The following is a 115343-nucleotide window of genomic DNA, read 5'->3' as shown; positions in this document are numbered from 1 at the left end:
CAATCGATAAGAGGGCTCGGTGGCGGTCTGTTTTGTGATTTCCGCTATGCAACCGTTTTCGTTTACCATAATGGGGTTGAATCTTATTATGCAGCTAGAGGATTCCGTGGTCTGTTGAAAATTTAAAAAAATGGAAACGTGATTCAGGTATGAATGGTTTCACAGGCGGTGCGCTTGCATTGGTTCCGTCGGTTTCAAGAGCATCTGATGCAATCAGTAAAACAGGGTTGCGAAATGTACGGTTTACATTAGCCGTGGAATTCATTTCTCACCACAATCTTGTCTCTACTATTACGATTAATGTAGCTGTAAAACCAGGGACATTCTTTGATTCGGTTGCAACTGCGTAATCAATTTGGAACCTTTATGAAAAGGAGTTATCCATGAAAATTTGTTCAAGCATGAAGAATGGATAGTAAGAAATTGCATAAGAGCTAAGGTTATAAGTGAAAAAGCAATTCCCTCGGATGAGATATTCCGAGGGAATTGCTTTTGTGTTTGAAATACGCAAATAGATTCCTTACGAACTGATATAATGGACTTACTTAGAACCTGAAACGGTATACGCGGATAAACCAGAAAAAGAGGAGTCCATATGAAAATCACAATTGATAACGAAGTCTTCCATTACAATGTGCAATATGGAAAAGGGAAGAAACTTTCCTTACAGATCGATTCATTCGGTTTCATCACCGTGAAAGCACCGAATGGCACAACGGAACACGCCATCCAGCAGGAACTGCACAAGTGGGGAGATTGGATTGCAGAGAGGATGAAGGAAAGGGAGTCCCAAAAGATAGATCCACTCGCCAGGCAATACGTACCCAATGGGACATTCCGTTACCTAGGAGAAGAACGCCTGCTGCAGGAACTCATTGAAACGCAGGGGCTTAGTGAAGACCAACTCCGACACAATTTGAAGAAGTTCTACTTCACCCAATGCAAAACCCTTATCGAAACACGCATCAAACGGTATCAGAAAGAACTGAAAGTCTCGGCAAAAGAGATTGAAATCATCGAGTCGTTCGGTAAATGGGGAAGTTGCAACTCGAACAAGAAACTCGCATTCAACTATCGGCTTGTCATGGCACCCGTCGATGTCATCGATTACGTCATCGTTCACGAACTGTGCCACATCACGCACATGAACCATGATCGATCATTTTGGCGGCGTGTCGGAAGCATCATGCCGGACTATAAGGAAAAGGAAGACTACCTCGCGAGCCACCAGCACAGGATGACGCTGTGATTAGGAAATAGCGGTTCCTGTTTCAATGGGAAATTAGAATACGTTCAATGGAACTGTTTGCGCTATTATGTGATTGACCATTGAAGTCAACAATGAAAAAACAGTCTATCGCCCTTCTGTAATGATTGGCACAGGTAGAATCCGCAACCGACTTTACACGTAAAGGAGATCATCCATGGAAACTGAAATTCTCACCATTTTCAATGAGCAGCAAAAACCGATTGGCACAGCAACACGTGAAGAGACTCATCGTCTTGGCCATTGGCACGAAACGTTCCATTGTTGGTTTGTTGCGAAAGAAAATGGAAAAGACATGCTTTACTTGCAACTGCGCAGTCCTATGAAGAAAGACTATCCAAACTTACTGGACATCACTGCAGCGGGGCATTTACTCGCAACTGAAAGTGTTGAGGACGGTGTGAGAGAAATTCAAGAAGAAACGGGAATCGCGGTCGCGTTTGAAGACTTGCATCTGCTAGGTGTCATTCCCTATAGCATGAAAAAGCCTGACATGATGGACAATGAGCTGGCTCATGTGTTTGTTTATCATACAGAACACAACTTAAGTGATTTTCACGTGCAGCCGGAGGAAGTCGCGGGCATGTATAAGGTGGCGTTCGAAGACTTCGCAAAATTGTGGAGGGGCCATCTGGATTCAATTCCAAGCCAGGGTTTCGTACTGACCGAGAATGGGGAACGTCAGCTTGTGCACCAACGCTTAAGCACAATCGATTTTGTCCCACATCCGATGGACTACTATGAAGGTGTGATTCGGGGAATAGAAGCTATTCTGTAAGGAAAGTAGCCCGACTTCATCCCAAATACAACTTATTAAGAAAAACGGAAACCCTATGTTTCAGGAAAACGAAAAAGCAGCTGCAAGAGCTGCTTTGACCAGTGTTCGCTTTCAGAGATGAATTGAATTTCAGTTCAGCACATCGCATTGGAATTTTAAAATGGAATTCATCCCATATTTTTAACGTTCACTCGCGCTGACTTCTGCAAAGAGATCCAACGTATCCTTCTTCTGTGCATGGTCAGGATGGCTGACATCCTCAAGCGGTGCCCCCATGACGATTGTGACGTACTCACGGTTTCCAGATGTACCGAGCGTAGCCCAACACTGGCCGGCTTCGTATGTCGTTCCGGATTTTCCGCCGAGAATTTCAAAGCCGTCCTGTTCCGCTGCATTCAAGGAGGAGAGAACCGTTGATTTCAACGTGATGCCTTGCGGATGGTTCGCGGTCGGTGTTGTCTGGAATGTGCCTTTCGTGAAGATGGCTTTGAAATTTTGATTATCCAAAGCGTAATCCAGCAGTTTGGCCATATCCGAAGCCGTCGTATATTGTTTTGCGTCATGCAGGCCTTCCGGATTTGTAAAGCGGGTATGGGCCATTCCAAGCTCTGTCGCTTTGTCGTTCATGAGCTGCACAAATTGTTGCGTACTCCCAGCCACATGGATCGCGAGAGAGTTAGAGGCCTCTCCGCCGGAAGGTAACATCGTTCCATATAGCAAATCCCGGTAAGTGACCGCCTCCCGACCATAGAACCCCGCCATTGAAGCGTTTAGTGACACCATTTCTTGATAAGTTGCGGTATCGACGGGAGCACTCGCAGAGAGATCCTTGATATGCTCAAGCGCAACAAGTGTGGTCATCATTTTCGTCAGCGATGCAGGATACGCTTTCTGGTCTGCATTTTTCTCATACACCGCTTTTCCAGTAGAGCGATCCACCATGAGGATATACTGACTCGCATAGTCATCGGTCTGAAGAACGCCTGGTATCTCTTTCATGACCAGACCATTCCAACCAGTCACTTTCATGGCAATGACCAAAACGACAGCAAAAAGCAGCATTCCCCGTACTAACGTCCACAACTTCTTCATGTTGCATCTACCTTCCATTTCTCTAGTTCCGGATTTTTATATTCCTGTTAAGTATAAGGGAGAACCATGAAGGAGAACATAGGGGAATTCTGAAGTTTTTCTGAAGATGATTGGAGAGTACTCCACAAACTTCCGAACAAATTTTAAAATCCATGAAGTGAATGAACTGTCTACTGGTACATGAAAATTGGTATAATAGAGGTAAGAACAAATGAGAGGTGTTATTTTATGAATGAAAATTCACGAATAGAACGCCAAAGGCAAGTGGAGTTTGCAGTTGAAATGGCCGCAATTGACGGTGAAAACCAAGTGTATTTACAAAGAATCTCTTAAAGCAATATGAAGAGGAGCAGGTATCATCCAGTCAATCGAAGCAAGCGATGGTTGAAAATATACAAGGGCTGAACAGTAATAAATGTACGGTAACCAGAGAATGGCTGGAATTATATTTTTAGGGGGCTTACTGAACTAGTGGAAACAAGTGAAGTTAGCTAAAATGGTTCAAAATTGTTCAAGTGGCTAGTTGAAACTGAGAGGAACAGAAAATTCATGTGAAGAAGGGGAAGTTGACTATGAAAAACGTAACACCATTTTTAATGTTTCAAGGCGGTATTGCTGAAGAAGCTATGAAATACTACACATCACTTATCGAGGAATCGGAAATTAAAAGCATTACTCGATACGGGGCTGAAGGACCCGGTAAAGAAGGGACAGTTGTACAAGCTGTATTTTCGTTAAAGGGGCAGGAGTTCATGTGTATCGACAGCCACGTCGACCATGAGTTTACGTTTACCCCATCTTTTTCTATCTATCTTACGTGTGATACAGAAGAGGAAATTGATCGCCTCTATGAGAAAATGTTGCAAAACGGCACAGCACTTATGCCGATCGATAACTATGGGTTCAGCAAAAAATTCGGATGGCTGAATGACCAATTCGGCATATCCTGGCAGTTGAACTTACCAGAGTAATTTGGTTGCAACCGGACTGTAAGATCATTCAAATCGGCAACTTATTTGGAATGAAGATTGACGTTCGTTTATATTCATTGGGGTCATGCATCATGGTCAAGTATCAGAATTATACACGGAGTGTCGCCAGTGTCTATCCTTGTTATTTTACGAAGACTGAGAAAAAAGGATGCACGAAAACAGGATTCGATGAAATCGATCGTGGATTGAAGGTGTAGACTGCGTTTAGCGAGTGGGAGACATAAAAGAACGAACTATACGAGAAACTTGCTATTTAGATAGGCTGTTGGATGAGCTTGCAAATGGTAAATTGATGTAGAAGATTTTGTGAATATAAAAATAGAATCGAAGAAACACTATTTCCAAATATAGCTTTATATGTAAGTAATTATTAAATAGTCGGGCCATTTAGTTGAATTGAAAATTTTTGAATTGATAATTGTCAGTGGTAAAACAATAAAAGCTAGAAAGGAGAAAAGTGGATGATTAATAAAATCGGTCAAATTATGCTTTATGTAACTAATCAAGAAAAGGCAGTTGATTTCTGGACAAAAAAGGTAGGCTTCAGTATCGTTGCAGAAGAAAATGGACAAGGTATGAGATGGATCGAAATTGCTCCATCAAAAGAGTCGGAGACAAGTATCATTTTACATGATAAAGAAGTGATTGCTAAGATGTCTCCTGAATTAAATTTGGGTACCCCGTCATTAATGTTCACAACTGAAAACCTCGATGAACTGTATACCAATTTGGAAAACCAAAGTGTTCTTGTAGGGGAGATTATGGAAATGCCCACTGGTCGAGTGTTTAACTTTGCTGACAGTGAACAAAATTACTTTGCAGTAATGGAAAAAAGTAAATAACATTCTCTTTCACCACACGGGCACGTTTGTGGTAGACGGACCGTGTTGGTAACCTGGCCAAGTGAAAAAGATAATAAGCTTGATTCCATGCTGAAATTGCAAGGAATCAAGCTTATTTCACTTTGGTTATTTCATCAATATCAATGAAATATAATCAAGGGGAGCATTCATCCTAGCCGAGAGCGTTATAAAATAGAGCATTGCAATTAACACTCTTAACTCCTAAAGTGACAGCTGGTTTCTTCATGCCCTACAAGTTTGCAATCCGCTCAGCGGGACTCAAACGGTTGGACAGGCATTGTGTTCAGATCCTGTTCAGGTTCCTCGGCTATAGCAGGTTTCTTGGACCAAATTGTCGCAAGTATCGGTCCCGAAATATTATGCCAGATCGCCCCCCATACGCTTGGAAGTGCAGCGAGCGGACCGAAATGCGCGGTTGCGAGTGCGACTCCGAGACCTGAGTTCTGCATGCCGACTTCAATAGAGATGGCTCTGCGATCATTCTCGTTCAATCCAAGCATTACGGCCGTCAAATAGCCAAGCAGCAATCCGAAGCCGTTATGTAGGAATACTGCAGCGAATACGACGAAACCGGAAGAGATGACATTGCCTGCATTGGCAGACGTGACCGCAGACACGATGATGAGGATAGCGAGCACCGAAATGAGCGGTACAACTGTGACGCTCTTCTCGACGGCCTTCGGGAAAAATCGTCTGATCAAAAGACCAAGGACAATCGGTACAATGATTACTTGGACAATCGACTTGAACATCGACACCGGGTCCACCGGAAGCCACTGACCTGCAAGCCATAACAGCAAAACAGGCGTTACGATCGGTGCGAGCAGTGTGGAAAGGGAAGTCATCGCAACCGACAGCGCCAAATTCCCTTTCGCCAAATAGACCATCACGTTCGAAGCCGTACCACCCGGAACACATCCTAGGAGTACCAAACCAGCAGCCAATTCTGGCGGAAGCTTCAGTACATAAGCAATCGCGAACGCAACAAGAGGCATAATCACAAACTGAGCAGCGACGCCCACGATCACCGGCAACGGTTTCGTAGCGATAATCTTAAAATCCACCGCCTTCAATGTCAGTCCCATGCCAAACATGACAACTCCGAGCAAAATGGTGATGTATGCACCTAATCCTAGAAAAGGTGTTGGAAATAGAAAGGCCATAAGCGCTGCGATGATGACCCACACAGCAAAATACTTCCCTGCAAACGAACTGATCGACTCCAATGCTTTCATCCTCATATACCCCCTTGATAGTCTCTGGACGTTGCTCGGAGCATCACCTGGAATAGAGAAATGACTTACTTGCAACAATCCGTACTTTTTTTGTAATGAATGACTCAACAACTCGAAACGATGTAAACATATGAAATCAAAACGATAGAGTCAATTATACACAATTATCTGAATGATACAATATATATTTCATATTGCTGTTTTTTATTTAGAACCGAGGCGGTGAGGGGGAAGTGTAGGTGGATGGGATGAAAAAGAAGCAATCTCTATCTCTTTTATTAATTGAGAAAAACCTCGTACTATGACGATTTTGTAAATTTTCGATCGAACTCTACATAGCTGGCAACAGACATGGTACCTTCATGATAGCGAAGTCAAAATCCAAGCAATCCAACCAACGACTATCAAAAGGAGGCTCCCATGAAGCCAGCAAAATCGAAACGAAGTATGAAAACATTAGTGGACATCCTATTCGTCTCCACTCGTCTAGGATTGACATCGTTCGGTGGGCCCACTGCACATTTGGGCTACTTCCATGAAGAATACGTCCGCAGAAAAAAGTGGATGGACGAAAAAAGCTATGCAGACCTCGTCGCATTGGCTCAATTCTTACCCGGCCCTGCAAGCAGTCAAGTCGGAATCGGAATTGGCGTCATGCGGGCAGGCGTCATCGGAGGCATCATCTCATTTCTCGGGTTCACACTCCCGTCAGTGATTGCACTCATCCTGTTTGCAGGACTGCTTGCAACAACGGATTTCGGGAACTCGGGATGGATCCACGGACTCAAACTGGTTGCAGTGGCGGTCGTTGCCCATGCCATCCTCGGAATGGCCAAAAACCTGACCCCTGACGCAACAAGGAAGACCATCGCACTCTTTGCACTCATCGGTACAGTGCTATGGCAATCAACCTGGACGCAAGTCGGTATCATCCTTCTCGCAGCACTCATAGGATTCTTGCTGTTCAAGAAACACGAAGACACTGAACAAGCAAAATCGGCCTTTCCAATCACCAAAACCGTGTCTGCAATCTGTCTTCTGTTGTTTACGGGCTTGCTCGTTCTGCTGCCCATTCTCCGGGAATTCACAGGATCCGTCTGGGTCGCCATGATCGACAGTTTCTATCGATCCGGCTCACTCGTATTCGGCGGCGGCCATGTCGTCCTGCCCTTACTCGAACAGGAATTTGTTCCAACTGGATGGATTAGCGAAGAATCCTTCCTAGCGGGATACGGAGCAACCCAGGCCGTACCGGGTCCGCTCTTCACATTTGCCGCCTACATAGGAACGGTCATGAAAGGATGGCAAGGCGGCCTCGTCGCAACCTTCGCTGTGTTCCTGCCAGCATTCCTGCTCATTCTAGGAGCACTCCCATTTTGGGATCAAGTGCGAAACAACCCTAAAGTCAAAGGAGCCATCATGGGTGTCAATGCAGCCGTAATCGGCATTCTGATCGCGGCACTCTACACCCCGATCTGGACCAGTTCAATCCTACAACCTACCGATTTCGCCCTCGCTGCAGTATTATTCACGATGCTGGCATATTGGAAACTGCCACCGTGGATGGTTGTCGTGGCGGGAGCTGTTGGGGGGATGGGGTTGTCGTTTTTGTGAATTGAAAAAGGCTGCTTCAACTGTCTGTGGGAAGACAGTTGGAGCAAGCCTTTTTTGTTTGGTAAAGAGAATATATAGTTAAACTTTCTAGTTGTGTAAAGTAGCGAACGTAGTGACTGTTCCTATACGGCTGGTTTCTTTTACTTTAGAATGTCCTATCTATTTCTTAGTACTTTGCTCATTATTTGATGTCGGGAAGCTTTGCTTGAAAATAATCCTACCACTTTTGTAATTTGTTGAATATTTACAGATTGCGTCATAGAAGAGAGAATAAGCAAGTTCTAAACAATCCCATTTCAGTTATCTGATTCCGATAAATTTGATGATATTACAAACGTTTGTATGGTTGCTATACTCTCATTCGCACCAGACTTCATAAGAAAAGCGGTCTTGTTATAGATTGTATCTGCCTTTACAGACAGTTTCATAATATGTTCAAGAAGATTATGGATAATTCACTGAACATCAGTCATCTTGTACCTCAACTAGATAAATACCTTTCGCAAACCCACCGCGCTGTTCAGCTTTTCTTGCTCTTAACTTCTCAAGCTCTGCAGGACTTACACCGTGTAAAGACGAAGCTGCGTGTATTAATTCCAGCAAGTCAGCCAGCTCTTCCAATCGATTGTCTGTATGTATCGCTTCCTCGTACTCCGTCAGTTCTTCATGCATTTTCTTTTGAACTTCCAAGATATATTCTTGTTCAGAAAGAATACGTGTTATTGGTGTTTTACCATCCATCTTGATAATTTCGGGAATTCGGTCTCGAACTAATTTGTTGTAGACTGGCACAATGCACCTCTTCCTGGAATTTACCGTTATTTTATCATAAATCTTCGAAGGAAATTTATAATGTTATACATTTCATAAAAACTTTTTTACTCTTTATTAGGATATTTAATAGGTTCTATGAGCTAGTGAGTAAGATGTGGTAAAATGTACTACATGAGATATTTACAAACCTTTCTGAAAAAAGGGTGTTAGTATAAAAAACTTGAATGGGGATGGAAACAATGGCACTGGTTAAAACAATGAAGAAAGTAGTTCGTAACACTAAATTACATAGTGAAGTAGAGGCGACTTATAGTTTACTAACCAGTAAGGGTGTTAACTACATTCAAATCAATACATACGGATCAAGCGACAGAAAAATTAAGGGGATTGCGAGTCAAACCATTCAGCTTAGCGAAGAGGTTGTAAACGAATTACAAATGATTTTCAAAAACGAGTTAATGTAAGTTCTTTTATTGTTAATGTGCGATTGTGGATTGGTTACTCTTACTATTGCCCTTTAAAAATAGCAATTATTATTGAAGTATCTGAACAAGCTGGAATCCAGGGCTTTTTCAGATTTTAACTCTTTACAGAATAGCCTTGAGAACCACCCTAAATAGAGAGAAGAGGTGTCGTGCATGAACCCTCCTGTACACGTAGTTGCTGCTGTAATACACAATCAACAAGGCGGAATACTTTGTGCTCGTCGCTCCGAAACGATGGCGCTTCCTGGTTATTGGGAGTTCCCCGGAGGAAAGGTTGAGCTTGATGAAACGTCTGCAATTGCGCTGGTACGAGAAATCAGAGAAGAGCTTCGTTGTGAGATAGTAGTAGGACCTTTCATTGAAGACACTACCTATCACTATAAAGCATTCACAATCCGTTTAGAAACGTATTTTGCTACAGTACAGGGCGGAACAATGACGGCACTTGAACATAGTGAGCTCAAGTGGGTACCTTGGCAAGATCTTCGTTCACTGCAATGGGCACCAGCCGATATACCAGCTGTTGAAAGGGTGATGGAACTATGCAAGAAGGAATTTATGAACAATTAATAAATGGAAAAGTAAAGTCAGAGCTGTTGGGACTTTCTCCTGAGTTGTTCGCTGTAGAGACTGAAAAAATAGATGAAGCCGAAGCACGATCATTGTTATCCAGCTACATCTCGTCCATTACCCGCATTGCGCTGTCTCATATTAGAGAGGGGAATGATAAAGACGAGGCTTTGTTAAGACAGATTCAACTTTGCAATGAAATGATCGATGTGCTTCAACAGAAACTGAACGATAATGATTTTGCGAAGTTAAAGATAGAAGAACATGCAGAGATACTCACGTCTGTCTATACAACTATGAATACTGCACGTTCCCTTAAAAGGAATAAGGTACAGCGTCCCATAACACCTTTAACTCAAAGCTCATTGTTTACAGGCTCTCACGCGGAACCGAACATGTTAGAAGAACTAAAAAAGGAAATTGTCACATCCGATGAAATTGAATGGTTGGTTTCTTTTATTAAGTGGTCAGGACTGCGCATTATAATTGAAGAGCTTCGAAGTTTTACAGAAAAGGGTGGTCGGCTAAAAATAATTACCACTTCCTATATGGAAGCGACTGACTATAAAGCATTGCAAGAGTTAAGCAAGCTACAGAATACAGAAGTTCGTGTATCCCTAGACAAGGAAAGAACACGCTTGCATGCGAAAGCTTATTTGTTTAAACGAAAAACAGGTTTCAGTACAGCTTACATAGGGTCATCGAATCTTTCAAATCCTGCTTTGACTTCTGGTCTTGAGTGGAATTTGAAAGTGACTGAGAAGGATTCATTCGACATTATTCGGAAGTTTGAAGCCACATTTGAAAGCTATTGGAATGATGAAGAATTCAAAAGTTTGTTGCCTGAGGAAAAAGAAAATTGGATGCTCGTGCAGCAGTCATTATCAAAAGAACGAGTCGCTGAATCAAAAGAACACTATTTCTTAGACATTCATCCGTATCATTACCAACAGGAGATTCTAAATGAACTTGAAGTTGAACGTACCATTCATGGACATATGAAGAACTTAGTAGTGGCGGCGACTGGTGTGGGGAAAACTGTAATATCCGCATTTGACTTCAAACGTTTTCTTCAACAGAAACCTACTGCTAAATTATTGTTCATTGCACATCGTGAAGAAATCCTACGACAAAGCGTGTATACTTTTAAAGCTGTTCTGAAGGATGCTAACTTCGGGGAAATGTTTGTAGGTAAACATGAACCTTCTTCTTTTGATCACTTATTTATGAGTATTCAAAGTTGGAATAGTCGTAAGATGTTTGAAAAGACGACCTCTGATTTTTATGATTTCGTCATCGTGGACGAGTTCCATCATGCAACTGCTCCGAGTTATCGTGCGCTACTAAGCTATTATCAGCCAACAATATTGTTAGGTCTTACTGCGACGCCTGAGCGGATGGATAACGAGAATGTTCTAGGATACTTTGATGATCGAGTTGCCTCGGAAATGAGATTGACAGAAGCGATTGACCGAAAATTACTGAGTCCGTTTCACTATTTTTGTATAACAGACAATGTCGATCTTTCAGCTATTAAATGGTCACGGAAAGGGTATGATCTGAATGCGCTCTCCACCATTTACACTTCAAATGATCGTCGGAGTGACCTCGTGATCCGAAGTGTACAAAAATACGTTACGTCTTTACAAGAAGTAAAAGGATTAGGATTTTGTGTTTCAGTAGAGCATGCAAAATACATGGCTGCCTATTTCAATAAGAAACAGATTCCTTCGATTGCGTTACATGGGTCTTCATCGGCCGAAGAACGAAGTACAGCAAAATGGAAGTTAGAAAGTGGAGAAGTCCTCTTTATTTTTGTTGTTGACCTATATAATGAAGGGATTGACATACCAGCCGTAAATACTGTCTTATTTCTACGTCCGACAGAAAGCCTCACAGTGTTTTTGCAGCAGCTAGGCCGTGGTTTACGATTAGCTGATCACAAAGAGTGTCTAACCGTCTTGGATTTCGTAGGACAAGCTCATGCCGATTATCCATTTGAAGAAAAGTTCAGGGCGTTGATAGGTAGGACTAAGCATTCGGTTCGTCATTATATTGAGAATGGTTTTTTTCATTTACCTAAGGGATCTGTTATTCAAATGGAGAAGCAAGCAAAAGAATATATACTACGGAACGTTAAAGAAGTTAGAAATACAAAACAGAGCCTCATAACAAAAATTAAATACTTTGAAGAGGATACGGGAGAAGAACTAACTTTCTCTAATTTCTTAAACTATCACCATTTAACACTTGCTGAGTTCTATGGAAAAGGAAAGAATCAAACGTTTGGAAGATTGAAAGTGGAGGCAGGAGTGGCAGAGGACTTCGAGGGTGCATATGAAGAATTAGTCGCTAAGCGGATCCATACTCTATTTCATTTGGATTCCATCGATTTAATTACGTATCTTCAAACATACTTAGTAGACGGTGTTATGAGAAATGAAGAAGAGCATTCAATGATTGGTATGTTGTATTACTCCTTCTTTAGTGGACCACCAGAAAATCTTGGCTTCGTCACCATGCATGATGGAATCCAGCAAATTGTAGCAACTAAAGCGTTGAAATTGGAAATCCAACAAGTTTTAGAGGTATGTCTTGGAAATATTAAAACGGTTGAACGACCATCACCGTTCGAGTTTGACTCTCCTTTACGCGTACATGCGCAGTACACTTCTGATCAAGTTCTAGCAGCTTTAGGTTACTTTAATGAAAACGTCAAACCGGCGTTTCGTGAGGGTGTCAAATACTTTGAAGAAAAGCAGACTGATGTATTTTTCATTACGCTCAACAAATCCGACAAGGATTTCTCACCGTCTACGCAGTATGAAGACTATGCCATTAGTGATCAACTATTCCATTGGCAGTCTCAAAACAAAACTTCGGATACAAGTCCAACAGGTAAACGGTATATTGATCAACGACACAACGGGAACACCATTGCATTGTTCGTTAGAGAATATAGACAGAAGGATGGATACACGGCTCCCTTTACGTTCTTCGGGATTGCAGATTATGTAAGCCATGAAGGGAACCGACCGATTAGTTTTGTATGGCGTTTGCATGAGAAGATGCCTGCTCGAATGATTGCTAAGAATCTGAGTGTTCTTTGACTACTCTAAACCAAGTCGTAATCGGTCCTATACACACTTTATCCATAGTGAACACCTCTAACTTTTGTTCAAAAGGGAATGGTGTCATTGTTCATGGTTTTAGGTGCAAAGACAACGAATACACACCTAAAACCGTCTATAGGTCGCTTTACCAACAAGTGAGATCATGGTTCACGGATAACGAGAAATCGTCCACTGACACGGAATACTCCTGATAGATATTCGCAAACAATGCTTCAGTCATCAGCTGCCGCAGGACGCCCTTGAAGTATCCTGGTAAATTGCGGATGGTTTTCGTTTTCTGTGCCATGACAGCGATGCGTGTAGCCCGTTGAGCCAGCTCATCAAATAAGGGGCCTTTCTCTTGATGGATTTCGAACTTCAGCATTTTTCTCGATAAGACTCGATAGATGCCGAAAAAATTACGTGCTTTTGCTGTATCCCCGCTAATGGATAATAAGGATTTCATCTTCCCGAATAAGGTTGTGGATAACTTTTCTGCCGCAGGCTGAGACGTCTTTATAAGATCTTTAAGATTTTTAGATTTATAGAGAGAAGGTTCGTTTTCAAAATGTGTGGTTGAATCCTTACTCTCATCAGCTTCTATGCTACGTGGTCCCCTGTCCAATTTCCCCTGGTCATCTACGGGCAAAATGACGTAAATGTTAGCACCGAGACCACTCATCACAGGACGTACGTAGTGAATTCGCTCGATGATTTGAAGTTTCTCGAGTTTGCGTAGTGAACGGCGTACCGTCGAGTTGGAAACAGCCAATTTCTTTGCGATCGTTTCATGTTTCAAATGTGCGGCCAAATATTTCACTGAATAACACCGGATCATCTCAAGTACCGCACGATCGGTTTTGTTGAGCGAGTTACAGTGGATGTCCAGGTGTGTTCTTGCAGCGGCGTCCATTTCTTCTTTACTGTTGAATTTTGCGTAGCGTGATAAGTAGTGTGTCATCGTTAAAGCCCCCTTTTACTCTATAGATAGAGTGGAGAGGGCAAAAGGTGGACAGGCGGAATGGATTTTTGAGAATCGAAAAGATTCCAAAGGTGATTTTTTCGAGTGAATCGATGTTCCTCGACTAGTATTTTGAATCGTACTGAACGTATTTGAGAATTCGATTCTTATTTGTAACTTCCGGGGAACCCTTACGTCTCATTCAAAAAGGGGAGTTATGATGAAAAGGTTCTCTTTCTTATGGTTAGCGGTTGCCCTTGTATCAGTTGGGTGTACGAACAATTCCACATCTCCAAAAGATGCACCTTTCTACGAAACCGGTACTATTCCTCAAACAATGTCAGAAAAAATGCCGGACGACTTTGGATTTTCTGTTTCCTATGGAATTGAAAAGAAAAATGAAATCAACTCATTCACGAATACAGTGACCAAGGATTTGATAGAAGATGGAACAATCACGGCAGCGATTGCTCTAACAGAAGAGGAAAAGGCTGAGATTTACGATAAGATGAAAGAAGCGGATATTAGAGGAACTAAAAACTATATACCCAACCCTATAAACGGAACCACTTGTGAGCAAACACCTTTCGAAGAGGATCAATGGGAAATCACTATGAACGGTGAAACGATAACTCATGCCGTATCAGGTGCGTATTGTGAACCGACCGAAGATGCAAAGCAATTATTTGCGTTACGGAATTTCGTAGTAAGTAAAATGAGGAGTAAGGAAGAATATATGAAGCTTCCCTATGCTAGAGGCGGGTACGATTAACGTGTTTTTGCGCATCTTATGAAGGTGGAGAATAGTTCGGGGATTCTGTACAATCAGGAATGGGTTGGAATTCCATGGAATTTGTGATCGATTGCGTAGGCGAGTGAAATAGGTGAAATGACGCGTTTTTATAGAGAAGCTCAGAGGGATAGTAATGGCTGTAAAAGATAATGATTTGAATTATTTGCTATTTCGGCGAAGACCTGTTATATTTAAAGAGTATTATCTTTGTTCTTTTCAGCATAGAGAAAATATTTGATTTTCGTCTAAGGTATTTGAGCAAGTATAGTAACAATTATGTGGATATCCACATTAGGAGGCAATAACTATGGAACAAGGTACAGTAAAATGGTTTAATGCAGAAAAAGGTTTCGGTTTCATCGAACGCGAAGCAGGAGACGATGTATTCGTACATTTCTCAGCAATTCAAAGTGACGGTTTCAAATCTTTAGACGAAGGTCAAAGTGTAACATTTGAAATTGAAGAAGGACAACGTGGCCTACAAGCTACAAACGTTCAAAAAGCTTAATAATTGCTAGAAAAAGACCCTACATGTAGGGTCTTTTTTGCGTTTATGATGTAATTTTAGTTGTCGTCCTGTATGGCAAGTGTCAGATTCTTTGCATCGCTGACCTTGTAGAACTCAAAGATGAATCTGTATACGCAGCTAGTTGAGCTTCATCTATGGCGGAATCAGTTGTTTTGCTGCGAATGGCCTCGCACTCATGCAGTGGACGTTGATGATGAAGACACGTTACCGAAAACCGTTCGTAAAAGTGCATACGAATTAGCGGACGTTTAAAAAGTATTTTTTTATTTACGAACGCTAATAGTTCTCCTGCATTTTCTTTTGAAGTTAATGGGGGATATTGGAGCTCACGCTATAATCTTTGCGTTCAGCAGTGAATGTTCATTCCGAAATAGAGAATACTACTTAGGCTTGTAAAAATATAAATGGACTATATTAGAACTTTAATTAGTTTCACACAGATGAAAGGTATGGTTTGAAGAATGACAAAGAAACTGAACTATTTAATTTCACTTTTAACAATCGTCTTTATGGTCGGTTGTACCAACTCAGAAGATGCATCCGTTTCAGATGTAGAAACAGATACACGAAAAGTCACGACTGTTGAACCGAATAAAAATAGTGAAAAAGAAGAACCTGTCGTTGCGGTTGTTGAAGAACAGGAAGCAGAAGAGCCCGTAGTGGAGGAACCGGAAGTAGAAGAAAAACCAACTCAACCAAAGAAAGAACGGTTCTCCGGATACAAACTAATTGAAGTTGATGGGGGGGATCTATCTGGATATCGTGAACCCAATATCGTGGTTGACATTGGGTACGGGGACCGTGAATATTGGGGATTTACTAATGAAAACGGGCAACTAGTACGTGTAATAGCTGACGAAATCATTCTGCAAGATGACAGTAACGAACCTGTTTTATCGTCTGGCAGATACTATGCGGATGAGGCAAAGGTTCCGGGCGTTGAAAGTGACATTTTAGATGAGGGACATGTAATTGCCGACTCTCTCGGAGGGGTATCGAACGCTTATAATATTACCCCCCAAGACAGTACGCTCAACCGACATGGTGATCAAGCGTATATGGAAAACGAGATCCGAAGAGCAGGTGGAGCTACTCAATTTGAAGCGATTATCACCTATCCGAATACGGAAACGCAAATTCCTTCGAGTTATCAATATACCTATACAATAAAGGGAAATGTCATTACGGATTCATTTGAAAATGTGAATCCAGATGAAATGAACGAATCTCTTGGACTAACCGGAAGTAATGAGTCCGAGTCTAAATTAGAAAGTCCCTCAACAAGCGAAGGTGAGCTTTCTAGTGTTGATATTAATGGCAATGGAATCGTCACCATAGCAGAAGCGAAAGCAGCCGGTTTCAGTATGCCCATTACTAGGGAGCACTGGTTGTACCAATATATGCAAGATCGTGATAATGACGGTATGGTAGGTGAATAAGAGACCGACCGATATTAAGAATGAGCTAATTAGTTTTGTGATGAAACTATTAGTTGAGTAAGATCGTACTTTGAATAATACTACTTGCGCTACTGGCGGATCAAAGAAAAAAATCCACCCACATTTAACGCAGTATTAAAAAGTGGGGATTTCACGATTATTGAATTGTTGGAAATTAATTATTAAATATATTTACTTTACTGAATATGAGTTTCCATTAGGAGGGCTTTCTATGTACTATGAATATAAAGAGAAAGAAAAGAAAAATAGTTTTTTCGTTTCAATTAGGGATAAAGGTGAAAATTCATTACTCGAAGTGGAAAGAAAAGGTGAGAATGTAAACCTAACTACGTATGTTCGTAATGACAAAACAACCCATATTACGATACCAGCTGATTTATTTGAAAGAATGGCTAAACGTATGAGTCAAAATTAGGTTGAATGCGTCAATAAGGCACGTTTGTGAAGGAACAAAAAGGTCTGATTCCCCAATTTCAATGCTGGGGAATCAGACCTTTTTATATTTACATATCGTGCAAAGGAGCACTTGAAAAGAGGGCAAAATAACTCTGAAAGAGATATCCGTTTTCCCGAAAAGTGTTTTCTCATGTAGTACATTTGAAAGGAAAATGATATTGGATTATTCAGAACCGGGTGTTAGAATGGGAATAAGGAAAAATCTATCAATTAGCGTTTTATTCAACACACTACTTGAACTAAACATTCGGCAGCCATATGGGTGAAAGAAATTGAGGGATATATAGTGACAATAAGAAGTTTGTGGGTAGCGGTGCTCATTTTCAGCATCCTGGAACTTTTCGCGATACCTGTGTTGTTGGTAGGCGCGGATCAACTTTATCAGACGATAGATGGGGTATTGATCATTGCGTTCATTATTTATCCGCTGTTCTATCTATTTTCTCTATTGCTGTTGAAAAGAGGTAACCGAAAAGTTGGTGCAGTCATTTTACTTATTCCGCTGCTCTTATACCTCCCTGTTCTGATGGTACTCCAAGAACTGATTCGCTAATATGGAGATGCTATGAACTGGTTTACACTCAGAACATACTGGAGATGACCTTATATAGGGAATCCCACCATAGGGTTCGGTGCTTCTGTCAAAGAAGGAGGATACCATGAATAGATCTGTACTACTCTCTATCACTCTCATTGCCATCCTATTGGTAATAGGCGGTTGTAATACAGGGATCGAAAAAGTGGATGAAGTCAGTATCCATGAAATGGAGAGCTTCTCAGAAGTGAAGGAGGATACGCTCGTTACCTTTACAGATGAGAATGAGATTAAGAAATTTAAGAAGGCCATCAGTGGCGCTAAGAAACAGCCAGGAGTCGTGGATATGGCAGACCCTCATTACAAAGTGGAATTGGGAGGGAAATCATTTTTTCTTTGGTTGAGCCAAGATCATGGAACCATTATGAAAGTCGAAAATACGAATACGATTTATTCGCTAAAAAAGAAATCGGTGAGTGATATGAATGAGTTGTTAAACTAGCGAGATTCAAGAAGTTACAGTTTGTCGGTAGTTGAAGATCACATTTCAATCGGAAATGTTTTTATGAAAATGTACTCAACGCGGAACTGATTAGTTACAGGATAGGAGTGTTCATATGAATGATTTCGAGTTGATAGCGAAATATAAAAGTTTTTTACATCACTATACACTCGAACAATTGCGCTACATCCCGGAGCCAGGGGTGTGGTCCATGGGTCAACTGTATGATCATTTAATTGTGGTGGCTCATGAGTATTTGGATAGTGTTGAGGCTTGTGCGAAAGTTGAGGGTGAGCAAGAGCAGGGGAAGACAGAGTTCGGAGAGCGCTTATTTAACAATGGCGGATTTCCGCCGATTAAGATCAAATTACCACCGGAACTTGACGCTCCGCCGGACAATGAGAAACTAACAGAGGATATTGTGCGCGAGCTCGATCGGCTATCGGAAAGAATGAAACAAATAGGAATGAAAGCGGATGAAATAAACCCTAATAAAAAAGTTGAACATGGAGGGTTTGGATGGCTGAACGCACAGGAGTGGCTTGCGCTTGTAGGCATGCATTTCCGTCATCATCTGCGCCAAAAAGAAGAACTGGACCAAAAACTAAAAATCCGGAGATCAATCGAATAATGGTCTGCAGATTTAGTTATGTGGTGTGCAAAAAACAGTCTATTTGCAGAACGGAAAGTCGAGTACAAGTCAAATGAAGAGGAGAACAGTGAATGACGACAGCAATCACTACTGAAAAATTCACAAGTCATGCAAATACATACTTACTCTATATCTTATTAGGATTAACAGCGGGCATTATCACTAGGCTATCAGACTTTTTCGAAGATGATAGCTTGTGGAGTTTCAGTTCAATTGCTACCTTATTCGGTTTTTGGATAGTTACAGTGACGCTGGTTATTTACTTCAGTCATTCAAATCGTAATGCTGCAATGAACGTCCTATTGTATTTGTTAAGCATGAACCTAAGCTTTTATTTGTTGAAGTACATATTGGGTTTCTATGTGCCCCGGTTCTCTAATGATGATTTTCAATGGAACCTGTTCATGTTGTACAATGTGTTCGCCTTTGTGTGCAGTGCCATAAGTTTTGTGCTGTACAACTGGAACAAGAAAAACAAATGGAGCAGCTTTTTATATGCTTTGCCCATCAGTGGATTGGCAGCTGAAACGATTGGCGTCGGCATCTATCTCAATGAGCATCAAACGTTTTTGTTCCAGTTTGTTTTTAACGTTATTGGTCTGTTGGTGTTAGGTGGAGTATTTTACAGACACGCGAAAAACAGGGGGATCTATGCAGTCACCCTCCTCATAGTGACAGCGATAGGATATTTCGGCTTCTACCATCCATTTCTCTAAATATCTTGCTGAGGTTAGGGGATTTGAATTTCTACTATGGGGATTTGCTAGTAGAGACAAAGTTGATTTTCCTTTCATTAAGAAGCAGGGGAAATCATAAAAAATTTCAAATGGGAGAATAGGCAGGTGAATTAGAAGTGTTGACTATGGTAAAAGAACGATATCCACTCTTATCAATTTTTCTATTCACAACGTTACTCAGTATCTTTTTAGTAGTGGCCATTTGGAAAAACCGCTCTACTGTCCCTAGAGGTTTAAGCGTACTGCTCACTTGTATTTGTACAATATTAATAATTTCATCGTTGCTCGCAATGCTATTTACCGTTTCTTTTGGCTACAACTCTTGAATGGAAAACATTTAGTAAATACGCGCCATACTAGGACAAAGAATCTGCAGCATTTCTTCCTTTTTATTCTCATGTAAAAGCATGGTGCTCATATCGATTGTTTTGAAAAAGTACCATAAATGAAGAAATGCAGAGGTGTATGAATATGGACAAAAGACTTACGAAAAGTTCAAAGGATAAGCTACTTTCTGGGGTTTGTGGTGGTATTGCAGAATACTTTGGCCTATCTTCTCTCGGGGTCAGAATTCTGTTTTTATTCGTTCCTGTTGGTATATTTGCGTATTTTGTACTTGCTTTTGCTATGCCTTTTGATGAGTTACCCTTATGAACGTTCTTTTAGGTTTTACGCATTGGGGTGCAAGTATGTAACCTTGTAAAAGGGTGACGTTTGTTATCAGCTCCTCAATCTGTTACGAAAACCAGGCGCATCCTTCAACGAGATTAAAAGGGAATCTTTCGAGCGGTATTCGAGTGTATTTCATCAATAAGACTCTGAACTGGATTTATCATCTAAACGACGAGCAGAATTGTGATAGTTTAGCTTCGGATAATAATGATATTCGATTTCTATAAGAGATGCATAACAATTGGATATTGGATGATGATCGGAAAGTGTTCAACGAGACTTTTATCAATAAGGATAAATAACTGAGATTGCACCTTGTACGAGGCGCGGTCTTTTTGTGTTTCGTGTTTATTTCATTATTGGTATAATAGGATAACTCATTTTTTCTGCAATTCAGTTATGCACGGGAAATACTTTACGGAGTGAAAGGAGACTACCTATGGGATTCCGATTTCAAAAACGCATCAAGATTGCACCAGGGGTTCGGGTGAATATTAGTAAGAGTGGGTTTAGTACATCGATTGGTCCGCGTGGTGCGTCAGTCACGGTAGGAAAACGAGGTGTGCGGGCGAATGTCGGGATTCCAGGAACGGGCATCTCTTACTCGGAACAATTGACATCCAGCCGATCCAAACGTCCGCGGCGTTCTTCCTCACAAACTGCTTTAGCGGCTAAACCGGCTTATTCTGCTGAAGCTAAAGAGGTGGCGGCTTACAATAGTTACGTGGATATGCTGCTTTCCACTCATTTGGAGACGGTTCAGCCTGTAAATTGGAATGCCATTCTTCAAGAAGACTTGGAACAGCTCGCGGCAAATGGACCTCATGCAGAAGAAGCACGCCGCAAGTTGGGGGCGTTCCAACCGAATTGGTTTGACCGTTTGTTCCGCAGAGAGGAAACGAGGCGCAGGGAACTGGGAGAGGAACTGAGCAAAGCGATTGTGCAGGACAAAATCCTGTTGACTGAAAAGCAGGCGCTGTCCGATCAGGCTTCCCAGGTGCTGGCGGGGGACGAATCTGCATGGCAGGAAGTATTGCAGGAGTATCATGCGTTTGCTGCTATCGAGCAATTCGGACATAAGGTGCATGTGAAATTGTGCAACGGCGAACTGACGGTATTTGTAGACATCGGAGAGGAGGAGGCCATTCCAGAAGAAGTGCTGTCACTGACGGCGAAAGGCAACCTTTCCCGAAAAAAGATGGGAAAGACCAACTACTTTGCTCTCTATCAGGATTACGTATGCAGTTGCATCCTTGGCGCAGCACGGAATGTATTCGCTATCCTGCCGGCTGAGCACGTGCTTATCCATGCCTATGACAGAAGCCAGGCGGATGAACCCCCCGTGAGAGGTTGTATTGCGTCCGTGCGAATCCGAAGGAACGAGCTGTCAGGGATGCTCTTTGAATTGCAGGCCCCTTCAAGAACTGTAGAAACGTTTGAACATCACATGAATCATTTGAAGACGAAGGGCTTCCGCCTCGTCGAGGAATTAACGTGAAGAACGGAACATTCATTTTTTGAGCGTATGAACAACTACTAGACAAGACAGGAAGGTGCAGGATGACGAAGCATAGGATCTACACGACAAGTTTCTCAAGTGTCTATCCCCTTTATGTTGCGAAGGCGGAGAGAAAAGGACGTACGAAAGTGGAAGTCGACGAAATTATTCGCTGGCTGACCGGTTATCCGCAAGAAGAGTTGGAAGCCCAATTGGAAAAGCAGACCGATTTTGAAACGTTCTTTTCGGAAGCTCCTTATATGAACGCAGAACGTAAACAGATTAAAGGAGTGATTTGTGGAATCCGGGTGGAAGATATTGAAGAACCGACGATGCAGGAAATCCGCTATTTGGATAAGCTGATCGATGAATTAGCAAGAGGTAAAGCGATGGAGAAGATTTTGAGAAGGGCTTGATTGAAATTCCACTCTCTTGCTCGCGATGTACAGGATTCAGGTAATCTCTCGGTTGGGGTAATCACAGAATCAGGGAGTTTTTTATCGTCCTTATTATTTTACTGGATTATGCTGTGCTTGAGCGGGTAGGATTATCGCTTGATCACATGTGGAAATGCAGCAATATCCCTTCGTAAAACTTATGGACACACCCGGTTTTATCAGGATAAATTGCTCCCCAAAATATTGTATACAAAAACTTGTTAAATAGGATTAGTTTTTTGAAAAACGGGTAAATTCCGATTTAGATGCTTGTACATTTTTACTGATCTTGATAGGGAATCAGCTATGGAATAAGCTTCGAATTTATGAACTGGCGGTACTCGTTTGAATTGACAAACATGGAGCATAGCTAGTGGAAAAGAGGTAACTCGTATAATAACTTTAGAAACCTATCTGCAACATCACTTCAAAAAGGGGATTTTGCAACCGCCCCTTTTTACTTCCTGGGAGAAAGCGTTGAGGTTTGAGATGTCAGAACCTGGAGTCTCAATGAATGCTCCTAGTGGTCTGAAGCGAGCCATTCATCGTTCGGTTACTCTATTTGATGAAGTTTTCGGAGATGAGGATACCCTGCTGGTCGTTGCAGATGTCTATACAAAGAAGAATCATGACTTCTTTGAAAAAAGACCGTTGAGCGTGTATCGGACTTTTGTCAAAACACAAGAAGTGTTGGATCAGATGAGGCATGAACTGGTCACAGAACCACGAAGCACGGAAGGTGAGGAGATGGTTACGCATCGCTTTCTTCAACCGTGTCGGAAAAAGGATTTACACTATGGACTTATGTTCGAGACAAAATGTTTTGAACAGGAGAGAATGCCGATTACCGGGTTAAAAAAACAGCCTGGCAGTAGATTTGAAATCTATTATCTCAACCAAACCCGGCATATCATCTTTCATTTGTTCAGCGAGCGAGGCTGTGATATTATTGCAGCGGATATGGACGAGATCCGACCGCTGTATGACAAGTATAACGGATGGATTGAGAAATCTTATCGATCCATGATCGATGCGAGGTTTACAGAGCCAAGTACCGGTTTAAAAAGGTGAATTAGCCTTCATCTTAAATACCCAAAGTATGAATTTAACAAGAATGGATGCAGACTGTATTGAGTCTGGTTCCTTTTTGGTCCGTCCTACTAACCTGAGCATTGCACTTCGCAAACACTGTTCTAAATTACTGTTGAAAAGTGTTATCCGAAGGCGTACTTCAACGCGGCAAGCATAAAATGACTCACGGATAGCATTCGCATGCTTGAATGGAGAGTCTTCTTATGCTTGCATTTATTTATTGGTTCCGGCTTGTGCGCTTGAGCGGATGACTGAGCTGCTTGATCACAAATGTCGGTGCTTGAGCGGATTGCAGTGTTGCTTGATCACAATTGGATATGCTTGAGCGGATGACTGGGTTGCTTGATCACAAATGGTTGTGCTTGAGCGGATTACAGTGTTGCTTGATCACAATTGGCTGTGCTTGAGCGGATTGCTGGGCTGCTTGAGCATAAATGGCAGCGCTTGAGCGGCTGACTCGCCCAGGTGATCACTTTTATATAAACCGAAGTATATAGCTGGCATGAAAAACAGGTGTTATCTTAATTTTCATTATAATCAATGTTATACTCTGTCTATTCACGTGCTCAAAGGAGGAACTGTGGTAATGGAGTTAAGTAAACAAGCAGGGGAGTTTCAGCAAAAGCTGAAGGAATGGGGAAGTGATCGAAAAGTGAAAGAGCTGCCGGACAGTGCCCGGACGGCTCAAGAAGCGGCTGAAGCGATCGGCTGTGGAATCGCCCAGATTGCGAAATCCATCGTTTTCAAATTACAACATTCTGGAGAGCCGCTGTTGGTGATTGCAAGCGGAACAAATCGGATTGATGAACAGAAAATTGAGGCGTATGCGGGAGACGTGCCCGGCAAGGCGGATGCCAAATTTGTCCGTGCACACACAGGATACGTAATTGGCGGAGTTCCACCCATGGGACATGTTGAACCAATTCGTACACTGATCGATACAGACTTGTTGCAGTATGATACGATCTGGGCTGCCGCCGGTCATCCGAAAGCCGTTTTTGAACTGACGCCTGGAGAGCTGACGAAACTCACTGGCGCAAAGGTCATTCAAGTGTGTAACTGAGTGGCGATACCCTTTTGGGAAATCGATCTCTCGGGTTTCATCTGTAATAATTCAACCAGTTCGGGGAACACTATCCTCTGCAGCATGATGAATAGAGGAGGAAGTATGATGGCGAAAAACTATCCGAAACCGAATGATCCTGCGGATAATGTTGAGAGGTTGAACAAGACCATTGGTAATATGGAAGCGGCCGAAGAAGCAATGTATTTTGCGGAAGGTAAAGAGCGTTCACAGATCCAAGCTAAAAACGAACGACGTGCAGAAAGCATTAGCGATTTGAAAGATGAAATTGCAGCAGAGAACAAATCCAGGCATAAGAAATTTTGACGCGTCATTTGTGTAAGTGAACTACATGTCTAAATGGACATGAATCCATCCCGTTGCGAATTATGCTGCGGGATTTTTTGCATACGGAAAAAATAAGCTAACTACGGTTCAATGTCAGATATACAAAGAAGATATCCAACCGGAAAAATTAGTTGAAACAAGATGGTCGTTGTTTTTTATGGAAATAAGGTGCTGGAAAATGAGAGTGTGGAAGAAATCCTGCAAAAATTGACAAGTTGGAGGAAGAGGTGTAGGAATAGGAAAATCTTCCTCTATACACTTTTTGATGAATCCATTAAACTAGTTAAATTACGAATAAGAGGTGCTGAATTGAGGAATTGGATAGTAAGGATGTTAGGTATGTGTTTGTTAGGATTCATATTAGTGAGTCCTGAAGCAAACGCTAAAGGTTGGCAAGAAGGGGATATTGTAAAAGGAGACTATCGTGATCATGAAATAGCCAAGTATCCATTGGTCCTGACAGAAGATAAGAAAGTGACATTTTCTATGAAAGACGAAGTGGAACGTGAGGGGAAACCTGTTTTTGCAGTCTTCAGTGTTGCCGTCTATGATGAGGCAAAGAAACAGGTAGCAGGGCGGGATTCTTCCAATGAAAGTCAACAGGCGGAGTTGCAGGTTAACTTGAAGAAGGGGACCTATACTATCCAGATCGTTGGTAAGTCGGAATCTGTTGGCGGGGAATTTCAGGTGAGTTATCAAACGAGCCCAGTGGAGGGGATGGACCTTGAACCCAACAACAGTCGAGCAACTGCACCTGAAGTTAAACTGGGTGAAACGGTATTCGGACAGCTGAATGGAAGGCTGGTTCAGGATGACATGGACATGTATAAAGTCATCTTGCCGTCATTCGGAAAGCTTACATTTCACTTGCAGCAGTCGGAACCGCCAAGTATGGAAGCATCTTATTTCCACATGGACTTATATAGCGAAAGAAACGAGAAGCTAGATAGATTGTCAAGTTTCGGTGGAAGACCGAATGAGTTTGAAATTTTACTTCCGGGAGGCACGTATTATTTTCCGGTTAGTTTGCAAAACTCGAATCTTGCAACAGCTAATTATTCTTTCTCCACACGTTTTGAACCGTTGAATGAAAACGAATGGGAAAGTGGTAAGAATAAGAACTTTGAGACTTCGGATTTGTTGAAAAACAATAAAACGATCCGTGGTTTTTGGTATGAGGGATATGAAAATTATTCACAAACACGCGACCATTTCAAGTTTACAATTGCTGCGGATACGAAAATCACGTTCACTCTCGAGACGGGAAAGGTGTTACCAGCACTTCAAGTCATCCCATCGGATCACTCCGCACTGCCTTTTTTCAGTTATTTCGATAGTGATACAACCAAACTCACGGTATCTGAAATCTTTCCAGCAGGGACATATGATGTAGTGAGCCAACCCAGATTTGGACCCTTGCGAGGATATGAAGAGTACCGGCTACTGATGCAAATGGAAAGCTTCAAGGATGTACTGGTGTCAAATCCATATTATGAGCAAATCGAAACGTTAGCGCAATTAGGTATTAACAAAGGTTACAAAGATGGGACGTTCCATCCTGCCCAGGCCATCCAGAGGAAGCACATTTTTGCGCTTATCAATCGGATGGACGGGTTAAAGTTGCCGAGAGTTCGACAGATGAGGCAATTTAAGGATTTACCTTCATCGCATCCTAATTATCAAGATATAAAGAAATTTTATGAAGCAGGAATTATTGATGGAAGTGGCAACTATATGAAACCGGAAGCCAATTTGACGCGTGCGGAACTTGCCAAGATTCTAGTGAACACCTTCGATTTAAAGTTGAAAGGGAATGGGATGGTCTTTAGTGACGTCAATCCGAAAAGTGGTTTGTCTCCTTACATTCAGATACTAGCAAGTAACGGGATAACGGTCGGTACGAACGGGAAGTTCATGCCCACAGATTCAGTCACGCGGCAGCATTTCTCTGTTTTTCTTCTACGTATCATTGAAATGCAAAAGCAAAAATAAAGATGTGTTATTGAGAAGCTTACTAACCGGGGTATACGAAAAAACCATCTCAATGAATCTCTTCTTAAATACCTCAATGCCTCTTAATAAAGAACTGAACAAGGTGCACTCTTAAGGATGAAAAGCACAAAAAGAATCCACTCGACATGTGTCGTGTGGATTCTTTTCAATAGATCATTCGTCATATGGATAGGATTCCTCCGTCTGAAAACCATTCAGTCCTTGTTGAATATCTGGAATCACGTAATGCAATGAAGACACTCACTTGGGATAATTCTTAAGGGTATCAATGTGTGTTATAGGAATACCTTCTGCATATGCAGTCCAAACCTCATTCAAAGAATGCGCTTCAAATCCAAGTGGTTGAATAGCTCTTCCATCCACTCCCCGTGATGAAGGAATGTCCGCTCTACTGTAACGCTTATGATTTCAAGCACCCATTACCAATGTAACCAACATATAGACGGAAGAAACGATCGTGAGGCTTGCGATCAGTAATTTCAACTTTGGTATTGGAACCTTGTCCGCCATACGTGTGCCCGTCAGAATACCGATGACAGTACCAACTAAGCTGGCAACGATCAATAGGGAGAGTGAGTCCATATTGGCACGGGAGAAGTATCCGGCCATGGAGGGAAGGGCGATGATAACAGAGTTTAAAAGGCTCACGCCGACCGCCACTCGAATATGCACTCCGAGGCTTGCGAGTAACGGAACTAATAATATCGGTCCGCCCGCTCCTGTAAGTGCGCAAATGACTGCTGTCAAAAATCCAAGAAGCGTAACGAATAGATGAGAATTCAGCAGGGAGGAACGTTTTTGTTCCGCCTCGTCTTTGTCTTTCCTAATCAGAATGGATAGCCCTGCGAGCAATACAAAGAGATAAAGGAAGAGCTTGACTAGGAAATCCGATGTTAAGACGTTGATTTGAACTCCTAAAAAGGCTCCAGGCAAGCTGCCAATACTTAAAAGTATGGCGAGTTTCAAATCCATATGATTCATCTTCCAATAAGAATAGGCTCCGAGTGCGCCCGAGACCGCAAACGCCAAAAAACTCAGTGCAAGGGATTCATGGACAGGCATGTTTAGGAAACCGACGTAAATCAAGGGCAGCAGGAATCCGGCAATTCCGGATATTCCTAAAAAGATGCCGATCACCAAATTGACAAGTAAGAGGATACAAAAAAGAAAGATCGACATTAGACAGACCTCGATTATTGTTAACCCTTGGAAAAGGATTATCTATTTTCTCGTATGGAAACTTCATTCAATGTTTTCTTGCATACAGTAATTTCTCTACCTACAGTGTAAGTGCTTGTCTAGCTTTCCTCAATAGCTTTCCATCGCCAGTTGAATTACCCGGTTTGTGACAACTCCAAGCAGTGGTTGACGATGAGAATCCTTTTTTGCTGATTTCATGGTATACTGCTCATCGTTAAATATGTCTTCAGAACGGAGTGGGCAAGGATGACGAGAAAAATCATCATGAATTTGGCAATGAGTTTGGATGGATACATTGCAGATGACAATGGAGGATTCGATTGGATCGGCGGGGACGGTCATAGCGAGCTGGATACGTCCGCTCAATTTAGTTTCCCTGATTTTTTAGAGCAAGTCGATACGGTTGTAATGGGGCGGAAATCGTTCGAGGATTCCACACTCGATATGGTGGCACAGCACAAAATTATCGTCGTGACCTCTTTAGAGAGAGAGGACGAAGAAAATGTGCAATTCGTCCAAGGGGACATCGTCTCTCACGTCCAATCTCTTCAAAAGGAAGAAGGGAAGGACATTTGGCTATTCGGTGGAAGCCAGCTGACGAATGCCTTTTTGAGAGCAGGCATTGTCGATGAATTCATCATCGGTATCGTTCCGATGATTCTTGGAACTGGAATCCGTCTATTTGATGAGAACGACCGAACGATTCCACTGCAGCTTGAGGAGTACTCCGTCAATGAAGGATTGCCCATTTTACGATATACGAAAAGAGCATAAGACGAAATTATAGGAGAGATCGATGGACTTGAACATTTTCAAGTCTATCGGTCTTTTTTGTGTTAGGCATGGAAGCCACAAATCGTTAGTAGGTCAATGAACTTTCTAAGAGTAAAGATACTATTCTCTCATTACATCCACGATATCTGCCTACTCAGTTATGTTTTGCTCACTCGGTTCTACACACTCCACTTTAGCACTGTATAACATGTACTTATCGTAGTCCCTGTGAATTTTGTATTATTTTTATTCGTACTTATACCTTATACTACGAGAGAAATCAGAAGAACCATCATTGATCGGCAGGTAAAGGATTCACCGTATTATTTATAGGGAGTGATAGGTTATGGATTTTAGAAGAGCGACTGAAAATGATATCTCCGCTATTGTCCGCTTGCTAGAAAATGATGAGTTAGGAACTACCCGTGAAAGTGTAGAAGATTATGCTGCGCCAGATTATGAGGAAGCATTTGAAGAAATGGAAGCACAAACTGGGAACCAACTTCTTTTAGCGATAGAGAACCAGTCAGTGATCGGTTGTCTGCAGCTGACCCTCATTCCTGGTTTAGCTAGAAGGGGAATGAAGCGAGCTCAAATCGAGGGGGTTCGGGTCGATCCGTGTTATCGCAATCACAGAGTCGGTCAAAAATTGCTTGAGCACGCGATTTCCATAGCGAAGTTAGAGGGAGCAGGGCTCGTGCAATTGACTACTGACAAACAGCGCGTTGCTGCTCATCAATTTTATGAGAGACTGGGTTTCACAGCAAGCCATGAAGGCATGAAGCTGATTTTTTAAAGCGAAGCACTACTATTTCTTAAGTCGCCTCTGCCAACATACTGTTTTGTCAGCAAGAAAGTCTAGGACATACGAAATGACAGTAGATATAGGACTCAAGCAGTGAAAACACACTTTCCAGTTCCCTGAAAGGTGTGTTTTTGTCGTATTAATAGAGTTATTATCGAATTATCGCTGCTTATTTTTCAATTTAATCAGTCAATTTAACTATCCGCTACTTGCACTAAATTACCAGTTTTTCTAAAAAGGAAAGCCCTTAGGAAGTATGGTGATTCACTAATAATTCAGATAAAGTGAAAGTGCTTACATCCTAAGGGAGAGGAAGATGTAGATGAAGAAACCGAAGAAGAAGTTCTTGACTGCGTTACTCGTATGTACATTAGCAAGTGGACTTGTTTTTGCAGAAACGGCTGGTGCTCATAGCTATTCGATTCCTAATAAGGCATGGAATGATCCTGGCCATGGAGCACCTGTACTGCATCCGGGTTCAGTGAAGGGGGCAGGTATGAGACAGCAACCTTTACTGGATATCGATGCAGTCCTTCACGAGGCGATTGAAGAAAAAACCACTCCAGGAGCGGTTGTTCTTGTTGCCCGCAATGGACATATTGTGAAGCAGCAAGCTTATGGCGATGCAGCGCGATATGTGGACGATGCTTACACAGAAATGGAAAACCCGGTCGCTATGCAAACGGATACGATATTTGATGTTGCTTCGATTAGTAAGATCTTCACAACAGTAGCCGCTATGAAATTGTATGAAAAAGGATCCATACAATTGGACGCTCCTGTAGCAAAATACATTCCTGAATTCGCTGCAAATGGAAAAGAAACAGTTACGATTCGCCAGTTAATGACTCACACTTCAGGGTTCACAGCTTGGATACCACTCCATTCTCAAGGCAAAACACGTGAAGACCGATTGCAGCTTGTATTTGCTCAACCGTTGGAAGCGAAGCCAGGAAGCAGCTACACCTATAGCGACCTGAACATGATTACATTGGGGGCCGTTGTTGAAAAACTCTCGGGAAAACGTTTGGATCAGTTTGTGAAAGAAGAAATTACACAACCTCTAGGGATGAAAGACACGTTTTATAGCCCTCCCGCATCATTGAAAAATCGGATTGCAGCAACAGAATTCCAGCCTGAAATCGGTAGAGGACTCGTCTGGGGAGAAGTCCATGACGAAAATGCCTGGTCACTTGACGGCGTAGCAGGTCATGCTGGAGTCTTCTCCACAGCAAAAGACTTGGGGATATTTGCACATATGATTTTAAACGATGGTAAATACGGAGGGAAGCGAATTTTAAAACCGGCTACAGTTCAACTGTTAAGTGAAAACCAAATCCCGGAATTTGAAGGGGATGATCATGGACTTGGCTGGGAACTGAACCAAGGCTGGTATATGGACGCTTTGTCAGGGCCGTCATCAGCGGGGCATACTGGGTTTACGGGAACCAGTATTGTCATTAACCAAAAAAATAAAACAATCGCTATTTTATTAACCAATCGTGTACATCCTACAAGAAAGACCATTTCGTTAAACTCTGTTCGAAGGGATTTCGTACGACGAGTGGCAGATGCTATCCCCGCACCTATTCCTAAACATACAGACGCTTGGTTTTCTGGATACGGGGACAAACTGAGTCGGGATCTACAAGTGAATGTAAAAAAAGTAGTCAACGAACTATCATTTGACACGTGGTATGAAGTTGAAAAAGACTCTGACTTTGGAGTGGTTGAAGCATCTGCTGACGGTGTCATTTGGAGAAATGTCGGGACACGCCTCACTGGTACGAACCATAAATGGAGCAATTTGACGGTTAAGCTTCCAGTAGGAACGATGCACGTCCGTTTCCGATATGAGACGGATGCGTCTGTTAACGGACGGGGCTGGTATGTAGGAAATATCAAACTGAACGGACAACTTGTCAATCCGGAATCAGATGCAACGGATTGGAAAAATCGAAATTACTAAAGGGGAGATTTGTAAATGAAAAAAATCCGCGCTTACTTTTTCGTACCTTTATTGATTGGAGCACTAGTACTTACAACGGCGATTTCCAGTCAGACTGCTATGGCTGATTCACCCAAATCACCTATTCAAGATCTTATTCTTTTACAAAATGTACCTGAATCGGATACTCAATTTGAAAATGGAACTATTCAACTTAACCCACTTCACGTATACAAAGAAGGACATTTCATGGGAATTTCTAAAAATTTGAAATGGAAATCGACCAATGAAAGAGTTGCTACGGTTGATAAAAACGGTTTAGTTTCGACGACTGGTAAACCCGGAATGGCTTTCATTCAAGTGAGTGAGGGGAAACGAGTCGACCAGATTGGCGTATTAGGGAAGCCGGATCCGTCATCCGGGAAAGGCAAGGGGAAACCAACAGTTACGTACCAGGTGAAAAAGGTGAAAGGGAAACGATACAACCTGATTGAGAAAGCAATCAGTCACATGACGCTTGAAGAAAAAGTTGGACAGATGCTTATGCCGGATTTTAGAAATATGAATGGCAAAAATATCACAGAACTAACTCCTGAAATTGAGCAACTTGTAAAAAAGTATCATTTAGGCGGAGTGATTTTGTTTAGAGAAAACGTAGTCACGACAGAACAAACGGCACGTTTAGTATCAGATTATCAAAAAACGACTGAAAAATATGGTCTCCTCATGTCAATTGACCAAGAGGGGGGAATCGTAACACGACTTCAATCAGGAACAGATATGCCAGGGAATATGGCATTAGGGGCTACGCGTTCAGAAGAGCTCGCGGGTAAGGTAGGAGAAGCAATTGGTGAAGAACTTCATTCGTTAGGAATCAATATGAACTTCGCACCTTCTTTTGACATCAATAATAATCCCGATAATCCTGTAATCGGTGTGCGGTCATTTAGTGAAGATCCGGAGCTGACAGCTCAATTAGGTGTAGCTTATACGAATGGTCTTCAAGGAACAGGAACGTCAGGAGCAGCAAAACACTTCCCAGGTCATGGAGATACTGCAGTGGATTCGCATTTAGGTCTCCCTGAAGTTCCTTATGACAAGGAACGGTTAAAGCAAGTCGAGTTGTATCCATTCCAGAAAGCGATGGAAGCGGGAATAGATGCAGTCATGACAGCGCATGTCACGTTCCCTAAAATCGATGGAACAACGGTCATCTCCAAAAAAGATGGAACTGAAATCAATGTGCCGGCTACGTTATCCTATAAGGTACTTACGGAGCTGATGCGTGAGGAAATGGGGTACGACGGTTTAATTACAACAGATGCGCTAAATATGGGGGCGATTGCGGATCATTTTGGACCAGTAGATTCCGTTATCCGAGCTGTGCAGGCTGGGACAGATCTTGTCCTTATGCCGGTAGGATTGGAAAGTGTGGCAACTGGTTTGGTGGAGGCAGTTCGTGCTGGAGAAATTTCCGAATCACGAATTGAAAGTTCGGTCGAACGAATTTTATCCTTAAAGCTCAAGAGAGGAATTATTAAAGAAGAAAATCCGAAATCGGTTGATGAAATAATCGCAAACGCTAAGGCAACTGTTGGCTCGGCTCCACATAAACAAATTGAGCAGGAGGTGGCCGAGAAGTCAGTGACTCTAGTGAAAAACAATGAGGTACTCCCGTTGAAGTTGAATTCTTCGGAGAAAATCGCAGTCGTAGGCAGCTCATATATCGATGAACTATACCAAGCTGTGAAAAGTAAACATGAGAACACAGTCTTGGTGAAAACAGGAGAGCCACTCTCTACTGATCAGTTATCCAACGTATCTGATGCTTCAGCGATTATCGTCGGTACGACTACCTCCACTGTAGCGGGCAGATCTCCGTCCAATCCACAAATGGCGATGGTCAATGATTTGTTAAAACAAACAGATGTACCTGTCATCGCAGTTGGGGTCAGGAATCCATATGACATTATGGCGTATCCGGACGTCGATGCCTATTTGGCACAGTATGGATTCAGAACAGCTAGCTTTAAAGCGACTGCTTCCATTGTTTTTGGAGAGATTGATCCTTCAGGTAAACTCCCTGTGACAATCCCTAATCCAGCAGGAGGAACATTGTATGCATTTGGACATGGGTTAACTTACAAAAAATAAGGAGGGATAAGATTATGAAAAAGTGGTTGATGGTAGTCGTCACAGCTTTGCTCATCATGACGACATTCACTGCAGCATTTGCGGATAACACCTATACCAATGGCAATAAGAACTCAAAGCCGGAAGCCAAAGGGAACCAAAAATTCGCATTAGGTGTAGAGAGACTGATGAAAGATGAAAAAAAGTTGATTAAAGGCAAGCGAGTCGGCTTGATCACCAATCCTACCGGTGTCGACCAAAACTTGAACAGTGTTGTCGACATGTTAAATAATGATCCAGAGATTCAATTGGAAGCACTCTACGGTCCGGAGCATGGTGTGCGAGGAGATGCGCAGGCTGGACAATATGTTGACTACTATATCGATGAAGTTACAGGGTTGCCGGTGTATAGTTTGTATGGGAAAACCAGAAAACCGACACCTGAAATGCTACAAAATATCGATGTTCTCGTTTTTGATATTCAAGATGTAGGGACCCGGTTCTATACGTACATTTATACCATGGCTCTAGCTATGGAAGCAGCAAAGGAAAAAGGAATTCCATTCATTGTATTGGATCGACCGAATCCATTAGGCGGTAAAAAAGTGGAAGGACCCGTGCTCGAACCTGAATTTGCATCATTCGTGGGACAATACGCCATTCCGTTACGCCATGGGATGACTGTAGGAGAGCTAGCAAAACTTTTTAACAAAGAGTTTGATATCGATGCGGATTTAACTGTAGTGAAAATGAAAGGCTGGAAACGAAACGCTTATTTCGATGAAACCGGACTTCAGTTTGTCATGCCATCGCCTAACATGCCAACCCTGGAAACTGCACTCGCTTATCCAGGTTCAGCACTTATCGAAGGGACGAATGTATCGGAAGGACGCGGAACGACAAAGCCATTCGAGCTAATTGGCGCACCGTTCATTAGCAGTACGGAACTTGCGTCACGGTTAAACCAACTGAATCTTCCAGGAGTGACATTCCGAGCTGCTTCCTTTACGCCAACATTTTCAAAACATAGCGGAAAACTTTCTCATGGAGTTCAAATCCATATTACGGACCGAAATAAGTATGAGCCAGTTGAAACGGGTCTGCACATTGTGAAAACAATGAAAGATCTTTATCCAGAACAGGTTCAACTTACACCTTTCTTCGATAATCTGATCGGAAATGGATGGATTCGTACAGGAATTGAAAATGGAATGACCGTACAAGAGTTGAAATCACGTTGGGAGAAAGAGTTAAAAGAATTTGAGAAAGTGCGCAAAAAGTATTTGTTGTATTAAAAGTTCTAAGTGGACCAGTAAATCATTCACATAAGAAAGGGATTGCAAAAAAGGTACGAAGAGGATTTTTCCAACAACTGTAAACTAAGTATACCCTGATTTTAAAAGACTTTATGAAGCTTGTACGATTGCAAAAAACGGTTTGAGTTTGTAAATGGTTATAGTAGAGAGATCTATTAAGAGTGATTCAGTCTCGGGATTATGATTTGTACCTATTTCTTGAACTATAAAGTGGGTACCGGACGTTCCATGTTCCGGAAGTGCGGAAAAGTACAAATAAGGTTCTGAAGTAAATATTCGATGTACGGGGAATCCAATAGGTGTCGATTGGCGGTAATTACGAGAATTGTTTGGACAAAAGGTTTGAACAGATTACAAATCTTATGACGAGCTGATGGAAGAAGGGTCTTTATAGCCCTTCTTTTTTTGTAGGATGGAGAAGACGTGAACGCTTTGAGAAATCACCTTTAGAACGAGCGCCTGGACTTGTCATAAGAAATGGGTAGTATTAGAATGCAACTAAATCATGTGATTGAGAGGGGAAGAATGCAATGCAAGAACGGCACTTGCAGAACCTCAGTGAACTGGAATTTATCGAGCAGTATCAATGCACGGAAAAGGAGGATAAGTAGGCTTAACGGGCTTAAGCTGAAGGAGATGGAGCAGTTGAACTGAACAGGGGGAAAATGCAACATGAATCGACTGAAAACAGTAGAAGAATGGCGGGCATTAGTGGAGAAATCCGATGAACAGCCATTTCTGCTATTCAAATTGAGCATGACGAGTTTAAGTAGTGTAACGGCTAAAAAAGAAATGGAGTCGCTCGTAACGGATCTTCCTAGATACGTGGTCATTTCTCAGCTGGATAAGAAAGTTTCGAATGCAGTGGAATTGGATACAGGGGTTAAACACGAGACTCCGCAACTGCTGATTATCAAAGGCAGAAAAGCCATTTGGCAAGCGACCCGTTATCAGATCAAGCAGTCAGTTGTGCTGGAGGCAATTGCAACGTATGTCTGACATAGTCTGCAAATAGTTGAGGAGTGGTCTCAAACGTCATGAGTTGACCTTTGGATCGCTCCTTATTTTTTATTGAATTCATTGTAAAACGCATCGTCATTTTTCTTTTCAATATACGTCCAAATTACGTAGATAACTACTGTGCACCCAAGTATGAGCAGTGATGCATTGAACAAGAATTCGAAGTCCATGTCTGTCACCGTTCTTTTGGCAACACCTGCTTGGTGCAGGACTTCATAACTCATTTTTTGATAGTCCATGGAGACGACAGACAGAATGATTCCGAGTACACTCCCGCCGAGTAATGATAGCCCGAATCTTTTCATTGTAAAAGCACCTCCTGCTACTAGTATATCTTATTTCCATCTGGTTGAGTGAAAATTCGGATTTTAGTTTCGTCTACACGCGAATAGAGTATTCTTGGTTTTTAAAGTGGCCAGCGACTGCAGGTGCCAAAAAGAATAGTCTAAGCTGGCTAGCAACAAAAAAGGGTTCTTACTTAAATTTGGATTTTCCGGTTTCACGGTTAGGGGGAAATGGTCCTGCATTTTTCAACCGGTTTCTTCTTCAATCGAAAGGGCATCCATAATTGCACGCGACAGAATCCAAGACGATTCTTGCTATAATAAATCCAGTGCGAGTATCCTTTCCTTCTACTTCATCAAACACTTTTCCACATGGCTTGTGTGTAATTCCACTCTTGTGCAGTCTTTGTTGAAGGTACCGTTGCGTGTTCGGTAAATCGAATCCCGGTTCAGGAGATTGGGGTGAATACCGACGATCCTGAATTATAAAAACCTCTCCACTTTTTTGTAATTTCTTCTATCGTTAACTAATAAAAATACAATTTCAAGCCGTATTCTATTGGGAATGGATTAGGAACTAGATATGATGAGAGTATCGGCTTTTACAAAGACAACGCATACGAGGAGAGATCATATGAAAATAGGAATCATCGGAACTGGCAATATCGCTTCATATTTGCTGGAACAGATAAAGGATGGCAACGTATTGAATGGTGAAATCACTGCACTGCTAGGGCGTAATACAGAAGTGGGGGAACGTCTTGCTTCTCGTTATGATGTGGATTTCCATACGGATATCCAAGAATTTCTGAGTGTTCCTCTTGATATGGTAGTGGAAGCAGCAACGATTGAAGCTGCCGCCCTTTATATGAAAGACGTTGTTGCAAGTAAGAAGAATATAATGATAAGCAGTGTGGGGGTATTTCAGGACATCGATTTACTTAACGAAATGAAAGAACTTGCTAAGTTAAATGGCGTTCAGCTATCACTCCCTTCAGGGGCGATTGGCGGCTTGGATTTGTTGAAATCCGCGAATGCTGTCAATGGATTGAAAAATGTCCGAATCACCACTAGGAAATCGCCTGCTTCACTTGGGCTTCCCAATGAACAGAAAGAGGACCTGCTTTTTGAAGGCTCAGCACTACAGGCGATCCAAAAGTTCCCGAGAAATGTGAATGTGGCACTATTACTTGCGCTTGCTGGAATAGGAGCTGAAAAAACGAAAGTTCGAGTCATTGTCGATCCTGCGATTAAAAGGAACACACATACAATAGAAGCCGATGGTGATTTTGGGGAAATGCAGTTGCACATTGCAAACAATCCAATGCCTACCAATCCAAAGACGAGCTATCTGGCTGCTTTAAGTATTTTAGAGGCATTGCGGGATGATTCCAGAGGAGTAAGAATCGGGAATTGAAAACTTAGGGACTGAAGCGTAAAAGAAACCTTCCAATTGCTGATGGAAGGTTTCTTTTAATGGGTTAGTGAGTTCTTTCAGAAACTTGTTGAGGTTTTTTTGGGGGTGTTTTCTTCTCTTGCACTGCAATGGATAGCGAAATCACGGCACAGACAAACGCAATAATGACGATGAACCCGCCGACAGCAGGCATACTGGTCACACTGCCTGTATGACTGAACGCCACTCCGCCCACACCGGATCCAAGTGCAATTCCGACTTGGAGAGCAGAGTTGTTAAAACTTTGGTGGATATCCGAGGAGACAGGATCTGTTTGAATGATGTAATCTTGCTGTGCGGGAGCGAGTGCCCAGCTGAGCGCCCCCCAAATCATCATGACAATGATGAAAACCGGCATAGAAAATGTTGAGTAAGGGAGGACAAACAAACTAAGTGAAAACGTTCCTAATATAATCAAAATACTTTTTTGAGAACCGATACGTGACGCGAGCCCTCCACCGAAAGCGCCGCCTGCAACGGCTGCAATCCCGAATAAGAAGTAAAAGATGCTGATCCATGAAGAGCTGAGTTTCATCGTCGTTTCAAGGAACGGCGTAAAATACGCATACACAGAATAATGGCCAGCGAGCATAAACATCGTGGCTAAGTGGGCAAAGACAATCTTTTTGTTCGCTAATGCTTTCAGCTGTTCACGAAGCGGCTGTACCTCGCCGGTCGGGATTTCATCGAAAAACTTACTGATCAATACAAGGGTACCGATTGTCAGGATGGCAATTCCGAGGAAAACTGTGCGCCATCCGAAAGCATTTGTAATGACGATCCCAATTGGTACTCCGAGTACAAGTGAAGAACTGATCCCCATATAGATATATCCTAATGCTTTTGCACGCACATGAGGTTTTGAAATACGTGCAGTGATTGTTAACGAAAGGACGATGACTAACGCTGCACTTGCCGCGGTCAAAATTCTAGCGGCCATCATCATGGCAAAGGTTGTACTGAAATATGTGAATATGTTTCCTAAGAAAAAGACCGATAATGTGATCAAGTAAAGCTTCTTACGCTCTATTTTAGCTGTAAGTGAGAGCAGCACGGGTCCTGCAATTGCATAAACCAATGCGAATACAGTAATGAGTTGTCCAGCGGATGCAATCGAAACTTGCAAGTCTTCAGCAATTACGGGCAAAATACCGCCTACCACCAATTCGACTAAGCCAACTGTAATGGCTGAAATGGCTAATAAAAATACACGAATGTCCAACTAATCTCCTCCTGCCAGGGTAGTGCACCGATTTTTAACAAGAAAAAGTCCCGACTACAAAAATTGTTTTGTAGTCAGGACTTAACGGTTCCTGGTAGAGACCCTCGAACCATATTATCGAGGTTATACAGATTGGTTTTTAGTATGAAATTTTTCCTTCTCAACAATTTATCATGAAAAATGGACGGTGACAAGGGTAAGACGTCTGACAACCTATAAGAATTAGCGGTTAGCATGTAAACGGGGTAAATGCTATCTAAGATGTAAATACATAGATGTAAAAATGAACTTTTTACCAGTCTGGAAACTCTTATAAGGGAGAGGTGAAGAAATGAGGATTGTCAGGTTGGTCAAGAAAGCGAAAAAAGGAAATAAAGAAGCACTGCTGCAACTGATTAGCGAGCAGCAAGATGCTTATTATCGTTTGGCATTAACGTATATGGGCAATTCTCATGACGCGATGGATGCGATGGAAGATATGATTGTGAGCCTATATCATTCCATTCCTCAATTGAAAAAAGAAGACGCATTTTATACGTGGAGCAAAACGATTCTTGTGAATCGACATCGTTGTATGTGTTGTCATGTCTTCTCCTCCAATCGCTCTATCAACTAGTCTATCATTTCCAATTTTCAGTTGCCAGATGTAAGGGGTTGAATTAGGCAAAGTAAGCAAATATAGTTGTTCGTGTTATTATGGGAGTCAATAATCCGATTAAGATGAACGCTAAGTATGATACCTGAAAGGAGGAGAAACAATCGATGGGATCCTGGTTTCCAAAAGTATACGATGTGGCAATGCAACCGTTGGAAGCGGCAAGATTCAAACAAGTTAGAACCGAACTTGTCGGGAGGGCAGAAGGACGGGTATTGGAAATAGGGTCAGGAACGGGCATCAATTTCCCGTATTATAAGAACGCGATACGTGTAGATGCGATTGAACCCAACCCCTCCATGAGGAAGCGGGCGGGTGACAGACTGCGCAATGCACGAGTCCACATCCAAGTGCATGAGACCGGAGCAGAATCATTGCCTTTTGAGAACGATACGTTTGATACGGTCGTTGCTACTCTTGTCTTTTGTACAATACCAGATCCGAGTAAGGCGCTTGCTGAAATTCAACGAGTGAGTAAACCGGGAGCTGTTCTCTTATTTTTTGAACATGTTCGGATGGAGCCGTTTCTGCTGAGTAAGTCGCAGGATCTCTTGAATCCACTGTGGGAAAAGATATGTGATGGGTGCCAGTTGAATCGGGAGACACTCACTTTAATAAAAGAATCCGGAATTGAGGTCACTTCGGTAAAGGCTTATTACGCTAAGTTGTTTCTCTATATTGAAGGGCTTAACGTGAAGAAATCAGATGGATGAAAACGAAAAGGAGAGTGTCAGGATGAATAAATGGCAACAGCGATTCAATCAACCCGAATATGTATTTGGAAAAGAAGCAAACGAATTCATCCAAGAAGCTGCGAAACGATTTACGATCGGACCGAATGTCCTTGCGGTGGCTGAAGGGGAAGGACGGAATGCCGTCTTTTTAGCGGAGCAAGGCTGTAACGTCAAAATTTGGGACTTTGCGCAATCCGGTCTGGACAAAGCTCAAGCCTTGGCGGAAGAAAAAGGTGTTCAGCTGAAGACGAAAGTTCAGGATTTGCAAGAAGCGGAATGGCCAAGTGAGGAGTATGACTCGATCATTTGTGTATTTGGGCATTTTAGTCCTGAATTGCGGAAGCGGACACTGGAAGGGATTCGCCATGCTTTGAAGCCCGGTGGACTGTTTGTGACGGAAGTCTATGCAAAAGAACAAATTGACTATGGTACGGGTGGACCAAAGGAACTTTCCTATTTGTATGAACTGGCGGATTTTGAGGTGTTTTCGGATTGGAAGCATTTGCACTTCGAAAAGAAGGAAGTTGTGCGTGAAGAAGGCAAAGGCCATAGTGGACTCTCTTGTGTAATTCAATTCGCAGGAATGAAGTAATCGCCGATATCACTGGACTTATAGAGTGAAAACGTGAATGGACTCCTTTCACGTTTTCAATCCGCTTTTGATAACTACTCACATTGAACAAGGATATGCGTAATGTAGTCGTCAATTGTATTGATGACCATTTCATTGATCCCGACTTCATAAGAATAACCTGTGAGAGTAAGCCCCTGTTTTTCAGAGAATTTCAGGATCTGTTCATACGTTTCGGGGAGACGGTCCCAATTCCCTTTACAAAAAGCTTGGATATAACGTCCTGCGGGTTTGATGAACACGTGTAAGTCTTTCGGTTTCTTATCGACCTTTGTAAAAAAGCAGTCATAGTCATCGAAATTATGAGCGAGGAGTTTTTCCGCTGCAATCATTGCTCCATAGGTTTTATTGAAAAAACGGGAGTCACGTATTGTTTTTGAATCTGCTAAAAGAAGCCCCATATAGTCCTCATCTGCCACTCCTGAAAGGGAGGGACCGCGAACTAACAGTTCTTCGGAACAATGCACGATTTCGATTTTAGTCCCTTTGGAGTAATCCGCTAAGTGAAGCAGTTGTTCTTTGGTTGTTAATAATTTTTTGAGCTGGCGAAGTCGATTTATACTTTCATCGATTTCTTTCATTTTACTGGTGAGGATTTTTTGGAAAGAATCAGCCGAGCGGTTCGCCATAAAGGTTGAGATTTCCTCAATCGACATATTGAGTTCCCTCAATGTTAACAGCAATTCGAGGGTGGGACTCTGGGAATAACTGTAGTAGCGATAGCCGTTCTCTCCGATTTGAATAGGAGAGAATAGGCCGATATCGTCATAATAATGAAGTGTACGTTTATTGATATTATGCAATTTTGCAAATTGACCGGCCGTAAACTTGAGCTGATCTTGTTTTTTCATTTTTTAGTGCCTCCTTGTTGACCTTACAGTTACTGTACAGTTTATCATGTATAACTGTAAGAGGTACAACAAATTTTGGAGGATGTCAACATGAAACAAGCGAGTATTCAATACAGAGAAATTAAAAGAGAGGATTATCCAGCGCTCGAAAAGATTATTTGTGACACGTGGGAGTATGAGAAATATAGTTCACCACAAGTTGCCAAACAGATGGCGAAGTACTTTCTAGCAAGTAGTCTAGCAAACCAAACGTTTACGTGTGTCGCTGAAAATAATGGAGTGGCAGTCGGGGTCATTATGGCGAAGGTCGACGAGAACTTCCATACGCCAATCCGATTTGCAACGCAAGAGCTGCTAGCGGCAGGGAATTTAAAGAGAACGGAAGAAGGACGACACGTGGCGACCCTTTTGGAAAGTATCGACCGACTCAACAAGCGGTTGCTGAAGCAAAGCGGAATGCAATTTGACGGAGAGCTTGCTTTGTTCATAGTAGGAAGTGACCAACGAGGTAATGGAATCGGTGGAGAACTGTACAATCGATTCTTGAAGTATACACAAGCAGCCGGAATCGAAAGTTATTATCTGTTTACTGACAGCGACTGCAATGTCGGGTTTTACGAGCATAAAGGTCTTAAGCGAATGGATGAGGAGACGCACAATTTGAAACCCTATGTCGATGAAGACATGAGCTTTTACTTATATGGACACGATGCGTCCGCCAAAACTAAAAAACTTGCATAAGCAGAATCCGGGTCCAAGCTGATGGATCCGGATTTTTCTACATAGTGTAGATTTACTGATCTGCTTTGTAAAATACTTCATAGATACGAAATATGTCAAAAATGCTCAAAAATAGGTGGCTATAACTCTCGTTTGTTCGTATACTGAAATGTGTATCCTAAGCAGGACTATCATTTATTAAAAGAGTCAGTGAAAACTAGTGAAAGGAGCCGTATGTATGAAAAAGAAGGAGTTTTTTTTTATTCCTTTTGTCACTCTAGTGACGCTGATGTCTTTAGGTGCGTGTGCAGATGAAGAAAGTGAATTCGTCATTTATAGAGACCATGAAAGCATGAGTGAAATGTCCAGGGATTATCTATTGAATTGTCTGGACGATAGAGGCATCGAGTTTAAGCTCGATTCACAAAGGAATATTCTCATTCAGAAGCGGGATCACGATATGGCCGTCGCTTCTTGTTCATAAACGTGTAACCTGTAGTATCCTGAGAGGGATGTTACAGGTTTTTATTTATGTGTAGTTAAGATGAATCGGAAATGCAGTTGGTTCCGTCTATAGAGGGGAAGGCAGGTGAGAACGCACGTGACAATAGAACAAGTGATAGACGAATATGGGGATTATTTGCTTCGTGTTGCCTATGTCTACGTTAAGAATCAGAGCACTGCAGAAGATATTGTGCAAGATGTCCTCATTCGCTACTATCAACGGTCAGACCAGTTTAGAGAAGAAAGTTCGTTGAAGACGTACCTAGTTAAGATGACAGTCAATCGAAGTCACGATTTTTTGAGAAGCTGGGCGCATAAGCGCATTCTTTTAAAAGAAAGAATAAAAGGGAAACACACGAGTAAAACACCAGAAGGATACATGATTGAATACGAAAATTCGCAAACTGTGTTAACTGCACTATTATCTATGAAACTCATATATCGAGAAGTTCTGGTTTTGTATTACTATGAAGAATACTCGACAGTAGAAATTGCGGATATCCTATGTTGCCCGGAAGCAACAGTGCGGACTCGACTGCAGCGTGCCCGCGTGCTTTTGAAAGAAAAAATACTGGAGCAGGAGGGGAATTTGCATGGATTCGATTAAAGAACAGATGAAAATGGAGTTGAGCAAAGTCGCCTTCGATGATAAACGAAAACAAGAACTTATCCTCAAAGTCAAAAGCAGCCGGAAACAGAAAACACATCGGGCTGACTGGTTGTATAGGACGGTACTTTCATCCTTTGTCTTGTTGACGGTTGTCTTAGTAATTCTAAGTAACCATGTTCCAGATCCTTCGGGCGTGACACAAGCTGAAGGAAAAGGGGGTTTTTCAGTCTTGGATCTACTAGCTTATGATTCAGTGAAAATGCTCATAATGGCGAGTTTTTTTGTCTTACTTTACGGAGTTGTGAAACGCAGTGTAAGGAAAAAAGGAAGAGAATTTCCTTCATGTGCACATTGCGGAACAACGTGGAATCGTAAGTTAGCTATCAAAAAGTCATTCAAAAACGAAGAAACCCTCTGTCCGAATTGCGGCGCAGGTAATTACCAAAGCAGGAAGTCCAAGAAGAAGACGAGCTTATTCCAGATTCCTATTCCGTTTATGATTATTGCTGGAAATGTATTTGAACTCAGCATACTTGGAATAGTTGCCTACCTCGCATTTTTATCCGTTTTCACCCTTCTTGTCATCCCTTATTATGTAGAATTGCAGCTGAATGACCCGGTTAAAGAACCGTGGTGGTAAAAGGGATTGACCTGGATCCATCGCAAGAGGATGCGTACGGTATTTTAGTTGAGCTGAACTGGTTGATAAGAGCTTCTTTAAAGAATTAGAGAGACTATAGTTTAATCGATTAGATAGTAAGGGAATAGAGGACCATCAAGCGATTGAAGGGAGGAATTGGATGAAGCGGTTTTTGCAGCTGATTGGTATCGGTATAGTAAGTGGCGCAGTTTTAGCGGCTCTCCTGCAGGTGATCTACACGCTGACAGGAAATGAGGCGTATGTCCTGCTGTATAATGTGGATTATTTCCCAATCATCCATGTCTGGCAGGACGTTGCTTGGTTCGGCATCGTCTTTCACTTTGTTTTTTGTATTGCCAGTGTCATCGGGCTATTTTACATACTGAACTTTTTCGGGTGGCAATACAGAATGTGGCCTTATCTCGCCGTGTATACAGTAGGCAGCGGTATTTTGTACTTCCTGACGCTTCTTACAGAAAGGCCTCCCGCCGAAAATGATTGGATTGCTTGGTTTTACTGGACATCGAGCCATTTGGTCTATAGCCTGGTTGTGGCGGGAATGATTGTCAGATTCGTGGGCCGAAGCAGGTAAAGGAATAAAACCGTTTTAATCAGTTTTCCAAAAAAGAGGAATATAGAAGTGAATACAGAATAATATCCTTATGCAGACTGGCTAAAGGAGGAGCAGACAATGAAATTAGCAGAAGCTTTAATAGCGCGGGCAGATTACCAAAAACGGATTGAACAGTTAAAGAAGAGAATTCATATGAACTTGAAAATACAGGAAGGCGACGAGCCCTCGGAAGATCCGAATGAGATGCTTACACAACTTGCTGAAATCCGTCAAGAACTCACATCGTTGATCAAAAAAATTAATCGGACCAATTGTGAGATCAGGTTTGATGACGAGCGAACCCTTGCAGATGCGTTAACGGAACGCGATCAGTTAGTTGACCAGCGTTCACTACTTTCAAAAGTGGTGGATGAAGCATCCCAGCAAGTCGGTCGTTACAGCCAATCGGAAATCCGTATCGTCAGTACGGTAAATGTGAAAGCGATTCAAAAACAAGTGGATCAATTATCAAAAGCATACCGGGAGATGGACACGAAAATCCAAGGGATGAATTGGACCATTGATTTGCTGGATTAATGTTGACCAGTCGGTAGCTGGAACTTGTAAAGGTGAGTGCAAACCCGCCAACAGGGAAAGTTGGATTAACGATAAGCAGTGGGGTCTGCTTTGCGGGTGATAACCGTCTACAATTCATACCCAGTATCGTGACACCCGTACAAATAGATTGTCATTGTAACTACCATGCACTAATTTACAGTTCTTGCGAGGGTGGGTTCGGGGACTGCATACATAAAGGAAAGCATCTGTCGCTTGATGGACAGATGCTTTCTTGTTAGTTAATAGGAAGTGAACGGAAAGAGAATGAAAAGAAGAATATGGAAATAACGAAAGTCAATGCAAATCCGAAACCGAAACCGAAACCGAAACCCAGTAGGATGGCATGGTTGTGAATCCATTCCATGAACAGGGCGGCTCCAAATGGGTAGGAACGGATTCACGATTAAACTTCTTTTGTGTGATAACACTTCTCTCTACTGTACAGATAGCAACTGATGATTTAGATTACCTTTAACTAAATTGCAATACGGGTATCCTTTATGAAGAGTTGACAAGGAAGGTACCTTTACTACAAAACGAAATGAGGATCGATATGAAAATAGAAGCCGAGACAATCGAAGAATATATGGGTCAATTGCCTGAAGACAGACAGCTAGCAATCGAAAAACTGCGCCTGGTTATTAAAAGGAATTTGCCTCCGGGCTTTGAAGAAACGCTTTCTTATGGAATGATTGGTTATGTGATTCCTCATAGTATCTATCCGGACGGCTATCATTGCAATCCGAAGGAACCTCTGCCTTTTTTAAGTATTGGCTCACAAAAAAACTTCATCGGTGTTTATCATATGGGAATCTACGCTTTTCCTGAAGTGCACGATTGGTTCGTTGAGGAATATCCTAAATACGTGAAAACAAAACTGGATATGGGGAAAAGCTGTATCCGATTTAAAAAGATGGAAACGATTCCTTATGAATTGATAGCGGAATTATGCAGAAAAATCACGGTCGATGAGTACATCACCCATTATGAACACGCGTGGAAAAAATAATAAGATGAATTTCTGCACTCTGAAGACGATGTGAAAACCCAAGAGAACTGAACAAAACGCCGCAGATCTCAATACTGGATTTGCGGCGTCTGCATCTACTTGTTCTTATTCGATTGCTGATTCTTATCGTGATTGGTTTTGTTATTCTTGTTCATCATTTTTGCATCAAATTCAGGAGCAAATTCCGTATCTGCGTTATCTAACGGATTATTACTGTTCGTGCTAGTCGCATCACGGTCTTTGCTTTGATACGTATCAAATGGATTATGCGTCCGTTCATTCATCGTTTTTGGATTGTTTTTGTTTCCCATGCAGTCTCACCTCCTATAGGTAAGATGCGTGGAAAGGCGGGAAATCATACATCGTTGAAAAGTATAAGAGGAGGCGGGCTCATGTAAGCTGTGATAGGGGAGTCAGCTATGCCCGCTTTTTCAAATTGAATAAATCTCGGTCGTGTTCCATCACTTTGAATTCAAAATACTGCATGTCCTCTTTTTTGACGACTTCATCAAATTTTGTAAGGGTCTCTTGACGGAATTCAGTTAATTGGCCAGTTTGCTCGAAAATGGCATTTTGTTTGTTTTCAATACGATCCAACTGGCCGTGCATGCCTTTCATCTGACTATGGATGCCATTCATTTGGTGTTGCATGCCAATCATCTGATCTTGCATGCCATTCATCTGGTTTTGCATGCCAATCATCTGGTTTTGCATTTCATCAAAGCGTTTTTCCATGTTGCATTGACCCGTTTTCACATCTTTCAGTTCAGAAAGTATTTGCTTTAACACTATCTCATTCACTCTTTTCACCTCCTTTATGGATAACTGAAGTATAGCATGTCCAGACGAAAAATCGGTTGGAAAAAGTAAGGTGGAAATAATGAAGGAGTTTCAGTTTTGCTTTATATTGACATGGTACAATAGAAGTGAGCGAAAAATGAATTAATATGTTAATCAGATCAAAGGAGGAATAAGGATGGGATTTTTAGATTCATTTCTTGGGAATGCATCAACGGTGGATACAGCGACTGTCGAAAAAGAGTTAGCTCCGATTTTAATTGCAGATGAGACGGTGGAAGCAGCGTTCAAACTCTTTCGGGACATGATGGTTTTTACAGAGAAGCGATTGATTTTAGTTGATAAACAAGGGATGACCGGGAAAAAAACAGAGTATCATTCTGTTCCCTATAAGAGCATCTCTCATTTCAGTATCGAAACGGCGGGGACGTTTGACATGGATGCAGAACTGAAAATATGGATATCGAACACTGTGGAACCCCTGATTAATAAACAGTTCAAAAAGGATGCAAGTATTTACGATATCCAGAAGATCTTGGCATCGGTCTGTTTGTAAACGGTAACTGAAGAGAATGGATTTATTGAAGTTCGAACAAATTAGTGAAAGAATGCGTCATAAACTACGAGAAAGTTTACGTGGGGGTACACAATGGACGAAATTTTGTTGTTACATGGATTCAATAAGACAGCGAAAGACATGGCTGCATTAGCTAGCCACTTAGAGATGTTAGGATTCCGCTGTCACTCCCTCACACTTCCGTTAACCCGCCACGAGTTCGATTACTCAGTCCATTCCGTTTCAAACAGATTGAAGGAATTAGAAAAGAATTCTTCCGGGAAAATACACCTCGTGGGGCATAGTACTGGTGGATTGCTCATTCGAAAAGTGCTTAGTGATTCTGCTCTGTCGATGCGAATCGATCGGTGTGTTCAAATTGCAACACCAAACCAAGGAAGCCGACTTGCGGAACTTGTTGGGGGCATAAAAGCATACAGCAATTTGTTCCGTACTGTCAGATCCCTCCATGCATCCTATATTCAGCAGCTCAATCTTACTAATGTTGGAGAAGTTGAAATAGGGGCGATTGCAGGGACGAAAAACAATTTATGGTTAGGGCATTTGATTGACGGACAAAATGACGGACGCGTTGAGGTCTCGTCTGTCCCTTACGAAGAACTCACAGACTTTGCCATGCTGCCATATGGGCATAAAGAGATTCACCACCAACGTGAAACTGCTGTGATGACTGCACAATTTTTAAGAACAGGCCGATTCATAGTTGAATGAAAAGGGGAATCACGATTTGTGTAAGAATCCAAAAGATATAAAAGTGATTGCAGAATCCCCGCGGATCTGTCTAGTCAGCCTCGAGGATTCCCATATAGAACCGCTAAAACAGATTTGGGGCGATGAATCTGTCATGACTCTTTGCGGAGGCGCGACGGATTTTTCGGCGTTCCACAAAACGATCAGGGCATATCGGGTGCAGCAAGTGGATTACGGTTTGTCCGTCTACGGTGTGATGGATAAGAAAACGGGGGAGTTAATAGGAACTGCTGGTTTCAATTGGTACGGGGATCCAGGTGTGACTGAGCTCATCTACCATTTCCAAAAGAAATCATGGGGATTCGGATTCGCATTTGAAGCAGCGTCTCTTTGTTTAGACGTTGCCATGAACCATTCTTCACTAGTGAAAATTACCGCATCCGCCGATTCTCGAAATCTTGCTTCCATCCACATTTTAGAAAACCTTGGATTTAAGTTTATAGCCATGCAGTGGTTTGAAGATACGCAGCAAGAAGAACCAACTTTTGAATTGTTGAAAACGGATATGCAACCAAAGGGAATGGAGGAGTTGTCATGCGCCTTGAAAGACCGTCATTGAAATGGAAAGAGGAACACGTTGCGTATATGAACGAATGGGATGAGAGTCGGATGACGCCGAGCAGCTTTCAGTTGGAGGAAGGGCGTTCCTATGAATCCTATTTGGAGGAGCTGGCAAAGCGGGAAGAAGGGCAAGGGAAGTGGCTTCCATGTACGAATTATTTCTTAGTGGACTCTGCGGACCGGATCGTAGGAATGATTGATATCCGTCATGACTTAAATGAGTATTTGCACCAAGTGGGAGGGCACATTGGCTATGGTGTCCGACCATCAGATCGGCGCAAAGGTTATGCCACTTGGATGTTGGCGGAAGCCTTGAAAGTGACGGATACACTGGGAATAAATCCTGTACTCATCACGTGTAATCATGACAATAGGGGGTCGGCGAAAACGATTCAGAACAATGGCGGTCAAGAAGACAAAAGTTTTACGGAGGAAGACGGCACCGTCGTAAGACGATTCTGGATACATCGATAGACAATTTCAACTACTAATTGTGATTCACGGGAGGCCGATTGACGATGTACGATCCGACGATATTCGATAACTTGAAGGTGGCTCTTGAGAATCAGTTATATGATCTGGATACATTGGAAGAACAAATTGAAATCAGAAATCGACGTGATGTGATGGACTTTGCGGTGCTATCCCGCGAATTCGCATTACGTTTTGTTCTTCGTAAACACCCTGAAATTGAAGTGGAAGTCATGCTGCGTGCTAGTGTCCATGATCTTGCGGGTGAAATCATGGAGGAACCTAATGCGAATCCGGCATGTTCATTGTCGCTCTGTTTTCAAAAAATTGTAGTGGACCCTGCAAACGAATGTGCGGGAATTGAAAAAGTGATGGCGTCAATATGGGAACAGGATGTTGAACTTAAACAAACGATTCGTTATGTGTATGGCGAAGCGAACCCGGAGCTGCTGAATGACATCGAGGCGAAGTTTAAACCGCGTCTTACAGAAGACAACATGACTGAACTCTCCGTCTTCTTAGAGCATGTTTTAGATACGCTGCATGTATTAAGCCGCATGCAGCCCTGAGAAGGAGGACGAAAAAATGGAACAAACGATTTTTATAGTGGAGGATGATGAAGCGATTCTCTCTTCCTTGAAAGGACAACTTGAACAATGGTCCTTTCAAGGAAGGAGTCCGGAAAGCTTTCAAGATATTATAACGTCATTCACTAAATCGGATCCTCACCTCGTCTTTATGGACATTCAACTGCCTGCATATGATGTGAGATTTACAGGAGGAGTAGGGAATTGAGCTCACAAAAATGAGTTTTTCATCCTCTTCTTCCCGGTTGAGTCGAAGGATGAAATTGTGTTACGTAATGAAGGTATCCGGAGCGTCCGCTATTCAGCATGAGTAGCGGGCGCTTTTCAGAAGGGGGAACTACATATGCGAGGATTGCTTCATCACATTGAATTGTATGTATCTGATCTGGAGCGATCAGTGGAGTTTTGGGGATGGCTGCTCGAGGAACTTGGGTATACGGTGTACCAAGACTGGCCAGAAGGGAAGAGTTGGAAGCTGGGGGAGACGTATCTCGTATTCGTCCAAACGGAAGAACGTTTTCTGGATGTGCCCTATCACCGCTGTCGAACTGGTCTGAATCACTTGGCGTTCCATGCGGAGTCCAGGGAACATGTGGATTCACTGACTAGTCAATTGAAGGAGCATAACGTACGAATCCTTTATCCTGACACGCATCCTTACGCAGGTGGAGAATCTCATTACGCTGTCTATTTTGAAGATCCGGATCGAATGAAAGTGGAAATCGTCGCTCCAAACGAATAAGTCAGGAGGGGATGCAGTGCGCAATCTGTTCGCAATAGGCATAGCTGTTTTTCTGCTGTCTTCATGTGTGCCTGATGAGCAAGACGGGAATACGGAAACAAGACGAGGAGGAGATTTGATGACGACTGAACTATTGGAAGCTGCCAGTCAGCAAGATACAGAGAAAGTGAAGGAACTGATTGAACAGAATGCAGAGTTGAACACGCAAGACAGCGAGGGGCGAACAGCGCTGATGATTGCGACATATAATCACGATCCTCATACAGTGAAAGCATTGATCGATGCAGGAGCAGATCTTAACATACAAGACACGATGCAAAATAACTGCTTCCTCTATTCAGGTGCGCAAGGCTATTTGGATATTTTACGATTGGCGATTGAAGCGGGAGCGGACACCACCATTACGAACCGGTATGGGGGAACTGCACTCATTCCAGCTGCGGAGCGTGGACATGTCGAAGTCGTGGAAGTGTTGCTGAAGGAAACGGACGTTGACGTGAACCATGTGAATCGACTCGGATGGACCGCGCTTATGGAAGCGGTGATTTTGAGCGATGGTGGAGTTCAGCATCAGGAGATTATTAAGATTCTACTGAACCACGGCGCAGACCAGTCCATTACGGACAAGGAAGGCATCACACCATTGCAACATGCGAAGGATAAAGGCTTTTTGGAAATCGTAGATATTTTGGAAACAGCCCAATAAAAGATTCACAAACCCGTTACTTCTTGAAATTCCAGGTGTAACGGGTTTTTTGAACTCCCATTAGAGACCTTGCAATGCGAGGTAACAAATGGTAATATTAGGCTAATAGTGAGCCTAGCGATACGGGGTACTTAACGAATGTAAAAGTTGAGGTGATGATAGTGGATCAGGAAATGATGAAAGGCAGTATTGACTTGCTTATTCTGTCTTTGATAGGACAGCGGGATATGTATGGATATGAAATGGTGAAAGTGATGAAAGAGCTCAGTGAAGATACGTATGAGATGAGCGAAGGTACGTTATATGCAGCGCTGAAAAGGCTGGAGAAAAAGACGTGGATCACCTCCTATTGGCAGCAGACGGAAAGTGGTCGCCGGAAGTACTATCATCTTTCAGACGAAGGTACGCGGGCATTGGAAATGAAGAAAGAAAATTGGGAATGGATGAACGCCCTTGTCCATAAGACTTCGGAAGGTCTCCTATGAACCCTACTTTTGAGCGCTTTATAAAGTAAGTCATCCAAGAAACAGATTGCAGCCGCGAAGAAAGGGAAGATCTTGTAGAAGAGTTAGTAGCTCATTTGGAATGCGCTTGCGACGACTTGAAAAAGAATGGTCATACAGATGAAGAAGCAGTACAGCTTGCGATGATCAATTTTGGCGATGGAAAGAATGTAGGCAAAACGCTGCAACATGCCATGTATCCGTACAGGAGAGAAATGTTGCTGGCACTTGGCATCGGTTCGCTGCTGATGACTTACGGCATTTACTTGAGTCAGCTCTTCGTCATGGGAGATGCCCATATTTGGTGGCTGCTCCTTGGCGTGCTCACCAGTTCCTGCCTGCTGTTCTTGACGCTGCGTCCGATTGTTTCGATGAATCGCCGTGCAGTCATGAATTCATTATTAGTTGTCCATCTGTTGGTTATGGGGGCAGGGTTGCTGCTATCATTGAATCTGGATCCGCCGTATTCCATGGTGTTTTCGATTATTGACCCGCTGATTGTAGTGTTTACGATTATTTTGATTTTCCGGACGACGATCTATGATGTGCCGGCGACAGAGCTGAACTTGAAGACGGGTACAAAACTCATTCATTACTCTAATTTATTCATGGGGATTTTACTGATCGCGGGCACCTTATTTTTCCTCTATGGGTATTTGATGTTTGCTTCTGATGGGTATGGCGGACTCTGGAAACTGTTTGTTCCAATCGCTTTGTGGGGAGTGCTATATGCTGTGCAACTGACTTTGCTGAATCGTCAATGGAAAAAAAGCGCCTATTTTGTATCAGTCCTACAATTGTCAATGCCATTCATACTTTACATCCTATGGCTTGCAACCGTCAGAGCGGGGGTGTCCTAATGAGAAAACTTCTATTATTAGGCATCGGAGTTTTTCTTACAACGGGTGTATGTGTGATGCTTGGTTTAACACTCCAAATACCGGATGAGGAGAAGCAAAATGGACTGACAGGGGTTTTTGATGTATCTGCTGAAGGAGACATCGGGTTTGTCACGTACGAAAAAGGGAAACCGACGCTGTATGTCAAGTCGGTAGAAATAAGACAAGTCGCTCAACTGCCCTCTTACCAGACAATTTCAGACCTGATTATGATGCCTGATAAGAAAACGATTTACTATGTAAACTCCGATAAAGAACTCAGTCAGAACAGTAAGAGTACGGTGCACAAAGTGAATCTGGCAACGGGGGCAGATGAAATTCTGTTTGAAGAAGACGCAATAATTACTGAACTTGCGTATGATACGGCTATCGGAGATCAGCTGTTCTATCTCCAGGCAGAATTTTTTTCGAACGATTCACCAATTGCCAGTGAATACCCTCATGAATTTGATGTGCATAGCTATGATTTCATGCAGCGCACACACAAACAGCTTACAAATTTGAAAAATTTCAATATGGCGTCCTTGCAAGTGTCGGGTAAAGAGAAATCCCTCTATATTCAAATGGATGATGATGCGAATGCGGAAACTGCGGAAGAAGTTTTTGAGATGAAACAACGCATTTTCCAGATACCGCTTGCACATCCTGAAGAGCCAGAAAAAGTGTTCCTCCCGACAGATGCCGACGATCTCTATGATTTTGTTCTTGTGCCTGAACAATCCTTGCTGATTTACCAGGCAGTAGCGGGTACGAATAATGATGGAATCTACGAATATGAATTGTTTTCGTATGACTGGGATGAGAAGGAAACAAAGCAGGTGACATTTCATAAGGAGCACACTGCTCGGCCCTTGGTCGGCGATGATGGCTATCTCTATTATATGATCGACTATAATTTTGCCGGACGAAATACGGAGTACGAACTATTCAGAGTGAATCTACAGAATGGGGACGCAGAGCAAGTTCCACTTGCGAAATAAGCAACAATCCTGAAAGAGCATGAATCTGAAAGGTTGTGTGAGGATGGAACACAGTAATGTAGGTCGTAAGAGAGTTGGAAAAATCAGCTATACCTCTTTGATGATAGGAATAGTCTGCTTTTTCATCGTATTTGTACCTGCTACAAGAATCGCAAACGCAGGCATTGCAGCTGGTGATCTTTTAACAATTCTTCTGACTGTAATCGGAATAGCCCTTTCGATTATTGGAATCGCAAGTCAAGAAGAGAAGAAGGCAATCCCGATACTCTCTCTCATTTTGTCCTCGTCATTCCTGATTTTTTGGGCGATTGTCATGGTGTTGTTAGTTACGGGGCAAATGGATTTTGCTCCATAATATACAATGGATGAGAAGTGGGTTTGAAAGATCGGCGTGAAAAAACAGCAAGTATGGATAGAGTTTCATATAAAGTGTATGAAGTTAATAATGTATTGCTGCTTTCTGTTTATGTACATGAAAACCATAATAGTGAAATGGACAGTAGAATAAAAAACGTTATAATCCGTATTCTAGAGCTGGCATTGTCACAAGCTCACTGTAATGGTATTCTGGAACCAAAAGTGTTCATCGTATTGTGGGGGTTCTAACCGTGGGATCTTATTTTCTCAAGTTGCCGTTTTACCTATCCATCAGCTCACTTCTATTCACCTATATCGTATACCTTTTTCAATTATTCACCTTTGGAGATGCTTATATCTCGTGGTTACTCAGCAGTGTCTTGATGAGTTCCGCACTCCTTTTCATCTTCACGCATCCTGGAAATTGGATGCATCGCCGCTGTGTGAAGAATACCCTTCTGGTGATTCATACCATGCTGATTGGCTATGGAGCGTTTCTTGCATTAGGTATGCCGCGACCCTATTCATCTATTCTATCGAATGCCGGTCTATTGTTGTTGGCGGGAATCGTCGCTGTGATATATCAAACAAGTCTTGTTCCTAAACAGGCAGCGCGCGTAAACGTACTGCACGCCCTCAATATTACAGTTGGCATCATTTTAGCAATAGGCACCGTGTACTGCGTCTATCTGTTCTATTTGTTTAGTGAAGATGGAAACGGTGACCTATGGAAACTCTTCGTACCTTTCGTGTTCTATGGAATTGCCTATATCGTCCAAATGAAAATTTTGGAAATCCATCAAAAAAGAATAGCGTATAGTGTTGCGGTCATTCAGCTCGTGATGCCTATTGTGCTTTTGCAAATATGGAAAGTACTCGCTGCGGGGGAGGGAATGCTATGAGGAAAACCATTTTGTTCTCAAGTGTCATTGTACTCGTTACAGGGGCCTGTTTGCTGCTTGGCTTCACATATAGCATTCCAGACGAAGAAAAACAGCAAGGACTGACTGGGCTGTTTGACGTTTCGAAGCAAGGGGAGATTGCGTATGTCCAATACGAAAAAGGGAAACCGACACTGTACGTAAAATCGGATCGTGTAAGTCGAGTCGCCCAGCTTCCCGCAGACCAATCCATACTAGATCTCACTATAATGCCTGATAGGAAAACGATCCTCTATGTCACCTCTGACAAAGAGCTCAACGAAGACAGCAACAGCACCCTCCATCAAGTGAACATCGAATCAGGTGAGGATGAAATTCTTTTTACTCGAGAGGCAATCGTAATGGAAATCGTCATCGATCCGAAAGATGAAAACCAGCTATTTTACATACAAGCAGACCGGTTCTCACCCTATTCACCTGGAGCCAGTTTGTATCCATACGACTTTGACGTACATAGCTACCAATTGAAGAACGGTGAGCATCATCAGCATACAGACCTGAACAAATATAGTATGGCTTCCCTCCAAGTATCCAGTGAAGACGACTCGATTTATATTCAAATGGATGATGATGCAGATAGTGAGACAGAAGACCAATTCTTTGAAACAAAGGGACGGGTTTTTAAAATCCCCATAGCCAATCCGGATCGGCAACTGGTCATCAGTATTCCAGAAGACACCCAGGATCTATATGATTTTGTACTTATCCCTGACCGTTCAGAACTTATTTATCAAGCCGTAGCAGGGACTAATTCGGAAGGCACCTATGAATACGAGTTGTTTTCGTATAATTGGGATTCACAAAGTATTCATCAGCTAACAGAACTGCACGCTTATGCGGGATATCCCATCTATGGAGCAGATGGTAAAGTGTATTTCATGGTGGATCAACAATTTGGAGAGAGACGTCCGGATCATGCTTTGTATAAGATGAATCCTGATGGAAGTGATGTGGAAGTCATATCGCTTGAAGAGTCGCGGTAAGAGAGAAATGAGAACAATAAAAAGCAGAGCCTACACGGTTATTACCACGTGGGCTCTGCTTTTTTGTGGAGTTAGTTGGATTGTACTCCTCCCATGTATTCACCTGTTTCAGGATTATAATAGATCTCTGCTTGCTTGCCGTCAATCAGTCCATCCACGGAGATGAAACTATTTTCAGCATCCCTTATTAGACGGAAATGGAAACCATTCGAAAACGAATCACTTTTAGGACTGGGTTCCAGATGGAATTCCTTGATAGCGGATTTCACGATTAAACTGCTATCGATTTTAATGGAAGAAGGTTTGATCGTCAGCTCATAGGCGGTATCCCCAACCCTGTAGCTAATTAACTTACCTTTTTTGATAGCGAAAATTAAACTTTTTTTGGTTTCTCTGAGCGAGATATACCCTTGCCAATTTCCACGTTTTCCATCACTTCCACTCACTTCACCATCATTCACGCTATTCATAAAGATGAGTTCAGGTCGCGGATCGAATGCTTTCGCCTTCTCCATAGCGATGAAATAAGCATCCAGCAAGGTGATGTCCGTCTTTTCAACGGCAGAAGGAACACATAGATCCATTACAGATTTATCCCGTACTAGCAGGTTATAGCCGATGCATCCTATAACAACTAGAACAGAAACGATAATTAGTTCCCATTTCAACGGCAATTCCTCACTCTCTAAAAGAAGTGATAACCAATGCAGCTTTAGAGAGCTTATGCTAGATGGAATTGAAATAGAAATTTCATGAAGTTAGAGTGGCAGGTATTTTTAAGTGGACACCGTTTCCAGTTCTTCTTCTGTTTTCGCACCCGTCACTTGTCGGATGACAGAAGCTCTCAGCAGGATGAACACAGTCAATATCAGTAATGCACTGGAACTGATGAGTATCCAGAGTGCCGGAAGAACATCGTACAAAAATCCAAATAGCACCATTCCGAGTGGCATGAGCGCCATTGCCATCGTTTCCAAGATGGAAAACACACGGCCTTTATAGTCGTCGTCGATCAATTTCATCATGAACACTTGGATAGGAGTGTTAACGAGTGGCCCTAAGGCTCCGCTGAGGAAAGAAAGCGTTAAGTAAAAAGTGAATATGCCGCCATATGGCAGGAAAATCAAAAGCGGCACTGCGATTAAACCCATCGACAGACCCATTGCTACAATCCCCCATTTGGATACAGACAGAGGTGAGGAAAACGGTTTACGTGCTGCTATATAGATGGACATCAGAAGCATCCCGACCGCCATTCCTCCTTCAATCAGGCCGAAATGAGCGGGAAGTATCTTCAATTTTTCAATGAGGATGAACGAATAGCCGACTTGGACTGCACCGAACAGGAAGTTGACAAGTAGTGCGACCCAAATTAACGCCATCAATAATGGCTGCAGACGGGCATATGCTAACCCGGCTTTCATACTGTCGAACATCTTCTCTTTCGGCGTTCCTTCTTCCTTTACTTGACGTTTTGCAAATAAGTTGAAATCCATCGTCGACTCAAGCACTACAGCAACAATTGAAGCACCCGCGTAGAGGATAAGAAATACAGGCATGGAAACTGCACCATAGAGCAGGCCGCCAACTGCAGGACTGCCGATTGCGGCAAAAGAGACAGACATCTGGTTCAGTGACATCGCTTTTTGAATCCGCTCTTCATCGACAAGACCTGTGATGGAAGACGTGAAAGCGATGCCTGAAAATGTTGACGCTAACGATAGAACCACGGTTGTTGCGTAAATGGCAGGCAACGATAATCCATTCGTCAAGCTAATGGTAAGCAAGCCAAGAATAGCGATCGTTGAGACAATCTGTGCAAGAATAACGATCCTTTTTCGAGAGTACGTATCCGCAACGTAGCCTGCAAATGGCGCCATCAGGGTGCGAGGCAAGATGCTGCAAATGAGATTGGCTGCAAAACTCGTGGCAGAACCGGTCAGCTGCAAAATGTAAAAGCTGATGGCAAATGCGTAAATCTGCGCACCGAATGCACTGATCATCTTGCTCGCAGCAAATGTCCACAAGTGATAAGTGGCCCGTTTCAGCTTCATTGCGTTTTCTTCCAAAATAATCACTCCATTCAGAAAGTTTAATGAGATTAAACAAAGAATACCACGACCACTCTTTCATTTCAAGAGAAAGTTTAATATAATTAAACTGAACGATGAGAGTAGGAGTGAGACGCGATGAAAACATTAGGAGAGCGGATCCGCATGCTCAGAAAAGAACGTAAAATGACATTGGAATCATGCGCAGGCGAGCAGATGACCAAAGGGATGCTCAGTCTGATAGAAAACAATAAAGCAAATCCTTCAATGGAGAATCTCAATTACTTAGCGGAGCGGCTTGGGGTCGAAGTTTCTGAACTGCTGGAAGAGGTGAGCGGCAGTGAGCTCGGGTCATTGCTGGATGAAGCTGAAGTCCTATACAAATCGGATATAGAAGCAAATTATGAGAAAGCGGTAGAGCTCATACGTCCATTCATATCGAAACTGAACCGAGGATATGAATCCGCCCGGTTGCTGGAAATTTACAGCCGCCTTTCGTTCCACTTGAAGTATCCGGATTGGAAACCGGCGGAAGAAAAAGCATGCGAACTGTATGAAGCCCTCAATATCCTCCCTCGGCGGGCGGCACTCGGCATTTTCCGTGCGATGGTTCTGTTCACGGAACACCGGTATGAAGAAGCTCTCACGCGACTGCTGGAGGAGAAAGCTGAAGTGGAACGCCGGAGTGGCTATATCGATCCTCTGACACGTCTGGATTTATACACCTATGAAGTGATTCTTCGTTTTGCGGTTAACGATACAGAACAAGCAACCCGGTTAATGGATGAAGCGATTAGGTATTCGAAAGACAAAACAATTTTCTACCAAGTCGACCAGTTATACAGGATGGCAGCTTATCGAGCGGTAATAGACAATGATGAAGACAAACTCAATTATTATGAGCAGAAACTTCTCCAATACGGGGACTTTGCAGAAGATAATCATGCAGTCTGGTACACGAAACTGATTCGTATCCATCAGTTGAATTCGTTCCATCAAGACTATGAAACGGCACTTGTAAAGCTAGCAAAACTGACGGGGCCGATGCCGGAACATGAATTTTTCCCGAATTTCTTTGCACTGGAGCGCGGAAAGGCCCTCTACGGAGTGGGCCGCTATAGGGATGCAATGCACTTGTTGCAACAAGTTGCAATCAGTGAGCATGTGCACCATCCTTTCGATCTTTCCATTTACTATGAAAAGGATGCCTACGCTGCATTGTGTGCAGAGCAGCTTGGTGAAGTAGCACACGCGCGCGAGCTTGCAGAACGTGCAGTTTCCAATATGACGCAGATGCCAGAGTCACCGTATACACAGTTTGTCAGGGAGACTGCTAAACATATAGCAGCACAATAAGTGCGAAAAAAGAGAATGCATCGACTGTCGATGCATTCTCTTTGGTGAGTCTGGATTTATTTGAATACATGCAGCCGTTCTTCAATCGGCTGGAATTCTTTCTCACCTGCAGGAGCGACAACCTTACCAAAAGGCATTTGTGACATCAGTTTCCAAGAAGAAGGAAGGTTCCATTCCGCTTTCACTGCATCATCGATCAATGGATTATAGTGTTGCAGACTTGCGCCGTATCCTTCATCAGAAAGTGCTGTCCAGATAACATATTGCACCATACCGGAAGATTGTTGGGACCACGTCGGGAAATTCTCTTTGTATTCCTGGAACTGTTCTTGTAACGACTCGACGACTTGCATATCTTCAAAGAACAGAATCGTTCCATAACCACTTCCGAACATCGTCATACGCTGTGCAGTCGATTCGAAACTCTCCTCAGGTACGATTTTCTTTAAGGTATCACCTGTGATTTCCCAGAGTCGTTTACTTTGTTCACCGAAAAGGACTACAACGCGTGCCGTTTGTGAATTGAAAGCAGATGGCGTATGCTTCACAGCTTGATGGATAAGTTCTTCAAGTTTCTCATCGGAAAGGATCGGTTCGTTAGTAATGGCATAAATGGAACGCCGATTTTTTACAGACTCCAAAAATGATTGAGACAAGATGAATTCCCCCTTCGTTTTACGTGAAGAGCCTATATAGACCCCCTTCACTTCTCTTCTAGTATAGTCAGCCGATGACTTATGTGGAAGTACGCACTTTGAAGTGCTATAGTATCCAAAAAGATACCATGGGAGGAATTCGTGTGAAAGGTGAAGTTTCACAGTGCAAAGTCGAAGAAGCACTCGGGATTGTTGTTGGGAAATGGAAGCCGGTCATCATCCTGTATCTGCTCCATGAAGGGACGAAGCGGTTCAGTGAGTTGAAGCGCAGCATGCCGGGCATCACCCAGAAAATGTTAACTAAACAGTTGCGGGAGCTGGAAGAAGAAGACATCATCAAGCGTGTTATCTACCCTCAAGTTCCTCCGAAAGTGGAGTACTCGATGACAGACTACGGAAGAACGCTGAGTCCCATTTTAGAATCGATGCACGAGTGGGGAACCAATCATGTTATTCACAAACAGACAATCGGGGTTGTGGAGAAAGAAGCATAAGGGATTAGTGATAGAAGCGCTATCACTCCATTTGTTTTGGAAGAGAAGGTGGCGGTGGCTTGCTGTTTTTAGTATGATAGCGAGTAGATGTGAATTGGTGAGATATCCATTTCACTTGAATCTGGGAAGAAAGAATAGGTGTACATTATGAGTTTATTAACAGTAACGAATTTGAGTCATGGGTTTGGAGACCGTGCGATTTTTGAAGACGTATCGTTCCGACTATTAGCGGGAGAACATATCGGGCTTATCGGTGCAAACGGCGAAGGAAAATCGACGTTCATGAATATTATTACGCGTAAACTGGAGCCGGATGCGGGGACTGTTTCCTGGGCGAAACGTGCTCGCATAGGTTATTTAGATCAGCATGCTGCACTCAGTCAAGGGATGACGATCCGTGATGTGCTGCGGACTGCATTTCAGTACTTGTACGATATGGAAAGTGAAATGAATGAGTTGTTCGCGAAGATGGCCGATGTGGATCCGGACGCACTGGAAGCGATCTTGGAAGAGACGGGCCAAATTCAAGACGATCTCGAGCAGCAGGACTTTTACATTTTGGACTCAAAGGTGGAAGAAGTCGCAAACGGTCTTGGGCTGGATGAGTTCGGTTTGGACCGGGATGTCAATGATTTAAGCGGTGGTCAGCGTACGAAAGTGCTGCTCGGGAAATTGCTACTCGAGAAGCCGGATATTTTGCTATTGGATGAGCCGACGAACTATTTGGATGTGGAGCACATTGAATGGTTGCGAAATTACTTGCAAAACTATCCAAGTGCCTTCATCCTCATTTCACATGATATCCCATTTTTGAATAGCGTTGTGAACATGATTTATCACATGGAGAATCAGCAGATCACACGATATCCTGGGGATTACAATGACTTTTTACGTGTTCATGAGATGAAGAAACAACAAGTGGAAGCAGCCTATAAGAAGCAGCAAAAAGAGATTGCAGGCCTTAAAGATTTCGTTGCAAGGAACAAAGCGAATGCAGCGACAAGTAAAATGGCACAATCCCGTCAAAAGAAGCTCGATAAAATGGACATGATTGAACTCGATTCAGAGAAGCCAAAGCCCCATTTTGACTTTAAGATGGCACGAACACCAAGCAAATATCTGTTTGAAACAACTCAGCTCGTGATTGGTTACGATGAGCCACTATCCAGTCCGCTCGATCTGCAGATGGAACGCGGCCAGAAAATCGCCTTGTCTGGTGCGAATGGAATCGGTAAAACAACGTTGCTGAAAAGCTTGCTAGGTGAGATTCCTGCTTTGTCCGGTACGGTCGAACGCGGCGATCATTTGGCAATCGGTTATTTTGAACAAGAGTTGAAATCGGATAGTGATAAAACCTGCTTGGAAGAAATCTGGAGTGAATTTCCTCATTTTACGCAGTATGAAGTCCGCGCAGCCCTTGCTCGTGTAGGTCTGACTACAAAGCATATTGAGAGTAAAGTGAAGGTACTAAGTGGCGGAGAACGTGCTAAAGTCCGTTTGTGTAAGCTGGTTAACCAGGAAACGAATTTACTTGTGCTGGATGAGCCGACGAATCACTTGGATGTCGATGCGAAAGCTGAACTGAAGCGCGCGCTGACAGAGTTCAAAGGAAGCGTTCTGCTCATTTCCCATGAACCGGACTTTTATGAGGGCGTCGTGAACAAAATGTGGAACGGCGAGACATGGACGACGAAAATGTTTTAAGTAAAGAAGCTGCGAGTATGCCAATAAACGTTGGTGTGCTTGCAGTTTTTATTGTGGAGTGAAGGCAGTTAGTTTAAGTGTAAATAGAAATGGATGACTTTGTTTCTAGAAAAGACCTACCTGATTTTCAACAAGTAGCTGAGCGCATGAATTTTCTTGTAACGACAAGGGATACGCACCTAAATGATTCCTTTTCAAAGTGGAATTGTGTCCCGTTATCGACAAATTCGTAGATGTGAAGGAGAAAATACGCTGAGTGTCTGAGAAATTCAAGCGAGTGATGGCGAATACCCGGCATGTGAAGGGCAACATGAGCGCGATGATGGAGAATCCAAACTGAGAGCAATCATCACCTAAACAAACATTAAAGAGCAACGGATTCCAACAAATGGAATCTGTTGCTCTTTTTATTGCATATTGAGAAACTCTTCATTTATCAAATGAATGATTAAAAAGTATAGGAGTGGAAATACTTAGAAACAGCGTCGGACAAATTAGCAACGTCGACGCACATTTTTAAACATTGAAGGAGGAACTCATTTGAGAAAGATTGTACAAGCGGCTGTTTTTCTGTTGGCTTTCATATCGCTGACAGCGCCAGCAGTTGCGGAGTCGAACGAATCTGTTTCAACAGACGAATCTGAAGTGGCCGAGGGGCGAGAGGTGTATCCATTTATACCTGCGGTTGGTTCGGAACTTATTGCAGATAACCCCCTACTAGAAAAGAAGCCTTCACTCACGTACACCGTCCAACCTGGAGATAACTTATACAGAATTGCGTTAGCTCACTCTGTTCCTTTGCAATCACTTATTGAGTGGAATGGACTGCAGAGCGAACTCATACATCCGGGAGATGTGCTGAATGTCTCCGTTGAAGCACCAGGCTCATCGACGAACGTGAAAAAGATGAAACAGGTAGTTGCTTCTGCACCGGCAAAGAAACAGGAATCGAATCCAGTCCCTGCAGGCAAGCAAGTCGTTTCTGCTAAAACAGCCTCTTCTCCTGCCGCGGTTCCTGCGTCAACTGAGACAGGAAGAGAACTGACCATGACTGCAACCGCTTATACAGCCTATTGCACTGGTTGCTCGGGAACGACCAAAATCGGCATTAACTTACGTTCGAATCCAAACCAAAAAGTCATTGCAGTAGACCCGTCCATCATTCCACTTGGCTCCCGGGTGTGGGTGGAAGGGTATGGTGAAGCAGTCGCTGGAGATACTGGCGGAGCGATAAAAGGACATAAAATTGATGTATTCATACCGGGACTGGATTCTGCCGTGGCGTGGGGTGTTAAAACGGTTCGCGTCAAAATATTAAATTAACCACTTATCCGGAGAGGCGACTCTCCGGATTTTTCTGCAAAGAATTTAGTTCTGATGTAAGATATATAGGGATGAAGGAAGTACATATCAGATCGAGACAGGAGTTTTACAAACATGAAGGATTGGAATAAGGAATTGAACCGTTACTTAATGGACAATATCACCGTGATAACGGATGAATGGCTCGCCCTGCGCGACTCAGGTCAGAAGTCCATATACTCCAGCGATGCGGGTTCTGCCGCTGAACAAACGTTGAGAGAGCAAAATAATAGAACGAATCGAACGATTGCTAGCAGTTTGTTAGGTCCTAGTGGAAACTTTGAAGAGCAAAAAGAAGAATGGGCGGAACTGGTTGCGAAGAGCCGCATTGCGTCCAATACATCGATAGCTGAAGTGGTCGATGCTCTTAGTCGTGTCCGAAAAGTTTTTTGGCGACAGGTCGAACGATTTGTCGGTCAGCAAACTGAAACAGTTCCTGTCGCGGTTGTTTTGCAGTGGGGCGAGACGATCCATTTAGCATTTGACAAATTACTGACAGCATTTTCTGCTATGTATTTCAAGTTAATGACAACAAGATTGAATGCCCAACAAAGTCTGATCGATGAGCTGAGTTCGCCTATTATAAAAATTAACAAGAATATAGGAATTCTACCTCTAGTTGGAGATATCGATACCGAGCGTGCAAAGATGATTTTGGAAGTCGTCCCTGCAAAATGTATGGAAACGGATATCATAAAATTATTTATCGACTTATCCGGTGTTTCGATTATCGATACAATGGTCGCCAACCAACTATTTGAAGTCATTCAAGTGCTTAACTTGCTTGGCATCCAGTCTACAATCACTGGAATTCGACCTGAAATCGCCCAGACATCGATCCAATTAGGGTTGGATTTCTCGATGATTGACACGCATAGCTCGTTACAACAAGCATTAAAAGATAAATATATTGTAGAGAAAGTAGACTGAATCAGTACTGAGATGCGCTTGGGCTGTGCTCGATCTAATTCAGACTACGTTAGCTAGGAGGAATGGAATTGACAACTAACAAAATCGTATTTTTTGATTTGGATGGGACGTTGATGAGTCATGACAAAACCATCTTACCGTCAACAAAAGAAGCGTTGCGCGCACTTCGGGAAAAAGGAGTGATTACGGTTATCTGTACAGGGCGGGCGCCTAGAATGTTTCGCGAGCTTATTGAGGATCTGGAATTCGATTCGTATATTTCCATGAATGGACAGCATGTAGTCTATGAGGGGAAAGAACTGTTCTCTAACCCGATGGATAAGGAAATCCTTAGTGAATTGAGTATGTATGCGAAAGGGAAAGGACATGGAATCACGTACTCCAATTCCGAAGTGTTCGCAGTAAACGAAGCGAAGCATCCGCTTGTTGCTGGAAGTTTAGGGCGTTTGAAACTGGAATACCCGAGTGTGGATGAAGCCATCTACTCTCACTCGCACGTTCACCAAATCCAGTTATATGGAAATCTGGAGGATATACAGCCTTATATGGACCGCTATCAAAAAGATTACGTATTTATCCGCTGGGATGAAAATGCGGTGGACATGCTTCCTAAAGGGGCATCTAAAGCGGTCGGTATCTTGAAAGTGCTGGAACATCTTAATATCCCCGTTGAAAATAGTTATGCTTTCGGAGATGGTCCGAATGATTTCGAGATGATTGAATGTGTTGGAACAGGAATCGCGATGGGGAATGCCATACCTGAATTGAAGGAAAAAGCGGACCTTGTGACAGATACGTGTTCAAATGACGGTATTATGAAAGGGTTAATTGCCTGCGGATTGTTAAAGGAAGAAGACTTTATCGAGTAACGGGGAGAGGACACAATCTCCCCCCCTTCTGCGGAAGGCGCATTCAGGTTGTGTTTCTTAATCACTATTTATGGATGATCATCAAGAATACGGAATATTTTCAATGTGATTTGAAAACGGAGTACGGCATCAGAATGCTTCATATGGGGATCTGGTATTGAGGGGTACGCTCGACCCATCTGAGCTTCTTTTATCACCTCTTGCCCAATACTTCTTGGCACCCTTTATATAAATTGAATTAAATGGAATGCTAGAAATTCCTGTTAGGACTAAATTTATTTATGATAAAGTTGTCAAAGAGATTGCCACACACTTTAATAACGTTTCGAAAGTTACAGAAGATAACCAAGTTACGTTGAGCATACAAGATGTAGGATAAAGTTCTAAAGCATATCTTTAGACCTTTATAATAACAATAGTCTTAATGCTATCGTTACGGATGTATACACAAAAAGTAGTTCCGGTTGGGAAGGGATATTTCCCACAAAAGAATACAAAGTCAATCTCGTAGGAGTCAAAAAATTAGTAGACCATGATGTTTTGATACTTTGGAATTTTTCAAAAGAAACCTTCGTCCTCGATACGGGATCCTTTATATGAATGCCAAGTAATTGGGCTTTTGATGAATCATTTAAAGACAGAATTGCAGTACGCGCTTTGGCGGGTGTATGTAACTCGATGACGATAATCGTAACTCCCTAGAGTAATACGATTTCTTCAATTTCAATTAATTAAATTAAAGTCGTATGTCTATTTTAGAGCGAAGATCTTACTAAACATGCAGTATAAAGAAATTGGGGTTCCTTCAGGTTGAAGGGTGACGTGCAAGTCACATTACCCCGACATTTCACTTAGATCCTTTTTATTTTGCGTTACATACGAACAGACATCCGCTAATTTGTGCTTAAGGAGGGGACGAAGGTGCACATATACTATTACATGTAAAGAAGTAGAACAAACCGAATCGTTGGACTGTTCTACTCCTTTATATTTTCTCTCTAAAATTATTAGATATTCGATACCTATAGATTCCATTACTTCCATCACCTTCTATTATATAGAAAGCTCCATTCCTTCCTCCGCTATATGAAAGCCCTTATGCTCAATCTCATTTCGAATAGTATTATCAGCATCGAGAGCGGGATTCGAGTGATTTAGATGAATGAAATAAATTTCAGTTCGTTCAACTAAATTTTGTAATCGATCCATCGTTTCTATCATGAGAGGGTGAGGGATTTCCCGATAATCACGTCCGATATTTTCAAGGTCTCTAGCGGAATGGAATGTGCCATCAAGTAAGCAAATATCAGCCTTTTCACACGCTTCGTAAATATCCTCGTCCCATTGTTCCCATCGATCAATATCCGGGATATAAAGAACTTTCTTCTTCGTTCCTTCAATCCAAAAAGCAAAAGTCTCTGAAAATTCATTTCTGTGAGGGACAGTAACAGGTGTGACTGTAGCATGTGGCGTAATCCTAATTGGTTGTCCATCACAAATTTCTTGCACATCAATATTATGAAGCTTTGTTAGTTGGCTCCAAGGTGCTTGTTCTTCTAACATTTTCTTCATTTTCGTTCCTGCCATGACAGGCACCTTGTTTGCACCAATGGCTTCTCTTCCTAAAAACAGTAATCCGGGATAATGGCCTAAATGAGCATGAGTCAAAAAGATGCTCGCCATTAGTTGACCTTGCATCTTATGTTTGATTTGTACTCTTGCCATCTGCTCTTTTAAATCTGGTGTTGCATCAACCAAATGCCAAGCTCTTTCATGAGGTAGTACAATTGCTAATGAAGCTGCATACCGTCTTAACTCCGGATGGCTGATTGCTTTTGTACAGTTTTTACAAAAACAATTCGGATGCGGAAGGCCTGCGTCTTGTGATGTTCCTAACACATGTAAAATTACTTCGCTCATAATGATAGTTCTCCTTTAGTAGTTGTTTCATTTGTGTCATTATATTTCTTCTTGGTAATAGTCCAGCCGGTGAAACCAAAAATGATATTGATGAGTGGAACGAGAAATACGAAGAAAGCTAATGGGATGAATTCACCTGGGCTGACACTAAGAATGTCGGCTGCAAAAACGGTTGTAACACTCCATGGGACTAAGTTAATTCCAACTGTGCCTGCCGCTTCAACACATCTCGAAAGATTTTTTGTGTCAATCCCCATCTTTTTATATGTTTTGACAAATGTTCTTGCCGGTAAAATAATCGCTAAAAACTGTGCACCACTTGCAAATGCAACGACAAAAGTTGAAAAAATTGTCGAGCTAATCAAGGCTCCGGTTGAGCGTACATTTTGCATCATTTTTCTCGTTAACACTTCAAAAGATCCAGTTTCTTCTAAAATACCCCCAAGGCATGTTGCGATGATTAATAGTCCAATTGTAGGTAGCATGGACATGAGGCCACCACGATTAAGTAGCGAATCTACTATAGCTACACCCGAGTCCACTGAAAATCCACTCGTCATTACTTGAACAATCGAGGAGACCGGAACCCCTTGAACAAGCACCGCAAGTATCGCACCTAAAAATCCAACAATTGCTAACGCTGGAATCGCAGGTACACGTTTCACAATTAATAAGATCGTGAAAACTGGCGTGAGTAACAGAAGGGGATTCATCACAAAAGTGCTTTCTAATCCTTTGATAATCAAATCAACTTCACTAGTATCAGCAGTATGGGGTGCTAGGGAAGAATTGCCTAGGAACCCATACAGAACAATTGAAAAGACAAATGCGGGAATCGTGTCCCAGAGCATATGCTTAATATGACTAAACAAATCTGTTTCTGCCATGGCAGGAGCAATGTTCGTTGTATCGGAAAAAGGCGATAATTTATCCCCAAAATAAGCTCCTGAAACGACGGCGCCTGCAACAAGCCCAGGAGCAAAACCAAGTCCTTCCCCAATCGCCATAAAAGCAAGCCCAACAGTCGCAATTGAAGTGAACGAACTTCCTAATGTAATTGATACAATTCCAGTTATTAGAGCAACAAGCGGCACAAATTGTGACGGTTCTATAATCGTTAGACCAAAGTAAATCATCGTTGGGATTACACCGCTTGCAATCCAAGATCCAACAATGATTCCGATAATAAGTAAAATGAAAACGGCGGGCAATGCACGGGATACCCCATTGATCATCATTTTTTCTACTTCACGCCAACTCCAACCAGAAATTATAGCAATGAAAGAGGCAACGATGACTCCAATCATTAAGGGAATATGCATTCCAGCCTTCCAAAAAAATATAGATGAAGATGCTGTGATGACTAATGTGAATATTGGAATAATTGACATTGTAAAAGATAGTTCCTTTTTCATTTATGTCATCTCCTTAAAGACAGATTTGCATTTATTTAAATAGGAATGGTGTAATTTGCCTATCATACATAGTAGTTGGTTATATTTTTTCCCAAACTTTACTTAAGTGACTGGTGAATAGGGGGAGTAAAAAAATGAATACAAAAAACTCCTACCATCCCTTGGAAAGGGACGAAGGAGTTCTCCGCGTTACCACCCTAATTGACAATCCGTTTTTGGACGGGTCATCCACTTCATTAGTAGTTTGAGAATAACTGATGTCGTACTTCATCTATATTGCTGCCTGAATTCTCACCACCCATTCAGTCTCTTGTTGCTGCTTACAATATAGTTACTATAACATCTCTCAAATATATTAAATTTTTATCATTATCTTTTGCGCAAAAGTTTATGAGACGTATTATTTCACATTCGTATTTAGAAGTCAAATGTTTAATTTTAAACGATCGGCTATTTAAGTGTTTACCATCCTTGGAATGAATAAAATATGAAGGCTTTTGTGGATGTGAAGTAATAAGGGAATTAATATCGATTAACTTCTTCAATTTTAGAAACCGAATAAAGAAAGGGAAAAATGTGGGTACAATTAGAAGTTATCAGCTTTTAGCATAAGTTATTTTGAATTTTAACCCCACCGCCAAAAAGGCAAAGAAAAAGCACCGTTCCCTAAGGAAGGTGCATTGCTTCAAACATTGATATGAAGCGGTTTGTAAGCCGCCTTTGCCGTACTACGATTCATAGAAAGTTTTAAACCACCACTCCTCAAAGTGGGTGTTCGCAGAACTGTTCCTGTCTGTCCAACCATAAATGATTGGCGTGTCATTTCCAGCCTATATAAAACTCCCTTTTACAGCTTAAAGGTTAAAACTTTATGGGAATACGAACAATGCAGCTTATGTACTTATCTTACTGCTACATGAGCGGAAATGCAATGGTAATGTTTGTGTATGGCAATGAGAATATTGTTGACTCGTTGTCAAAAGCATTTAGAGAAAGGCGATCTCGGGAAGTCTTCTTGACAACTTGAGTAAAACCAACGACTGGATCATTACCATCGTTGGTTTTACCTTTCAAAAAATTTTTTTAATAGGATTTATCCCGTTCTGATTTTTCCCGTTGGTTTGGAGTCATCGGCTCATGCTTCGGTTTCAGGTTTCCAAGTTCGGCCAGTTCCATTGATATTTCTTCCTTCATTTTCCGAACAGTATTGTTCGATTTCTCCTCTGCCGCAGAGACTGTTTGAAAGTTGCTGTTTGCACCTTTTCGCTCTTCTTTGTTGATACTAAAACCTCCCGGATGCGTAGTTGTGACGTACATGGTTAATATGGCTGAGTGTGATTGTTTTATGTATTTTTGTTTAAACTACAGTCGGTTCGCCATTACTATTCTTGCTGCTTTTTGTTCAATGAATTGTTCACGAGATAGACAATTAATTGTAAGATAACTTAGTTTCTTTTTGCAGAAAGACTCCCTATAATGGAGATATCTTAAATAAGGAGCTGGAGAATTTGAAGTTTGTCAAGTCGTTTACTTCAAAGGCATTGATTGTCCTGTCCCTCCTAGTCATTGGCACGGCATCGTTTTTGTTTTGGATTACTAGTGATGCCCATCGCGCAACTCCTCTGTCCTATTCTGCATTAGAGCAGAAATTGGCAGCCGTAACAGATGGAGCGGCATTGAAAGAAACGGCGTCGGGCGCACTCTATTTGAAAACTGGGAACCATCTATATGTGACAAATGTACGACCTGATAGCGATTTGGCAGAACAACTCGTGAAAACCTATAATGTTTCTTATTCCTATTCTGGAGGAAATACATCGGGTTATGTCATTGCAGCATTATTGTTAGCGGCGCTCATCACATTCTTCATCCTTCAACAAAAAGGGAAAATCGGTGTGGGTGCTGCATCCATGAAACATAGTGCATCGAAAGAAACACCACTGCCTGATATTACTCTCAATGATATCGGGGGCTTGTCTCAAGAGATGAAAGACGAAATCCACCAAACCTTGGATATCATCAAAGATCCGAAACGTTCGGAAGCACTTGGTGTGAAAGCGCCGAAAGGCATTTTACTTGAAGGACCTCCTGGAACGGGGAAAACATTACTAGCCCAGGCCATTGCTCATGAAATCGGTGCATCATTCTATTCATCGAGCGGGGCTGCTTTCACCGAACTCTTTGTGGGCGTTGGGGCATCCCGTATTCGTACAATGTTCCAAAATGCACGTAAGCAAGAGATGTCAGTCATTTTCATTGACGAAGTGGATGCGCTTGCGGGTAAACGGAAAGCGCATGGGGGAGAAGAATCTGAGAAAACGTTGACTGAACTTCTCGTTCAACTGGACGGCGGGGCAGATAATGGGAGAGTCTTGTTCATTGCTGCAACGAATCGTAAAGATATGTTGGACGAAGCTTTCTTGCGTCCGGGACGTATCGATTATTCGTTCCAGGTTCCTCTGCCTGATACACAAGGGCGGCGTGAGATTATGGACATCCATACTAAAGGGAAGGCACTCGCCCCTAATGTCGCATCGTCATTGGATATGCTAGCGGAAAGTACGTCCGGCTTTTCAGGTGCACAAATCAGTGCGTTGTTCACAACGGCAAGTAAACGTGCGATACGTGAAGGGCGTACTGAGATCGACAAGAGCGATATGGATTTTGCAATTGATAGAACCATTTTGGGCAATACGTCCAGAAGCATGAACGATCCTTTGACGAAACGCCGTGTTGCAATTCATGAATCCGGTCATGCCTTGATTGCTGCGATTACGAAGCCGCATTCTGTTCGAAAAGCGACGATTATCCCTAGAGGACAGGCATTGGGCTATGTAGCTCCCATTCAAAAAGAGCTTCATCTGCAGACCGCAAGTGAACTGCTTGACCAAGTCAGTATGATTCTTGGCGGAGGGATTGCGGAGAGAATCTACCTGGGTGAGCATAGTATCGGTGTGAGCGGTGATGTGCAGCAGGCAAAAGATATAATTGAGCGGATGGTGGACACAGGATTACTCCAGGACGGATTTACATTGACGTTCAGTAAATCGGAAAAGGAAGTCAAAATGCAAGAGCTATTTGCTACAGCCGTTGCAAGGACTGAAGAACTGATCCGCGGACACGCGAGACAGTTCGAGGATTTGGTGAATGAATTGTATACGAAAGAAACCTTGGATGGTTCTGAAGTGCATGCCATCGTTTGTGGTGCGCGAAAAGCACTCGTTCCAAGTTCATAACAAAGAAGAGGGCAGCCGCGTATGGCTTGCCCTCTTTCTTATTATCTGCGTTTAGGAATCGTTCCGGTCTGTTTTTTACTATTCACGAATTTCATGACAAACGGTAAAATGATCGGTCCGTATTTAATAGCAGTTTTAACAACTTTAGTTAGTTTCATATTCTTAGCTCCTTAGAAGAAGTTATAGTATTCCATTCCCTATCCGTATACGAAGTTAAACCTATTCGTCATTATCCGCGTAGTAAACTGTAGATTTCCCGCTTCAGTGCAAGAAAAGTGTCACTCAGCAATAACTCTTCGGAGCGGGGTCTGCTGAATGGAACGATAATCTCTTTTTTGACAACTGCAGGCTTGTCGGATAGCACGAGGATCCTGTCGGATAGGAAGAGTGCCTCGTCAATAGCATGGGTGATGAACAGAATCGATTTTCTGTTCGTTTCCCAAATCGACAGAAGCCATTGTTGCATTTCAAGCCTGGTAAACTCGTCTAACGCTGAAAATGGTTCGTCTAGACATATTATGGATTGCGGAGCATTCAGACTGCGTATGAAGGATACGCGCTGCTTCATTCCGCCAGAAAGTTCACTGGGGTAAGCATCTTCGTAACCTGACAGACCTGCATTCTTAATGAGCTGCAGCGTTTGAGACCGGTCTATTCCGGTCCCTGCAATCTCCGCACTCACTTCAACATTTTGTAGAACCGTCCTCCAAGGAAACAGAGCTGGACTTTGCGGCATATAACTAATATGCCCCTGTGAATTATTTAATACGGACCCGTCCAGGGAGATGGTTCCACCGTCTGGTGAGTATAGTCCGCCAATGAGTTGGAAAATCGTGCTTTTCCCGCTTCCTGAAGGACCGACGATAGAAACGAACTCGCCCTCTTTCACAGACAATGATATGTTCTGGAGAACATGATTGGTGCCATATGATTTCGTTACATTTTCAAGAGTGAGTTGACCCATTCGTCTGGTTCCCTCCTTGTCTGCGCCATCGCAGAATGTTTTTTTCAAATGCTGAAATCATTCCGAAATACGTTAAACTCAAAATCATAATCAGTACAATGGAAACGAAGACACGGTCTGTTTTGAACGAAGAAGAAGCGAGTGTCATATAGACACCGATTCCTTTGTTAGCACCAAGCCATTCAGAAATCACAGCTCCCATAACACTATAAGTTGCTGCGATTTTTAACCCTGAAAATAGTGAAGGCAGTGAATGCGGCCATTGCAGTTTCCAGAAAATCTGACGATTGCTTGCCCCAATCATCTTCAAGTAATGCAGCATATCACGATCCGTTTGTCTGAATCCATCGAGTGCAGCAATCGTTACAGGAAAGAAGCAAACCAGAACGATGACGATGACTTTCGGAAGCATACCGAAGCCAAACCAAATGACAAGAAGAGGAGCGAGTACGATCACTGGAATATTTTGCGACAAAATCAGGAGCGGGTATAACGCTTGCTGAAGGACTGGAATCCTGAATAATAGAACGGCGACACTGATACCTACAATAATTCCTACAATATAGCCGGTTGCTGAGAGAGTGATGGTGGAAACGATATGGGAAGCGTACAGCGAATAGCCGGTAAAGGCCTCTTCAGCGATTTGAGAAGGTAAAGGAAGCAGCCATGCCGGAACTTCGAAGATCCGTGCAGCGCCTTCCCAAATAACGAGTAAAAGGATGAAGACCAGAAACGGTCGCCATCCTTTATTCACTGCTGATTTCATCTGTACTTCTCCGTTAGCTTTTCCATGGAAGCACCTTCAGGATTGCTGTAGATCTTTACTTGTGAAATGACGCTGGGTGCTCCTAATTCTGTCATGCGAATGTTCATTTTTTCAATGATCCTGAGCAAGTTCCCGAGTTCGCCTTCCATTGTTGTTTCAAGTGGTGCGACCTGATAAGGTACACCGGATTTTTCAATCACTTCAATCGCTGCATCTACATAAGGAATGACATCTTCGCCATTTGGTGTCTTTGGTATGATTTGAATACTAACTAGTGCATTTGCCATTATTTTTCCTCCTTAGTTCGGTAAAAATTCGTTTGTGAACGCTTCTTTTGCGTTGAATTCTCCGTCGAGCAAGCCGTTTTCATCCATCCAATCCGCATAGGCTTCCCATGTTTTCAGCTGTTGTTCACCGAAACGTGGGGCATCATCCTGATATTTAGGAGATAGCCACTGCTGACTTTTCTTAACAAGATCCGGATCGAGATCGGGCACTGATTGAATCAGGATATCCGCAGCTTCTTCGGGATTGTCAATTGCAAACTGATACCCTTTGGATGCAGCAGCAACAAATGCTTTCACTTTCTCAGGATCTTTTTCAATGAGTTTTTCATTGGTCGTGATCACTGGCGTATAGTAGTCCAGTTTGTCAGAGTAGTCCTTTAAATATTGCATGTTCAATTCCATTCCGCGCTGTTCGGCTTCAATACCTGTCCAGCCGTAGTATACCCAAGCGAGGTCGATATCACGTTGTATCGCCGTAAAGAAATCAGAAGACCCCATGTTGATGTACTTCACTTTACTGCTATCCCCATGGTCTTTTTCCATTAGGGATTCAACGACGGCTTGCTCAACGGGAGCACCCCAGCCACCATAGTTTTTCCCTTCGAAATCTTTAGGAGACTCGATACCTTTTTCCTTTAGTGAAGCGAATCCGGACGTGTTGTGCTGGATGATCGCAGCAATCGACACGATGGGAATCCCTGCTGCCCGTGCTTCTGTTAGAGCTTCTTGGGCCCCGATTCCAAAGTCAGCTTTTCCTGAAGCAACAAGCTGATCTGCACCTGCTTCACCTGGAAGCATGATTTCGACATCGAGACCTTCGTCTTTGAAGTAGCCTTTTTGCTGAGCTACATACAAACCGGTATGATTCGTATTTGGCGTCCAATCGAGAGCGAAATGGACTTTTTGAGCGGTTTCACTCTCTTTAGCGCTATTCGTACTTGGTTGTTTGTCTGTGCCGCAAGCGGTCAAAAGTGATGCAGCAAACAGAACAGTGAGTATTCGTTTCAATGAAATTCCCCTCCTGGAGTTTCACACTGCAACAAAAACGCGCACTCCCGATTTTCGGAAGCACGCGGCACATAATCATTATGAAATGAATATGTTCCCTCCGCTGGCGTTAACCAGATCAGGTTCAAAGGGTCTGCATGTCGCATGCATCTCAACCGGTTCTCCGGTACCCCTACATATTGTCAGTGATGAAGTTGTATGGTGTTCACATAATACTTTGCCATACTTTTCTGTAAGTAGCAAGTCTAGTAGTTTCAGCCTTTTTTACTTTCCGCAATGAATTTAGTCATGATATACTAAGAAAAGGATTTTAACCTCTGATTCATCCAAACAGAAAGTGAGTGGTCACAATGGGCCGTAAATGGAATAATATTAAAGAAAAGAAAGCGTCAAAAGATGCCAACACGAGCCGGATCTATGCGAAATTCGGCCGCGAAATATATGTAGCAGCAAAGCAGGGGGAGCCGGATCCTGAATCCAACCAAGCCCTCAAAATTGTTTTGGAACGTGCGAAAACGTATAGTGTTCCGAAAACCATCATAGAACGTGCTATTGAAAAAGCTAAAGGTGGCGGCGAAGAAAGTTACGATGAACTTCGGTATGAAGGGTTTGGTCCGAATGGCTCGATGGTCATTGTGGATGCGTTAACGAACAACGTTAACCGGACGGCTTCAGAAGTACGTGCCGCTTTTGGTAAAAATGGAGGCAACATGGGTGTGAGCGGCTCTGTAGCCTACATGTTCGATCATACTGCAGTGTTCGGAATCGAAGGGAAGTCAGCGGATGACGTCCTGGAATTAATGATGGAACACGATGTGGACGTCAATGATATTACCGAAGATGACGGGCAAGTGTTAGTATATGCGGACCCGACAGCATTCCATGAAGTTCAAGAAGCCTTCAAAGCTGAAGGAATCACGGATTTCACAGTCGCTGAACTGACAATGCTTGCACAAAACGACGTTGAGCTAGACGCGGCATCAGCAGAGCAGTTCGAAAAGATGATCGACGCAATCGAAGACCTCGAAGACGTTCAACAAGTCTACCACAACGTAGATCTCGGAGAATAATAACAAAAAGCGACAAGAGCGGTCCTACGCTCTTGTCGCTTTTTTGGTTGTCACCAATTATTATTTCTATACTTTTTATAATAATTCACTTGACGAAGGAACAAATAAAGCTTCCGCTTCAAATGCTTATCCCCTTTATAAAATAACGGATTTACGTACTGCTTCTGTTTCAATAAGCGCTTAATATCTCTCTTGACCGCTTTGTTCGTCACGAATTTCTTAAGAACAATCTTAGGGACTACTGTGAATAGGAACGGCTTATTGAGTAAAACTAGCGGCTTATGTTTGTTGTAAATCAGATCATCTACAAAATAACTCGCCATGTTGTGCCCAAGTGCCGTTGTATAGTAGCTGGAACGGCCTTGTCGGATATTCACTTCAAACACTTTGAACTTCTTATCTCGAGGGTCATACTTCAAATCGAAGTTGGCAAACCCTCTATAGCCGACAGCTTCTAGGAAGTTTTTCAACTTGTACATCATTTCCTCATTATATCTTGTAATGACGGCAGTGTAGTTACCGATTGCAGTCACGGTATGCTCCTGCAAGACCACTTGTGCAAACGTGACGAGTTGAGTTTGCCCAGAAGAATTGGAATAGATGACAGAATCCCACATGTAGGTATCATCACCGGGGATGAAATCTTGTATGATAAGTTCCTCGTTATATCCGCTCTTTTTAACCGTTTCAATAACTTCGTTCAACTCAATAAGGGAATTGACTTTGTATACTTTCTGCTGTCCAGCAAACTTATTTTGATTGTATACGACTGTATCGCTAGGCTTCACGATAACTGGATAGCTCATGTCCTCGGTAAATGGCCCATCCGTTTCACAATCGTAAAAGAACGTTAATGGCGTATCAATTCCATGTTCTTTACACAACTTATAAAAGTGAGACTTGATTTGTAAATTATCCATGAGTTCACGATCGATATAGTTGAAAGTGAAGTGTTCCCTCAGCTGATCGGCATGTTCAATGATAAGTCGGACATATAAATCATTTGTTCCGACGAGCAATAGTTCGCGTCCGTCAGCTTTGTATTGGTCGGCAATCCCAATCAGAATTTCTGCAAACTTGTTTTCATCAGACAGCTCTGGATTGAGTTCGATTTTGTAAGGGATTGTGCTGAGTTGTGTAAAAGATAATGGCTCTTTTCCGATGAGTACAGGATGGATTCGGTAGGCTTCATGAAAAGAGATCGCCATATTGTATGCGTTCATATCCGTACCAACAATAATCGGTAAGAATGGTAGTTTTTTTAAGTCCATGGTGTCCTCCTAAATTGCGTTGAAATTGTCGTTGTTAAAGACCTGACTTCTATATTACATGGAAAACACTTAGGTATACAACAGTTAGCTTAGGAAAGAATAAGTTGAACAGGTTTATAACATGAACCAAAAAGGAATAGAAAAATAGTTCCATTTCATAGGAGCATTTCAAGGAGGAACAAGCACCATGTTGAAAATTGAAGAAACAAAAATGGATTTGAAGCGTGAGGAAGTCATCCAGCGATTAGTGGCTCGAGGTATTTTCAAGATTGATGGAAAACAGCTATACGAACTGCCATTATTTCTATTAATGAAAGAATATTATAAGTACGTATAAGATGATAACCGGTTGAGGAGATGTTCCTTAACCGGTTTTGTAATAGTTCCCAATTAGTGAGGAGATGAATAGACATGGAAGGTAGCCAATCAATTCGCAGCCGATTCGAATGGGTGATCGAAGCCTCCATACAGGCCCTTCAAGAAGCGTTGGAAAACGAAACACTCACTTCTGAAGAATTGGTCTTGTTTTATATGGATCGGATTGCAAGAGAGGGGCAGCAAACGAACGCAATTCTGGAGGTCAACCCCCATGCTTTACAAATTGCCCAGGCTCTCGATGTGGAGAGAAAATCATCAGGAAAACGTTCCTTGCTGCATGGCATCCCAATTTTGTTGAAAGATAATATCGATACAGCGGACGCGATGCATACCAGTGCAGGCAGTTTAGCATTGGCAAATCACTACGCTGTGCAAGATGCTTTTCTAGTCAAACAGCTGCGTAAGGCGGGAGCCATCCTCCTCGGGAAAACCAATATGACAGAGTGGGCAAACTTCATGTCAGATGAAATGCCGAATGGCTGGAGTTCTAGAGGAGGGCAAGTGCTCAATCCTTATGGACAGTTTGAAGTCGGGGGATCCAGCTCAGGCTCTGCTGTAGCTGTCAGTACTAATTTGACAGTGGCATCCATCGGTACTGAAACAACAGGATCGATTATTCATCCGGCTTCACAAAATGGGATTGTAGGACTGAAACCGACAATTGGAGCAATCAGCCGAAGCGGCATCATCCCTTTGTCAATCACCCAAGACACTGCAGGTCCGATGACCCGAACAGTGACCGATGCCGCCTTTGTTTTTGAGGCATTAATCGGTAGAGATCCAGATGATCCGATAACGATCCACTCAGAGAAGTTTGAGTCTGTAAATTGGCTGGACGTATTAGATAGGGAGGCATTGCGAGGGGTACGCATTGGTATACCTAGTTCAATATTCAGAAATGAAGTAACTGAGGAACGAATGCAATTGTTCAAGGATTCGTTAGCCACATTAGAGAACCTCGGGGCTCTGATTATACCGGATATCGATCTAGGGACGAACGAAAGCGAGTTAGGATATGATGTCCTGTTACACGAATGCAAAGCATCGCTAAACTACTATTTAGGAAAAACATCTGTAACCAATCCCATCCGGACGATCGAGGATATTATAACCTTTAACAACAATCATTCCGAACAAACGTTACGTTACGGACAAGAACTGCTTAAAAAGATAAATGATCGGAGTGGTATGCTGACCGAACGAGCGTACATCGAAGCCTTGCTGCGTAATAGACACTTGGCACAAAAAGTGGCGCTTGGAAAGGCATTAGAGAAAAATGGCGTCGATATCTTAGCTTTCCCCCAGGATCATGGATGCAGTTTTGAAGCGGCAGCTGGTTATCCGGCGATCACCGTGCCTGCGGGAATGACTAAAGCAGGGGAGCCATTCGGATTGACATTTACAGGTCCTGCCTTTTCGGAACCCGCGTTACTTGGATACGCATACGCTTTTGAACAACAGAAACAACTGCGTCCTAAGGCAAGGGCAGCACATAAGAAATAAGCAAGCATATAGCAATCTGTGGTAAACTGGGAGGAATAGAGCGAAAGTGGGGATGGAAATGTCCTTTTTAGAAGGAATGAGTCAAGACGTTAAAGAAAAATGGAAATTTGAAAATGTGATGCCGATACAAGAACAAATGATACCTGAAATGTTGAACGGACGTGACATTGTAGCGGAATCGCCAACAGGTTCAGGAAAAACGCTTGCGTATGTCTTGCCTTTGCTCGAATTGGTGGATGGTTCGAAACAGCAAACGCAGGTTCTTATCATTACACCTTCTCAAGAGTTATCCATGCAGATCGTAAATGTGATTCGTGAGTGGACTTCTGGTACGCAAATTACAGTCACACAGCTGATTGGCGGTGCAAACATGCAGCGTCAAATCGAAAAGCTGAAAAAGAAACCTACGATTGTCGTTGGAACTCCAGGAAGACTCGGAGAGCTGATCAAGAACAAGAAACTGAAAATGGGGGAAATCCGTCATATCATTCTTGATGAAGGTGATCAGTTGCTGTCGCGTGAAAATCGCGTAGCAGTGAAAAATATGATTGAGTCTGCACATTCAACACGTCAAGTAGCCGTTGTATCCGCAACGATTACAGAAGACATTGAGGACGTGGCCATCCGGTTCATGAACGACCCCGTTCGTTTGAAAGTAACTGCAGAGGATATGCCTGCATCAGGAAAAGTCGTTCACTCTTATGTGAAGACGGAAGTCCGTGATAAGACCGACCTATTGCGCGGATTGTCCCACGTTCAGGGTATCCGGGCGTTAGCATTTATAAACAATGTCGATCAGTTGCGGATGAAAGAGATGAAACTGCAATACGAAGATGCTCCTGTTGCTGTGCTCTATTCAGACATGAACAAGTTCGAGCGACAAGAAACGCTGGATAAGTTCCGTAAAGGGGATATCCGAATCCTGATTGCAACGGACCTGGCTGCACGTGGATTGGATATTGAAGGACTCACTCATGTGATTCACGTCAACGTTCCACACACAGTCGAACAATACGTGCACCGATCGGGAAGAACGGGGCGTGCTGGGTCAGACGGAGAAGTACTAACCTTATTGTCCTATCCGGAAGAACGGGATTACCGAAAGCTTGCAAAAGGGTACAAGCCTGTTCAAAAAGTATGGCATGGCGGTAAGCTGATTGAAGGGAATTCGAAAACGGTAAGCGGTCAAAAATCGTCATCCCCTAAAAAGAAGAAAAAATAAAAAACGTACGTCATGACTCTCATGACGTACGTTTTTATAGTTAAAGTTCTGTTAAAATGATCGGTCGGTCTTTAGTGACGATAATCGTATGTTCGATTTGCGCTACGAGAGACTTATCAGGAGTGATGAATGTCCACCCGTCTCCTTCTTCAATAATGTGCTCAGCCTTTTCGGAGATGAAGGGCTCAACAGCAATGACCATACCTTCCTTCATGATGGTAGGTTCCCAAGGATCGTAATAATTCAATACGTGCTGGGGTTCTTCATGCAGAGAGGTCCCAATACCATGACCAGTCAGGTTCTTGATCACGTACAGTCCATTGTCTTTTGCTTCGCGTTCTACGGCTTTTCCAATTTGGTTGAGACGAGAACCGGCTTTCACTTTTGCCATTGCCTGATCAAAAGCGTTTTTTGCAGTGTCACACAACTTTTGCTTCGCTTCATCAGCTGTCCCAAGAACAAACGAAATCCCAGTATCCGCAAAGTAACCGTCACAAGAGCCCGAGACGTCAATATTAATGAGATCACCATCTTTTAGCACTCGTTTACCTGGGATTCCGTGAGCCACTTCATGATTGACGCTGATGCATGTAAATCCAGGGAAATCATATTGATCGATGGGTGCAGAAACCGCCCCTTTTTCGGAGAAAAGTTTTCCGCCGAGTTCGTCCAGTTCCTTCGTTGTCATGCCAGGCGCAGCTGCAGCTTTCATCTCTTCACGAATTTCAGCTACAATTTTCCCGATTTTTCGCAAGGCAGCAATTTCTTCTTTTGTGTTTGCAATCATGTGAAATCCTTCTTTCTGTACTTTCTTTGTCATGTTTAACTATACCACAATTAAAGATGACGTCCCGGGCAGACGGTTTACGGTCATTTAAAAACTTTCACACCTTGTACTACGTTCCATATAAGGACAATGACAAACAAAAAACTGTACATCAACATGAAAAGAATAGGAGCAGCGCCCCAAAATCCAATGGAATCAGAAGAAGCGAACATGCTTGGAGAATCCAGGAATTCCGTTGAAGTGTGACGGAATGAAAAAAACTGGAAAAATGAGATCAGACTGGCGGCGACCAATAAAACGGTTGGAATAAGATGAGAGATGAGCGCGCGTTTGGAATGAAATTTGACATCTTGGTTATCAGCAACTAACCAAACGATAAAAGGCAATAGCAAAGGCGCAAAAAACACACTGAAGTAACTGAGTGAAGATAGTAATTTAGAGTTATCCAAAAAGAAGCCCCTTTCAAAAGAAGTCTTATGTGCAGTATTGCCAAGAGGAGGCTTAAAAGCACAATAAGTTTCAAACGAGAAGAAAAAACGTCGTTTCAGCAATAGAAATTGCTAAAACGACGTTTCCTTAATTTTTCTGGAGTTTGTTGAAGATGCAAAAAGGAATATTCCCAAGATCATGATCACGATCAAGAAAAGAGTGGATAAGGTTACGAACAGTTCTTCAAAACGAATATTCACTGAAATCCCTAAAAACACCCAAATGAAGACCGTACTAATGATCCAGTCATGATGATGGTAACTAAAGTGCAGAGCAATTGCTGCAAGGATCGTTAAGTTGATAATCGTCCATAAAACAGAACTGAGACCCAGTCGGTTCCATTCATCTAACACAATTAAGTAGTTAGCATTCACTACAAAACTGACGATTGTCCAAGAAAATAGCAGTGCAATAGGAACACGTTGCCCCCATCCATTACTCCTCTTGGAATAAGTACGGTACAAACCATAGAGAGAGAGAGCTGCAACCAAAGTGGAAAGACATGACCAGCCAAAGTAGCTATAGTGCCAAAATGGAAACCAAGCGGCATTTGAAACACAAGAGATGATGAAAAGTACAATTCGTTGTGCTGAAAAAGCATCGTTGGAATTGAATTGAACAATCCAATATGCGAGAAATAGAAAAATAATAGGCCTTATTAAAAAAGTGAAATCAGCAGGCATAAGCAGAATCGGAAGTTTATGGGCTATTTCTATTGTAGTCATCCCGTTAAGCAGCGTTGAGTTTGAAAGCGTAAGTGCAGTTGCTAAAAGAAGAAAAACAAAAGCTAAAATCAGTTTTTTCATGAAATGTCCTCCTGGTAACAGTATACTAGTAAATAAGGAGTCGTGAAAAAGGAATTATGAAGTTTTCGCAACAATTCTCCTGTCTTTTGCAGGTATAGAGCAGTTTTTTCAGGGAAGAACATGGTATACTATTCAAAATGATTACATAAACATGTATGTACGACTTGGAAAATGGAATGATTAACGACCCGTACAAAGGTGGAATTGAGCGTGATACTACTTGAAGGAACAACATGCTATCTCCGAGTATTAACTGAAGAAGACGCTGTGATTTTCACAGAATTGGTTTCAAGGAACAAAGAATATTGGACAGTGTTCGAACCGCGCCACGATGCCAGCTATTATACAGTGCCTATGCAAAGGGAAAAAATACGGGAATCTCTCTATCAAATGAGAGATCGCCGCGAGTATAATTTCGGTATTTTTGATAGCGAGTCCAGCAAATTGGTTGGACAGATATCACTCTACAGTATAAAACGGCTGCCTTTTTCAAGTGGCTTTGTGGGCTATTCAATTGACCATGATTCTGCTGGAAAAGGAATAGGATCGGAGGCACTTCGATTGGTCACGAAGTTTGCATTCGAAAATGCCGGCTTGCACCGTGTCGAAGCGTATGTATCCCCTCGCAACGTCGCATCTATTCGAGTACTTGAAAAAACGAACTATGACCGTGAAGGGTTACATCGGAAATTGTTGTACATAAATGGTATTTGGGAAGACCATTATATGTATGCACATCTCGAAGACGATTATTGAAAGGGTAAGACCGCATGGCGATTTTTGAAAAGTCGCTTTCGGATTTGGTTTTACTAACAAAAAACACATTTCCGCTAGGCTTGCAGAAGCATAGCGGAAATGTGTTTTTTATTGTCTATTTCCCGGGAAATAAAACGGAATCAGTCGTTTTTTACGACAGTATTTGCATACCCGTCGTCAATAACATCTAACTTACCTGTATCGGGATGGATGACTAGACCATGTACTGGAACTGTTTTATCCATTAAAGGATGATTACGAACTGCATCGACACTCTGTTTAACGCTAGCGGTCACATCTTTAAATCCATGAAGCCAGCCTTTAAGATCCACACCTGAATAATTCAATGTCTTAAATAGTTCACGGTCAACCCCGCGGGCAACCATTTTGTCGATAATTGACTCTGTGTCTATGGAGCTCATCCCACAGTCATAATGACCAATAATGTATACTTCATCTGCTTGCAGTTCATAGACAGCGATGAGAAGACTGCGCATGATACTTCCGAAAGGATGAGCAACGAGAGCACCGGCACTTTTGACGATTTTTGCGTCTCCATTTTTCAAATTCATCGCACTAGGAAGGAGTTCAATTAGACGAGTATCCATACAAGTCAAGATGACGATCCGTTTGTTCGGAAACTTAGTGGTCGCATATTTTTCATACTGATGCTCAGTTACAAACTGGCTATTATGCTCTAAAATTGTTGATAGAAGTGTCATATGAAATCCTCCGTTTTTAATAGTATATAGAGAAAAAGGGCGCCAGTTGGCAGCCCTTTCAGTATTCCCAAGGATCCCTTTCAGGATGAAGATCAGTAGGTGACGTCTGGTTTCGGGTCAATCACTTCAGAATCGTGCGACACTAAAGAATCATTCATGTAATGAATCATGAACATCGCAGCTGCACCGAAGGTAACTGCAAAACCGAGGATAGTAACGATTAGTAAGGCCATTATTAGTCTCCTCTCTATTGATAATCAGTGACTCACACCATTATACCTCATTTACATGAAAAGATTAAGAGCTTGCTTGAACTTTGTACAGAATTCAAAGTTAGAACGCCCAAGTTCCTTTTCTGAAAAGAGGTTCAATCGTCCCGTCAGGAAGCACACCATCAATGTCCATCTCACCAGAGCCAATCATGAAATCGACATGAGTGATACTTTGGTTCAAACCGTTTTGTTCCAGTTCTTTGCGGTCCATTTCTTTTCCACCGTCTAAGTTGAATGCATACGCACTGCCGATTGCTAAGTGATTCGATGCGTTTTCATCAAAAAGTGTGTTGTAGAATAAGAGTCCGGATGCTGAGATCGGAGATTCGTGAGGAACAAGTGCAACTTCACCTAAATATTTTGCACCTTCATCCGCATCAATCATGTTTTCTAAGACATCTTGCCCTTGGCCAGCAGAAATGTCGGTAATTTTGCCATCATTGAACGTGATTTTAAAGTCATCAATAATCGTTCCGCCATAACTCAAAGGCTTTGTACTTGAAACTACGCCGTTCACACCGGTTTTCAAAGGAGCGGTAAATACTTCTTCGGTCGGCATGTTTGCCATGAATGTTGCTCCATCCGCGTTCACGCTGCCAGCTCCGCACCACGTATGTTTTTCAGGCAATTCAATAGTAAGATCTGTGCCAGGGGCTGTGTAATGGAGCTTGTGGTAATGTTTGTTATTCAGATAGTCCACTTTTTCATGTAACTTCTGATTATGCCGCTCCCACTCGGCTACAGGATCGGCTGTGTTCACCCGTACTGCTTTGAAAATAGCATTCCATAGGGCTGGTACTTGTTCCGCTGCGGGTAGATCAGGGAAGACAAGAGAAGCCCAATCGGTTGAAGGGGCGGCAATGACTGTCCAGCTGAATTTGTCTGCCTGCATCATTTGGCGGAATCGATCGAGAGCGATTCCACTCGCTTTTTGAGCATCACGAATTCGTGAAGGATCCACATTTTTGAACAAGTCAGGACTTTGAGAAACAATGCTCATAAAGGCAGTTCCTTTTTTAGCCAGTTCTTCACGCTCGGAAATTTTCCAAGAAGGGAATTCCGAGAATGAATCTGCGGGCGCTTGTTCATAGCGGATCCGTGATACGACATCGTCGCTCCAGTCAACAAATACTTGTCGGGCACCTGAGACGTAAGCCTTTTCAACAATGATCCGAACAAATTCACGGACGTCTGTGGAGGCACTAATAAAAAGGTTTTGGTCCGGTTGGATATTCACGCCGACTTTAACAGCAAGTTCAGCATAATTTTGTAATTGTTGTTCAAATGTATTCAATAGATTCATTCCCCTTTCACACTGTAAACTCATAGTACCAATTCCGGTTTGAAAAGTGCAAAAAGAAAGACTTGAATCCGCTTACAGTCATGAAAGAAAAGATTCCTGAGATTTCTCGACCGGATTCTCTAAAGAAAACTCAAATTCTGACGAAATAAATAGAAGAATGAAAGACATGGAGGTCTTTGCATGGATTTATCAACGGTGTTTGGGTTAATTATCGGTGTCGTAGCATTAGTGGTAGGCATGTTTTTAAAAGGTGCGGCACTCTCTAGCCTGATTAATCCCGCAGCTATCTTGATTATTATATTTGGTACGATAGCTTCGGTTGTGATTGCATTTCCAATGAACGAAATTAAACGTGTCCCTAGACTTTTTGGGGTGATCTTTAAGGAGCAAAAGTTATCATCTGATGCAAATATTATTCGAATGTTTTCTTCCTGGGCGGATGTCGCTCGAAGAGAAGGATTGCTTTCGCTCGAAGCGCAAACAGATTCAATCGAGGATCCATTTTTGAAGAATGGATTGGGTCTTGCGATTGATGGTCAAAATGCAGATTATATCCGGGATGTTCTCGGGGAAGAAGTGGATGCGATGGCTGATAGACATAGTGCCGGTGCTCTTATCTTTTCTCAAGCAGGTACGTATGCGCCGACCCTCGGAGTACTTGGAGCGGTTATTGGTCTGATTGCTGCACTTGGGGATATGAACGATATCGAAAAACTTGGACATGCCATTTCAGCAGCATTCATTGCTACCTTGCTTGGTATTTTTACCGGATATGTACTCTGGCACCCGTTTGCTAACAAACTGAAGCGTAAGTCTGCAGAAGAAGTACGGCAGAAGAACATGATGATTGAAGGTATCCTTTCAGTATTGGAAGGAGAAGCTCCGCGCGTCATTGAACAGAAGTTATCTTCTTATCTATCTATGGAGGAACGCCGTAAGCTTGCTAATACAGACCCGAAAGGCAAGGAGGCGGGAGAAGTTGCCGAAGAAGCGTAAGCGCAAAAGAGATGATGGTCACGTTGACGAATCCTGGCTTTTACCTTATTCCGACTTATTAACGCTGTTACTTGCACTGTTCATCGTATTGTTTGCTTCCAGCTCTATTGACGAAGCGAAGTTCAGTCAAATCTCTTCAGTGTTCAGTGAAATTTTTGATGCAGGCAAAGGGGTGATGGACGGCTCATCTCCGACTACCGTCCCTATACCACAAAAAGACGCAGGGGCTGAAAACGACAATTCCTCCTATTTAGAAGACCAGCGATCACTCGGAGAGATCCAAGAGAATCTGGAAGACTATATAGCTGAGAACAAATTGGAAGGTCAGTTTGATACTAAGCTTACTGAAGAAGGGTTACTGGTCACTATACGCGACAGTGTTCTATTCAACACAGGAAGTGCGGAGATCGACACAAACTATCGTTCTGTTGCCACTGATATTGCGAAATTACTAGTATTTGAAAAACCTAGGCAAATCGTAATTGCAGGTCATACGGATAACGTGCCTATGGTGAGCGGTCAGTACAAATCGAACTGGGAACTCAGCGTCATGCGGGCGGTCAATTTCCTGTCAATCATCGCTGAAAATGACAAAGTGGATCCAATGGCGTTCAGTGCGAAGGGATACGGTGAATTCCGTCCGATTGCTCCGAACGATACAGAAGCCGATCGAGCTAAAAACAGAAGGGTTGAAGTCCTCATTCAGCCACTTGTATTAAAAGACGGTACAGCATATGAATAATGTACAAACAAAAAGCGGCCCCCATGTAAGGGAGTCGCTTTTTGTTTAATGTCTACCCGCTGTTAACCGCGAAGTGAACCGAGTTCTGCCACAATGGCCTGCATTTCGTTCGGTGTGATCGTTTCGCGCTTCATTACCATTTCATAAATGTAATGAAGATCTTCGTACTTTGAGGTGCTGAAGTTCTCGGACTTCATCGCATCTACATTCACCATGCGAAGTTTTTCTTTAATTTGGTTAATCATATACGCAACATTTTCAGGAGTTGGTTGAGTTAAGTCCATGGTTTTTCCGCCTTTCGCAATCTTAGGACTTAATCATTCCATTAATTCAAGTCACTGTCAACCTGCATATTATTTTTCTGATCCTTCTCTTCCTGGATTTTTGCTTGGAAACGTTTTGCCTCCATTACAATGACACCAGACAAGCCGAGAAGGCCGATTAGATTCGGAATTGCCATCAAACCGTTGAGAACATCTGCAAGCGTCCAGACAACATCTAGAGAAGCGGTAGCTCCAACGAAGATGAAGAGTACGAAAACGATTCGATAAGCGAACGAAGCTTTGGGGCTCGGGAATAAGTATTGGAAGCACTTCTCCCCGTAATAACTCCAACCCAGAATGGTGGATGATGCAAAGAAGATGAGTCCAATTGTAACGATCATTGGCCCAGCACCCCCAAGGAACTCGCCGAATGCTGCCCCCGTTAACGCCCCTTTGTCGATGCCTTTGTTCCACTGACCAGACATAACAATTGTTACCCCAGTGATCGAACAGATAATTAATGTATCAAAGAGTACTTGAGTCATGGAAATCAGCGCTTGACGCCCAGGCATGTCTGTCTTTGCTGCAGCTGCAGCAATTGGCGCAGATCCAAGACCAGCTTCGTTTGAGAAAAGTCCGCGTGCCACTCCAAAACGAATGACTGTACCAATTGCTCCCCCTGCAATTGCTTGACCAGAAAATGCGTCACTGAAAATGAGAGCGAATGCACCTGGTACCAAATCGAAGTTTAAGATAATAACAATTGCACCAGCAATGAAATAGAAGAGTGCCATAATCGGTACAAAAAATGCTGTCACCCGTCCGATTGACTTAATACCGCCTAATATTACAAGAGCACCAAAAATGACGAGCGCGATTCCAGTAACCCAGAATGGGATGTTAAACGTACTATTCATAGCATCTGCAATGGCTTTGGACTGTGTTCCGTTACCAATGCCGAACGCTGCAAAAGCACCAAAGATGGCAAATAGGATGCCGAGCCATTTCTGTTTAAGTCCGTGCTCCAAATAATACATCGGTCCGCCGGCCATTTGGCCATTGGTATCTTTCACACGGTATTTTACTGCGAGAACGGCTTCCCCATATTTAGTTGCCATCCCGAACAGTCCTGCAACCCACATCCAGAAGATGGCCCCTGGCCCGCCGGTTGCAACAGCACTGGCAACTCCTACGATGTTCCCGACACCGACGGTTGCCGCCATGGCTGTCATCAGCGCTTGGAATTGGGAGATGTCACCATCTGCTTTTTTATCATGATTCCTAGAAAACACTTGTTTCAATGAATACGGTAATAATCGAAGCTGGATGAAGGTAAGTCGGAAGGTTAAAAATATCCCTGTTCCAACAAGTAAAATCAGCAGCGGCGGTCCCCAAATGATATCGCTTAATTTACCTAAAATTGCTTGTGCTTGTTCCAACCCAATTCCCCCCTTGTTGTTTGACCAACTATATGTTTATAAATACGAAGAAAGAAGCAGTCACCTCCAGTTGGATTGAAAATTCAAATTAATATAAAAGGTGAACGGTATTAAGTACTAATATTGCGAAAATTCAGTGCATACGTCAAGTACTTTTTTAAATGTCATGTTGATTTGTTTGTTTTTTACTTACTCGGGTATAATACGGTAAGCAATCAAGTAATCAATTTTGGAGGTAATTCTATGGGAAATAGTAAACTTGGTAAATTCATCCTTTTAGGCGCTTTACTTGGAGGGGCAGCAGCTTTGCTCGATCGTACGACCCGCAATTCTTTGATGGGTACGTCGAAAAAGGCGGCAAATGAAATTCAGTACTATGCAAAGAATCCGGAAACGTTGAAACAAAAGTTGGTTGATCAGAAAGACAAATTCCAAGCTGCTTATGAACAGTTATCTGGAGATGTATCGTACATCAAGGAACAGGTGGAAGAGCTTAAGGCATTGACACCACAAGTCAAAGAATTGGTAACCGATACGAAAGAGACATTTGCCGATTCGAAAGAAGAATATGAAACCATTATAAAGGATACACAGACAGCCACTTCGTAAGGAATGAAGCCAAAGGAGTGAAACGCTTTGAAAGAAGACCACAACAACAACTTGTCCGATGGGTCGCCTTCACTCAAAAAGGCCCATCAGGACAAACCGTACATAAATGAACTATCCCACCGTTCAAACGAGGACAGGGACAAATTTTCAGATTCAAAGATAGGTGGTTTTGTATCAGATATCCAAGAAGGGGATATACATACATTTGATGTGACAACTAAGGATGGATTTTTGAAAGAATTGATTTTACGCATTAAAACGGTCGATGTATCGGGACTTGGTGCTGAACTCTCTTACTTCTTCTTGTTCTCCATGTTTCCTTTGCTTATTTTCCTGTTCACGCTGTTACCGTACTTGAATCTTGACCAGACGCAAGTCATTCTCTTCATCAGGGATTATGCACCGGCAGAAGTGGCGACTATGATCAGTGACATTCTTGAGCAAGTGCTGGCTAACAAAAACGGAGGCCTGTTGTCCATCGGTATTTTAGCAACTCTTTGGTCTGCTTCCAAAGGGATGAACGCACTGACGAAAGCGTTGAATCGTTCCTATTTTAAAGAAGACTCGCGTTCGTTTGTTGTTCAGCGGGGAATGTCGATTGTCTTTACGGTTATGCTTGTACTTGTAGTAATCGTGGCACTCGCTTTACCTGTTTTTGGAGAACAGATCGGGTCAGTCATCTTTTCATATCTAGGATTTGAAGACGGGTTTAATACATTATGGAATCAGTTGCGGTTCATCATCCCGCCTATTTTGATAGCGGTCGTGTTCACACTCATCTATTGGTTAGTACCTGATGTGAAACTTCCGTTTAAAACAGCACTCCCTGGAGCTTTGTTTGCAACGATAGGTTGGATAATTACGACTCTCGGTTTCTCGTTCTATGTTTCCAATTTCGGAAGCTATGCAAATACGTATGGAAGTATCGGAACAATCATAATTCTAATGTTATGGCTCTATTTCTCAGCAATCATTCTCATGATCGGCGGCCAACTCAATGCTGTCATGAAAGAGCGGGCAGAACGAATTAAACAAATAAAAAGCAATGCTACGGTGTAAACCGCAGCATTGCTTTTACTTTGTTGCATTGAGCATTCGTAACCCGTTCAGAATGACTAAGATTGTGCTTCCTTCATGGCCGATTACACCTAATGGCAAATCGACAACTTGCATGAAGTTGGAAAGGATGAGCATCACGATGACGAAAATAGAGAAGAATACATTCTGCTTTACTATGCGTTGCATTTTTCTTGAGAGTTTAATTGTATAGAGAAGCTTCGTCAAGTCATTCTTCATCAGGACGACATCTGCTGTTTCCAACGCAACATCTGTTCCTTCTCCCATCGAAATTCCACTTGTTGCGGTAGCAAGCGCAGGTGCATCATTGATGCCATCTCCCACCATTCCTACCGCTCCGTATTGCTCCAACAATTCTTTCACTTTCTTCACTTTCATATCTGGAAGACAATTAGCAGTATAAGAATCGATACCTGCTTGTGAAGCTATGGCTTTTGCGGTTTTTTCATTGTCCCCAGTAAGCATTATCGTTTTCAATCCAGCTTTTTTGAGCCCATGGATCGCTTCGATCGCCTCCGGTCGGAGGACATCTTGTAATGCGGCCGCGGCTAGAATTCCTTCCTGATCTTTAATGAATAGAATCGTTTTACCTTCATCAGCAAAAGCAAAAGCGGTTCCATTGTGAAATGCTTTTGCTTCTTCCATTCCGACGAAACGGGGACTTCCAACAATCACTTCGCCTTCAGGTGGGAACGCTCTTAAGCCATTGCCGGGAACTTCTTCAATGTCGAAGTCGCGCCGCATGGCGACGTTTTGAGTATGCGCGTATGCAGTAATGGCTGTGGCTAATGGATGATTTGACCGCGACTCTATACCAGCCAAAAGTGACAATGCGTCAGTAACAGAAGTGCCTTCACGTACGATGAAATCTGTCACAACAGGTTTGCCTGTAGTTAGCGTACCTGTTTTATCAAACACAATAGCTCGAAGTGAGCTTAAATTCTCCAAGTGAATTCCGCCTTTGAACAACACACCGCGTTTTGCTCCATTAGAGACTGCAGCGAGTGTAGCAGGCATAATGGATGCCACAAGAGCACATGGTGAGGCAACAACGAGAAGTACGATAGCCCGATAGAATGTTGTTGTCCAGTCCCAGCCAAATAAGAAGTGAGGTAGGAACAGCATAAGGGCAACTGTAATGAGTACAATCTTAACGTAGCTTCCTTCGAAGCGTTCGATGAATTGCTGTGATGGTGACTTTTCACTTTGTGCATTTTGGACCATTGTAATAATCTTTTGAAACAAGGATTCACTGCTCGGCTTTGTCATTTCCATTTCGATGACACCGCTGATATTTACGGTGCCTGCAAATAATTCATCTCCCGCGCGCTTGTCAGCAGGAACGGATTCGCCATTAATAGCTGACATATCTATAGATGTACTGCCTTTAAGCACAGTTCCATCTACTGGAATTCTTTCCCCCGGCTTAACGAGCAAACGAGCACCGACTGCTAGGGAAGAGGTGGGTACACTCACTTCATTCCCATCGTCTTGAATGAGCCAGGCTTCTTCGGGCTGCAGCTCCATAAGGGAAGAAATCTCTTTATGGCTTTTGTTCAACGTATAGGTTTCAAGCGCGCCGCTTAACGCAAAGATGAAGATCAGAATGGCCCCTTCAGCCCAATACCCGATAAATGCAGAACCAACCGCTGCAAGGATCATTAACATTTCTACATTCAATTCTTTGTTTTTAATGGTTTCTTCGATTCCTTCTTTCGCTTTTGCATACCCGCCGATCAAAAAAGCAGTAACATATAGCCCGATCGAAAAAAGATCAGCCCCATTTTTGCTGCTTACCCAAGCGGCTATAATGAGTATTCCTGAGAGAATAGCTAATGCGAGTTCAATGTGTTCTTTCCAATCCTGTGACTTTGGAAGCTCACCATTTGCATGAGTCGTCATAATACCCCTCCTAATTGAGAATGAGTTTCACTTTCATTTACCTTATAAAAGTCACAAAGTCGGATTCCATAAGGGAATCCGACTCAAATAATATCAGTTACTACTTTATAATTACTATTAATAGTAGTATATCACAATTGAGAAAAAAGTGTTAGACTATATTTATTTCTGAAGTCGATAAGATTTTTCGCAAACAAAAACAGAGGTTTTGCTAACCTCTGCTTCAGAATACGTTGTTAAATTCGTAGCTGTTATTTCATCTTACCCATACGGACTTCTAAATCGTCAACGAGGCTGATAAGGCGATCGATTTCTTCAAGATCAGCTGTTTCCGGCTCAATCGTATCGAGTGTTTCCAAAAACTGATTCAGTCGGATCTTTAAATCGTCAACTTGGTTAGATGGTGAGTTTTGCATAATGTTCACCTCTTTCTGTAAACCTATTTTAACGGAAATAAGTGGCCAGTACAATTAGTTGAAAAGAAAATGAAATTTAACTATTCACAATTGAAAGTCAATGTGGTATGATAGGTTTAATCCAAAGAAGGAGGGTAGCTGAACAAGTTCTGAAAATAGGAGGAGGCGATTCGAAGACGTCTGGAAAAGGAAATTCTATTGGCGAATTCGCAGTAAATCTATGAACAATTTAATCCCAACATAAAGCCCGGCTCTCATTGAATCACAAGAGGCCGGGTCTTTTAATGTGCAAATCATCAGTTTAACAGTTCATATGTCTTTCTTATATCGATGCAATTCGCCACTGATTGGTACATCGAACAGTTCTTATCTGTTAACTCGAGAATCTTCGGCATCTTTTCATCCGTTAGACCCTCTGCTCCTACAGTGATGTGCAAGTGTATTTTCTCAAGGCGACTCGCATCATCCTGGGATCGTATCACTTCTTTCACTTCGATGCGGATCGATTGGGCAGGCATTCTTTTCTTCTCCAAGATTTTGCGCATGACTCCACCTGTGCAGGCAGCAATGGAGGAGACCATCAACTGATAAGGCCGGAATCCTTTTTCTTCATTAGAAGAGATTTCGAGCTTCCCGAATTCTGTTTCAGTTTCAAAGCCGTTTTCTGTCATTTCGAATTTCATTAATATTCCCTCCTTAGTATGCTATCATTATAAGGGTTTTTGCTGAATAAGGGGTGTATGACGAATGGCTATCATAAATAATCATCAACAGCATCGTTTTTGGGTGCTGGTCATTATTGTTTCGATTTCAGGTTTTTCACAGGGGATGTTGCTCCCGCTGATTTCTTCGATTTTTGAGCAAGATGGTATTTCAGGAACTTTAAATGGTCTGAATGCCACTGGATTATACATAGGAACACTATTAGTCTCTCCGTTCATGGAGGCACCACTGCGCAAGTTTGGATACAAACCAGTGATTATTGCAGGTGGTGTGATTGTTATCATTTCACTACTTTCGTTTCCGTTATGGAAAAGTGTAATTTTTTGGTTTGTACTTCGTTTGTTTATTGGGATTGGAGACCATGCTCTCCATTTTGCCACTCAAACTTGGATAACGAGTACTGTTTCACCCGATCGTCTAGGAAGAAGTATTTCTATTTACGGATTATCTGTAGGTGTTGGGTTCGCAATAGGGCCGATGTTTGTGCCGCTCGTAACGATTTTTGAAGGATTGCCTTTCATTGTCTCGGCCTTGTTGACATTTTGTGCATGGGGACTCGTTTTCACATTGAAGAATGACCTTCCGGAAGTGATGGCAGGTACCGCTGCTGCAGGTCATTTCGGAAAAAGGGTTAAAGCGACAGTACTGGTTGCTTGGATTGCACTTCTCGGCCCTTTTGGTTATGGTTTTTTGGAATCTTCATTGAATGCGATGTTCCCTGTATATGCTTTACGAAATGGAATCCCGTTAAGCATGGTTGCCCTCATAATTCCGGCATTTGCTTTCGGAGGGATCATTTCTCAAGTCCCTCTTGGTATTCTCTCTGATAAAATGGGGCGCCGTCCAGTCCTGCTTATTGGATTGGGAGGCGGAATGCTTGCGTTTACAGGTGCAGCATTATTAAGTTCCTCTGCTATAACATTAATGATCATGTTTTTCATCGGTGGGATATTTTCAGGCTCGCTCTTTTCTCTAGGGGTCGCGTATATGTCTGATCTTACCCCGAACCACCTTCTTCCTACAGGCAATTTACTCTGTGGCATTTTTTTCAGCTTCGGGAGCTTGACTGGACCGATTCTTGGAGGATGGGTGTTAGAAGTGTCGCAGCAAAATTATTTGTATCTATTTTGTTTGTTCCTTGGAACATTGTTCTTGCTGACACTGTCAGGAAAGAAAAAGGTGGAACAAGAAGTGTTGTAATAGACAAAACAGAGTCCCTGTCCGTAAAAAAAGGGGACTCTGTTTTTTGTTTGAATCCGTTTACTGAGCATATCCCAGATGAATGTCTTCATACTCCATCACAAGATCATCCAGGGAACCGAACGTATAGCCTTGTTTCTTAGCATCTCTGATGAAGTCCGGCAGTGCTTGAGAGTTATCGGAAGAAACGGTGTGCATGAGGATGACAGCACCAGGGTGCAGCTGGTTCATGAGCTCATTATAAGCGAACTCGCGACCTTTAGGTTTATCTGCATACCAGTCGATAAAAGCGACTGACCAAAAAATGTGTCGATATCCAAGTGAATTCCCTACAGCTAACACTTGTTCATTGAAAATCCCTTCTGGTGGTCTTGCGTAAACGGTGCGCTTGATACCTGTTGTCTCTTCAAGTAAATCATCGAACTTCTTCCACTCGTCTTGCATCTTTTCTGGACTCAGCTTAGCCATATTCGGATGACCGTACGAATGATTTCCAATTCCATGTCCGTCTTTGACCATACGTTTTACAAGAGGCGCTGCGCTTTTTAAATAATGTCCAGTAAGAAAGAAAGTAGCGGGAGCCTGTTCTTTCTCCAGGGTATCCAAAATACTTTCCGTCTCCCCATTTTCATACCCATTATCAAAAGTTAAATAGACAATCTTTTCATCCGGCTTGCCTTTATAGATGGCTCCATATTCACTAAGCATGGATTCGAGAGCTGCTCCAGCGTTTGGAGGCTCCCCATTGATCGCTTTCTTAAATCCCCAATGGAATTCGTCTGCGTGAGCGGCGAACGGATTGAAAGCGAGACCGACGACAATCACGAATGCTGCCATTAAGATACCAGGACCATGTTGTTCCATCATTTCGAGCACACTCCTTTTTTCATAGCGTGTGCCGAAGTGATGGATCTATACATCACTTAGTTAAGAATGTTTACCAGTGCTGGCCGTATTGCAGGGTATTTAAAAGTGAACTCACTGTCAATGAGTTTTTTCGGTAATACGTGTTGACCTTCCAATACTAATTTACTCTTTTTACCTAGTGCGAGTTTCATAGCAATACTTGGAACGGGGAGCCAGTGCGGTCGATGGGTGACAGAACCGATTGCTTTCCCTAAATCGGACATCCTCACAGGGGCAGGAGCTGTTACATTAACGGGTCCATCTAAGGCAGGAGTGGAAATGACAAAGCTTATTGCGCGTATCACATCTTCTATATGGACCCAAGAAATCCATTGTTTTCCCGATCCTATCGGTCCCCCTGCAAACAATTTATAAGGAAGTACAATAAGAGGCAGAGCACCGCCGCCTTTTCCGAAGACCGTTCCAAAACGTGTATAGACGACACGTGTTCCATATTCTTTCATTTTTGATGCTTTCTGTTCCCAATCATGGACTGTCCTTCCGAGAAAATCATGAGCGATTTCAGGAGATGTTTCTGTATATACATGGCTCTCAGACGTAGGGTAAACACCAATTGCGCTGGCATTGACGAAGACCTTTGGCTTGCTATTTAGCACCTCTAGTATCCGGAGAAGTTCGTCAGTCGCTTCCATTCGACTTCGATAGATCTTCTTTTGATGTTCTTCGGACCAGTTGCCTTCATTGATGGAAACCCCTGCTAAGTTTACTACCGCATCCGGAGGGGAAAGTTCTTCTTCAGGTTTTGCGTCGTTATGCAGCCATCGGACAAAGCGAATACCATTTTCTTCTTTTGATTCACTTCTTGATAAAACTGTAATGGAATGACCTTCTGCTTTAAGTAATTCAATGAGTTGAGAACCGATGAAACCAGTTCCACCAGTAATTAATAGGTTCATGAAGTAGGCTCCTTTCAAAGATGGAAAACGAATCAGCTGACCAGTCAAATGAGAACAGGTATACTGATAGTAAGCGGGAGGTGTTGGACATGCCGGTGATTACAAAGATATCACAGCAGAAAAAGGACAAAGAACGTTACAATATATTCTTGGACGAAGTCTATGCGTTTAGCGTCCATGAATCGAATCTCGTTAAGTTCGGTTTAACGAAAGGGATGCAACTCGATAACTGGGATAAAGAAAATCTGGTTTATGAAGAGGAAATCCAAAGAGCCTTTAACCGAGCCCTTCACTTCCTAGGATTCAGAATGAGAAGTGAATTTGAAGTGAAGGAAAAGCTGAAGCAAGCGGAGTTCGGTGATTCCGTGATCCAGGAGGCCATTTTAAAATTGAAAAAGCTGGGCTTTCTAGACGATCATGCTTTTTCAGAAGCTCTTCTACGCACTCAAAAAAACACATCAGGGAAGGGACCGAGTGCTATCAAACAGGAACTGAATGATAAAGGAATAGATCCGTCCGTACAAGAAACAGTTTTAGAGGAATACGACCCACAAGAACAGCTCGCAACTGCAACGAAATTAGTGGAAAAAGCTGCACGTAAGCATACTTCAATTGCACCGGCTCAGCTGAAACAGCGGATACAAAATGCTCTTCAAAGGAAAGGTTTCCGATTTGACATCATCAAAGAAGCAATTGACGCAGTCGAGTTCGAACCGGATGAAGACGAATGGACCTCCATAACCGAAACGACCGGTGAAAAAGCATGGCGTCGTGTCAGCATTAAATACAAGGGCTATGACCGTAAAAGACGGGTGAAACAAGCGATGTATCAAAAAGGGATCCCGTTTGATCGGATCGATGCGTTCATTGAAAAAAAGGAGCTTGAAGAAGATGCAGAATGAAAAGAAATATAGTCAAATGACTGAACAAGAGCTCAGGACTGAAATCGCTCGCCTCATGGAAAAAGCAAGAAAAGCCGAACAGCTAGGGATTCTTAACGAATACGCAGTTTATCAGCGTAAAGCGTTGATGGCTCAATCATACCTTATCGATCCCGCTTCGATCGTACCAGGAGAAATTTATAAAATACAAGGAGACGAGGGGTACTTCTTTAAGGTGGATTACTTAAAAGGCCGTTTTGCTTGGGGATATCGGATGGGAGGCGAGCAAGCTGAAGAAGCGCTTCCGCTCGCCATGTTAGCATCCGTCAAGACCGGTAAGTAAACCAAGCCTATTATGACTCCTGGATGAAGTTCAACTTTTTGCGCAGTTTATCTTCCGAGAATATCCAGCCCGTATAGGAGTTCACGACGTTAAAGTCTTCGTCTACATGGGCTACTGCCACAAATGGATAAAATGTTTTACTCCGGTATCTCAAGTCGATCAAGCGTACCTCAGTCAAGACATCGACCTGGGAGATCTCCCATCGGTAAATAGGTGAAAAAGATACGAATGCAGCTATGTTGCGATCTGTCATTGCGGCGTCTACATACGGCGATTCCGGCAACGGTTTACGATCAAATCTGTCGTAAATATTCACGGAACGACCGTATGCCCGCCCTACATAATGATCCGTTTCGGTCGAAGCGGCGATACGCCATTGGAAGAAACGCATTGTCGGAGCGATGTAAACTTCAGTCGCAGCAGGAATTGTATTGTAGACAGCTCGTTTTACAGCACCATGGACTGCGAAGCGGAGTAAGTAATACATGAAGATCACACTATAGAGAACGACCATCGTTAATACAGGCGGAGTTCCAAGAAGCCAAGATGCAATTGCTACGACATGTAAACCGAAATAAATGGGATCGAACGTGTTAATAACACTTAAAGCCACCCACTTTTGTGAAAACGGCCGCAATGCCTGCGTTCCGTATGAATTAAAGATATCCACAAATACATGAACGAACACGGCAAGAAATGTCCACGCCCACAGGTGGATGAAATTAACTTCAGGCACAAAAAGCGATAAGACGATTGAAATGATAATCGGCCACAACAGAACGGCCGGAATTGAATGCGTCATACCTCTGTGGTTCCGTATATAAACGGCATTATTGCGCAGTTTTAAAACAGTATCAGTATCAGGTGCTAGGGAGCCTAGCATAATGCCAGCAAAAACTGGTCCCATGGTTGCTGAGTGTGAGGCAACGATAGGGTCTGCCATGGCAAGTCCGCTAATGGCGATGCCCATTGCAATATGTGTACCCGTGTCCACTCCATCACTCCTTTAAATTGACGTATCCATTGAAATGAATTCAACAGTTACTTAAGTATATACCCAAATTTGAATAACCTAAAAGTATTAGCTGTTAGAAGGAGTGTGTCCATGAAAATTTCGCAAAAAGAAGAGTTTAACGCAGCACTTCTTACGTGGTACCATCTAGAAAAAAGAGATCTGCCTTGGAGAAGAACGTCCGATCCTTACTATATATGGGTTTCAGAAGTGATGTTGCAACAAACTCGAGTCGACACTGTCATCCCGTATTATGAGAAGTTTATCGCCTCGTTTCCGACAATGGAATCTTTGGCGGAAGCTGAAGAAGAGCGGGTTCTTAAACATTGGGAAGGCTTGGGGTATTATTCCCGGGTCAGAAATCTACAAGCAGGTGTCAAGGAAGTTGTTGAAAATTATAATAGTGAAATCCCACACACCCGTGAGGAGATTCTGAATTTGCGCGGAATTGGTCCCTATACAGCAGGTGCAGTATTGAGCATAGCTTATGGAGTGCCTGAACATGCAGTGGATGGAAATGTCATGCGCGTCTTTTCGAGGCTTTTTTTGATCGAAGAGGATATTGCCCTGCCGAAAACGAAAAAAGTGTTTGAACAACGAGTGATGGACGTGATAGATGAAACAGATCCTTCCTCTTTCAATCAGGCGATAATGGAACTGGGAGCAACAATTTGTACACCCCGCCCTCGTTGTTTACTGTGTCCGGTTAGAGATTTTTGTTCTGCCTTTGAATCGGGGAAGCAGGAAGAACTACCGGTTAAAACGAAAAAGCTCAAAAAGAAAGTCATGACAATCCAATCATTTGCAATTTCTGAACCAGGCGGCAAGTGGTTATTAAGAAAGAGACCGGAGCAAGGTCTTCTGGGGGATTTTTGGGAGTTCCCGCAAATTGAATGTGATCCTTCGATGGCTTCCATAGATGTTCTCAAGGAAGATACGGGACTTATTATTGAACAAGGAGCTGCTTTTGCTCAGTTCAAACATGTTTTCTCCCACGTTACGTGGTTAGTCGAAGGGTATCATGCAGTGCTTCATGACAGCTCACCCATTCCGGAAGGGTACCGATTTTTTTCCGGGGAAGAATTGGAACGCATCCCTAAATCGAAACCGATGAGCAAACTCCTCGTGCATCTAAAAAATAAATAAGTGCAAGTAGGATAATTTTTGGTCGTCTGGATATGCTAGTTGTTACGGAGGTGAAAATCCATGACAACTAACAACCAGCGGAACCAGAAAAACAATCAGAAACAGCAACAAAATCAACAAAACAATCCGCTCATGAACGAAGAGTTTGGAGCCGAAACTGATGTACAGCACGTGAAACAACAAAACCAAAAAGCTGAAGCGAAAAAGCAACAAGCTTCAGGGCAACGTGCAAATCGTTACGGAGACCAGACAAAGTAATTGGATGGACACCACCGGCCGGCAGGAGCAATCGTCTCCTTGCCGGTTTTTCTATGCCCAGCAGGTGTAAACATTTTCTATTTTCAGGTACGGTTGGTATAATGTTGTGATAAGTATGGAGCGGAAAATTTCCGGGTCACGAAAAGGTGGTTTTAAAGATGGATATTCCTAAAGAAGGGGAAATAGTACAAGTACATAGTTATAAGCATGACGGCCATATCCATAGAGTCTGGCAAGAAACAATGGTCCTTAAAGGTACGCGGAATACTATTATTGGAGCGAACGATCGAACCCTTGTAACGGAATCTGACGGCAGGACGTGGATTACCCGTGAACCCTCCATTTGTTATTTCCATGCAGAACGTTGGTTTAATATCATTTGCATGCTTCGGGAAGATGGCGTGTACTATTATGTCAACATCAGTTCCCCGTTCGTATTTGATAACAATGCCATCAAATACATTGATTACGATTTGGATGTTAAAGTGTTCCCGGATATGAGCTATCTCATTTTGGATGAAGATGAGTATGCAGAGCATAAAATGATAATGGGGTATCCTGAAGTGATAGATAAAATTTTGCGACGGAACCTGGAGACACTATTAAGTTGGATAAAACAGCGTAAAGGACCATTTGCTCCTGATTTCATAGATGTCTGGACTTCCCGGTATGAGTTTTATAAAAAAATGAAGAGTGAAGAACGATAAGCCGGGCTGCGATGTTTGCGGCAGGCTTTTTTAGATAGGAGAGATGGAATGGGCGATAGTACAAAACGTTATATGAAATTCGTCAAACCGTATACATGGCAGATTATATTAACTGTCGTCATCGGTATCATCAAGTTTGCGATTCCACTATTTATCCCTTTTCTCATTAAGATTGTAATCGATGATGTCATCGGTTCACAAACGATGTCAGCGGATGAGAAAACAACACAACTTTTCTACTGGCTTGGTGGAACAGCGCTTGTATTCTTCATTATCCGGCCTCCGGTTGAATACTACAGACAATATTATGCTCAGTTAGTCAGCAACAAAATCTTATATGACATACGCCAGAATTTGTATGGACATTTGCAAAAACTCAGCTTGCGTTTTTACACGGATACTCGTGCAGGTGAAGTGATATCCCGGATCATCAATGACGTTGAGCAAACGAAAAACTTCGTCATGATCGGCTTGATGAACGTATGGTTGGATTTAGCGACAATTCTGATTGCAGTTGTGATCATGCTGACGATGGACGTGCCATTGACGCTCGTCACACTGCTGGCATTCCCATTCTATGCGTATAGCGTAAAACACTTTTTCGGTAAACTGCGTAAGCTTACGGGTGAGCGTTCACAAGCGCTTGCGAACGTTCAAAGCTATTTGCATGAACGCGTCGCAGGGGTGAGTGTCATCAAGAGCTTTTCACTGGAGGAGATTGAACAGCAACGGTTTGATGAGACAAATGGAAAATTTCTCGACAAAGCGATTGAACATACGAAGTGGAACGCGAAAGCATTCGCCGTTGTGAACACCATTACGGATGTCGCTCCGTTATTGGTCATTTCATATGCAGGATATCAAGTTATCAATGGATCTCTATCAGTCGGAACAATGGTTGCATTCATAGCATACATTGAACGTCTGTACAGTCCGTTACGAAGATTAGTGAATGCATCGACGTCCTTAACACAATCATTTGCGTCGATGGACCGAGTGTTTGAATTGATGGAAGAACCTTACGAAGTGACAGACAAAAAAGATGCACGTGCACTACCAGCGATCCAAGGTGAAATCGAATTCGATCACGTAGGGTTCGCTTATGAAGAAGATGGATTTCCAGTCCTGCGAGACATGAACTTCACTGTAAAACCAGGAGAAACCGTAGCGCTTGTCGGAATGAGTGGTGGGGGGAAATCGACCATCGTCAGTCTCATTCCCCGTTTTTATGATGTTACCGGCGGGGCTATCAGAATCGATGGACACGACTTGCGGGATATCCAGACGAAAACGCTTCGTGACCAAATCGGTATGGTGCTGCAAGATAGTATTCTCTTTAGTGATTCTGTACGCAGTAATATCCTGATGGGAAAACCGGATGCATCAGAAGAAGAAATTGTATCAGCTGCGAAGGCTGCAAATGCGCACGACTTCATAATGGAGCTTCCTAACGGCTACGAAACGACAGTAGGGGAGCGCGGCGTTAAACTTTCGGGCGGGCAGAAACAGCGGCTTTCGATTGCACGAGTGTTCTTGAAGAATCCGCCCATGCTTATTTTGGACGAAGCTACTTCAGCTCTTGACTTGGAAAGTGAAGCACTTATCCAAGATTCACTGAGCCGGCTTGCTCATGACCGGACTACGGTGATTGTTGCACATAGATTGTCCACCATCACACATGCAGACAAAATCCTAGTCATTGACCACGGTGAGCTGAAGGAACAGGGAACTCATGCCGAGCTCATTGCAAAGCAAGGCATCTACTACAACCTGTTTCAAGTCCAATCTATCTGACCCCTAGCAGGCAATTAAGAGGCAAACTCTTAATTGTCTGCTTTTTTTGATAGTATAGAAAATTGTCTTGATTTAACTCTGAAAAAACGTATAATACTGAATAGAAGTTATTTTGAGAAAAATAGTATTGGGAGAGGGCGGTACCATGAGCGAACGAAAAAAGGTCTTAGACGTTAAAGACTTGCAAACCACTTTTTTTACTGACTCAGGAGCAATCCCCGCAGTCGACCACGTCGATTTCTTTGTTAGAGAAGGGGAAGTGCTTGGTATAGTCGGTGAATCCGGATGTGGGAAAAGTGTGACCTCGCTATCAGTGATGGGTCTAGTACCGAAACCTCCTGGGAAAATTACGGGTGGCGAAATACTATTTCAGGGTAATGACTTGCTGAAGAAAAGCGAGAAAGAAATGCGATACATACGTGGCAATGACATTGCGATGATATTCCAAGAACCGATGACATCGTTGAACCCACTTTTCACAATTGGAAACCAAATGTCTGAAGCGATTTTAATCCACGAAAAGAAATGGTCCAAAAAGAGAGCCAGAGCTCGAGCGGTTGAAATGTTGAAATTAGTAGGACTGCCCCGTGCAGATGAATTGATTGACGAATACCCCCATCAGTTATCCGGCGGGATGCGACAGCGGGTCATGATTGCGATGGCACTCGTCTGCGATCCGAAGCTTCTCATTGCAGATGAGCCGACCACTGCTCTGGACGTAACGATACAGGCACAGATTTTGAAGTTGATGAAAGAGTTGAATACACGGCTCGATACTGCGATTATGCTGATCACACACGACCTTGGTGTTGTAGCTGAGACGTGCGAGCGGGTAATTGTCATGTATGCGGGGCAGGTGATTGAAGAGGCTCCAGTGAAAAAGATTTTTGAGGACCCTCAACACCCTTACACAAAAGGACTTATTCAGTCAGTACCGGATATGCGCTATAAAAAAGAACGCCTCTACTCCATTCCTGGGAACGTACCAAAACCCGGATCCATTAAGCAGGGATGTAAATTTGCAGCTCGTTGTGAATATGCATTCGACAGGTGTTTAGTAGAAGATCCAACACTGATTCACACAGAAACTGGTCATCAGACGAGATGCTTCTTATATAGTGAGGAAGGAGTGACCGAAGATGGACCAAAAGCCTTTGTTGAAAGTTGAAGGACTTAAAAAGTATTTCCCTATTAAAAAGGGGCTGCTAGGGCGAACAGTGGGGCATGTAAAAGCGGTAGATGACATATCGTTTTATGTAAATAAAGGCGAAACGCTCGGAATAGTAGGAGAGAGTGGCTGCGGCAAGTCGACGACTGGCCGGGTGCTCATGAGATTATTGGAACCGACTGAAGGAACTGTTGAGTTCGACGGGAAAGAATTGACTTCGTTATCGACGAATGAAATGAGAAAGATGCGTCGGGATATTCAAATGGTATTCCAAGATCCGTATGCCTCACTGAATCCAAGGCATACAATCGGTAAGATCCTTGAAGAACCGCTTCTCGTTCATGGCATTTCAGATGCGAAAGAACGCAAAAAGTCGGTCATCAAATTCTTGGAGATTGTTGGGTTAAGTGCATTTCACGCTAAACGCTATCCACACCAATTCAGTGGTGGACAACGGCAGCGGATCGGGATTGCACGAGCTCTCATGACAAATCCTAAACTGATCATTGCAGATGAGCCGGTTTCTGCGCTGGATGTTTCCATTCAAGCTCAAGTGTTGAACTTGATGCAAGATCTTCAGAAAGAGTTTGACTTGACCTACATTTTCATCGCCCATGATCTTGGCGTTGTGCGCCACATTAGTGATCGAGTCGGGGTGATGTATTTGGGCCGAATGGTGGAACTTGCACCGAGTGAGCAGTTATATGCAAAACCACTCCATCCATATACGCAAGCGTTATTGTCCGCAGTACCTGTACCGGATCCGGACTATGTAAAAGAACAAGTAATGATCGATGGGGATATCCCGAGCCCGGCGAATCCGCCATCAGGGTGCACGTTCCACACACGCTGTCCTTTTAAAATGGATATTTGTACGAAAGTCTCTCCGCAGTTGATAGAACATGAGAATGGTCAATCTGTCGCTTGTCACCTTTACAGTGAACAGGCAGACACTGACATAGAAGTGAAAGAAAAAGAGATGGAGGGGTCTTTATGAGGAAAGGGAAATTATGGTCACTTGCGCTGGTAATGCTTCTCGTTCTTTCTACAGCACTTGCTGCTTGTGGAAGTGACGACAAAGAAGAAGGCGCAGAAAAAGATGGTGGGAAAGCTAGCGGGAAAGAGAAGACGTTAGTATTTGGTCGCGGGGGCGATTCAACTTCTCTTGATCCGTCTCGTGTTACTGAAGGGGAAACTTTTAAAGTTACAGTCAATCTATTTGAAACATTGGTGAATTTCGGTGAGCAAGATACGACGATTCAGCCCGGCCTTGCAAAGGAATGGGAAACATCTGAAGACGGCTTGACGTATACATTCAAATTGCAAGAAGGCGTTAAGTTCCACGATGGTACTGACTTCAACGCAGATGCGGTTGTCGCGAACTTCGCACGCTGGTCAGCTGGGGATGCTGAAATGTTCCCATACTATAGCTCCATGTTCGGCGGATTCGATGGAGAAGAGGAAGCAGTCATCGAATCAGTTAAGGCGGAAGATGAAAACACAGTCGTTTTCAAACTGAAGCGTCCTCAAGCACCATTCTTGAAAAACCTAGCAATGAGCATGTTCGCAATTTCGAGCCCGGAAGCATTTGCAAAAGGGGATGACGAATACGAGCGGAATCCTGTAGGAACTGGTCCGTTCAAATTTGTCGAGTGGAAGCCGAACGATTCAATTACAATCGAGAAGAACGAAGAGTACTGGCAAGAAGGACTTCCTAAGCTTGATAAAGTCGTATTCCGTTCAATTCCTGATAATGCAGCACGTTTGAACGCATTGACGTCCGGTGAAATCGACTTGGCGGATGGCATTAACCCAGCAGACGGAGCGAAAATCGAAGGGGATTCCAAACTTCAGTTGTTCGAACGTCCTTCTATGAACGTCGGTTACCTAGGACTTACAGTAACACGTCCTCCGTTTGACAAAAAAGAAGTACGTCAAGCTATGAACTATGCAATTGATAAGAAAACAATCATTGATTCGTTCTTCGAAGGTCGTGCAGAATCGGCGAAAAATCCAATGCCTTCTTCTATTTCCGGTTACAACGACGAAGTTGAAGAGTATGCATATGATCCTGAAAAAGCAAAAGAATTACTAAAGGCAGCAGGACTTGAAGATGGTTTTGAAATGGAGCTATGGGCAATGCCGGTTCCACGACCTTACATGCCGGATGGCACAAAAGTTGCGGAAGTGATCCAAAGCAACTTGGCGGATGTCGGCATTAAAGCGAAAATCGTTTCCTATGAATGGGCAACATATCTCGACAAAGCAAGTAAAGGTGAAGCGGATGCCTTCATGCTTGGATGGACAGGAGATAACGGAGACGCTGATAACTTCCTCTACGTCCTACTTGACGAAGACAATATCGCAAGCAACAACTACACGTACTTCAAGAATGAAGAAACTCACAAACTATTCCTTGAAGCACAAACTGAAGTGGATGAAGATAAGCGTAACGAGCTTTACATGAAAGCTCAAGAAATCCTTCATGAAGAAGCACCATGGGTACCACTTGCTCACTCAACGCCACTACTTGGCGGAGCAGCGGATCTCACAGGATTTGTACCACACCCAACTGGTTCTGACTTGCTTTCAAACGTAGACTTCAAGTAAGTCTGTAACGTACATGTACGAGTTAAAGGGGGAGGCCATTCGCCATATCCCCCTTTCCTGTTTTTTTAAGAAGATTGTACTGCATGCGAACGAAATAAGAGCCATGAGAGGTGAACCGAATGCTCAGTTACATAGGAAAACGATTGTTTCAACTTATTCCTGTACTTTTAGGGATGACGTTTGTTGTATTTATGATGATCCGCGCAATACCTGGAAATCCTGCTCAAGTAATATTAGGTCAACAAGCAACACCTGAGGCGGTTGCTGCGCTCAATGCGAAGTTAGGTCTTGATCAGCCATGGTACATTCAATTCTTCAGTTATTTAAAAGGTCTATTCACTGGAGATTTAGGAGAATCGATGAGAACGAGATTGCCGGTTGCTGATGAAATTTGGCCATACCTTGCGGCGACACTCGAGCTTGCCTTGTTCGCGATGATTATCGCAGTCGTAATCGGCATCAATGCAGGAATCATTTCAGCTTGGTTCCAAAATTCATGGTTCGATTATACGGCAATGATTTTAGCTCTGGTAGGTGTATCGATGCCAATCTTCTGGCTTGGTTTACTTGGTCAATGGGCTTTCGCCATTGAGCTTCAATGGCTCCCGACAACAGGTCGTGAACAAGTACGTGACCCAGTTTCTGCAGTCACTAATTTGTATATGATTGACGCTATGCTTAATGGCAGATTCGATCAGCTATGGGAAGTGTTCAAGCACTTAATCCTTCCAGGTCTTGCACTTGCAACCATTCCGATGGCCATCATTGCCCGTATGACTCGATCCAGTATGCTCGAAGTGATGCGAGCGGATTATATCAGGACAGCGCGGGCAAAAGGTCAAAAGATGTTTTGGGTTGTCTACAAGCACGCTTTGAAAAATGCGATTATTCCGGTTTTGACGATTGTCGGTCTGCAAATGGGGATGCTTCTTGGGGGAGCAATTCTTACAGAAACAATCTTTGCATGGCCAGGTATCGGGCGCTACATTTACGATGCCATTAATTACAGGGACTATCCTGTCATTCAATCAGGGATTCTAGTCGTTGCATTCTTCTTCGTGATGATCAACTTAATAGTTGACTTACTCTATGGCGTTATTGACCCGAGGATTAAATATGATTGAGGAAGGAGGTTGGCACCATGTCTGAACTGACACCAAAAGTTGACGGAATCGCAGAAGCGAAACTTGAAAAAGAGTCTGGCCCATGGCGGGATGCATGGCTTGGCTTCAGGAAAAGTAAAGTGGCAGTAGTAGGGATGGCGGTCGTCGTATTCTTTATCATCATCGCGATTTTGGCACCGTGGATAGCGTCACAAGGCATTAACGATCAGAATATGGCGGACCGGCTCCATCCCCCTTCTGCTGAATATTGGTTTGGAACAGATGATTTCGGACGGGATATCCTCTCTAGAATCATACATGGCGCCAGAATTTCTCTGGCAGTCGGATTCTTCTCCGTAATCGGTTCGGTCGTTGTTGGCAGTATTCTTGGGATTATTGCCGGATATTATGGCCGCTGGGTGGATGTTATTATTTCCCGCATTTTTGATATCATGCTTGCGTTTCCATCCATTTTGCTCGCAATTGCGATTGTCGCAGTGCTTGGACCAAGTTTACGCAATGCACTGATTGCCATTGCCACCATCAACGTACCGAACTTCGGAAGGCTGATCCGTTCGAAAGTGCTCAGTATTAAAGAGGATGAGTACATCACTTCTGCCAAAGCGATCGGGATGAAAGATGCCCGCATTTTGTTTTCACACATATTACCGAATTCGATGGCACCTGTCATCGTACAAGGGACTCTTGCCATTGCGACTGCAATTCTAGAAGCAGCAGCCCTTGGATTCCTCGGGCTAGGTGCTCAAGCTCCTCAACCTGAATGGGGCAAAATGCTGGCGGATTCTAAGGATTATCTCCAATCTGCTCCCTGGACAATGATTTTCCCTGGACTTGCCATTATGTTGACTGTATTAGGATTCAACTTAATGGGGGATGGATTACGAGACGCACTTGACCCGAAAATGAAGAGTTAAAAAACCTAGAGGCGCAAGCAGCCTCTAGGTTTTTTAATAGATTTCATCTTCGAATTTCGTGTTGGTTTCACTGTCGTATCTGCGCTGATAGGTAACAACGAGACTATCCAAATGCTCCAGCTGTTCTTCGTAATTAAGGATAGCAGAGAGTATATGGAGTAGATAGTAAGTGGAGAACTCTTCATCTTCCTCTTTAGAAAGAACAATCTCTTTCACGAAGATTTCCATGACTTCATGCCGCTGGATATACTCATCATGTAGTCCCGTACTTAACTGATCTGCTTTTAACTTACCGACAAATTTCAAATGTAATTGTTCGTGATACGTAAGGATAGCATCCAAACGTTCCTGCACCATCATTTTAAAGTGATCTGGCAGCATAGCCAGCTCACTTTCATACAAGTGGAGCTTCTTCAGAACTTGAAGACTTGCGTTCGACGAAACAATCATTTGCCGATAAATAACGAGCTTCCGTGCTTTTGCATATTGGTTCTTCTTCAAGTAATACCGCTCTTCTTTGTATAACGAGTAGAGTTGATCGATATTCGTCAATTGTTCTCGTGAGTTGACAATTACGTTTTTTGTGGCGATAAAGTCAGATGCTTGCCGACCCGTCAAACGGATCCAACGGATGATTTCATCTTGTACTTGGTGAATTGATTGGAATAGCTTGACTTCGTATTTTGGCGGCATAAAGATGAGATTGACTAAAAATGCGGCAAGTACTCCTATTAGAATCGTCAAGACACGAAGTGACGCGAACAAAAGAAAGTCATCCCCTTGGATTTCCATGACAGCAACCGTAGTGACGAGTGCAAGGCCAATCGATTTTTCCAATCCCAGTTTGAGCATGACTAGTATCACAATCACAGCTGCGAGCCCTATGATGACCAATTGATGTCCGAAAACCAGAATGAAGACAACCCCGATGGTAGCACCGATCAAATTACCTTGAATTCGTTCAATAACCTCTAAATAAGACCGGTAAATGGTCGGTTGAATTGCAAATATCGCAGCAATCCCTGCGAATACTGGATTTGGCAAATCGAGCAATTGGGCAACGAACAATGCGAAGACGATCGCAACACCCGTTTTCAAACTGCGGGCACCAAGTTTCATGATTGTATTCCTCTCTTTAACGGTCTCTTTTGCGCTACTTTACGATAAATAGCTGAACTGGTCAACAGTCTGCGATTAAAGTAATTCTGCAAATGCCAGGTCAACAGCAACTAGTGTATCTTGTATGTCCTTTTCTGTGTGTGCTGAAGTGATAAACCAAGCCTCGTATTTAGAAGGCGCTAAATTTACGCCGTTCTTCAGTAAGAGTTTGAAGAACTTTCCGAAACGCTCTCCATCAGTCGCTTCTGCTTGGTCGTAATCCACAATGGTCTCTTCTGTAAAGAATACGGTAAGTGCGCCGCATTTCCGGTTAATAGTGATCGGAACGTGGTGTTTTTTTGCAGATTGGAGAATCCCTTCTTCCAGCATTGCACCGAGTCGATCTAATTCTGCATACAGACCAGGCGTTTGGAGAACTTCCAGACAAGCGATTCCTGAAAGCATCGATGCAGGATTTCCAGCCATTGTTCCTGCTTGGTAAGCTGGTCCGAGGGGCGCAACAGTATCCATGATTTCCGAGCGGCCGCCATAGGCACCGATTGGAAGACCGCCACCGATAATCTTTCCAAGAGCCATCAAATCCGGCTCCAGCCCAAGTAATTCAGCTGCTGATCCATAATGGAAACGGAATGCTGTGATGACTTCATCGTATACGATAAGCGCGCCTTTTTCTTTAGCAAGTTCATGGACAAGTGGAAGGAAACCTTCTTGAGGTTCCACGATGCCGAAGTTCCCGACGATCGGTTCCACTAGGATACAAGCGATCTCGTCTCCCCATTTGTCCATAGCAGCTTTAAATGCATCCGGATTGTTGAATGGAATTGTGATAACTTCTTCTGCAATGGTTTTAGGGACACCTGCTGAGTCAGGTGTTCCGAGTGTTGCAGGTCCTGAACCGGCAGCTACTAGTACAAGATCGGAGTGCCCGTGGTAACAGCCTGCGAATTTCATGATTTTTGTACGTCCTGTATAGGCTCGAGAAACTCTGATCGTTGTCATGACCGCTTCAGTACCTGAGTTGACGAATCTCACTTTATCCAAACCAGGGATGGCTTCTTTGATCATTTTTGCGAATTTCACTTCATGTTTCGTTGGTGTTCCATAGAGCAGACCATTTTCAGCCGCTTTCGTGACAGCTGCTGTTATATGTGGATGGGCATGCCCTGTAATGATCGGACCATATGCGCCTAAGTAGTCAATATACTTATTTCCATCAACGTCCCAGAAATAAGGGCCTTCTGCACGTTCCATGACAGTAGGCGCTCCGCCGCCGACAGCCTTATAACCCCGCGATGGACTGTTGACACCACCAACTATATGTTCACACGCTTCTGCATAGATTGTTTCTGAGTTAGATCGTTCCATTTCTATTCCTCCGTTCAAATCAGTTCTTTTCTATTTTACCTAAAAATGAACGAAACACCAAAGGAATTGAAAAAGACGGAGTAGTCCGATACTATAATAGGAAAGAATCCGATAGGGGGAATGAGGAATGTCAACGCTAGAAGGTTTGCATGCACCCGAATTTACGCTTCAAAATGAAAATGGGAATCCGGTGTCACTTTCCGATTATGCAGGAAAGAAGTATGTGATTCTTTACTTTTATCCGAAAGACTCGACACCCGGCTGTACTCTGGAAGCACAAACGTTTAAAGAGAGCCATTCGGACTTCAGTGCACTGGACGCGGTCATTTTAGGAGTAAGCCCCGATGGCGAAGCATCCCATCTCAAGTTCAGCGCCAAACACGGACTCCCATTTTCACTATTAGCAGACACTGAACACACTGTTTGCGAGCTGTACGGGGTATGGAAATTGAAAAAGACTTTCGGAAAAGAATATATGGGAGTTGAGCGTTCCACATTCCTCATCGATCCAACTGGCACTGTCATTAAAGAATGGCGCAAGGTTAAAGTGGATGGACATATCGATACGGTGTATCGAACATTGTTGCAGGTATCTAATGAAGGGAACGGTGAGTCACAATGACGAATGTGTTAATAACGTTTCCCATCAAGGAAAAGTTTCGTCAGGAGCTGACCGGAAAGTTCCCGCAAGTCCACTTTGACTTCTCGGATAGCATCGAAGGCGCAGGGGATAAAAAAGTCACCATCCTAGTTACATATGGCAGTGACTTGACTGAAGAAATTTTGGAACAGCTGACGGATTTGAAATGGGTAATGGTCGCGTCCGCCGGTGTTGATAAAATGCCTCTGGAAAAATTAGGAGAACGTGCAATCCTCGTGACGAATGTGAGTGGTATCCACAAAACACCTATGGCGGAGTCTGTACTGGCCCACATCCTTTCACTTAACCGGGCACTTCCTCTAATCCATGAGCAGCAAAAGCAAAAAGTATGGGAAAAGATGAAGTCCAGTGAATTGCGTGGCTCGAAGGCGCTAATTCTTGGACCAGGCGCCATTGGGGGAGAAATCGGCAGGTTGCTTCAAGCCTTTGGTGTATATACGATTGGTTGTAGCCGATCAGGTAGTGTTCATGACGGCATGGATGAGGATATCTCATTCGACTATATAACAGAACGCCTGCCCGAAGCGGATTATGTCATCTCCGTATTACCTAGTACTCGAGAAACACGCTGGATTTTGGATCGGTCACATTTCCAGCAAATGAAAGAGACCTCAGTATTTCTAAACTTCGGCCGCGGGGACTTAGTAAAAGAACAGGTGATTGTGGACGCACTCCAACAAGGTGAGATTGCCCACGCAGTACTTGATGTATTTGAAAAAGAGCCGTTACCTTTAGGAAGTCCGTTATGGGAACTGGGGAATTGTACGGTTTCTCCCCATGTTTCCGCATTGTCAGCCAAGTATGTGGAACGTGCTCTTGAGATATTCGAAGAAAATCTTCAAGTTTGGCTCAAAGGGAACGGAGAATTCAAAAATGTAATTGAGATAGAACGAGGGTACTAAATGCTGAGCAAGTGGTTAGTAAACCTCAATGGTTGACACCAGACAGCGAATTCAGTAAACTAATTATAATGATTATAAAGAAGTAATCCTTATGGAATAGAGGTGTTCGTTATGTCTGGTGCAATGCTTAAAGATGCGCTAGTCACATTGAAGGAAAGCGGCGTGCGGATCACTCCGCAGCGGCATGCCATTTTAGAATTCCTCATCTCTTCTGAAACCCATCCAACGGCTGATGAAATCTACAAAGCACTCGAGGGCGATTTTCCGAATATGAGTGTGGCGACAGTCTACAACAATCTGCGTGTCTTCAGGAATTCCGGTCTTGTGAAGGAATTGACGTATGGGGATGCTTCTAGCAGATTCGATTTTGTAACACATGATCATTACCACATCATTTGTGATGAATGTGGTAGTATTGTCGATTTTCATCACCCGGGGCTCGAAGAAGTGGAGCGATTGGCTTCCTACGTGACCGGTTTCAAAGTGAACTCTCATCGTTTAGAAGTGTATGGCATATGTCCTACATGTGAAAAACAAGCTACTAAAGCAAATTGAAAACACGTACTTCTCTTTCGCGTGAAGAGAAGTACGTGTTTTTGAATTTAACTATTCCGTTTGTTTGGTTTATTGTAGATTTCATCAAAGTCTTTTCCTTCAAGTGTGGGATCCATTGTAAGTGGTTCTCTACAGTGTCCGCACATGTCAACACGCCCAAGCATCTTCGTTTCCTTACCGCAATTCGGACAGACGATTTGAACGGCTCGGGTTGAAAGGGTTCCGATCCAAGCATAGACAACTACGCTGGCCAGAATAGCTAACACACCAAGAATCATGAACAGCAGCATGACGATTTCATACTTTCTGAAGAACAGACCGATATACATAACAATCACTCCGATGAAGATGAGTGAAAGAGCAAATGACCGAATGCGATTGATTTTATTCTTATAAGGTTTCATTGCATGACCTCCTTGTGATTCGCTCCCTTAATATAGCACATTTTCTACTAGAGCAACATAGGAGTCTCTTGAAGAAGGATTTGAGAAACCACTGGCGAACTTATATATCATCTAGGGAGGAATTACAATGGAACAAACACTCAGACCAATCTATCAAGAACGGGCAAGTTTTCCTGACACACTCGGTGTGCTACTCGTTAGCAAACGATGGGAAGGAGATCCCCTTACCGATACATTTGATGAAATTCTGCTGATCATCTCTTCATCAAATACAATCCCGATTCAAACGAAGCATTATACTGATGGGGAAGAGAAGGCTGCCCTTCACATCATCAGTGAAAGACAACTTAAGAAATGGCTCCTTCTTGGAACGAAACGAAAAGTTGTAGATTGGCTATTCTACGGCAAAGTCTTCTTCGATCGTAATGAGTATATAGAAGACTTGAAAACTGAACTGCAAGAACATCCTTTCTTCGGCAGGGATTTGAAAATGGGAATCGAGCTTGCGAAACTAGTTCGGCGTTATATGGAAGGAAAGACGTTTTTTGAGCAGCAACATTATATGGATGCCTATCATCATGCTGTCCAATCCCTTCATCATTTAGCGAGATTGTCAGTAATTGAAAAAGGCATTCTTCCAGAGGTAACTGTCTGGTCTCAAGTGAAGAAAATCGATCCTTCCATATATAAGCTCTACGAAGAACTTATTATGAGCGAGGAGCCGATTGAAAAACGGTTGGAGCTTATGTTCCTTGCAAGTGAGTTCTTCATTCATAACCGCACGGAGTATGGAGTGCATCATATCCTGAAGGTGATGTCGCAAAAAGAGACGTGGACAATTCAGGAACTTCATGAACATGAGGAATTGAGTATGTACTCAGTTGATCTTGAAATGCTGATCGAATTCTTAATAGAGAAAAACATTATTAAGGTTTTGTCTATCGACTCCAAGAACGAGTTCCTTTATCATCGTATGTATAGTGTAATCGACTAACAGCCGTAAACACCGGCTGTTTTTTTGTCTTAAAACCGCGTTGTGAAGCACTTCTGAAACTTTTTTTGAAAAAGTGTTGACGTACAATTGCTTTCAATGTTATTATAAATCTTGTCGCCGCGGAGGTAACTAACTAGCTTACAAAATCCGCTGAGATGAACGAAAAAAGTTTTTCAAAAATAACTTGACTGAGTATCTCAGTCGTGTTAAGATAATCAAGTCGCTTCGAGAGAACGGCGAAATGAACCTTGAAAACTGAACAGCAAAATGTCAATGAATTATCGTTTGGGAAACCGGCTTTGCCGGCGGAACAAACAAAACAGATCTTAATCGATCTGATAGACATCAGAAATGATGCCAGTACGAATTGAGCAATCAATTCTCATGCTGGCTGACGAGATGTAGTGCAGTACTAGGAAGCGATCGAGTGAAGGAGGGAGCGTACTTTGGTACGTGACCGACTGAGCAAGTGAAGCTGACGACGTAATGTGCTGCAGATCGACTGCCGGTTTTATGGAGAGTTTGATCCT

The 115343-nt window shown here is 42.9% G+C and carries 130 protein-coding genes, 1 pseudogene and 2 riboswitches (1 of these 133 running past the window's edge); of the genes and pseudogenes, 92 read left to right on the top strand and 39 right to left on the bottom strand.

Translation table 11 applies throughout. The features are described 5' to 3' along the window. The 4 genes from ABE021_RS06350 to ABE021_RS06335 form a co-directional block, all read left to right on the top strand. Window positions 1-126, top strand: partial view of a DUF4256 domain-containing protein gene (locus ABE021_RS06350; protein ID WP_430287565.1) — the end only. The gene continues 435 nt to the left of window position 1, outside the view; only the last 126 of its 561 coding nucleotides appear in the window; the start codon falls outside the window, past its left edge; it ends in the stop codon at window positions 124-126. A 23-nt stretch (window positions 127-149) separates the two neighbouring features. Beyond that, entirely contained in the window at window positions 150-350 is a 201-nt protein-coding gene (locus ABE021_RS06345; protein WP_430287525.1) for a hypothetical protein, read from the top strand. A 245-nt stretch (window positions 351-595) separates the two neighbouring features. Continuing rightward, a complete protein-coding gene (locus tag ABE021_RS06340) occupies window positions 596-1249 on the top strand; it encodes a M48 family metallopeptidase (protein WP_430287524.1) in 654 nt (217 codons plus the stop codon). Between the two features lie 175 nt (window positions 1250-1424). Then, on the top strand, window positions 1425-2045 hold the full coding sequence (locus ABE021_RS06335; protein WP_430287523.1) for an NUDIX hydrolase: 621 nt from the start codon (window positions 1425-1427) through the stop codon (window positions 2043-2045). 180 nt (window positions 2046-2225) lie between these two features. On the opposite strand, the gene ABE021_RS06330 is transcribed toward ABE021_RS06335, so the two are convergent. Continuing rightward, window positions 2226-3137: a D-alanyl-D-alanine carboxypeptidase family protein gene (locus ABE021_RS06330; protein WP_430287522.1), complete on the bottom strand. Its 912-nt coding sequence runs from the start codon at window positions 3135-3137 to the stop codon at window positions 2226-2228. A gap of 572 nt (window positions 3138-3709) precedes the next feature. On the opposite strand from ABE021_RS06330, the gene ABE021_RS06325 reads away from it, so the two are divergent. From ABE021_RS06325 to ABE021_RS06310, 4 genes are all read left to right on the top strand, one after another. Then, entirely contained in the window at window positions 3710-4108 is a 399-nt protein-coding gene (locus ABE021_RS06325; RefSeq protein WP_430287520.1) for a VOC family protein, read from the top strand. Between the two features lie 92 nt (window positions 4109-4200). Then, entirely contained in the window at window positions 4201-4326 is a 126-nt protein-coding gene (locus tag ABE021_RS06320) for a hypothetical protein (protein WP_430287519.1), read from the top strand. A 14-nt stretch (window positions 4327-4340) separates the two neighbouring features. Next, a complete protein-coding gene (locus ABE021_RS06315) occupies window positions 4341-4427 on the top strand; it encodes a hypothetical protein (protein WP_430287564.1) in 87 nt (28 codons plus the stop codon). A gap of 163 nt (window positions 4428-4590) precedes the next feature. Continuing rightward, entirely contained in the window at window positions 4591-4971 is a 381-nt protein-coding gene (locus ABE021_RS06310; protein ID WP_430287518.1) for a VOC family protein, read from the top strand. Window positions 4972-5240: 269 nt separating this feature from the next. Here the strand turns inward: ABE021_RS06310 and ABE021_RS06305 are convergent, their stop codons facing one another. Continuing rightward, a complete protein-coding gene (locus ABE021_RS06305; protein WP_430287517.1) occupies window positions 5241-6227 on the bottom strand; it encodes a bile acid:sodium symporter family protein in 987 nt (328 codons plus the stop codon). A gap of 420 nt (window positions 6228-6647) precedes the next feature. On the opposite strand from ABE021_RS06305, the gene ABE021_RS06300 reads away from it, so the two are divergent. Next, on the top strand, window positions 6648-7841 hold the full coding sequence (locus ABE021_RS06300) for a chromate transporter (RefSeq protein ID WP_430287516.1): 1194 nt from the start codon (window positions 6648-6650) through the stop codon (window positions 7839-7841). A gap of 465 nt (window positions 7842-8306) precedes the next feature. Here ABE021_RS06300 and ABE021_RS06295 read toward each other — a convergent pair whose 3' ends face one another. Continuing rightward, the gene (locus ABE021_RS06295; RefSeq protein WP_430287515.1) at window positions 8307-8633 is read right to left on the bottom strand and encodes a nucleoside triphosphate pyrophosphohydrolase; all 327 of its coding nucleotides are present in this window, start codon (window positions 8631-8633) and stop codon (window positions 8307-8309) included. 221 nt (window positions 8634-8854) lie between these two features. On the opposite strand from ABE021_RS06295, the gene ABE021_RS06290 reads away from it, so the two are divergent. From ABE021_RS06290 to ABE021_RS06280, 3 genes are all read left to right on the top strand, one after another. Beyond that, a complete protein-coding gene (locus ABE021_RS06290; RefSeq protein WP_430287514.1) occupies window positions 8855-9079 on the top strand; it encodes a hypothetical protein in 225 nt (74 codons plus the stop codon). Window positions 9080-9253: 174 nt separating this feature from the next. Then, window positions 9254-9670, top strand: coding sequence for a (deoxy)nucleoside triphosphate pyrophosphohydrolase (locus ABE021_RS06285; RefSeq protein WP_430287512.1), 417 nt, complete (start codon window positions 9254-9256; stop codon window positions 9668-9670). After that, window positions 9643-12780, top strand: a complete 3138-nt coding sequence (locus ABE021_RS06280; RefSeq protein WP_430287511.1) for a DUF3427 domain-containing protein — start codon at window positions 9643-9645, stop codon at window positions 12778-12780. The genes ABE021_RS06285 and ABE021_RS06280 overlap by 28 nt, the downstream gene beginning before the upstream one ends. Window positions 12781-12928: 148 nt before the next feature. Here the strand turns inward: ABE021_RS06280 and ABE021_RS06275 are convergent, their stop codons facing one another. Continuing rightward, on the bottom strand, window positions 12929-13744 hold the full coding sequence (locus ABE021_RS06275) for a DeoR family transcriptional regulator (RefSeq protein WP_430287509.1): 816 nt from the start codon (window positions 13742-13744) through the stop codon (window positions 12929-12931). Between the two features lie 220 nt (window positions 13745-13964). Here ABE021_RS06275 and ABE021_RS06270 point away from each other — a divergent pair, with 220 nt between their 5' ends. From ABE021_RS06270 to ABE021_RS06190, 17 genes are all read left to right on the top strand, one after another. Next, window positions 13965-14516 (top strand): hypothetical protein, encoded by a 552-nt coding sequence (locus ABE021_RS06270; RefSeq protein WP_430287508.1) that lies wholly within the window; start codon window positions 13965-13967, stop codon window positions 14514-14516. 328 nt (window positions 14517-14844) lie between these two features. Further along, window positions 14845-15045 (top strand): cold-shock protein, encoded by a 201-nt coding sequence (locus ABE021_RS06265; protein WP_191689748.1) that lies wholly within the window; start codon window positions 14845-14847, stop codon window positions 15043-15045. Window positions 15046-15165: 120 nt separating this feature from the next. Continuing rightward, window positions 15166-15318 (top strand): hypothetical protein, encoded by a 153-nt coding sequence (locus ABE021_RS06260; protein WP_430287507.1) that lies wholly within the window; start codon window positions 15166-15168, stop codon window positions 15316-15318. A 209-nt stretch (window positions 15319-15527) separates the two neighbouring features. Beyond that, window positions 15528-16505 (top strand): DNA/RNA non-specific endonuclease, encoded by a 978-nt coding sequence (locus ABE021_RS06255; protein WP_430287506.1) that lies wholly within the window; start codon window positions 15528-15530, stop codon window positions 16503-16505. A gap of 232 nt (window positions 16506-16737) precedes the next feature. Next, entirely contained in the window at window positions 16738-16941 is a 204-nt protein-coding gene (locus tag ABE021_RS06250) for a hypothetical protein (protein ID WP_430287504.1), read from the top strand. A 327-nt stretch (window positions 16942-17268) separates the two neighbouring features. Next, window positions 17269-17535: a hypothetical protein gene (locus tag ABE021_RS06245; protein ID WP_430287503.1), complete on the top strand. Its 267-nt coding sequence runs from the start codon at window positions 17269-17271 to the stop codon at window positions 17533-17535. Between the two features lie 106 nt (window positions 17536-17641). Then, the gene (locus ABE021_RS06240; RefSeq protein WP_430287502.1) at window positions 17642-18019 is read left to right on the top strand and encodes a hypothetical protein; all 378 of its coding nucleotides are present in this window, start codon (window positions 17642-17644) and stop codon (window positions 18017-18019) included. Window positions 18020-18134: 115 nt separating this feature from the next. Beyond that, entirely contained in the window at window positions 18135-18650 is a 516-nt protein-coding gene (locus tag ABE021_RS06235; protein ID WP_430287500.1) for a DinB family protein, read from the top strand. Between the two features lie 92 nt (window positions 18651-18742). Next, a complete protein-coding gene (locus ABE021_RS06230) occupies window positions 18743-19387 on the top strand; it encodes a hypothetical protein (protein WP_430287498.1) in 645 nt (214 codons plus the stop codon). A gap of 492 nt (window positions 19388-19879) precedes the next feature. Then, window positions 19880-20062, top strand: coding sequence for a PspC domain-containing protein (locus ABE021_RS06225; RefSeq protein ID WP_430287497.1), 183 nt, complete (start codon window positions 19880-19882; stop codon window positions 20060-20062). A gap of 53 nt (window positions 20063-20115) precedes the next feature. Then, entirely contained in the window at window positions 20116-20307 is a 192-nt protein-coding gene (locus ABE021_RS06220) for a DUF3885 domain-containing protein (RefSeq protein WP_430287496.1), read from the top strand. A 212-nt stretch (window positions 20308-20519) separates the two neighbouring features. Continuing rightward, a complete protein-coding gene (locus tag ABE021_RS06215; protein WP_430287495.1) occupies window positions 20520-21578 on the top strand; it encodes a DUF4236 domain-containing protein in 1059 nt (352 codons plus the stop codon). Window positions 21579-21640: 62 nt separating this feature from the next. Continuing rightward, a complete protein-coding gene (locus ABE021_RS06210) occupies window positions 21641-21994 on the top strand; it encodes a DUF2200 domain-containing protein (RefSeq protein WP_430287493.1) in 354 nt (117 codons plus the stop codon). A 387-nt stretch (window positions 21995-22381) separates the two neighbouring features. After that, window positions 22382-23086, top strand: coding sequence for a DUF3885 domain-containing protein (locus ABE021_RS06205; RefSeq protein WP_430287563.1), 705 nt, complete (start codon window positions 22382-22384; stop codon window positions 23084-23086). Window positions 23087-23693: 607 nt separating this feature from the next. Further along, window positions 23694-24170: a YbaK/EbsC family protein gene (locus tag ABE021_RS06200; protein ID WP_430287492.1), complete on the top strand. Its 477-nt coding sequence runs from the start codon at window positions 23694-23696 to the stop codon at window positions 24168-24170. Window positions 24171-24278: 108 nt separating this feature from the next. Further along, entirely contained in the window at window positions 24279-24497 is a 219-nt protein-coding gene (locus ABE021_RS06195; RefSeq protein WP_430287491.1) for a small, acid-soluble spore protein tlp, read from the top strand. 330 nt (window positions 24498-24827) lie between these two features. Then, a complete protein-coding gene (locus ABE021_RS06190; RefSeq protein WP_430287490.1) occupies window positions 24828-26510 on the top strand; it encodes an S-layer homology domain-containing protein in 1683 nt (560 codons plus the stop codon). Window positions 26511-26939: 429 nt separating this feature from the next. Here the strand turns inward: ABE021_RS06190 and ABE021_RS06185 are convergent, their stop codons facing one another. Next, the gene (locus tag ABE021_RS06185) at window positions 26940-27710 is read right to left on the bottom strand and encodes a sulfite exporter TauE/SafE family protein (protein ID WP_430287489.1); all 771 of its coding nucleotides are present in this window, start codon (window positions 27708-27710) and stop codon (window positions 26940-26942) included. A gap of 267 nt (window positions 27711-27977) precedes the next feature. Here ABE021_RS06185 and ABE021_RS06180 point away from each other — a divergent pair, with 267 nt between their 5' ends. The 6 genes from ABE021_RS06180 to ABE021_RS06155 all read left to right on the top strand — a co-directional run bounded on the left by ABE021_RS06180 (window position 27978) and on the right by ABE021_RS06155 (window position 35706). Then, the gene (locus ABE021_RS06180) at window positions 27978-28505 is read left to right on the top strand and encodes a dihydrofolate reductase family protein (RefSeq protein ID WP_430287488.1); all 528 of its coding nucleotides are present in this window, start codon (window positions 27978-27980) and stop codon (window positions 28503-28505) included. Between the two features lie 346 nt (window positions 28506-28851). Continuing rightward, window positions 28852-29301: a GNAT family N-acetyltransferase gene (locus ABE021_RS06175; protein WP_430287487.1), complete on the top strand. Its 450-nt coding sequence runs from the start codon at window positions 28852-28854 to the stop codon at window positions 29299-29301. Between the two features lie 331 nt (window positions 29302-29632). Next, entirely contained in the window at window positions 29633-31279 is a 1647-nt protein-coding gene (locus tag ABE021_RS06170; protein ID WP_430287486.1) for a serine hydrolase, read from the top strand. A gap of 15 nt (window positions 31280-31294) precedes the next feature. Further along, a complete protein-coding gene (locus ABE021_RS06165; RefSeq protein ID WP_430287485.1) occupies window positions 31295-33412 on the top strand; it encodes a glycoside hydrolase family 3 protein in 2118 nt (705 codons plus the stop codon). A gap of 14 nt (window positions 33413-33426) precedes the next feature. Beyond that, on the top strand, window positions 33427-34686 hold the full coding sequence (locus tag ABE021_RS06160; protein WP_430287483.1) for an exo-beta-N-acetylmuramidase NamZ family protein: 1260 nt from the start codon (window positions 33427-33429) through the stop codon (window positions 34684-34686). Window positions 34687-35379: 693 nt separating this feature from the next. Then, window positions 35380-35706 (top strand): monothiol bacilliredoxin BrxC family protein, encoded by a 327-nt coding sequence (locus tag ABE021_RS06155; protein ID WP_430287481.1) that lies wholly within the window; start codon window positions 35380-35382, stop codon window positions 35704-35706. Window positions 35707-35768: 62 nt separating this feature from the next. Here ABE021_RS06155 and ABE021_RS06150 read toward each other — a convergent pair whose 3' ends face one another. Next, window positions 35769-36032 (bottom strand): hypothetical protein, encoded by a 264-nt coding sequence (locus ABE021_RS06150; protein WP_430287479.1) that lies wholly within the window; start codon window positions 36030-36032, stop codon window positions 35769-35771. Window positions 36033-36645: 613 nt separating this feature from the next. Here ABE021_RS06150 and nadX point away from each other — a divergent pair. Then, window positions 36646-37428: an aspartate dehydrogenase gene (gene nadX, locus ABE021_RS06145; RefSeq protein ID WP_430287477.1), complete on the top strand. Its 783-nt coding sequence runs from the start codon at window positions 36646-36648 to the stop codon at window positions 37426-37428. 64 nt (window positions 37429-37492) lie between these two features. On the opposite strand, the gene ABE021_RS06140 is transcribed toward nadX, so the two are convergent. Next, entirely contained in the window at window positions 37493-38689 is a 1197-nt protein-coding gene (locus tag ABE021_RS06140; RefSeq protein ID WP_430287474.1) for an MFS transporter, read from the bottom strand. A 51-nt stretch (window positions 38690-38740) separates the two neighbouring features. Further along, window positions 38741-38840: riboswitch (purine riboswitch) on the bottom strand. A 180-nt stretch (window positions 38841-39020) separates the two neighbouring features. Between ABE021_RS06140 and ABE021_RS06135 the strand changes: the two are divergent. From ABE021_RS06135 to ABE021_RS06125, 3 genes and pseudogenes are all read left to right on the top strand, one after another. Continuing rightward, a pseudogene (locus ABE021_RS06135) lies at window positions 39021-39254 on the top strand (RNA polymerase sigma factor); the annotation flags it as partial. Between the two features lie 197 nt (window positions 39255-39451). Next, entirely contained in the window at window positions 39452-40057 is a 606-nt protein-coding gene (locus ABE021_RS06130) for a class I SAM-dependent methyltransferase (RefSeq protein ID WP_430287472.1), read from the top strand. Window positions 40058-40079: 22 nt separating this feature from the next. Then, window positions 40080-40670: a class I SAM-dependent methyltransferase gene (locus tag ABE021_RS06125; protein WP_430287471.1), complete on the top strand. Its 591-nt coding sequence runs from the start codon at window positions 40080-40082 to the stop codon at window positions 40668-40670. Between the two features lie 74 nt (window positions 40671-40744). On the opposite strand, the gene ABE021_RS06120 is transcribed toward ABE021_RS06125, so the two are convergent. Continuing rightward, on the bottom strand, window positions 40745-41560 hold the full coding sequence (locus ABE021_RS06120) for a MerR family transcriptional regulator (protein ID WP_430287470.1): 816 nt from the start codon (window positions 41558-41560) through the stop codon (window positions 40745-40747). Between the two features lie 90 nt (window positions 41561-41650). Here ABE021_RS06120 and ABE021_RS06115 point away from each other — a divergent pair, with 90 nt between their 5' ends. The 6 genes from ABE021_RS06115 (at window position 41651) to ABE021_RS06090 (ending at window position 45184) form a co-directional block, all read left to right on the top strand. After that, window positions 41651-42301 carry a GNAT family N-acetyltransferase gene (locus ABE021_RS06115; protein ID WP_430287469.1) on the top strand — a complete coding sequence of 217 codons (651 nt, stop codon included), beginning with the start codon at window positions 41651-41653 and terminating at the stop codon, window positions 42299-42301. A 217-nt stretch (window positions 42302-42518) separates the two neighbouring features. Further along, window positions 42519-42764 (top strand): hypothetical protein, encoded by a 246-nt coding sequence (locus ABE021_RS06110; protein ID WP_430287467.1) that lies wholly within the window; start codon window positions 42519-42521, stop codon window positions 42762-42764. Window positions 42765-42881: 117 nt separating this feature from the next. Then, window positions 42882-43391 (top strand): sigma-70 family RNA polymerase sigma factor, encoded by a 510-nt coding sequence (locus tag ABE021_RS06105; RefSeq protein WP_430287465.1) that lies wholly within the window; start codon window positions 42882-42884, stop codon window positions 43389-43391. Beyond that, window positions 43378-44034, top strand: a complete 657-nt coding sequence (locus tag ABE021_RS06100; RefSeq protein ID WP_430287463.1) for a TIGR04104 family putative zinc finger protein — start codon at window positions 43378-43380, stop codon at window positions 44032-44034. Before ABE021_RS06105 ends, ABE021_RS06100 begins: the two co-directional genes overlap by 14 nt. Window positions 44035-44194: 160 nt before the next feature. Continuing rightward, entirely contained in the window at window positions 44195-44626 is a 432-nt protein-coding gene (locus ABE021_RS06095) for a hypothetical protein (RefSeq protein WP_430287461.1), read from the top strand. Between the two features lie 99 nt (window positions 44627-44725). Then, window positions 44726-45184, top strand: coding sequence for a DIP1984 family protein (locus ABE021_RS06090; RefSeq protein WP_430287459.1), 459 nt, complete (start codon window positions 44726-44728; stop codon window positions 45182-45184). 256 nt (window positions 45185-45440) lie between these two features. Here ABE021_RS06090 and ABE021_RS06085 read toward each other — a convergent pair whose 3' ends face one another. Beyond that, window positions 45441-45569 (bottom strand): hypothetical protein, encoded by a 129-nt coding sequence (locus ABE021_RS06085; protein ID WP_430287458.1) that lies wholly within the window; start codon window positions 45567-45569, stop codon window positions 45441-45443. Between the two features lie 189 nt (window positions 45570-45758). Here ABE021_RS06085 and ABE021_RS06080 point away from each other — a divergent pair, with 189 nt between their 5' ends. Next, window positions 45759-46214, top strand: coding sequence for a DUF1801 domain-containing protein (locus ABE021_RS06080; RefSeq protein ID WP_430287457.1), 456 nt, complete (start codon window positions 45759-45761; stop codon window positions 46212-46214). Window positions 46215-46309: 95 nt separating this feature from the next. On the opposite strand, the gene ABE021_RS06075 is transcribed toward ABE021_RS06080, so the two are convergent. Beyond that, a complete protein-coding gene (locus ABE021_RS06075) occupies window positions 46310-46525 on the bottom strand; it encodes a hypothetical protein (RefSeq protein WP_430287455.1) in 216 nt (71 codons plus the stop codon). Window positions 46526-46631: 106 nt separating this feature from the next. Next, the gene (locus ABE021_RS06070) at window positions 46632-47015 is read right to left on the bottom strand and encodes a hypothetical protein (protein ID WP_430287454.1); all 384 of its coding nucleotides are present in this window, start codon (window positions 47013-47015) and stop codon (window positions 46632-46634) included. A gap of 175 nt (window positions 47016-47190) precedes the next feature. Between ABE021_RS06070 and ABE021_RS06065 the strand changes: the two genes are divergently transcribed. The 14 genes from ABE021_RS06065 (at window position 47191) to ABE021_RS06000 (ending at window position 56069) form a co-directional block, all read left to right on the top strand. Then, the gene (locus tag ABE021_RS06065; RefSeq protein WP_430287452.1) at window positions 47191-47568 is read left to right on the top strand and encodes a PH domain-containing protein; all 378 of its coding nucleotides are present in this window, start codon (window positions 47191-47193) and stop codon (window positions 47566-47568) included. A 93-nt stretch (window positions 47569-47661) separates the two neighbouring features. Next, complete coding sequence (locus ABE021_RS06060) at window positions 47662-48300, top strand: esterase/lipase family protein (RefSeq protein WP_430287451.1); 639 nt, start codon at window positions 47662-47664, stop codon at window positions 48298-48300. 16 nt (window positions 48301-48316) lie between these two features. After that, on the top strand, window positions 48317-48898 hold the full coding sequence (locus ABE021_RS06055) for a GNAT family N-acetyltransferase (RefSeq protein ID WP_430287450.1): 582 nt from the start codon (window positions 48317-48319) through the stop codon (window positions 48896-48898). After that, window positions 48874-49374, top strand: a complete 501-nt coding sequence (locus ABE021_RS06050; RefSeq protein ID WP_430287449.1) for a GNAT family N-acetyltransferase — start codon at window positions 48874-48876, stop codon at window positions 49372-49374. Before ABE021_RS06055 ends, ABE021_RS06050 begins: the two co-directional genes overlap by 25 nt. A 44-nt stretch (window positions 49375-49418) precedes the next feature. Further along, window positions 49419-49940, top strand: coding sequence for a hypothetical protein (locus ABE021_RS06045; RefSeq protein ID WP_430287448.1), 522 nt, complete (start codon window positions 49419-49421; stop codon window positions 49938-49940). A gap of 16 nt (window positions 49941-49956) precedes the next feature. Further along, a complete protein-coding gene (locus ABE021_RS06040; RefSeq protein WP_430287447.1) occupies window positions 49957-50166 on the top strand; it encodes a response regulator in 210 nt (69 codons plus the stop codon). A 135-nt stretch (window positions 50167-50301) separates the two neighbouring features. Continuing rightward, window positions 50302-50700, top strand: coding sequence for a VOC family protein (locus ABE021_RS06035; RefSeq protein ID WP_430287446.1), 399 nt, complete (start codon window positions 50302-50304; stop codon window positions 50698-50700). A 16-nt stretch (window positions 50701-50716) separates the two neighbouring features. Continuing rightward, the gene (locus ABE021_RS06030; protein WP_430287445.1) at window positions 50717-51406 is read left to right on the top strand and encodes an ankyrin repeat domain-containing protein; all 690 of its coding nucleotides are present in this window, start codon (window positions 50717-50719) and stop codon (window positions 51404-51406) included. A gap of 161 nt (window positions 51407-51567) precedes the next feature. Further along, a complete protein-coding gene (locus ABE021_RS06025; protein ID WP_430287444.1) occupies window positions 51568-51891 on the top strand; it encodes a PadR family transcriptional regulator in 324 nt (107 codons plus the stop codon). Between the two features lie 32 nt (window positions 51892-51923). Next, window positions 51924-52769: a permease prefix domain 1-containing protein gene (locus ABE021_RS06020; RefSeq protein WP_430287561.1), complete on the top strand. Its 846-nt coding sequence runs from the start codon at window positions 51924-51926 to the stop codon at window positions 52767-52769. After that, on the top strand, window positions 52769-53788 hold the full coding sequence (locus ABE021_RS06015) for a hypothetical protein (RefSeq protein WP_430287443.1): 1020 nt from the start codon (window positions 52769-52771) through the stop codon (window positions 53786-53788). The genes ABE021_RS06020 and ABE021_RS06015 overlap by 1 nt, the downstream gene beginning before the upstream one ends. Before the next feature lie 43 nt (window positions 53789-53831). Then, entirely contained in the window at window positions 53832-54143 is a 312-nt protein-coding gene (locus tag ABE021_RS06010) for a hypothetical protein (protein ID WP_430287442.1), read from the top strand. Window positions 54144-54396: 253 nt separating this feature from the next. Next, window positions 54397-55047 carry a hypothetical protein gene (locus ABE021_RS06005; protein WP_430287440.1) on the top strand — a complete coding sequence of 217 codons (651 nt, stop codon included), beginning with the start codon at window positions 54397-54399 and terminating at the stop codon, window positions 55045-55047. Next, window positions 55044-56069 carry a TolB family protein gene (locus ABE021_RS06000; RefSeq protein WP_430287439.1) on the top strand — a complete coding sequence of 342 codons (1026 nt, stop codon included), beginning with the start codon at window positions 55044-55046 and terminating at the stop codon, window positions 56067-56069. Before ABE021_RS06005 ends, ABE021_RS06000 begins: the two co-directional genes overlap by 4 nt. Before the next feature lie 71 nt (window positions 56070-56140). Here the strand turns inward: ABE021_RS06000 and ABE021_RS05995 are convergent, their stop codons facing one another. Then, on the bottom strand, window positions 56141-56737 hold the full coding sequence (locus tag ABE021_RS05995; RefSeq protein WP_430287438.1) for a hypothetical protein: 597 nt from the start codon (window positions 56735-56737) through the stop codon (window positions 56141-56143). A 108-nt stretch (window positions 56738-56845) separates the two neighbouring features. Continuing rightward, window positions 56846-58138 carry an MFS transporter gene (locus tag ABE021_RS05990; protein ID WP_430287437.1) on the bottom strand — a complete coding sequence of 431 codons (1293 nt, stop codon included), beginning with the start codon at window positions 58136-58138 and terminating at the stop codon, window positions 56846-56848. A 120-nt stretch (window positions 58139-58258) separates the two neighbouring features. On the opposite strand from ABE021_RS05990, the gene ABE021_RS05985 reads away from it, so the two are divergent. Beyond that, window positions 58259-59476 (top strand): helix-turn-helix domain-containing protein, encoded by a 1218-nt coding sequence (locus ABE021_RS05985; protein ID WP_191689869.1) that lies wholly within the window; start codon window positions 58259-58261, stop codon window positions 59474-59476. 56 nt (window positions 59477-59532) lie between these two features. Here the strand turns inward: ABE021_RS05985 and ABE021_RS05980 are convergent, their stop codons facing one another. Continuing rightward, window positions 59533-60132 carry a nitroreductase family protein gene (locus ABE021_RS05980; RefSeq protein WP_430287436.1) on the bottom strand — a complete coding sequence of 200 codons (600 nt, stop codon included), beginning with the start codon at window positions 60130-60132 and terminating at the stop codon, window positions 59533-59535. A gap of 143 nt (window positions 60133-60275) precedes the next feature. Between ABE021_RS05980 and ABE021_RS05975 the strand changes: the two genes are divergently transcribed. The 5 genes from ABE021_RS05975 to ABE021_RS05955 all read left to right on the top strand — a co-directional run bounded on the left by ABE021_RS05975 (window position 60276) and on the right by ABE021_RS05955 (window position 65491). After that, window positions 60276-60626, top strand: coding sequence for a winged helix-turn-helix transcriptional regulator (locus ABE021_RS05975; protein WP_430287434.1), 351 nt, complete (start codon window positions 60276-60278; stop codon window positions 60624-60626). A gap of 147 nt (window positions 60627-60773) precedes the next feature. Continuing rightward, on the top strand, window positions 60774-62330 hold the full coding sequence (locus ABE021_RS05970) for an ABC-F family ATP-binding cassette domain-containing protein (protein ID WP_430287432.1): 1557 nt from the start codon (window positions 60774-60776) through the stop codon (window positions 62328-62330). 540 nt (window positions 62331-62870) lie between these two features. Continuing rightward, on the top strand, window positions 62871-63653 hold the full coding sequence (locus ABE021_RS05965; RefSeq protein ID WP_430287430.1) for a 3D domain-containing protein: 783 nt from the start codon (window positions 62871-62873) through the stop codon (window positions 63651-63653). Between the two features lie 114 nt (window positions 63654-63767). Next, window positions 63768-64622, top strand: a complete 855-nt coding sequence (locus ABE021_RS05960) for an STAS domain-containing protein (protein WP_430287429.1) — start codon at window positions 63768-63770, stop codon at window positions 64620-64622. A 68-nt stretch (window positions 64623-64690) separates the two neighbouring features. Next, the gene (locus ABE021_RS05955) at window positions 64691-65491 is read left to right on the top strand and encodes a Cof-type HAD-IIB family hydrolase (RefSeq protein WP_430287428.1); all 801 of its coding nucleotides are present in this window, start codon (window positions 64691-64693) and stop codon (window positions 65489-65491) included. A gap of 1053 nt (window positions 65492-66544) precedes the next feature. Here ABE021_RS05955 and ABE021_RS05950 read toward each other — a convergent pair. Further along, on the bottom strand, window positions 66545-67411 hold the full coding sequence (locus ABE021_RS05950) for an MBL fold metallo-hydrolase (protein ID WP_430287427.1): 867 nt from the start codon (window positions 67409-67411) through the stop codon (window positions 66545-66547). Beyond that, on the bottom strand, window positions 67408-68826 hold the full coding sequence (nhaC, locus tag ABE021_RS05945) for a Na+/H+ antiporter NhaC (protein WP_430287426.1): 1419 nt from the start codon (window positions 68824-68826) through the stop codon (window positions 67408-67410). Before nhaC ends, ABE021_RS05950 begins: the two co-directional genes overlap by 4 nt. Window positions 68827-70334: 1508 nt before the next feature. On the opposite strand from nhaC, the gene ABE021_RS05940 reads away from it, so the two are divergent. Continuing rightward, on the top strand, window positions 70335-72062 hold the full coding sequence (locus tag ABE021_RS05940) for an AAA family ATPase (protein ID WP_430287425.1): 1728 nt from the start codon (window positions 70335-70337) through the stop codon (window positions 72060-72062). Between the two features lie 229 nt (window positions 72063-72291). Here the strand turns inward: ABE021_RS05940 and ABE021_RS05935 are convergent, their stop codons facing one another. From ABE021_RS05935 to ABE021_RS05920, 4 genes are read right to left on the bottom strand one after another with little or no spacing between them, the layout of a single operon-like run. Continuing rightward, complete coding sequence (locus ABE021_RS05935) at window positions 72292-73026, bottom strand: ABC transporter ATP-binding protein (protein WP_430287424.1); 735 nt, start codon at window positions 73024-73026, stop codon at window positions 72292-72294. Further along, window positions 73007-73792, bottom strand: a complete 786-nt coding sequence (locus ABE021_RS05930; RefSeq protein WP_430287423.1) for an ABC transporter permease — start codon at window positions 73790-73792, stop codon at window positions 73007-73009. The genes ABE021_RS05935 and ABE021_RS05930 overlap by 20 nt, the downstream gene beginning before the upstream one ends. Next, window positions 73789-74079, bottom strand: coding sequence for a thiamine-binding protein (locus ABE021_RS05925; protein ID WP_430287421.1), 291 nt, complete (start codon window positions 74077-74079; stop codon window positions 73789-73791). The genes ABE021_RS05930 and ABE021_RS05925 overlap by 4 nt, the downstream gene beginning before the upstream one ends. Window positions 74080-74091: 12 nt before the next feature. Beyond that, window positions 74092-75087, bottom strand: coding sequence for an ABC transporter substrate-binding protein (locus ABE021_RS05920; RefSeq protein WP_430287419.1), 996 nt, complete (start codon window positions 75085-75087; stop codon window positions 74092-74094). 78 nt (window positions 75088-75165) lie between these two features. Next, a riboswitch (TPP riboswitch) is annotated at window positions 75166-75271 on the bottom strand. A gap of 166 nt (window positions 75272-75437) precedes the next feature. Between ABE021_RS05920 and ABE021_RS05915 the strand changes: the two genes are divergently transcribed. After that, on the top strand, window positions 75438-76157 hold the full coding sequence (locus ABE021_RS05915; protein ID WP_430287417.1) for a YebC/PmpR family DNA-binding transcriptional regulator: 720 nt from the start codon (window positions 75438-75440) through the stop codon (window positions 76155-76157). 50 nt (window positions 76158-76207) lie between these two features. Here the strand turns inward: ABE021_RS05915 and ABE021_RS05910 are convergent, their stop codons facing one another. Next, complete coding sequence (locus ABE021_RS05910) at window positions 76208-77428, bottom strand: carboxylate--amine ligase (protein WP_430287416.1); 1221 nt, start codon at window positions 77426-77428, stop codon at window positions 76208-76210. Window positions 77429-77615: 187 nt separating this feature from the next. On the opposite strand from ABE021_RS05910, the gene ABE021_RS05905 reads away from it, so the two are divergent. The 3 genes from ABE021_RS05905 to ABE021_RS05895 all read left to right on the top strand — a co-directional run bounded on the left by ABE021_RS05905 (window position 77616) and on the right by ABE021_RS05895 (window position 80531). Continuing rightward, a complete protein-coding gene (locus ABE021_RS05905) occupies window positions 77616-77765 on the top strand; it encodes a Fur-regulated basic protein FbpA (protein ID WP_430287414.1) in 150 nt (49 codons plus the stop codon). A gap of 74 nt (window positions 77766-77839) precedes the next feature. Continuing rightward, the gene (locus tag ABE021_RS05900; protein ID WP_430287413.1) at window positions 77840-79309 is read left to right on the top strand and encodes an amidase family protein; all 1470 of its coding nucleotides are present in this window, start codon (window positions 77840-77842) and stop codon (window positions 79307-79309) included. A gap of 58 nt (window positions 79310-79367) precedes the next feature. Further along, window positions 79368-80531, top strand: coding sequence for a DEAD/DEAH box helicase (locus tag ABE021_RS05895; protein ID WP_430287411.1), 1164 nt, complete (start codon window positions 79368-79370; stop codon window positions 80529-80531). Window positions 80532-80571: 40 nt separating this feature from the next. Here the strand turns inward: ABE021_RS05895 and map are convergent, their stop codons facing one another. From map to ABE021_RS05880, 3 genes are all read right to left on the bottom strand, one after another. Beyond that, window positions 80572-81318 carry a type I methionyl aminopeptidase gene (gene map, locus ABE021_RS05890; protein WP_430287410.1) on the bottom strand — a complete coding sequence of 249 codons (747 nt, stop codon included), beginning with the start codon at window positions 81316-81318 and terminating at the stop codon, window positions 80572-80574. Between the two features lie 83 nt (window positions 81319-81401). Beyond that, window positions 81402-81767 (bottom strand): DUF4870 domain-containing protein, encoded by a 366-nt coding sequence (locus ABE021_RS05885; protein WP_430287409.1) that lies wholly within the window; start codon window positions 81765-81767, stop codon window positions 81402-81404. A gap of 111 nt (window positions 81768-81878) precedes the next feature. Further along, complete coding sequence (locus tag ABE021_RS05880) at window positions 81879-82613, bottom strand: hypothetical protein (RefSeq protein WP_430287408.1); 735 nt, start codon at window positions 82611-82613, stop codon at window positions 81879-81881. Window positions 82614-82823: 210 nt separating this feature from the next. Here ABE021_RS05880 and ABE021_RS05875 point away from each other — a divergent pair, with 210 nt between their 5' ends. Continuing rightward, window positions 82824-83369, top strand: a complete 546-nt coding sequence (locus ABE021_RS05875; protein WP_430287407.1) for a GNAT family N-acetyltransferase — start codon at window positions 82824-82826, stop codon at window positions 83367-83369. Window positions 83370-83509: 140 nt separating this feature from the next. Here the strand turns inward: ABE021_RS05875 and ABE021_RS05870 are convergent, their stop codons facing one another. The 3 genes from ABE021_RS05870 to ABE021_RS05860 form a co-directional block, all read right to left on the bottom strand. Then, window positions 83510-84091, bottom strand: a complete 582-nt coding sequence (locus ABE021_RS05870; protein ID WP_430287406.1) for a beta-class carbonic anhydrase — start codon at window positions 84089-84091, stop codon at window positions 83510-83512. Window positions 84092-84183: 92 nt separating this feature from the next. Then, entirely contained in the window at window positions 84184-84324 is a 141-nt protein-coding gene (locus ABE021_RS05865) for a hypothetical protein (RefSeq protein ID WP_191689938.1), read from the bottom strand. Window positions 84325-84424: 100 nt separating this feature from the next. Then, entirely contained in the window at window positions 84425-85657 is a 1233-nt protein-coding gene (locus ABE021_RS05860; protein WP_430287405.1) for an aminopeptidase, read from the bottom strand. A gap of 189 nt (window positions 85658-85846) precedes the next feature. Between ABE021_RS05860 and motA the strand changes: the two genes are divergently transcribed. Together motA and motB are read left to right on the top strand one after the other, a co-directional pair. Beyond that, a complete protein-coding gene (gene motA / locus ABE021_RS05855) occupies window positions 85847-86662 on the top strand; it encodes a flagellar motor stator protein MotA (protein ID WP_430287403.1) in 816 nt (271 codons plus the stop codon). Next, the gene (gene motB / locus ABE021_RS05850; protein ID WP_430287402.1) at window positions 86646-87404 is read left to right on the top strand and encodes a flagellar motor protein MotB; all 759 of its coding nucleotides are present in this window, start codon (window positions 86646-86648) and stop codon (window positions 87402-87404) included. The genes motA and motB overlap by 17 nt, the downstream gene beginning before the upstream one ends. Window positions 87405-87466: 62 nt before the next feature. Here motB and ABE021_RS05845 read toward each other — a convergent pair whose 3' ends face one another. Together ABE021_RS05845 and ABE021_RS05840 are read right to left on the bottom strand one after the other, a co-directional pair. Beyond that, complete coding sequence (locus ABE021_RS05845) at window positions 87467-87688, bottom strand: DUF1128 domain-containing protein (protein ID WP_430287401.1); 222 nt, start codon at window positions 87686-87688, stop codon at window positions 87467-87469. A gap of 41 nt (window positions 87689-87729) precedes the next feature. Further along, window positions 87730-89106, bottom strand: coding sequence for an alanine/glycine:cation symporter family protein (locus tag ABE021_RS05840; protein WP_430287400.1), 1377 nt, complete (start codon window positions 89104-89106; stop codon window positions 87730-87732). 243 nt (window positions 89107-89349) lie between these two features. Between ABE021_RS05840 and ABE021_RS05835 the strand changes: the two genes are divergently transcribed. Together ABE021_RS05835 and ABE021_RS05830 are read left to right on the top strand one after the other, a co-directional pair. Continuing rightward, on the top strand, window positions 89350-89715 hold the full coding sequence (locus ABE021_RS05835; RefSeq protein WP_430287399.1) for a YtxH domain-containing protein: 366 nt from the start codon (window positions 89350-89352) through the stop codon (window positions 89713-89715). A 27-nt stretch (window positions 89716-89742) separates the two neighbouring features. Continuing rightward, on the top strand, window positions 89743-90774 hold the full coding sequence (locus ABE021_RS05830; protein WP_430287398.1) for a YihY/virulence factor BrkB family protein: 1032 nt from the start codon (window positions 89743-89745) through the stop codon (window positions 90772-90774). Window positions 90775-90789: 15 nt separating this feature from the next. Here ABE021_RS05830 and ABE021_RS05825 read toward each other — a convergent pair whose 3' ends face one another. The 3 genes from ABE021_RS05825 to ABE021_RS05815 all read right to left on the bottom strand — a co-directional run bounded on the left by ABE021_RS05825 (window position 90790) and on the right by ABE021_RS05815 (window position 93793). Then, on the bottom strand, window positions 90790-92694 hold the full coding sequence (locus tag ABE021_RS05825) for a heavy metal translocating P-type ATPase (RefSeq protein ID WP_430287396.1): 1905 nt from the start codon (window positions 92692-92694) through the stop codon (window positions 90790-90792). A 251-nt stretch (window positions 92695-92945) separates the two neighbouring features. After that, complete coding sequence (locus ABE021_RS05820) at window positions 92946-93110, bottom strand: SE1561 family protein (RefSeq protein WP_430287395.1); 165 nt, start codon at window positions 93108-93110, stop codon at window positions 92946-92948. Window positions 93111-93406: 296 nt separating this feature from the next. Further along, the gene (locus ABE021_RS05815) at window positions 93407-93793 is read right to left on the bottom strand and encodes an OsmC family protein (RefSeq protein ID WP_430287394.1); all 387 of its coding nucleotides are present in this window, start codon (window positions 93791-93793) and stop codon (window positions 93407-93409) included. 64 nt (window positions 93794-93857) lie between these two features. Between ABE021_RS05815 and ABE021_RS05810 the strand changes: the two genes are divergently transcribed. Next, window positions 93858-95033 (top strand): MFS transporter, encoded by a 1176-nt coding sequence (locus tag ABE021_RS05810; RefSeq protein ID WP_430287393.1) that lies wholly within the window; start codon window positions 93858-93860, stop codon window positions 95031-95033. 60 nt (window positions 95034-95093) lie between these two features. Here the strand turns inward: ABE021_RS05810 and ABE021_RS05805 are convergent, their stop codons facing one another. Together ABE021_RS05805 and ABE021_RS05800 are read right to left on the bottom strand one after the other, a co-directional pair. After that, window positions 95094-95900 (bottom strand): polysaccharide deacetylase family protein, encoded by an 807-nt coding sequence (locus ABE021_RS05805; RefSeq protein ID WP_430287392.1) that lies wholly within the window; start codon window positions 95898-95900, stop codon window positions 95094-95096. Window positions 95901-95956: 56 nt separating this feature from the next. Continuing rightward, a complete protein-coding gene (locus tag ABE021_RS05800; RefSeq protein WP_430287391.1) occupies window positions 95957-96856 on the bottom strand; it encodes a TIGR01777 family oxidoreductase in 900 nt (299 codons plus the stop codon). Between the two features lie 89 nt (window positions 96857-96945). Here ABE021_RS05800 and recX point away from each other — a divergent pair, with 89 nt between their 5' ends. Continuing rightward, window positions 96946-97758: a recombination regulator RecX gene (recX, locus tag ABE021_RS05795; RefSeq protein WP_430287390.1), complete on the top strand. Its 813-nt coding sequence runs from the start codon at window positions 96946-96948 to the stop codon at window positions 97756-97758. Beyond that, window positions 97748-98080, top strand: a complete 333-nt coding sequence (locus tag ABE021_RS05790) for a YfhH family protein (RefSeq protein WP_430287389.1) — start codon at window positions 97748-97750, stop codon at window positions 98078-98080. Before recX ends, ABE021_RS05790 begins: the two co-directional genes overlap by 11 nt. Before the next feature lie 10 nt (window positions 98081-98090). Here the strand turns inward: ABE021_RS05790 and ABE021_RS05785 are convergent, their stop codons facing one another. Beyond that, window positions 98091-99074 (bottom strand): metal-dependent hydrolase, encoded by a 984-nt coding sequence (locus ABE021_RS05785; RefSeq protein WP_430287387.1) that lies wholly within the window; start codon window positions 99072-99074, stop codon window positions 98091-98093. A gap of 111 nt (window positions 99075-99185) precedes the next feature. Between ABE021_RS05785 and mutY the strand changes: the two genes are divergently transcribed. The 9 genes from mutY to nikC all read left to right on the top strand — a co-directional run bounded on the left by mutY (window position 99186) and on the right by nikC (window position 108813). Further along, a complete protein-coding gene (mutY, locus tag ABE021_RS05780; RefSeq protein ID WP_430287386.1) occupies window positions 99186-100238 on the top strand; it encodes an A/G-specific adenine glycosylase in 1053 nt (350 codons plus the stop codon). A 60-nt stretch (window positions 100239-100298) separates the two neighbouring features. After that, window positions 100299-100496, top strand: a complete 198-nt coding sequence (locus ABE021_RS05775; RefSeq protein WP_430287385.1) for a gamma-type small acid-soluble spore protein — start codon at window positions 100299-100301, stop codon at window positions 100494-100496. A gap of 158 nt (window positions 100497-100654) precedes the next feature. Beyond that, window positions 100655-101203 carry a nucleoside tri-diphosphate phosphatase gene (gene ntdP, locus ABE021_RS05770; RefSeq protein ID WP_430287384.1) on the top strand — a complete coding sequence of 183 codons (549 nt, stop codon included), beginning with the start codon at window positions 100655-100657 and terminating at the stop codon, window positions 101201-101203. A 48-nt stretch (window positions 101204-101251) separates the two neighbouring features. Further along, window positions 101252-102997: an ABC transporter ATP-binding protein gene (locus ABE021_RS05765; protein ID WP_430287382.1), complete on the top strand. Its 1746-nt coding sequence runs from the start codon at window positions 101252-101254 to the stop codon at window positions 102995-102997. A 145-nt stretch (window positions 102998-103142) separates the two neighbouring features. Beyond that, window positions 103143-104165, top strand: a complete 1023-nt coding sequence (locus tag ABE021_RS05760; protein WP_430287380.1) for an ABC transporter ATP-binding protein — start codon at window positions 103143-103145, stop codon at window positions 104163-104165. Continuing rightward, window positions 104137-105162 (top strand): ABC transporter ATP-binding protein, encoded by a 1026-nt coding sequence (locus ABE021_RS05755; protein ID WP_430287379.1) that lies wholly within the window; start codon window positions 104137-104139, stop codon window positions 105160-105162. Before ABE021_RS05760 ends, ABE021_RS05755 begins: the two co-directional genes overlap by 29 nt. Continuing rightward, window positions 105159-106775, top strand: a complete 1617-nt coding sequence (locus ABE021_RS05750; RefSeq protein ID WP_430287378.1) for an ABC transporter substrate-binding protein — start codon at window positions 105159-105161, stop codon at window positions 106773-106775. The genes ABE021_RS05755 and ABE021_RS05750 overlap by 4 nt, the downstream gene beginning before the upstream one ends. Window positions 106776-106894: 119 nt before the next feature. Next, complete coding sequence (locus tag ABE021_RS05745; protein WP_430287376.1) at window positions 106895-107899, top strand: ABC transporter permease; 1005 nt, start codon at window positions 106895-106897, stop codon at window positions 107897-107899. A 17-nt stretch (window positions 107900-107916) separates the two neighbouring features. Beyond that, window positions 107917-108813 (top strand): nickel transporter permease, encoded by an 897-nt coding sequence (nikC, locus tag ABE021_RS05740; RefSeq protein ID WP_430287375.1) that lies wholly within the window; start codon window positions 107917-107919, stop codon window positions 108811-108813. A 33-nt stretch (window positions 108814-108846) separates the two neighbouring features. Here nikC and ABE021_RS05735 read toward each other — a convergent pair whose 3' ends face one another. Beyond that, window positions 108847-109932 (bottom strand): FUSC family protein, encoded by a 1086-nt coding sequence (locus ABE021_RS05735; RefSeq protein WP_430287374.1) that lies wholly within the window; start codon window positions 109930-109932, stop codon window positions 108847-108849. A gap of 75 nt (window positions 109933-110007) precedes the next feature. After that, window positions 110008-111297 (bottom strand): glutamate-1-semialdehyde 2,1-aminomutase, encoded by a 1290-nt coding sequence (locus ABE021_RS05730; protein ID WP_430287373.1) that lies wholly within the window; start codon window positions 111295-111297, stop codon window positions 110008-110010. A gap of 127 nt (window positions 111298-111424) precedes the next feature. Between ABE021_RS05730 and bcp the strand changes: the two genes are divergently transcribed. From bcp to perR, 3 genes are all read left to right on the top strand, one after another. Then, window positions 111425-111919, top strand: coding sequence for a thioredoxin-dependent thiol peroxidase (bcp, locus tag ABE021_RS05725; RefSeq protein WP_430287372.1), 495 nt, complete (start codon window positions 111425-111427; stop codon window positions 111917-111919). Beyond that, on the top strand, window positions 111916-112860 hold the full coding sequence (locus tag ABE021_RS05720) for a D-2-hydroxyacid dehydrogenase (protein WP_430287371.1): 945 nt from the start codon (window positions 111916-111918) through the stop codon (window positions 112858-112860). Before bcp ends, ABE021_RS05720 begins: the two co-directional genes overlap by 4 nt. 111 nt (window positions 112861-112971) lie before the next feature. Beyond that, window positions 112972-113415, top strand: coding sequence for a peroxide-responsive transcriptional repressor PerR (gene perR, locus ABE021_RS05715; RefSeq protein ID WP_430287369.1), 444 nt, complete (start codon window positions 112972-112974; stop codon window positions 113413-113415). Window positions 113416-113462: 47 nt separating this feature from the next. On the opposite strand, the gene ABE021_RS05710 is transcribed toward perR, so the two are convergent. Then, window positions 113463-113819 carry a YgzB family protein gene (locus ABE021_RS05710; RefSeq protein WP_430287368.1) on the bottom strand — a complete coding sequence of 119 codons (357 nt, stop codon included), beginning with the start codon at window positions 113817-113819 and terminating at the stop codon, window positions 113463-113465. A gap of 127 nt (window positions 113820-113946) precedes the next feature. Between ABE021_RS05710 and ABE021_RS05705 the strand changes: the two genes are divergently transcribed. Next, window positions 113947-114813 carry a nucleotidyltransferase-like protein gene (locus ABE021_RS05705; RefSeq protein ID WP_430287366.1) on the top strand — a complete coding sequence of 289 codons (867 nt, stop codon included), beginning with the start codon at window positions 113947-113949 and terminating at the stop codon, window positions 114811-114813. A 326-nt stretch (window positions 114814-115139) separates the two neighbouring features. On the opposite strand, the gene ABE021_RS05700 is transcribed toward ABE021_RS05705, so the two are convergent. Further along, window positions 115140-115343: hypothetical protein (locus ABE021_RS05700; RefSeq protein WP_430287365.1), on the bottom strand; the 204-nt coding region annotated here is incomplete at its 5' end.

The organism is Sporosarcina gallistercoris, assembly GCF_050459885.1.
Taxonomy (GTDB): domain Bacteria; phylum Bacillota; class Bacilli; order Bacillales_A; family Planococcaceae; genus Sporosarcina; species Sporosarcina gallistercoris_A.
Note: the sequence above shows the minus strand (reverse complement) of the source record. Positions and strands in the feature narration are given on the sequence as shown.

Coding starts and splice junctions, on each gene's coding strand:
- ABE021_RS06345 (WP_430287525.1), top strand. CDS start 150: ATGAATGGTTTCACAGGCGGTGCGCTTGCATTGGTTCCGTCGGTTTCA.
- ABE021_RS06340 (WP_430287524.1), top strand. CDS start 596: ATGAAAATCACAATTGATAACGAAGTCTTCCATTACAATGTGCAATAT.
- ABE021_RS06335 (WP_430287523.1), top strand. CDS start 1,425: ATGGAAACTGAAATTCTCACCATTTTCAATGAGCAGCAAAAACCGATT.
- ABE021_RS06330 (WP_430287522.1), bottom strand. CDS start 3,137: ATGAAGAAGTTGTGGACGTTAGTACGGGGAATGCTGCTTTTTGCTGTC.
- ABE021_RS06325 (WP_430287520.1), top strand. CDS start 3,710: ATGAAAAACGTAACACCATTTTTAATGTTTCAAGGCGGTATTGCTGAA.
- ABE021_RS06320 (WP_430287519.1), top strand. CDS start 4,201: ATGGTCAAGTATCAGAATTATACACGGAGTGTCGCCAGTGTCTATCCT.
- ABE021_RS06310 (WP_430287518.1), top strand. CDS start 4,591: ATGATTAATAAAATCGGTCAAATTATGCTTTATGTAACTAATCAAGAA.
- ABE021_RS06305 (WP_430287517.1), bottom strand. CDS start 6,227: ATGAAAGCATTGGAGTCGATCAGTTCGTTTGCAGGGAAGTATTTTGCT.
- ABE021_RS06300 (WP_430287516.1), top strand. CDS start 6,648: ATGAAGCCAGCAAAATCGAAACGAAGTATGAAAACATTAGTGGACATC.
- ABE021_RS06290 (WP_430287514.1), top strand. CDS start 8,855: ATGGCACTGGTTAAAACAATGAAGAAAGTAGTTCGTAACACTAAATTA.
- ABE021_RS06285 (WP_430287512.1), top strand. CDS start 9,254: ATGAACCCTCCTGTACACGTAGTTGCTGCTGTAATACACAATCAACAA.
- ABE021_RS06280 (WP_430287511.1), top strand. CDS start 9,643: ATGCAAGAAGGAATTTATGAACAATTAATAAATGGAAAAGTAAAGTCA.
- ABE021_RS06275 (WP_430287509.1), bottom strand. CDS start 13,744: ATGACACACTACTTATCACGCTACGCAAAATTCAACAGTAAAGAAGAA.
- ABE021_RS06270 (WP_430287508.1), top strand. CDS start 13,965: ATGAAAAGGTTCTCTTTCTTATGGTTAGCGGTTGCCCTTGTATCAGTT.
- ABE021_RS06265 (WP_191689748.1), top strand. CDS start 14,845: ATGGAACAAGGTACAGTAAAATGGTTTAATGCAGAAAAAGGTTTCGGT.
- ABE021_RS06260 (WP_430287507.1), top strand. CDS start 15,166: ATGAATCTGTATACGCAGCTAGTTGAGCTTCATCTATGGCGGAATCAG.
- ABE021_RS06255 (WP_430287506.1), top strand. CDS start 15,528: ATGACAAAGAAACTGAACTATTTAATTTCACTTTTAACAATCGTCTTT.
- ABE021_RS06250 (WP_430287504.1), top strand. CDS start 16,738: ATGTACTATGAATATAAAGAGAAAGAAAAGAAAAATAGTTTTTTCGTT.
- ABE021_RS06240 (WP_430287502.1), top strand. CDS start 17,642: ATGAATAGATCTGTACTACTCTCTATCACTCTCATTGCCATCCTATTG.
- ABE021_RS06235 (WP_430287500.1), top strand. CDS start 18,135: ATGAATGATTTCGAGTTGATAGCGAAATATAAAAGTTTTTTACATCAC.
- ABE021_RS06230 (WP_430287498.1), top strand. CDS start 18,743: ATGACGACAGCAATCACTACTGAAAAATTCACAAGTCATGCAAATACA.
- ABE021_RS06225 (WP_430287497.1), top strand. CDS start 19,880: ATGGACAAAAGACTTACGAAAAGTTCAAAGGATAAGCTACTTTCTGGG.
- ABE021_RS06215 (WP_430287495.1), top strand. CDS start 20,520: ATGGGATTCCGATTTCAAAAACGCATCAAGATTGCACCAGGGGTTCGG.
- ABE021_RS06210 (WP_430287493.1), top strand. CDS start 21,641: ATGACGAAGCATAGGATCTACACGACAAGTTTCTCAAGTGTCTATCCC.
- ABE021_RS06200 (WP_430287492.1), top strand. CDS start 23,694: ATGGAGTTAAGTAAACAAGCAGGGGAGTTTCAGCAAAAGCTGAAGGAA.
- ABE021_RS06195 (WP_430287491.1), top strand. CDS start 24,279: ATGGCGAAAAACTATCCGAAACCGAATGATCCTGCGGATAATGTTGAG.
- ABE021_RS06185 (WP_430287489.1), bottom strand. CDS start 27,710: ATGTCGATCTTTCTTTTTTGTATCCTCTTACTTGTCAATTTGGTGATC.
- ABE021_RS06180 (WP_430287488.1), top strand. CDS start 27,978: ATGACGAGAAAAATCATCATGAATTTGGCAATGAGTTTGGATGGATAC.
- ABE021_RS06175 (WP_430287487.1), top strand. CDS start 28,852: ATGGATTTTAGAAGAGCGACTGAAAATGATATCTCCGCTATTGTCCGC.
- ABE021_RS06170 (WP_430287486.1), top strand. CDS start 29,633: ATGAAGAAACCGAAGAAGAAGTTCTTGACTGCGTTACTCGTATGTACA.
- ABE021_RS06165 (WP_430287485.1), top strand. CDS start 31,295: ATGAAAAAAATCCGCGCTTACTTTTTCGTACCTTTATTGATTGGAGCA.
- ABE021_RS06160 (WP_430287483.1), top strand. CDS start 33,427: ATGAAAAAGTGGTTGATGGTAGTCGTCACAGCTTTGCTCATCATGACG.
- ABE021_RS06155 (WP_430287481.1), top strand. CDS start 35,380: ATGAATCGACTGAAAACAGTAGAAGAATGGCGGGCATTAGTGGAGAAA.
- ABE021_RS06150 (WP_430287479.1), bottom strand. CDS start 36,032: ATGAAAAGATTCGGGCTATCATTACTCGGCGGGAGTGTACTCGGAATC.
- nadX (WP_430287477.1), top strand. CDS start 36,646: ATGAAAATAGGAATCATCGGAACTGGCAATATCGCTTCATATTTGCTG.
- ABE021_RS06130 (WP_430287472.1), top strand. CDS start 39,452: ATGGGATCCTGGTTTCCAAAAGTATACGATGTGGCAATGCAACCGTTG.
- ABE021_RS06125 (WP_430287471.1), top strand. CDS start 40,080: ATGAATAAATGGCAACAGCGATTCAATCAACCCGAATATGTATTTGGA.
- ABE021_RS06120 (WP_430287470.1), bottom strand. CDS start 41,560: ATGAAAAAACAAGATCAGCTCAAGTTTACGGCCGGTCAATTTGCAAAA.
- ABE021_RS06115 (WP_430287469.1), top strand. CDS start 41,651: ATGAAACAAGCGAGTATTCAATACAGAGAAATTAAAAGAGAGGATTAT.
- ABE021_RS06110 (WP_430287467.1), top strand. CDS start 42,519: ATGAAAAAGAAGGAGTTTTTTTTTATTCCTTTTGTCACTCTAGTGACG.
- ABE021_RS06100 (WP_430287463.1), top strand. CDS start 43,378: ATGGATTCGATTAAAGAACAGATGAAAATGGAGTTGAGCAAAGTCGCC.
- ABE021_RS06095 (WP_430287461.1), top strand. CDS start 44,195: ATGAAGCGGTTTTTGCAGCTGATTGGTATCGGTATAGTAAGTGGCGCA.
- ABE021_RS06090 (WP_430287459.1), top strand. CDS start 44,726: ATGAAATTAGCAGAAGCTTTAATAGCGCGGGCAGATTACCAAAAACGG.
- ABE021_RS06085 (WP_430287458.1), bottom strand. CDS start 45,569: ATGGAATGGATTCACAACCATGCCATCCTACTGGGTTTCGGTTTCGGT.
- ABE021_RS06080 (WP_430287457.1), top strand. CDS start 45,759: ATGAAAATAGAAGCCGAGACAATCGAAGAATATATGGGTCAATTGCCT.
- ABE021_RS06075 (WP_430287455.1), bottom strand. CDS start 46,525: ATGGGAAACAAAAACAATCCAAAAACGATGAATGAACGGACGCATAAT.
- ABE021_RS06065 (WP_430287452.1), top strand. CDS start 47,191: ATGGGATTTTTAGATTCATTTCTTGGGAATGCATCAACGGTGGATACA.
- ABE021_RS06060 (WP_430287451.1), top strand. CDS start 47,662: ATGGACGAAATTTTGTTGTTACATGGATTCAATAAGACAGCGAAAGAC.
- ABE021_RS06050 (WP_430287449.1), top strand. CDS start 48,874: ATGCGCCTTGAAAGACCGTCATTGAAATGGAAAGAGGAACACGTTGCG.
- ABE021_RS06045 (WP_430287448.1), top strand. CDS start 49,419: ATGTACGATCCGACGATATTCGATAACTTGAAGGTGGCTCTTGAGAAT.
- ABE021_RS06040 (WP_430287447.1), top strand. CDS start 49,957: ATGGAACAAACGATTTTTATAGTGGAGGATGATGAAGCGATTCTCTCT.
- ABE021_RS06035 (WP_430287446.1), top strand. CDS start 50,302: ATGCGAGGATTGCTTCATCACATTGAATTGTATGTATCTGATCTGGAG.
- ABE021_RS06015 (WP_430287443.1), top strand. CDS start 52,769: ATGAGAAAACTTCTATTATTAGGCATCGGAGTTTTTCTTACAACGGGT.
- ABE021_RS06010 (WP_430287442.1), top strand. CDS start 53,832: ATGGAACACAGTAATGTAGGTCGTAAGAGAGTTGGAAAAATCAGCTAT.
- ABE021_RS06000 (WP_430287439.1), top strand. CDS start 55,044: ATGAGGAAAACCATTTTGTTCTCAAGTGTCATTGTACTCGTTACAGGG.
- ABE021_RS05985 (WP_191689869.1), top strand. CDS start 58,259: ATGAAAACATTAGGAGAGCGGATCCGCATGCTCAGAAAAGAACGTAAA.
- ABE021_RS05970 (WP_430287432.1), top strand. CDS start 60,774: ATGAGTTTATTAACAGTAACGAATTTGAGTCATGGGTTTGGAGACCGT.
- ABE021_RS05960 (WP_430287429.1), top strand. CDS start 63,768: ATGAAGGATTGGAATAAGGAATTGAACCGTTACTTAATGGACAATATC.
- ABE021_RS05950 (WP_430287427.1), bottom strand. CDS start 67,411: ATGAGCGAAGTAATTTTACATGTGTTAGGAACATCACAAGACGCAGGC.
- nhaC (WP_430287426.1), bottom strand. CDS start 68,826: ATGAAAAAGGAACTATCTTTTACAATGTCAATTATTCCAATATTCACA.
- ABE021_RS05935 (WP_430287424.1), bottom strand. CDS start 73,026: ATGGGTCAACTCACTCTTGAAAATGTAACGAAATCATATGGCACCAAT.
- ABE021_RS05930 (WP_430287423.1), bottom strand. CDS start 73,792: ATGAAATCAGCAGTGAATAAAGGATGGCGACCGTTTCTGGTCTTCATC.
- ABE021_RS05925 (WP_430287421.1), bottom strand. CDS start 74,079: ATGGCAAATGCACTAGTTAGTATTCAAATCATACCAAAGACACCAAAT.
- ABE021_RS05915 (WP_430287417.1), top strand. CDS start 75,438: ATGGGCCGTAAATGGAATAATATTAAAGAAAAGAAAGCGTCAAAAGAT.
- ABE021_RS05910 (WP_430287416.1), bottom strand. CDS start 77,428: ATGGACTTAAAAAAACTACCATTCTTACCGATTATTGTTGGTACGGAT.
- ABE021_RS05905 (WP_430287414.1), top strand. CDS start 77,616: ATGTTGAAAATTGAAGAAACAAAAATGGATTTGAAGCGTGAGGAAGTC.
- ABE021_RS05900 (WP_430287413.1), top strand. CDS start 77,840: ATGGAAGGTAGCCAATCAATTCGCAGCCGATTCGAATGGGTGATCGAA.
- ABE021_RS05895 (WP_430287411.1), top strand. CDS start 79,368: ATGTCCTTTTTAGAAGGAATGAGTCAAGACGTTAAAGAAAAATGGAAA.
- map (WP_430287410.1), bottom strand. CDS start 81,318: ATGATTGCAAACACAAAAGAAGAAATTGCTGCCTTGCGAAAAATCGGG.
- ABE021_RS05880 (WP_430287408.1), bottom strand. CDS start 82,613: ATGAAAAAACTGATTTTAGCTTTTGTTTTTCTTCTTTTAGCAACTGCA.
- ABE021_RS05870 (WP_430287406.1), bottom strand. CDS start 84,091: ATGACACTTCTATCAACAATTTTAGAGCATAATAGCCAGTTTGTAACT.
- ABE021_RS05865 (WP_191689938.1), bottom strand. CDS start 84,324: ATGGCCTTACTAATCGTTACTATCCTCGGTTTTGCAGTTACCTTCGGT.
- motA (WP_430287403.1), top strand. CDS start 85,847: ATGGATTTATCAACGGTGTTTGGGTTAATTATCGGTGTCGTAGCATTA.
- ABE021_RS05845 (WP_430287401.1), bottom strand. CDS start 87,688: ATGGACTTAACTCAACCAACTCCTGAAAATGTTGCGTATATGATTAAC.
- ABE021_RS05835 (WP_430287399.1), top strand. CDS start 89,350: ATGGGAAATAGTAAACTTGGTAAATTCATCCTTTTAGGCGCTTTACTT.
- ABE021_RS05825 (WP_430287396.1), bottom strand. CDS start 92,694: ATGACGACTCATGCAAATGGTGAGCTTCCAAAGTCACAGGATTGGAAA.
- ABE021_RS05820 (WP_430287395.1), bottom strand. CDS start 93,110: ATGCAAAACTCACCATCTAACCAAGTTGACGATTTAAAGATCCGACTG.
- ABE021_RS05815 (WP_430287394.1), bottom strand. CDS start 93,793: ATGAAATTCGAAATGACAGAAAACGGCTTTGAAACTGAAACAGAATTC.
- ABE021_RS05810 (WP_430287393.1), top strand. CDS start 93,858: ATGGCTATCATAAATAATCATCAACAGCATCGTTTTTGGGTGCTGGTC.
- ABE021_RS05805 (WP_430287392.1), bottom strand. CDS start 95,900: ATGATGGAACAACATGGTCCTGGTATCTTAATGGCAGCATTCGTGATT.
- ABE021_RS05800 (WP_430287391.1), bottom strand. CDS start 96,856: ATGAACCTATTAATTACTGGTGGAACTGGTTTCATCGGTTCTCAACTC.
- recX (WP_430287390.1), top strand. CDS start 96,946: ATGCCGGTGATTACAAAGATATCACAGCAGAAAAAGGACAAAGAACGT.
- ABE021_RS05790 (WP_430287389.1), top strand. CDS start 97,748: ATGCAGAATGAAAAGAAATATAGTCAAATGACTGAACAAGAGCTCAGG.
- mutY (WP_430287386.1), top strand. CDS start 99,186: ATGAAAATTTCGCAAAAAGAAGAGTTTAACGCAGCACTTCTTACGTGG.
- ABE021_RS05775 (WP_430287385.1), top strand. CDS start 100,299: ATGACAACTAACAACCAGCGGAACCAGAAAAACAATCAGAAACAGCAA.
- ntdP (WP_430287384.1), top strand. CDS start 100,655: ATGGATATTCCTAAAGAAGGGGAAATAGTACAAGTACATAGTTATAAG.
- ABE021_RS05765 (WP_430287382.1), top strand. CDS start 101,252: ATGGGCGATAGTACAAAACGTTATATGAAATTCGTCAAACCGTATACA.
- ABE021_RS05760 (WP_430287380.1), top strand. CDS start 103,143: ATGAGCGAACGAAAAAAGGTCTTAGACGTTAAAGACTTGCAAACCACT.
- ABE021_RS05755 (WP_430287379.1), top strand. CDS start 104,137: ATGGACCAAAAGCCTTTGTTGAAAGTTGAAGGACTTAAAAAGTATTTC.
- ABE021_RS05750 (WP_430287378.1), top strand. CDS start 105,159: ATGAGGAAAGGGAAATTATGGTCACTTGCGCTGGTAATGCTTCTCGTT.
- ABE021_RS05745 (WP_430287376.1), top strand. CDS start 106,895: ATGCTCAGTTACATAGGAAAACGATTGTTTCAACTTATTCCTGTACTT.
- nikC (WP_430287375.1), top strand. CDS start 107,917: ATGTCTGAACTGACACCAAAAGTTGACGGAATCGCAGAAGCGAAACTT.
- ABE021_RS05735 (WP_430287374.1), bottom strand. CDS start 109,932: ATGAAACTTGGTGCCCGCAGTTTGAAAACGGGTGTTGCGATCGTCTTC.
- ABE021_RS05730 (WP_430287373.1), bottom strand. CDS start 111,297: ATGGAACGATCTAACTCAGAAACAATCTATGCAGAAGCGTGTGAACAT.
- bcp (WP_430287372.1), top strand. CDS start 111,425: ATGTCAACGCTAGAAGGTTTGCATGCACCCGAATTTACGCTTCAAAAT.
- ABE021_RS05720 (WP_430287371.1), top strand. CDS start 111,916: ATGACGAATGTGTTAATAACGTTTCCCATCAAGGAAAAGTTTCGTCAG.
- perR (WP_430287369.1), top strand. CDS start 112,972: ATGTCTGGTGCAATGCTTAAAGATGCGCTAGTCACATTGAAGGAAAGC.
- ABE021_RS05710 (WP_430287368.1), bottom strand. CDS start 113,819: ATGAAACCTTATAAGAATAAAATCAATCGCATTCGGTCATTTGCTCTT.
- ABE021_RS05705 (WP_430287366.1), top strand. CDS start 113,947: ATGGAACAAACACTCAGACCAATCTATCAAGAACGGGCAAGTTTTCCT.